Annotated in this window: 96 protein-coding genes and 1 tRNA gene (2 of these 97 running past the window's edge); 86 read left to right on the top strand and 11 right to left on the bottom strand. The window is 40.3% G+C overall.

The window, feature by feature from the left end; translation table 11 throughout:
- Positions 1 to 1,988: the 3' portion of a pyruvate:ferredoxin (flavodoxin) oxidoreductase gene (nifJ, locus tag BV60_RS0116045; protein WP_029323366.1), read on the top strand. The gene continues 1,540 nt to the left of window position 1, outside the view; the window shows 1,988 of its 3,528 coding nt (coding positions 1,541-3,528); its start codon lies beyond the left edge, outside the window; its stop codon occupies positions 1,986 to 1,988.
- 198 nt (positions 1,989 to 2,186) lie between these two features.
- On the opposite strand, the gene BV60_RS0116040 is transcribed toward nifJ, so the two are convergent.
- A complete protein-coding gene (locus BV60_RS0116040) occupies positions 2,187 to 2,945 on the bottom strand; it encodes an adaptor protein MecA (protein ID WP_029323365.1) in 759 nt (252 codons plus the stop codon).
- A gap of 1,037 nt (positions 2,946 to 3,982) precedes the next feature.
- On the opposite strand from BV60_RS0116040, the gene BV60_RS0116035 reads away from it, so the two are divergent.
- From BV60_RS0116035 to BV60_RS0116015, 5 genes are all read left to right on the top strand, one after another.
- Positions 3,983 to 5,695, top strand: coding sequence for a glycosyl hydrolase family 18 protein (locus BV60_RS0116035; protein ID WP_029323364.1), 1,713 nt, complete (start codon positions 3,983 to 3,985; stop codon positions 5,693 to 5,695).
- A gap of 107 nt (positions 5,696 to 5,802) precedes the next feature.
- The gene (locus BV60_RS0116030; protein WP_029323363.1) at positions 5,803 to 6,861 is read left to right on the top strand and encodes an L-threonylcarbamoyladenylate synthase; all 1,059 of its coding nucleotides are present in this window, start codon (positions 5,803 to 5,805) and stop codon (positions 6,859 to 6,861) included.
- Between the two features lie 88 nt (positions 6,862 to 6,949).
- On the top strand, positions 6,950 to 7,399 hold the full coding sequence (gene rpiB / locus BV60_RS0116025) for a ribose 5-phosphate isomerase B (RefSeq protein WP_029323361.1): 450 nt from the start codon (positions 6,950 to 6,952) through the stop codon (positions 7,397 to 7,399).
- Between the two features lie 56 nt (positions 7,400 to 7,455).
- On the top strand, positions 7,456 to 7,938 hold the full coding sequence (locus BV60_RS0116020) for a deoxycytidylate deaminase (protein ID WP_029323360.1): 483 nt from the start codon (positions 7,456 to 7,458) through the stop codon (positions 7,936 to 7,938).
- A gap of 14 nt (positions 7,939 to 7,952) precedes the next feature.
- A complete protein-coding gene (locus BV60_RS0116015; protein ID WP_029323358.1) occupies positions 7,953 to 9,212 on the top strand; it encodes a cell wall hydrolase in 1,260 nt (419 codons plus the stop codon).
- Here BV60_RS0116015 and BV60_RS0116010 read toward each other — a convergent pair.
- Positions 9,206 to 9,697: a DUF402 domain-containing protein gene (locus BV60_RS0116010; RefSeq protein ID WP_242840995.1), complete on the bottom strand. Its 492-nt coding sequence runs from the start codon at positions 9,695 to 9,697 to the stop codon at positions 9,206 to 9,208. The two genes, BV60_RS0116015 and BV60_RS0116010, sit on opposite strands and share 7 nt — an antisense overlap.
- Positions 9,698 to 9,801: 104 nt before the next feature.
- Here BV60_RS0116010 and BV60_RS0116005 point away from each other — a divergent pair, with 104 nt between their 5' ends.
- Complete coding sequence (locus BV60_RS0116005; RefSeq protein WP_029323356.1) at positions 9,802 to 12,360, top strand: hypothetical protein; 2,559 nt, start codon at positions 9,802 to 9,804, stop codon at positions 12,358 to 12,360.
- A 49-nt stretch (positions 12,361 to 12,409) separates the two neighbouring features.
- Here BV60_RS0116005 and BV60_RS0116000 read toward each other — a convergent pair whose 3' ends face one another.
- The 4 genes from BV60_RS0116000 to murC all read right to left on the bottom strand — a co-directional run bounded on the left by BV60_RS0116000 (position 12,410) and on the right by murC (position 17,403).
- Positions 12,410 to 13,609 carry a ribose-phosphate pyrophosphokinase gene (locus BV60_RS0116000; protein ID WP_029323354.1) on the bottom strand — a complete coding sequence of 400 codons (1,200 nt, stop codon included), beginning with the start codon at positions 13,607 to 13,609 and terminating at the stop codon, positions 12,410 to 12,412.
- Between the two features lie 12 nt (positions 13,610 to 13,621).
- Positions 13,622 to 14,590 (bottom strand): ATP-binding protein, encoded by a 969-nt coding sequence (locus tag BV60_RS0115995; protein ID WP_029323352.1) that lies wholly within the window; start codon positions 14,588 to 14,590, stop codon positions 13,622 to 13,624.
- A gap of 76 nt (positions 14,591 to 14,666) precedes the next feature.
- The gene (locus tag BV60_RS0115990) at positions 14,667 to 15,686 is read right to left on the bottom strand and encodes a DnaD domain protein (protein WP_051656797.1); all 1,020 of its coding nucleotides are present in this window, start codon (positions 15,684 to 15,686) and stop codon (positions 14,667 to 14,669) included.
- Positions 15,687 to 16,017: 331 nt separating this feature from the next.
- Positions 16,018 to 17,403 carry a UDP-N-acetylmuramate--L-alanine ligase gene (murC, locus tag BV60_RS0115985; protein ID WP_029323348.1) on the bottom strand — a complete coding sequence of 462 codons (1,386 nt, stop codon included), beginning with the start codon at positions 17,401 to 17,403 and terminating at the stop codon, positions 16,018 to 16,020.
- Positions 17,404 to 17,654: 251 nt separating this feature from the next.
- Here murC and BV60_RS0115980 point away from each other — a divergent pair, with 251 nt between their 5' ends.
- From BV60_RS0115980 to thiI, 21 genes are all read left to right on the top strand, one after another.
- The gene (locus tag BV60_RS0115980; protein WP_029323346.1) at positions 17,655 to 18,926 is read left to right on the top strand and encodes a glucose-1-phosphate adenylyltransferase; all 1,272 of its coding nucleotides are present in this window, start codon (positions 17,655 to 17,657) and stop codon (positions 18,924 to 18,926) included.
- Positions 18,926 to 20,044 (top strand): glucose-1-phosphate adenylyltransferase subunit GlgD, encoded by a 1,119-nt coding sequence (gene glgD, locus BV60_RS0115975; protein WP_029323344.1) that lies wholly within the window; start codon positions 18,926 to 18,928, stop codon positions 20,042 to 20,044. Before BV60_RS0115980 ends, glgD begins: the two co-directional genes overlap by 1 nt.
- A 61-nt stretch (positions 20,045 to 20,105) precedes the next feature.
- Positions 20,106 to 20,423 (top strand): septation regulator SpoVG, encoded by a 318-nt coding sequence (gene spoVG / locus BV60_RS0115970; RefSeq protein ID WP_051656796.1) that lies wholly within the window; start codon positions 20,106 to 20,108, stop codon positions 20,421 to 20,423.
- A gap of 109 nt (positions 20,424 to 20,532) precedes the next feature.
- On the top strand, positions 20,533 to 21,114 hold the full coding sequence (pth, locus tag BV60_RS0115965) for an aminoacyl-tRNA hydrolase (protein WP_029323340.1): 582 nt from the start codon (positions 20,533 to 20,535) through the stop codon (positions 21,112 to 21,114).
- 111 nt (positions 21,115 to 21,225) lie between these two features.
- Positions 21,226 to 24,825: a transcription-repair coupling factor gene (gene mfd, locus BV60_RS0115960; RefSeq protein ID WP_051656795.1), complete on the top strand. Its 3,600-nt coding sequence runs from the start codon at positions 21,226 to 21,228 to the stop codon at positions 24,823 to 24,825.
- Entirely contained in the window at positions 24,800 to 25,756 is a 957-nt protein-coding gene (locus tag BV60_RS0115955; RefSeq protein ID WP_051656794.1) for a prephenate dehydratase, read from the top strand. The genes mfd and BV60_RS0115955 overlap by 26 nt, the downstream gene beginning before the upstream one ends.
- Positions 25,757 to 25,780: 24 nt before the next feature.
- The gene (gene asnB, locus BV60_RS0115950; RefSeq protein ID WP_029323335.1) at positions 25,781 to 27,664 is read left to right on the top strand and encodes an asparagine synthase (glutamine-hydrolyzing); all 1,884 of its coding nucleotides are present in this window, start codon (positions 25,781 to 25,783) and stop codon (positions 27,662 to 27,664) included.
- Entirely contained in the window at positions 27,661 to 28,707 is a 1,047-nt protein-coding gene (locus BV60_RS0115945; RefSeq protein ID WP_029323333.1) for a glycosyl transferase, read from the top strand. Before asnB ends, BV60_RS0115945 begins: the two co-directional genes overlap by 4 nt.
- The gene (locus tag BV60_RS0115940) at positions 28,700 to 29,470 is read left to right on the top strand and encodes a DUF5672 family protein (protein WP_242840994.1); all 771 of its coding nucleotides are present in this window, start codon (positions 28,700 to 28,702) and stop codon (positions 29,468 to 29,470) included. Before BV60_RS0115945 ends, BV60_RS0115940 begins: the two co-directional genes overlap by 8 nt.
- On the top strand, positions 29,467 to 30,528 hold the full coding sequence (locus BV60_RS0115935) for a glycosyltransferase family 2 protein (protein ID WP_029323329.1): 1,062 nt from the start codon (positions 29,467 to 29,469) through the stop codon (positions 30,526 to 30,528). Before BV60_RS0115940 ends, BV60_RS0115935 begins: the two co-directional genes overlap by 4 nt.
- Positions 30,518 to 31,486, top strand: coding sequence for a glycosyltransferase (locus BV60_RS0115930; protein WP_029323327.1), 969 nt, complete (start codon positions 30,518 to 30,520; stop codon positions 31,484 to 31,486). Before BV60_RS0115935 ends, BV60_RS0115930 begins: the two co-directional genes overlap by 11 nt.
- A 41-nt stretch (positions 31,487 to 31,527) precedes the next feature.
- Entirely contained in the window at positions 31,528 to 32,724 is a 1,197-nt protein-coding gene (locus BV60_RS0115925; protein WP_029323325.1) for a pyridoxal phosphate-dependent aminotransferase, read from the top strand.
- Positions 32,725 to 32,814: 90 nt separating this feature from the next.
- The gene (locus BV60_RS23240; RefSeq protein WP_197029583.1) at positions 32,815 to 33,363 is read left to right on the top strand and encodes a DUF6465 family protein; all 549 of its coding nucleotides are present in this window, start codon (positions 32,815 to 32,817) and stop codon (positions 33,361 to 33,363) included.
- Positions 33,364 to 33,520: 157 nt separating this feature from the next.
- A complete protein-coding gene (gene hrcA / locus BV60_RS0115915; RefSeq protein WP_035777287.1) occupies positions 33,521 to 34,585 on the top strand; it encodes a heat-inducible transcriptional repressor HrcA in 1,065 nt (354 codons plus the stop codon).
- A 20-nt stretch (positions 34,586 to 34,605) separates the two neighbouring features.
- On the top strand, positions 34,606 to 35,274 hold the full coding sequence (gene grpE / locus BV60_RS0115910; protein ID WP_029323321.1) for a nucleotide exchange factor GrpE: 669 nt from the start codon (positions 34,606 to 34,608) through the stop codon (positions 35,272 to 35,274).
- Positions 35,275 to 35,386: 112 nt separating this feature from the next.
- A complete protein-coding gene (gene dnaK, locus BV60_RS0115905) occupies positions 35,387 to 37,264 on the top strand; it encodes a molecular chaperone DnaK (protein WP_029323319.1) in 1,878 nt (625 codons plus the stop codon).
- Positions 37,265 to 37,462: 198 nt separating this feature from the next.
- Complete coding sequence (dnaJ, locus tag BV60_RS0115900; protein WP_029323317.1) at positions 37,463 to 38,638, top strand: molecular chaperone DnaJ; 1,176 nt, start codon at positions 37,463 to 37,465, stop codon at positions 38,636 to 38,638.
- 128 nt (positions 38,639 to 38,766) lie between these two features.
- Positions 38,767 to 39,825: a 50S ribosomal protein L11 methyltransferase gene (locus tag BV60_RS0115895; protein ID WP_029323315.1), complete on the top strand. Its 1,059-nt coding sequence runs from the start codon at positions 38,767 to 38,769 to the stop codon at positions 39,823 to 39,825.
- An 89-nt stretch (positions 39,826 to 39,914) separates the two neighbouring features.
- Entirely contained in the window at positions 39,915 to 40,712 is a 798-nt protein-coding gene (locus BV60_RS0115890) for an RsmE family RNA methyltransferase (protein WP_029323313.1), read from the top strand.
- 26 nt (positions 40,713 to 40,738) lie between these two features.
- Positions 40,739 to 41,947 (top strand): cysteine desulfurase family protein, encoded by a 1,209-nt coding sequence (locus BV60_RS0115885; protein WP_029323311.1) that lies wholly within the window; start codon positions 40,739 to 40,741, stop codon positions 41,945 to 41,947.
- A gap of 13 nt (positions 41,948 to 41,960) precedes the next feature.
- Positions 41,961 to 43,163, top strand: coding sequence for a tRNA uracil 4-sulfurtransferase ThiI (thiI, locus tag BV60_RS0115880; protein WP_029323309.1), 1,203 nt, complete (start codon positions 41,961 to 41,963; stop codon positions 43,161 to 43,163).
- 120 nt (positions 43,164 to 43,283) lie between these two features.
- Here the strand turns inward: thiI and BV60_RS0115875 are convergent, their stop codons facing one another.
- On the bottom strand, positions 43,284 to 43,514 hold the full coding sequence (locus BV60_RS0115875; RefSeq protein ID WP_026496052.1) for an HPr family phosphocarrier protein: 231 nt from the start codon (positions 43,512 to 43,514) through the stop codon (positions 43,284 to 43,286).
- A gap of 91 nt (positions 43,515 to 43,605) precedes the next feature.
- Here BV60_RS0115875 and mtaB point away from each other — a divergent pair, with 91 nt between their 5' ends.
- The 11 genes from mtaB to BV60_RS0115820 all read left to right on the top strand — a co-directional run bounded on the left by mtaB (position 43,606) and on the right by BV60_RS0115820 (position 53,487).
- Positions 43,606 to 44,946 carry a tRNA (N(6)-L-threonylcarbamoyladenosine(37)-C(2))-methylthiotransferase MtaB gene (gene mtaB / locus BV60_RS0115870; RefSeq protein WP_029323307.1) on the top strand — a complete coding sequence of 447 codons (1,341 nt, stop codon included), beginning with the start codon at positions 43,606 to 43,608 and terminating at the stop codon, positions 44,944 to 44,946.
- 94 nt (positions 44,947 to 45,040) lie between these two features.
- Positions 45,041 to 45,316 (top strand): IreB family regulatory phosphoprotein, encoded by a 276-nt coding sequence (locus tag BV60_RS0115865; protein WP_026509591.1) that lies wholly within the window; start codon positions 45,041 to 45,043, stop codon positions 45,314 to 45,316.
- A complete protein-coding gene (gene ruvX, locus BV60_RS0115860; RefSeq protein WP_029323306.1) occupies positions 45,316 to 45,753 on the top strand; it encodes a Holliday junction resolvase RuvX in 438 nt (145 codons plus the stop codon). The genes BV60_RS0115865 and ruvX overlap by 1 nt, the downstream gene beginning before the upstream one ends.
- Before the next feature lie 3 nt (positions 45,754 to 45,756).
- Entirely contained in the window at positions 45,757 to 46,017 is a 261-nt protein-coding gene (locus tag BV60_RS0115855; protein WP_029323303.1) for a DUF1292 domain-containing protein, read from the top strand.
- A 145-nt stretch (positions 46,018 to 46,162) separates the two neighbouring features.
- Positions 46,163 to 47,845, top strand: a complete 1,683-nt coding sequence (locus tag BV60_RS0115850; protein WP_029323302.1) for a ribonuclease J — start codon at positions 46,163 to 46,165, stop codon at positions 47,843 to 47,845.
- Positions 47,846 to 47,861: 16 nt separating this feature from the next.
- Entirely contained in the window at positions 47,862 to 48,257 is a 396-nt protein-coding gene (locus tag BV60_RS0115845; protein WP_051656792.1) for an endolytic transglycosylase MltG, read from the top strand.
- Positions 48,254 to 48,895: an O-methyltransferase gene (locus BV60_RS0115840; protein ID WP_029323297.1), complete on the top strand. Its 642-nt coding sequence runs from the start codon at positions 48,254 to 48,256 to the stop codon at positions 48,893 to 48,895. Before BV60_RS0115845 ends, BV60_RS0115840 begins: the two co-directional genes overlap by 4 nt.
- 37 nt (positions 48,896 to 48,932) lie before the next feature.
- Entirely contained in the window at positions 48,933 to 50,189 is a 1,257-nt protein-coding gene (locus BV60_RS0115835) for a peptidase U32 family protein (protein ID WP_029323295.1), read from the top strand.
- 154 nt (positions 50,190 to 50,343) lie between these two features.
- On the top strand, positions 50,344 to 52,455 hold the full coding sequence (locus tag BV60_RS0115830) for a glutamine synthetase III family protein (protein WP_029323293.1): 2,112 nt from the start codon (positions 50,344 to 50,346) through the stop codon (positions 52,453 to 52,455).
- 169 nt (positions 52,456 to 52,624) lie between these two features.
- Positions 52,625 to 52,697, top strand: a tRNA-Gln gene (locus tag BV60_RS0115825).
- Positions 52,698 to 52,953: 256 nt separating this feature from the next.
- A complete protein-coding gene (locus tag BV60_RS0115820; RefSeq protein WP_197029582.1) occupies positions 52,954 to 53,487 on the top strand; it encodes a CPBP family intramembrane glutamic endopeptidase in 534 nt (177 codons plus the stop codon).
- 45 nt (positions 53,488 to 53,532) lie between these two features.
- On the opposite strand, the gene BV60_RS0115815 is transcribed toward BV60_RS0115820, so the two are convergent.
- From BV60_RS0115815 to BV60_RS0115805, 3 genes are all read right to left on the bottom strand, one after another.
- On the bottom strand, positions 53,533 to 55,215 hold the full coding sequence (locus BV60_RS0115815) for a GGDEF domain-containing phosphodiesterase (RefSeq protein ID WP_029323289.1): 1,683 nt from the start codon (positions 55,213 to 55,215) through the stop codon (positions 53,533 to 53,535).
- A 2-nt stretch (positions 55,216 to 55,217) separates the two neighbouring features.
- A complete protein-coding gene (locus BV60_RS0115810; RefSeq protein WP_197029581.1) occupies positions 55,218 to 56,345 on the bottom strand; it encodes an AI-2E family transporter in 1,128 nt (375 codons plus the stop codon).
- A 150-nt stretch (positions 56,346 to 56,495) separates the two neighbouring features.
- The gene (locus tag BV60_RS0115805; protein ID WP_029323286.1) at positions 56,496 to 58,100 is read right to left on the bottom strand and encodes a hypothetical protein; all 1,605 of its coding nucleotides are present in this window, start codon (positions 58,098 to 58,100) and stop codon (positions 56,496 to 56,498) included.
- A gap of 5 nt (positions 58,101 to 58,105) precedes the next feature.
- On the opposite strand from BV60_RS0115805, the gene BV60_RS0115800 reads away from it, so the two are divergent.
- From BV60_RS0115800 to BV60_RS0115790, 3 genes are read left to right on the top strand one after another with little or no spacing between them, the layout of a single operon-like run.
- A complete protein-coding gene (locus BV60_RS0115800; protein ID WP_197029580.1) occupies positions 58,106 to 59,929 on the top strand; it encodes a DUF6020 family protein in 1,824 nt (607 codons plus the stop codon).
- Between the two features lie 12 nt (positions 59,930 to 59,941).
- On the top strand, positions 59,942 to 60,709 hold the full coding sequence (locus BV60_RS0115795; protein ID WP_029323282.1) for an acyl-[acyl-carrier-protein] thioesterase: 768 nt from the start codon (positions 59,942 to 59,944) through the stop codon (positions 60,707 to 60,709).
- Positions 60,703 to 61,536, top strand: a complete 834-nt coding sequence (locus tag BV60_RS0115790; RefSeq protein WP_029323280.1) for a CvfB family protein — start codon at positions 60,703 to 60,705, stop codon at positions 61,534 to 61,536. The genes BV60_RS0115795 and BV60_RS0115790 overlap by 7 nt, the downstream gene beginning before the upstream one ends.
- 97 nt (positions 61,537 to 61,633) lie before the next feature.
- On the opposite strand, the gene BV60_RS0115785 is transcribed toward BV60_RS0115790, so the two are convergent.
- On the bottom strand, positions 61,634 to 61,825 hold the full coding sequence (locus tag BV60_RS0115785; RefSeq protein ID WP_029323278.1) for a YjfB family protein: 192 nt from the start codon (positions 61,823 to 61,825) through the stop codon (positions 61,634 to 61,636).
- Positions 61,826 to 62,017: 192 nt separating this feature from the next.
- Between BV60_RS0115785 and BV60_RS0115775 the strand changes: the two genes are divergently transcribed.
- From BV60_RS0115775 to BV60_RS0115560, 44 genes are all read left to right on the top strand, one after another.
- Positions 62,018 to 63,100, top strand: coding sequence for a PucR family transcriptional regulator (locus BV60_RS0115775; protein ID WP_029323276.1), 1,083 nt, complete (start codon positions 62,018 to 62,020; stop codon positions 63,098 to 63,100).
- 131 nt (positions 63,101 to 63,231) lie between these two features.
- Entirely contained in the window at positions 63,232 to 63,921 is a 690-nt protein-coding gene (ftsE, locus tag BV60_RS0115770) for a cell division ATP-binding protein FtsE (RefSeq protein WP_029323274.1), read from the top strand.
- On the top strand, positions 63,908 to 64,804 hold the full coding sequence (gene ftsX, locus BV60_RS0115765; RefSeq protein ID WP_029323272.1) for a permease-like cell division protein FtsX: 897 nt from the start codon (positions 63,908 to 63,910) through the stop codon (positions 64,802 to 64,804). Before ftsE ends, ftsX begins: the two co-directional genes overlap by 14 nt.
- A gap of 88 nt (positions 64,805 to 64,892) precedes the next feature.
- Positions 64,893 to 66,116 (top strand): murein hydrolase activator EnvC family protein, encoded by a 1,224-nt coding sequence (locus BV60_RS0115760; RefSeq protein ID WP_242840993.1) that lies wholly within the window; start codon positions 64,893 to 64,895, stop codon positions 66,114 to 66,116.
- Positions 66,117 to 66,143: 27 nt separating this feature from the next.
- Positions 66,144 to 67,400: a S41 family peptidase gene (locus BV60_RS0115755; protein WP_081846722.1), complete on the top strand. Its 1,257-nt coding sequence runs from the start codon at positions 66,144 to 66,146 to the stop codon at positions 67,398 to 67,400.
- A 177-nt stretch (positions 67,401 to 67,577) separates the two neighbouring features.
- Positions 67,578 to 68,201 carry a hypothetical protein gene (locus BV60_RS0115750; protein ID WP_156036126.1) on the top strand — a complete coding sequence of 208 codons (624 nt, stop codon included), beginning with the start codon at positions 67,578 to 67,580 and terminating at the stop codon, positions 68,199 to 68,201.
- Positions 68,198 to 69,043 (top strand): serine/threonine protein kinase, encoded by an 846-nt coding sequence (locus BV60_RS0115745; protein WP_197029579.1) that lies wholly within the window; start codon positions 68,198 to 68,200, stop codon positions 69,041 to 69,043. The genes BV60_RS0115750 and BV60_RS0115745 overlap by 4 nt, the downstream gene beginning before the upstream one ends.
- 62 nt (positions 69,044 to 69,105) lie before the next feature.
- Positions 69,106 to 71,100 (top strand): excinuclease ABC subunit UvrB, encoded by a 1,995-nt coding sequence (gene uvrB / locus BV60_RS0115740; protein WP_029323262.1) that lies wholly within the window; start codon positions 69,106 to 69,108, stop codon positions 71,098 to 71,100.
- A gap of 19 nt (positions 71,101 to 71,119) precedes the next feature.
- Positions 71,120 to 73,999, top strand: coding sequence for an excinuclease ABC subunit UvrA (uvrA, locus tag BV60_RS0115735; RefSeq protein ID WP_051656884.1), 2,880 nt, complete (start codon positions 71,120 to 71,122; stop codon positions 73,997 to 73,999).
- A 205-nt stretch (positions 74,000 to 74,204) separates the two neighbouring features.
- Complete coding sequence (locus tag BV60_RS0115730) at positions 74,205 to 75,197, top strand: rod shape-determining protein (protein ID WP_026657441.1); 993 nt, start codon at positions 74,205 to 74,207, stop codon at positions 75,195 to 75,197.
- A gap of 115 nt (positions 75,198 to 75,312) precedes the next feature.
- Positions 75,313 to 76,173, top strand: a complete 861-nt coding sequence (locus tag BV60_RS0115725) for a flagellar hook-basal body protein (protein WP_029323258.1) — start codon at positions 75,313 to 75,315, stop codon at positions 76,171 to 76,173.
- 77 nt (positions 76,174 to 76,250) lie between these two features.
- Complete coding sequence (locus BV60_RS0115720; RefSeq protein WP_029323257.1) at positions 76,251 to 77,078, top strand: flagellar hook-basal body protein; 828 nt, start codon at positions 76,251 to 76,253, stop codon at positions 77,076 to 77,078.
- A gap of 107 nt (positions 77,079 to 77,185) precedes the next feature.
- Positions 77,186 to 77,560, top strand: coding sequence for a rod-binding protein (locus tag BV60_RS22245; protein ID WP_051656790.1), 375 nt, complete (start codon positions 77,186 to 77,188; stop codon positions 77,558 to 77,560).
- A 125-nt stretch (positions 77,561 to 77,685) separates the two neighbouring features.
- Positions 77,686 to 79,911, top strand: a complete 2,226-nt coding sequence (gene recD2, locus BV60_RS0115710) for an SF1B family DNA helicase RecD2 (protein ID WP_029323253.1) — start codon at positions 77,686 to 77,688, stop codon at positions 79,909 to 79,911.
- Positions 79,898 to 80,617 (top strand): ComF family protein, encoded by a 720-nt coding sequence (locus tag BV60_RS0115705; RefSeq protein WP_029323252.1) that lies wholly within the window; start codon positions 79,898 to 79,900, stop codon positions 80,615 to 80,617. Before recD2 ends, BV60_RS0115705 begins: the two co-directional genes overlap by 14 nt.
- A gap of 30 nt (positions 80,618 to 80,647) precedes the next feature.
- On the top strand, positions 80,648 to 81,079 hold the full coding sequence (locus tag BV60_RS0115700; protein ID WP_029323250.1) for a flagellar protein: 432 nt from the start codon (positions 80,648 to 80,650) through the stop codon (positions 81,077 to 81,079).
- A gap of 7 nt (positions 81,080 to 81,086) precedes the next feature.
- Complete coding sequence (locus BV60_RS0115695) at positions 81,087 to 81,476, top strand: hypothetical protein (protein ID WP_029323248.1); 390 nt, start codon at positions 81,087 to 81,089, stop codon at positions 81,474 to 81,476.
- A 113-nt stretch (positions 81,477 to 81,589) separates the two neighbouring features.
- Complete coding sequence (locus BV60_RS0115690; protein ID WP_242840992.1) at positions 81,590 to 82,447, top strand: hypothetical protein; 858 nt, start codon at positions 81,590 to 81,592, stop codon at positions 82,445 to 82,447.
- Between the two features lie 5 nt (positions 82,448 to 82,452).
- On the top strand, positions 82,453 to 83,334 hold the full coding sequence (gene cdaA / locus BV60_RS0115685) for a diadenylate cyclase CdaA (protein ID WP_029323245.1): 882 nt from the start codon (positions 82,453 to 82,455) through the stop codon (positions 83,332 to 83,334).
- Positions 83,331 to 84,611 (top strand): CdaR family protein, encoded by a 1,281-nt coding sequence (locus tag BV60_RS0115680; RefSeq protein WP_029323243.1) that lies wholly within the window; start codon positions 83,331 to 83,333, stop codon positions 84,609 to 84,611. The genes cdaA and BV60_RS0115680 overlap by 4 nt, the downstream gene beginning before the upstream one ends.
- A gap of 16 nt (positions 84,612 to 84,627) precedes the next feature.
- The gene (glmM, locus tag BV60_RS0115675) at positions 84,628 to 85,977 is read left to right on the top strand and encodes a phosphoglucosamine mutase (protein WP_029323242.1); all 1,350 of its coding nucleotides are present in this window, start codon (positions 84,628 to 84,630) and stop codon (positions 85,975 to 85,977) included.
- A 113-nt stretch (positions 85,978 to 86,090) separates the two neighbouring features.
- The gene (locus tag BV60_RS0115670) at positions 86,091 to 86,354 is read left to right on the top strand and encodes an HPr family phosphocarrier protein (protein ID WP_029323240.1); all 264 of its coding nucleotides are present in this window, start codon (positions 86,091 to 86,093) and stop codon (positions 86,352 to 86,354) included.
- Positions 86,355 to 86,432: 78 nt separating this feature from the next.
- Positions 86,433 to 87,311, top strand: coding sequence for a dTDP-4-dehydrorhamnose reductase (gene rfbD, locus BV60_RS0115665; RefSeq protein WP_029323239.1), 879 nt, complete (start codon positions 86,433 to 86,435; stop codon positions 87,309 to 87,311).
- Positions 87,312 to 87,324: 13 nt separating this feature from the next.
- Positions 87,325 to 89,121 (top strand): LIC_10190 family membrane protein, encoded by a 1,797-nt coding sequence (locus BV60_RS0115660; RefSeq protein WP_029323237.1) that lies wholly within the window; start codon positions 87,325 to 87,327, stop codon positions 89,119 to 89,121.
- Between the two features lie 69 nt (positions 89,122 to 89,190).
- The gene (locus tag BV60_RS0115655) at positions 89,191 to 90,132 is read left to right on the top strand and encodes a GDP-L-fucose synthase family protein (protein ID WP_029323235.1); all 942 of its coding nucleotides are present in this window, start codon (positions 89,191 to 89,193) and stop codon (positions 90,130 to 90,132) included.
- 2 nt (positions 90,133 to 90,134) lie between these two features.
- A complete protein-coding gene (locus BV60_RS0115650) occupies positions 90,135 to 91,067 on the top strand; it encodes a glycosyltransferase family 2 protein (RefSeq protein WP_029323233.1) in 933 nt (310 codons plus the stop codon).
- Entirely contained in the window at positions 91,067 to 91,840 is a 774-nt protein-coding gene (locus BV60_RS0115645) for a glycosyltransferase family 2 protein (RefSeq protein ID WP_029323231.1), read from the top strand. Before BV60_RS0115650 ends, BV60_RS0115645 begins: the two co-directional genes overlap by 1 nt.
- Before the next feature lie 10 nt (positions 91,841 to 91,850).
- Positions 91,851 to 93,266: a sugar transferase gene (locus tag BV60_RS0115640; RefSeq protein WP_029323229.1), complete on the top strand. Its 1,416-nt coding sequence runs from the start codon at positions 91,851 to 91,853 to the stop codon at positions 93,264 to 93,266.
- Positions 93,267 to 93,276: 10 nt separating this feature from the next.
- Positions 93,277 to 94,410 (top strand): YveK family protein, encoded by a 1,134-nt coding sequence (locus BV60_RS0115635; RefSeq protein WP_029323226.1) that lies wholly within the window; start codon positions 93,277 to 93,279, stop codon positions 94,408 to 94,410.
- 1 nt (position 94,411) lies between these two features.
- On the top strand, positions 94,412 to 95,236 hold the full coding sequence (locus tag BV60_RS0115630; protein WP_029323224.1) for a glycosyltransferase family A protein: 825 nt from the start codon (positions 94,412 to 94,414) through the stop codon (positions 95,234 to 95,236).
- An 11-nt stretch (positions 95,237 to 95,247) separates the two neighbouring features.
- A complete protein-coding gene (locus BV60_RS0115625; protein ID WP_242840991.1) occupies positions 95,248 to 96,441 on the top strand; it encodes an EpsG family protein in 1,194 nt (397 codons plus the stop codon).
- A gap of 11 nt (positions 96,442 to 96,452) precedes the next feature.
- A complete protein-coding gene (locus tag BV60_RS0115620; protein WP_029323221.1) occupies positions 96,453 to 97,406 on the top strand; it encodes a glycosyltransferase in 954 nt (317 codons plus the stop codon).
- Positions 97,407 to 97,416: 10 nt separating this feature from the next.
- Complete coding sequence (locus BV60_RS0115615; RefSeq protein ID WP_029323220.1) at positions 97,417 to 98,739, top strand: glycosyltransferase family 4 protein; 1,323 nt, start codon at positions 97,417 to 97,419, stop codon at positions 98,737 to 98,739.
- A gap of 41 nt (positions 98,740 to 98,780) precedes the next feature.
- Complete coding sequence (locus BV60_RS0115610; RefSeq protein ID WP_051656788.1) at positions 98,781 to 100,034, top strand: glycosyltransferase family 4 protein; 1,254 nt, start codon at positions 98,781 to 98,783, stop codon at positions 100,032 to 100,034.
- A 24-nt stretch (positions 100,035 to 100,058) separates the two neighbouring features.
- Complete coding sequence (locus tag BV60_RS0115605; RefSeq protein ID WP_029323216.1) at positions 100,059 to 101,144, top strand: glycosyltransferase family 2 protein; 1,086 nt, start codon at positions 100,059 to 100,061, stop codon at positions 101,142 to 101,144.
- Positions 101,141 to 102,916 carry a hypothetical protein gene (locus BV60_RS0115600; RefSeq protein ID WP_029323214.1) on the top strand — a complete coding sequence of 592 codons (1,776 nt, stop codon included), beginning with the start codon at positions 101,141 to 101,143 and terminating at the stop codon, positions 102,914 to 102,916. The genes BV60_RS0115605 and BV60_RS0115600 overlap by 4 nt, the downstream gene beginning before the upstream one ends.
- Before the next feature lie 72 nt (positions 102,917 to 102,988).
- Positions 102,989 to 103,990 carry a UDP-N-acetylglucosamine 4,6-dehydratase (inverting) gene (gene pseB, locus BV60_RS0115595; protein ID WP_029323213.1) on the top strand — a complete coding sequence of 334 codons (1,002 nt, stop codon included), beginning with the start codon at positions 102,989 to 102,991 and terminating at the stop codon, positions 103,988 to 103,990.
- Between the two features lie 15 nt (positions 103,991 to 104,005).
- Positions 104,006 to 105,214: a UDP-4-amino-4,6-dideoxy-N-acetyl-beta-L-altrosamine transaminase gene (pseC, locus tag BV60_RS0115590; RefSeq protein ID WP_029323211.1), complete on the top strand. Its 1,209-nt coding sequence runs from the start codon at positions 104,006 to 104,008 to the stop codon at positions 105,212 to 105,214.
- Between the two features lie 25 nt (positions 105,215 to 105,239).
- Complete coding sequence (pseF, locus tag BV60_RS0115585; protein ID WP_029323209.1) at positions 105,240 to 105,944, top strand: pseudaminic acid cytidylyltransferase; 705 nt, start codon at positions 105,240 to 105,242, stop codon at positions 105,942 to 105,944.
- A 28-nt stretch (positions 105,945 to 105,972) separates the two neighbouring features.
- A complete protein-coding gene (gene pseI / locus BV60_RS0115580) occupies positions 105,973 to 107,037 on the top strand; it encodes a pseudaminic acid synthase (protein WP_029323208.1) in 1,065 nt (354 codons plus the stop codon).
- The gene (locus BV60_RS0115575; protein ID WP_156036124.1) at positions 107,003 to 108,193 is read left to right on the top strand and encodes a PseG/SpsG family protein; all 1,191 of its coding nucleotides are present in this window, start codon (positions 107,003 to 107,005) and stop codon (positions 108,191 to 108,193) included. Before pseI ends, BV60_RS0115575 begins: the two co-directional genes overlap by 35 nt.
- A 5-nt stretch (positions 108,194 to 108,198) precedes the next feature.
- The gene (locus tag BV60_RS0115570; protein ID WP_029323204.1) at positions 108,199 to 109,449 is read left to right on the top strand and encodes an ATP-grasp domain-containing protein; all 1,251 of its coding nucleotides are present in this window, start codon (positions 108,199 to 108,201) and stop codon (positions 109,447 to 109,449) included.
- Between the two features lie 115 nt (positions 109,450 to 109,564).
- Complete coding sequence (locus BV60_RS0115565; RefSeq protein ID WP_081846718.1) at positions 109,565 to 112,264, top strand: efflux RND transporter permease subunit; 2,700 nt, start codon at positions 109,565 to 109,567, stop codon at positions 112,262 to 112,264.
- Positions 112,245 to 115,343, top strand: partial view of a methyl-accepting chemotaxis protein gene (locus BV60_RS0115560; RefSeq protein ID WP_029323201.1) — the 5' portion only. The gene runs 516 nt beyond the window's last position; the window shows 3,099 of its 3,615 coding nt (coding positions 1-3,099); it begins with the start codon at positions 112,245 to 112,247; its stop codon lies beyond the right edge, outside the window. The genes BV60_RS0115565 and BV60_RS0115560 overlap by 20 nt, the downstream gene beginning before the upstream one ends.

The following is a 115,343-nucleotide window of genomic DNA, read 5'->3' as shown; positions in this document are numbered from 1 at the left end:
TAGATCAGCTTGAGACTGAGATTCCCGGACAGGTTAAGAAGTTCATGTATGATCACAAGATCAACTTCTACATCATGAATGGTTCTAAGATTGGTGTTGAAGTAGGTATGGGTCCTACAAGAATTAACACAATCCTTCAGTCTGCATTCTTCAACATCACAAAGATCATTCCTGAAGATGATGCAATCAAGTTCATGAAGGATGCTGCTCAGAAGACTTACGGCCGTAAGGGTGAAGACGTAGTTAAGAAGAACTGGGATGCTATCGATGCCGGTGCTGATCCGAAGAACCTTATCAAGGTTGAGATTCCGGAGAGCTGGAAGGATGCTAAGGACGAAGGCCTTGAGTTCACAGAAGCTAAGGGCGATCGCAAGGACGTTGTAGATTTCGTTAATAACATCCAGTCGAAGGTTAATTCTCAGGAAGGTAACACTCTTAAGGTTTCTGACCTTCTTCCTTATGTTGATGGTTCCACACCTAGTGGATCTGCTGCATTCGAGAAGAGAGGTATTGCAGTTAACGTTCCGAAGTGGGATGCTACAAAGTGCGTAGAGTGCGGCTTCTGCTCACTCGTTTGTCCTCACGCTGCAATCAGAACAGTTGCTCTTACAGATGAAGAAGTTGCAGCTGCACCTGAAGGACTTCAGACAAAGGATCTCAATGGAGTTCCCGGATACAAGTTCTCAGTTGTTATCTCTGCACTTGATTGTACAGGATGTGGCTCATGTGCTAATGTCTGCGTTGGTAACAAGGCTGGCGAGACACTTAAGATGGGCGCTATTGCTGCTAACAAAGATGAGCAGAAGTACTTCGACTATGCTGTTAAGACTCCTGTTAAGACAGAAGTTGTTGAGAAGCTTAAAGAGACAACTATCAGAGGTTCACAGTTCAAGCAGCCTCTCCTTGAGTTCTCAGGCGCTTGCGCAGGTTGTGGTGAGACACCTTATGTTAAACTTGTTACTCAGCTCTTTGGTGACAGAATGTATGTTGCTAATGCTACGGGATGTACATCAATCTGGGGTAACTCTTCACCTTCAACACCTTACACAGTAAATGCTAAGGGCCAGGGTCCTGCATGGGATAACTCTCTGTTTGAAGATAATGCTGAGTTTGGTTTCGGTATGGTTCTTGCACAGAACGCACTCCGTGACGCTATCAAGGAAAAGGTTGAAGAGATCGTAGCTGCCGGTGGTTCTGCTAAGGATGCAGCTCAGAAGTATCTTGATACATTTGCAAATGGCGCAACAAACACAGCTGCTACAGAAGAGCTCGTAGCTGCACTCGCAGGTGATAGCTCAGATGCTGCTAAGTATGTTGTTAAGAATAAAGACTTTGCTGCTAAGAAGTCACAGTGGATCTTCGGTGGTGACGGTTGGGCATTCGATATCGGTTTCGGTGGTCTTGATCACGTACTTGCTTCCGGTAAGGATGTAAATGTTCTCGTTGTTAACACAGAGGTTTACTCAAATACAGGCGGACAGTCTTCAAAGGCTACTCCTACAGGTGCTGTTGCTCAGTTCGCTGCAGGCGGTAAGGAGATCAAGCAGAAGGATCTTGCTTCAATCGCAATGAGCTATGGTTATGTATATGTTGCTCAGATCGCTATGGGTGCTGATATGAACCAGACACTTAAGGCAATCGCTGAGGCAGAGGCATATCCGGGACCTTCACTTATCATCGCTTATGCTCCTTGTATCAACCAGGGTCTTAAGGCCGGCATGAACAAGGTTATGGACGAAGAGAAGAAGGCAGTTGCTACAGGATACTGGCATATGTTCAGATTCAATCCTGCTGCAGAGCAGAAGTTCACTCTTGACAGCAAGGCTCCTACAGAGGAGTATCAGGACTTCCTTGATGGTGAGGTTAGATACCTTTCACTTAAGCTCAAGAATCCTGAGAGAGCACAGAAGCTCTATGCTAAGTCAAAGGAGAACGCACAGGAGCGTCTTGACTACCTCAACAAGCTCGTAACTCTTTACTCTAAGTAATTTCTCGCGAGCGTGTAAACATAGTTTCACAAAATAATTAAAGGCTTCGGAGAGCAATCTCCGGAGCCTTTTTAAATAAATATTTAAGAAAATTGATTACGTTTATAAAAAACCTTCCTAAGATGAGGAAGGTTTTAATAAGCAGATACGGTTAATGTGAAATTTCTAAAAATGGGGATACCATGAAGGCATAAATTTTTAAATCTGAGAGAGCTTTTGAATTGCGTCGTCTCTGATGATAACAGTGTAATGCTCTTCAAGGTATTGCTCACTGATTGAACTTGAGGATTCTGACTTTCCGTATTCAGAAAGTACAGTACACAGTTTCTGCAGAGTTGCAGCTGATTCTCCGTCAGGATGAATCAGAAGATAAAGTCTGCTATTTGAGTCATTTTTATATAAGGTATTTCTTACTGAGACAGAAACATTATTGAGTGAGGCAAATTGCATTACATCATGCATCGATCCAAATGAGAAAAGGAAGAAAGGTTCAACGTGGCTTTTTCCGACTGCTCCGGCAACCTTTCCTTTAGCGGGGGGGTCCTTGCTAAGTACCTGATCAATGAGATCTGAGTCAGTTGCGGATTCGTTTTTAAGTCGTTGGAAAAGATCCATAACATCTTCTTCGTTATCCTCATCGGCATCAGTGCCGGATATTTCACTTTGAAGTGAAGGCGAGAAGTTGGCAAAACGAGTATCCAATTCCTCGGGGTCTTCAACTTTGGTTATAATGAGAACGATGCACTCGGAATTGATAGGAACTGCTTCAATCATAAGCGGAATATCCTCCGCATCAAATCCAAACTGATAATTAGCCTGTTGCATCATATCGCGGAATAAATCTTTGGCTTTATCTGTCCCATATGCAAGCTCGCTTATTTTTAGCTCTCTGCTTGCGAGATCTTCCTTTGTAAGTGTGCATCGAATCTGATAATCATTAACGCGTTCGATTTTCATGCGATGCCCTCCATATGAAAAATAGTAGAATTATAGTAATTGTAAGTTATGGTTATTAAATGTTAAATGAAACAACATCATTAGTCAATAGATGTATCGGTAAGTTTTTGAAATACATTCATAAGATAAAAATAATAAAATATAAAAAGTTTGAAAAATATTATTGACAATGTGATGATGGTGGTGTATATTACATAATCGTGGTGCCTCTGTAATAAGTATCAGGGAGGAGGCATGGTACACAACAGTTTAATATTTTTATTGTTCCACACGGTCTGTGTGGGATGTCTTACAAGATCAACCGAGTATCTCGGAAGAAATCAAAAAAATTACCTGTTTTTTATATTTTTTAATTCAAATCAACAACAATAACCAACTTGCAGGAATTTATTTTTTGAAAGATGAAGTTTGTGATACGCAAGAGGCACCAGTGCCCATCCGATGATCTTCATTTTTACTGATTTCTTTTGTTTTTCGTCTAAAGTAACCTCAGACAATAAAGCCGCTTGGGAAATTATCACTAAGGTAAGTTTTAAATTTATAGCAATCACTTCCTTTTGAATCTGAAGTTAATGTATCTTACAAGAATTCCAGTTGATAATCGTCATAGATCCCGTATCCTTTTTCAGGTAAGTAAAACATGACCGGGATTGGGTATTTGCAAAGGATTGGTCAAAGTTTGTTAAAGTCGTTTATTTATAAATATGTATACTGAACAGACAAAAATGGTTGGCCCCACCACCAGAAGCATTCGTTAAATAATAGTGTACTTAATAGTACCGGGTATTATCAAAGAATATGAAGTATTGTTTAGAAATATTACCGGCACAAGACCTGAATTTGCAAAATTTCGACATAAGTTTAAGGATGAAAAATTAAGCAACAGTACAAGTGAAATCATCATGTGATGGATTTTTTACAACCCAAATTATTTATAACAAAAATAGAATTAAGACAATCAACCTAAAATCTACATGGCTATCTTAGTTATGGGATTTGTGGTAAAATAATGGGCGATTGGAAGGAGTCGGTAATAGATGAAGAAAAAGATTAAACCGGTGATTTTCATAATCGCCCTTATTGTATTTATTGGACTTATATATGCCGGACAAGTTGCGTTTGAGCATTTTTCATATTCAAGAGAAAAAGCAGACCTTAATGATTATTATCAACTGACTGATCCTACACAGGCAGTTCTTTTTGTTGATGATGAACTTAAGGAAGAAAAGGCAACCTGTTTTAATGGTGTGTTCTATTTAAGCTTTGATCTGGTACAGAAATATATAAGTAATAGATTTTATTACGGAGTATTAGACGGAATTCTTGTTTACACAGGACCGAATGAGATCTTTACTACATCTGTCGGGGAATCTGTTGTTACAAAAACGGACGGATCAAATGAAGATCTTGGGTATACGACCTGCATGCAGGAAGGAGATACTCTTTTTGTAGCTGTGAAATATCTGGAAAGATATACAGATATGTCCTCACAGAGCTTTTCGGATGAAGGTCCTGCAAGAATAAGGATTTATTCTAAGCGTGGAGATGAGCTTCAGGTAGGAAATTTAAAAAAGAAGATAGCACTAAGAAAGCTTGGTGGAAGAAAGAGTGAGATAGTATCCTATGCTGAGGGGCAGGTTACTGTCGTTGAACAGATGGAGGAATGGTCGAGAGTAGTATCCGGTGATGCTCATATCGGTTATGTTGAAAACAAATATATCAAGGATATAGCGCCTGCTTCTATAGAAGGATTTGAAACTGAAAAGCTTGATCTTGGTGAGTACACATCGATTAAACTGGGCACAAAGGCGAATGTCGGATTCCATCCTATAGGTGGAATAGCAGGAAATGAAACGGTTTCCGGAATTATATCACAAACAAAGAGTCTTAATGTTATTGCCCCTACCTGGTTTTCTCTTTCCGATACTGAGGGTAATATTTCAAGCTATGCAACAAATGATTATATAACGACTGCTCATGCTAACGGTTTGCAGGTGTGGGCTGTTGTGGATAATTTTAATAACGATAATAAGCCGGATACAGAAACTGTATTATCACATGCCTCATCCCGTGCAAACCTGATATCTAATCTTATACAAAAGCAGTCAGAGTATGGTTTTGAGGGAATAAATGTCGATTTTGAGCTTATAAATGAAAGCTATGCGGATTCTTATCTCGAATTTATTAGGGAACTCTCTGTTGCATGTCGCAGGAACGGAATAATCCTTTCAATTGATGATTATGTTCCAATGGATTTTAATGATCATTATGATCTTAAGGAGCAGGGGATTGTTTGTGATTACGTTGTTATAATGGGATATGATGAGCACTATGCAGGTTCAAAAGAGGCAGGATCTGTTGCCTCAATAAACTATGTTCAGACAGGAATAACAAAAGCACTTGATGAAGTTCCTGCAGAAAAGCTTATTAATGCAATACCTTTTTACACAAGATTATGGACTACAAGTGGAGGTGAGCTAAGCAGCAAAGCCTTACATATGAGTGGTGCTGAAAATGTCATTTCGGAAAAGGGAATGGAGATGAAGTGGGACGAGACTACCTGTCAGTACTATGGTGAAGCTACGGATTCAAATGGTGATTTTTATCAGATTTGGAATGAAGAGGCAAGATCAATTGAGGCTAAGCTGAACGTGATGCAAAGCGCAGGTGTTGCAGGAGTCGCAGAATGGGCTCTTGGTTTCGAAAATGCTGATGTGTGGGACGTTATAGCAAATTATATGGCCCAATAATCTGTAGCCTGTATTAGTGATATTAAAGAAAAAGATAAAGCCTGTTTTTATAGAAGAAATATAAAAAAGAAGATTTGAATAAGAAAAGAAGTACAAAGAAGAAATAAATGGAAACAATTGTTGAAGTAATAGATGAATTAAACATTGATGACAAAGCGTGCATGGCTTTGGAAAAAGCCGGTGAAATTATTAAAAATGGTGGGCTTGTAGCCTTCCCTACCGAGACGGTTTATGGTCTTGGAGGAGATGCGCTTAATCCTGAGTCTTCGAAGAAAATATATGCAGCGAAAGGCAGACCATCAGATAATCCACTTATTGTACATGTGGCAGATATGCAGTCTTTGGAAAAAATAGTAAAAGAAATACCTGATGCTGCATATAAACTTGCGGATGTGCTTTGGCCGGGACCTTTAACAATGATCATGAATAAATCTGATGCCGTTCCTTATGAAACTACAGGAGGGCTTGATACTGTAGCAATCAGAATGCCAAGCAATAAGATCGCAGCTGAACTGATAAGACAGTCAGGTGGATATATAGCTGCTCCCAGTGCAAATCTTTCAGGCAGACCAAGCCCTACAGAGGCAAAATATTGTGTTGAGGATCTGAACGGAAGAGTTGAGATGATAATTGACGGAGGCGCAGTTGGAATTGGCCTTGAATCTACAATCATTGATCTTACGGTAGATACACCGATGATTCTTCGCCCCGGCTACGTCACAAAAAAGATGCTTGAGGATATTCTTGGAGGCATCAGCATAGATAAAACTATACTGAGTGCTGAAAGCGGAGTAAAACCTAAAGCTCCGGGAATGAAGTATAGACATTATGCCCCAAAGGGAGATCTCACAATTGTGGAAGGTGAGCCTTTGCAGGTTACAAAATACATAAATGAACAGATCATGCAACATATTGCTGAGGGTGTTAAAACCGGAGTTATTGCCACAACAGAAACTGCGGGTCTGTATAAGGCGGATGTCATAAAATGTGCAGGAAGCCGTGATGACGAGGAAGAGATTGCCAGAAATCTTTTTAGTATACTTAGGCAGTTTGATGATGAACAGGTTGAATGTATGTTTTCTGAAGCATTTGATGAAAATGGTATAGGGCAGGCTATAATGAACAGATTACTTAAGGCAGCAGGACATAAAGTGATAAAAGTCTGACTTCTTGAGCATATTTTCATTTTGGATTGTTTATGTAAAAATTGCTGATGAAGCAGCAATTAAAATATAGAAGAGGAGAATATGAAAAATGATAGCACTTGGAAGTGACCATGGTGGATTTGACATTAAACAGGTGGTAATTGAGCATTTAAAGGAGAGAGGTATCGAATATAAGGATTTCGGTACTTATGATAAGAATTCCTGTGACTATCCGATATTCGGAAGAAAGGCAGCAGAGGCAGTAGCAAGCGGAGAGTGTGAAAAAGGAATAGTTATCTGTACTACAGGTATTGGCATCTCTATCGTTGCAAATAAAGTTAAGGGTATTAGGTGTGCATTATGTAGCGAACCTCATTCAGCCAGACTTACCAGAGAGCATAATGATGCAAATGTACTTGCAATGGGTGGAGCACTTATTGGACCTGATATGGCAATTGATATAGTAGACACATTTTTGGATACTGAGTTCTCCGGACTTGAAAAGCATGTTCGCAGAATTTCTGAGATTTCCGAAATGGAGCCTGATACTGTGCAATAATTCGAAGTATGATTTGGGAATGGTATCGGAAACAGACCTAAGGGGAGGCTAATTGTATGAAAAGAGAAGATTACATATCCTGGGATGAGTATTTTATGGGTGTTGCCAAGCTGGCTGCCATGCGTTCAAAGGATCCAAACACGCAGGTTGGAACCTGTATTGTAAGTCAGGATAACAAGATTTTATCTATGGGGTATAATGGATTTCCTATAGGGTGCGATGACGATACTTTTCCGTGGGAGAGAGACGGAGAGGACGAGCTGGCAACCAAATATCCATTTGTTACGCATAGTGAGTTAAATGCAATTCTTAATTACAGAGGCGGAAGTCTTGATGGGGCAAAGCTCTATGTATCTCTTTTTCCATGTAACGAATGTGCTAAAGCCATTATCCAATCGGGTATAAAGGAAGTGGTTTACGATAGTGATAAGTACAGCTCTTCTGCTGCTACCAGAGCATCCAAGAAGATGTTTGATGCAGCAGGAGTTAAGTATCATGCGTACAGCAGATCGGGTAAAAATATACATATAGAAATTTGATCAGGGGAAATGTTTTGAAAGGTTATAAAGGGCGAGGTTTAAGGCTTTTTGCGATAGCTCTGTTACTTATATCATGTATAAATGCAGAGGGAAACCCTGCTAAGGTACATGCTACAGAGGCTACTAAGAAAGCATTGGAGGAAGCAAAGGATAAACTTAATAAGACCAAGGATCAGCTTAATGATACTAAGGATCAACTCAGCGATACCAAGGACCAGCTTAATGATAAAAAGGAAGATATCTCAACTTTACATCAGGAAAAAAATGTACTTGAGGATAAGCTGAGTGATTTGAATGATAAATTAAGCGAGGTCAGTGACAATCTGGCAGACCTTGAGACTCAGATTGATGAGAAAGAAGATGAGATCAGCATTACCCAGGAAGAATTGGCACAGGCTATCAATACAAGGGATGAACAGTATGCTGCTATGAAGAAGCGTGTAAGGTTCATTTATGAAAAAGAGAATTTTGTGGTACTTGATATGCTTTCTAATATAGGTGACTTTGCTGAATTTCTCAATCACAGTAATTATATTGCATCTCTTTCCGCATATGACAGGAAGATGCTTGAACTGTATAAAGAAACATGTGTAAATATTGATGCTAAAGAAAAGAGTCTTCAGGCAGAAAAAGAAGAGCTGGACGAATGCAAGGTTAAGGTTGAAGAAGAGCAGACCAGAGTTTCGGGACTTGTAGATAAAACAAGCGGAAGTATTAATGAATATAAGAAGAATATTTCCACTGCCGAGTCTGAGGCCAGAGATATAGAAGAGCAGGCAAGGGAATATGAAGCAAAGGCCAGAGCGTATGAAGATCAGGTTGAAGAGCAAAACGCAGATGTAAAAGCGCTTGAGGCCAAGCTTGCTGAAGAAATAAGATTGTCCAAATTGGCAGCAAAATCAAAATGGAGAAATATATCTGAAGTTTCTTTTGCAGAAGGAGACAGATATCTTCTGGCAAATCTGATTTATTGTGAAGCAGGTGCTGAGCCATATGAAGGCAAGGTTGCGGTTGGCGCAGTAGTAATAAACAGAGTTTTGAGCTCTGTTTATCCTGATACTGTGGTTGGTGTTATTTATCAATCGGGACAGTTTTCGCCTGTTGCAAGCGGACGCCTTGCGCTGGCACTTGCCAACGGCAGCGCAACAGAAGCCTGTTATCAGGCAGCAGATGCTGCTATGGGCGGGGCTACCAATGTAGGAAACTGTGTATATTTCAGAACACCTATACCCGGTCTTAAGGGTATAAACATTGGTGGGCATGTATTCTACTGATTTGCGGAAAGCGCTTTGATTATCGGTGCTTCAAGCGCAGAGATGCTGTTTTCATAAATGGCATCCATGAGGTCACCAAGAGAATTAAGCGCTTTTTTCATTTGGTGTTCATCGATCAGCTTTTGCTCAAAAGCATCAGCGAGCTCGTCGAGATCAACAATACGTATCTTGCCATCGGGATATATTACAACGTCAGCAAGAAGATCCAGAGTAAGTATTGAATTTTCTTCAGGACCTTTCTGGTAATCAACAATATCGCAATACCAGTACATCAGACTGGAATCTGCCCGATAAAATTTGCTCACCTTGTAGCCTCGTTTTAAATAATAACAGGAATAACCGTGTGACAGATCAGACCTTGGATGGATTGCTTCCCATGCGGTAACAATGGTGTTATCATCACATTGCAGGATACGATCTTTTTTTAGTAGTACACACTCATTTGGAATAATACGTTTGCGGTAAAGAACAGGGTAACTCATCATTCCCCCAATCTGCGCTTTTGCGCTGGCTATAAACGTTTAAAAGTTAGAAAAATATTAACTCTATGAGTGAAAGAAGTCAATGGAATTAAGGCATAGGATTTATAATGAAGAAATTTATCATTAAAGCAATATATACAATTATTGTTTTTGTTTTATCTCTTTTTATTATAGGGCATTTTACAAATGTTGAGACTGTTGATATGACGGCAAAGATGGAAGCGCCAACTTTTCCGACAGTTACATTTGACTTTGGAGGAAGAGAAGTCAATCTTCTGCATGGATATGCTACTGAAATGGAAGTAGCGCATATGCGTGGAGATATTATTACTACAAGCGCTTCCAGGGGCGTTTCATTTAAAATGAACACTTATGGCGAAGATGTAACCGGGCTCAAATTTGAGATTAGACAGGCAGCAGGAAATGGTCTGGTAGAGAATACCGAGATTACAGATATCAACACTGAGGGCGATATTATAAGCGGAAGTTTTCAGATAAAAGATCTTATAGACGCGGGTAAGGAGTACATGCTGGTAATTCTTGCCGATGTAAATGGGAAAACTGCCCGATATTATACAAGGGTAATCTGGCCGGAGAATGAGGATTCTTTTCATGCTGATGAGGCAATTGATTTTGCGTTGAATTTTTCCAATATGAGTTTTGAAAAAGGAGATGCTTCTTCTGAATTGTCAAAATACCTTGAATCAAATGCTGAGGGAGATAATACTTCATTTAGTCATGTAACAATAAATAGCAGTTACGATCAGGTTAAATGGGGTAATCTTAATATAGTTAACCATACAGAACCCAAAATAAAGGTTCGAGACATTCAGTCACAGACATCAACGATCGGTCTTGAATATCAGGTGACTCAGAAAATTGAGGATGGATCTGAAAAACTGTATAACGTTAAAGAGGCATACAGAATCAGGTATACAACCGATAGGATTTATCTTTTGAATTTTGACAGAACAATGAACTATGTGTTCAGTGCTGATACATCAGATATAACGGACAATGTTATCAGTTTGTGGATTACCGATCCAAACGTGTCGATCGGGGAAAGTGAAGGTGGAGGCATTTTCGCATTCATCAGTGAGGACAGACTTTACGTTTATAATAGTAATGAAAACAAGATTGCGATGGTATTTGGATTTTATGATGACGATAACAATGATGACAGGGCAACTTTCCAGGGGAATACCATTCATATTCTAAGTGTTGACGAAACGGGAAATGTAGAATTTGCAGTATCAGGTTATATGAACAGAGGAGATCACGAGGGCTGCGTCGGAAATGCTATTTACAAATATGATTCACAGCTAAATACTATTGAGGAAATGGTCTTTGTTCCATCCACATTGCATCAGGATATTGTGAGGGCCTATTCGGAAAACATCCTTTATGTTAGTAAGAATGGGGATCTTTTTATCAAATCCGACGGTGATGTATATATGATAAATCTGGACCAGAGAACACAGAAAAACCTCATTGAAAATCTTTCAGAGGACAGATATTCTCAGTCAGAGTCCGGAAGTATAATAGCCTGGCAGGATGAGAGTAAGAAAACTGTTCAAATTATGAATCTAAGTACACAGGCACAATCGGAAATTAAGGCTGAGCAGGGTGACCTTGTCAGAGTACTTGGTTTTATGGGTGAAGATCTGGTTTATGGAATGGTTCATGAGGCTGATGTCCATACGGATCGTATGGGTACAACCGTATATGGTATGTACAGTGTTCATATTGTGGACAGTGAAGGCAATACTTTGGAGAACTATACTCCTTCTCAAGGAGTTGTTACGGGTATTTCCATAGAAGATAATCTGATCAGGCTTTCCCGTGCTCAGTGGAATGAGGGAAGCGGGCTTTATGATGAACTGATAGATGATCAGATAATGAATACTTTGAAGAAGGAAGTTGGAAGTAATCATATTACTATTGCAGCTACTGATAATTACAAAAATATTACTCAGATAAAAGTTAAGAGTAATATTAAAACAAAATCGCTTATATTGCAGACTCCGAACATGACATTATATGAGGGTAGCAGAGAGGTTGAAATTAAGTCTGACAGAGATAAAGAAATCGAGCCATATTACTATGTGTATGGCCTTTACGGACTTTTAAAAGTTTATGATAATCCTGCAGCTGCCGTAAATCTGGCATATAATGCTCCGGGTGTGGTCATAAATGATGATAATCAGTATGTCTGGGTTAGAGGAAATCTTCTTACATCTAATCAGATCATGTATATTACAAATCTTGCTGCAGATTATGAGAATATGCAGGCTGAAGATTCAACAGGCGTATGCATAGATATGATTTTGCAGCATAAGGGAATAAGCATTAATACAAAGGCAATGCTGGAACAGGGTGAAGCAGTCGTAAACATTCTTAAGAACAGCCTTGTAGGAGCCAGGGTGCTTGAACTTGATGGCTGTCCTATGGAAGCAATGCTATATTATGTAAATCAGGATATACCGGTAATGGCTACTTTAAATGATGGAAACAGTATTCTTATTATCGGGTTTAATGATCTTAATACTGTTCTCCTTGAACCTTCGACAGGACAGGTATACAAGCTCGGAAGAGGAGATGCTACAACATTGTTTGAGAATAATGGTAACCACTTTATCACATATTTACCGGGCTTGGAAAACTAAAGAATAAACGTAAAAAACCTTCCCAACCGGGAAGGTTTTTATGTTTATATTATTTTACCTGTGTGTCAAGTTCACCTTTTTTATAACGGGCGATAATGCTGTTAATACGTTCTACCGGATTAAGAAGATCGCTGATAGATGCATCATGGTTAAGTGTATCTATAAGGTAGGCAATGTATTTACTCATATCGCAGCTTATGTACCATTCACGTGACAGAAGCTCGGGAGTCTGGTAAATCAGGTTTGTTGTAAGGACTCTGTCTATAAGTCCCTCTTCATAAGCTTTATCAAATTTGTCGAGACCACTTGTGAACAAACCAAATGTTGCGAAAGCGTAGATGTGAGCTGCTTTTCTTTGCTTTAATGCTTTAGCAACATCGAAGATGCTTTCACCGGATGAAATCATGTCATCAACAATAATTACATCTTTGTCCTCAACTGAGGTTCCGAGGAATTCATGAGATACAATAGGATTTCTGCCGTCAACGACCTGTGTATAGTCGCGCCTCTTATAGAACATTCCTACATCCAGCCCCATGACGCTTGCAAGATAGATAGCACGTCCCATACCACCTTCATCGGGTGATATTACCATCATGTGATCTGAATCAATCTGAAGACCATTGATGTTTCTGAGAAGAGCTTTTATAAACTGATAAGTCGTACGGACTGTTTCAAAACCGTTAAGAGGAATTGCGTTCTGTACTCTGGGATCATGTGCGTCAAAAGTAATTATGTTGTCGACGCCCATTCCTACAAGTTCCTGAAGGGCAATAGCACAGTCAAGAGATTCTCTTGAGGTACGTTTGTGCTGACGACTCTCATATAAGAAAGGCATGATGACTGTAATTCTTCTTGCCTTACCGCCTACAGCGGCGATTATTCTTTTAAGATCCTGATAATGATCATCAGGTGACATATGGTTTTCTTTTCCGAAAAGTGAATATGTAAGAGAGTGGTTGCATACATCAACCATAAGATAAAGGTCGTCACCTCTGACAGACTGTTTGATAACACCCTTAGCTTCACCGCTTCCAAATCTTGGTACCTCGGCGTTCAAAAGGTAGGATGGACGTTCATAACCTGTGAATGCAAGGCTTCCCTTGTGCTCATTTTCACGCTCCTGACGCCATTTTACCAGGTAGTAATCCACCTTTTCACCAAGTGACTCACATCCCTTTAATGGTATGATACCCAATGAACCAACGGGGATAGTTTCAAGGTTGCGTTTTTCTTCTCTTCTTGGCATCGCCAAAATTCCTCACTTTCTATTCTGTACCTTTTTCATGATGCGAATATCTTTACCTGTCAGCTTACAAAGATGATAGGAACTGGCAATCCGGGAAGATACTCGTTCTGAGTACATGGACTTAATATCGTCCAATGAAAAATTAGTTGTGATAATGGTAGATTTATTCCTGTTCATTCTCTCATTAATGCATGTGAAAAGTTGAGGGATAGACGTATTGGTAACATGTTCTGTCCCCAGATCATCAATAATGAGAAGGTCTGTATTGTATAAATCGTCGAACAAAGTCCGTAGCTCCTCGGATTTTTTGAAATCGAAGGAATTCGACTGTATAAGTGAAAAGAGTGATGCAGCGCTGAAATACAGCACGGAATGACCCATTTCAAGGATTTCTTTGGCAATACAAATCGAAAGGAACGATTTACCAGTACCAACTGTACCATAAAAGAGAAGATTTGGGTATAAACTTTCAAAATTCTTAATAAAATCTTTCGAAGTTTTAACCGCACCCAAAAAACGTTCCAGATCCTCGCCCTGATAATACTGATCTGACATAAGGGAAAAGTTTGCTTCTTCAGCAAGCTTATTTATGTTGGATTGCGCATAAAGACGTTCTATGATTTTTTGTTTGAAGCATACGCACTTTTCATTGTCTACATAGCCTGTATCTTTGCAGATTGGGCAATCATATTCCATCTCCAGGTAATCGTCGGAAAGACCTGCTTTTCGTAGCAGACTCTTTTTCTGTGCTGAAATGTCTTCAAGCTGTTTGTGAAGCTCGGATTTGTCAAGTTTCTCACCGCTTAAAAGGCGACGGCCGAAGGCTGCGCTTCTTTTTCCGGTTTCCTGTTCAAGAGCCAGATAACCCGGGACATGCTCTTCGACGTATTTGATACGTTGTGACAATTCGCTTCTTCTAAGTGTGCGAATCCTTTCATAATCATGCATAATCTCATCATATTGAGTATTTGTTAAAGCCATAGCTATTTTCTCTTCCCTCTGTGAGTAGTGTACAAAATGCACTTGGCGAGGTACTTAAAGCCCAGTGCCATAACAATTAATTATCAAGTAATTGCTGCTCGAGACTGCTAAGATCGTAGTCGTTTTGCTGGAACTGATGAAAGCGGTTATTTACTTTAACTGTATCATTCTTTCTGGCGGATTCTTTGGCATTTGTTTCTTTTCCAAATGCGGAATCAAGTTTTTTTACATCGCTAAGAGTCTTTACGCCTTCTTTGTACCAGCTTTTTAAAATGCCATCACAGTATTGCAGACGTTTAACCTGTGTCTGGAGTACTGTTCTTCTGCAAGCTTCGGTAATCAGAGTAAGTGAAAAACCATAGTCCTTCTGCCAACGATCAAAAAATTGAAGCTCGGCAGGAGTGGGAGCATTTTGCATACCAAGTTCTTTCATTATCTGATATGCAGCTCTGTTAGCGGAATTCTCTTGTGTTGCCTGAGAAATGGTTGTTATACCTTTCTCGTGCCAGTTCATGGCTATTTTGCGGACATAATCGAAGTCTTTCTTTCCCATGCTTGCGCAGTGCTGAAGAAGATAATCGATAAGATCCTCTGAAAATTCAAGCTCATCCTGGATATAATAAATGGTCTTGATCTCACCGGGATTCAAAGTACGTCCAAAATATTGTTCTGCTACAAAGAGCATTTGAGGATTATCCCTGTGCTCCTTCTTTTTTGCAGATGTGTTTTTAACAACAGAGTATCTTGGCTGTGATGCCGGTACGGACTGGTGTTCATTGCTGCTGTCGCTTATACGGACGGAATGGAGGTTTGTAACCTTAGCAGCCTTTTTGGGAACAATGTCCTGCATATGTATACCTATAAGCTGTCCCAGGGTATCAAATTCCAGACCGATAAGACCTAAATTTTCCCAATATGTTAGCGCACGCTGAACGTCTTTCTCGGTATAGTTAAACTTATCTGCAAGGTCAGAGACACTGGTAGCAGTGCCTGAACACATCATACGAAGAAGATAAAGGTAAACCTTTATCTCTGCGTCATTTGCTTCTGCAAGATATTCATCTATAAAAATATTGGAAATTGATGTTGTAGACATTATAGAATTTTGATTGATAGTAACTCGCCCCATCATGTGTTTCTTCACCCACTTTTTTCATATTTCTTTTTTAATTCTCTTCAATTCGTTTTGAATTATACACTGAATGAGGCTGTGTGCAAATGGGAAAAATGACGATAAAAATTCAGTGCAGGACTGGCTTTGCGGACTTTTGAACCTTTGTGGACAATGTGGATAACGTGGATTATTTTTATCAAAAATATAAAGAAAACCGCCAAATCACAAGGAAGTTTCCGAGTGACATTGGCGGAAGTTATCCACATAAAATTTTAATTAAATTGTACAAGACCAAAGTGGATAGAGTGGAAAATCAGAGTCCTAAAAGGTCATTTGCGATATCTACAACATTCCCTGCACCCATGGTTATCAACATGTCATCCTTCGTGCAATTTTGCAAAAGAAATTTTTCAATCTCATCAAAGGAAGGGAAATAGAAACATTCGTGACCGAGTGATTCGATTTTTTCCTTGAGAGTTCTGGAACTAATGCCCAGGTTGTCTGTTTCTCTGGCGGCATAGATGTCGGCGATTATCAGTTTATCGGCAGGCAGCAGAGCATTGGCAAATTCATCCATAAGAGCCTTGGTTCTTGTGAAAGTATGAGGCTGGAAAACAACCCACATATTTTTATGAGGGTAATTCCTGGCAGCATTAAGTGTTGCTGCTATTTCGGTGGGGTGATGAGCATAATCGTCTATTATAGTTACGCCGTCAACAGTGCCTTTGTATTCAAAACGTCTGTCTGTTCCGGTAAATGAGCAAAGACCGGATTTGATCTCGGCTTCAGGGATCTGGAATACATCCGCTGCAGCAGCAGCAGCCATGGCGTTACCAATATTGTGCCTGCCGGGGACCTTTAATGTTATGTCATAACCTGAGGAGTTTCTTCTATTAATATGAAAAGAAGCATTTCCAAAATCGTCATATTTGATATTGGTCGGATAATAGTCAAATTCATCCGAAAAACCATAGGTTTTAATATTGCAGCTAAGCCCCTCTGTCAGTTCGGAAAGTTTTGGTATTTCGCCGTTTATAACAAGTGTGCCACTTTCCGGAATAAGAGCAGCAAATTTTCTGAATGAATTTCTTATGTCATCCAAATCTTTGAAAAAATCCAGATGATCGGCATCAACGTTCAGAATTATGCCAACACCGGGAAAGAAGCTTAGGAAGCTGTTGGTGTATTCACAGGCCTCTGTAACAAAATATTTTGATGCACCGATTCTGATATTACCGCCGATGTCCTTCAGAAAACCACCTATTGAAATAGTAGGGTCAAGATTTCCTTCAAGCATTATTTTGGAGACCATTGCTGTTGTGGTGGTTTTACCATGTGTTCCGGCAACGGCAACAGGCAGGTAATAGTGCTTCATGATCTGTCCAAGAAGTTCAGCTCTTGTAAGCATCGGAATGCCGAGCTTTTTTGCTTTTGCAAATTCAGGATTATCAGGATGAATGGCAGCTGTATATACTACAAGGTCCGGAAGAGATGAATCATTGATGTTTTTTTCACCTTGTCCAATGAAAACTTTAATTCCGGCTTTTTCAAGGGCTTGTGTAGCTTCGGATTCGGCACGGTCTGAACCGCTTATTTTAAAGCCTCTGTCAGCCAGTACCATGGCAAGGCCACTCATGGAAATGCCTCCGATACCGATGAAATATACATTTATGGGATTATCAAAATTAATCTGATACATATGCATCCTTTCTTACTTTTTCAAGTAAAAACAGTAATTATTAATATCTTAAAGATACTACTTACAAATTATGATGTCAAAAAATGAAAAAACCTACAAAAGCTTAGAAAAAAAGCGGACTATTTTTGTAAATACATTCACTTTAAATATTTAATGTGATATACTTTTAATGGTGGTTTATGTGGGGGATTTTTTAAATCTGCCATTAATAACCGGGAACTATATTTTTTATATGACAACGAGGTCTTAACATGATAAAAAAAGAGATGATTGCCATGTTGTTAGCCGGTGGTCAGGGCAGCAGACTGGGCGTTCTGACGGCAAAAATGGCAAAACCAGCAGTTTCATTTGGCGGTAAATACCGCATCATCGATTTTCCACTCAGTAACTGCATTAATTCAGGAGTAGATACGGTGGGTGTGCTTACACAGTACAGACCGCTGCGTCTTAATTCGCACATCGGAATCGGTATTCCGTGGGATCTTGACCGTAATATCGGTGGAGTATCCATTTTGCCTCCTTATGAAAAAAGTGCAAACAGCGAGTGGTACACCGGTACAGCAAATGCTATTTTCCAGAACCTTGAGTATATGGAGAATTACCATCCTGACTATGTGCTTATCCTTTCGGGTGACCATATATATAAGATGGATTATGAGACAATGCTTGACTTCCATAAAGCTAACGGAGCAGATGTTACTATCGCAGTTATGCCTGTACCGATAGAAGAGGCAAGCAGATTCGGAATAATGATCACTGATGAGGAGAGAAAGATTGTTGACTTCGAGGAGAAGCCTGAGAAGCCACGCTCAAATCTTGCATCTATGGGTATTTATATCTTTTCATGGGAAGCACTGAAGGAAGCTCTCATCACCAATCAGGATCAGCCGGGACTTGATTTCGGTAAGCATATTATTCCTTATTGCAAGGATAAAGGTCAGTCACTTTATGCATATGAATTTGACGGCTACTGGAAGGATGTAGGAACACTTACATCATACTGGGAAGCAAACATGGAACTTATCGATATCGTTCCTGAGTTCAACCTTTACGAGGAGTATTGGAAAATCTACACAAGGAATGAAATTCAGCCGCCTCAGTATCTTGGACCCGAGAGCTCAACTTCAAGAAGCATCATTGGTGAAGGATCTGAAATCTACGGTGAGGTTCACAATTCCGTAATAGGATGTGGCGTTAAGATTGGAAAAGGTACTGTTGTAAGCCATTCAATCATAATGAACGGAACAGAGATCGGTGAGAATTGTAATGTGGAGAAGGCTGTAATTGCCGAGCATGTTAAGATTGGAAACAATGTTAAGCTTGGTGAGGGAGAGGAAGTTCAGAACGAGACCAAACCCGGAATTTACAGAGACGGAATCGTAACTATCGGAGAAAAGTCAGTTGTTCCAAGCAACGTAAGCGTTGGTAAGAACACGATGATATCCGGTGTAACTACCGAAAAGGACTATCCGGATGGAGTTTTGGATAGCGGAAGAACATTAGATAAGGCAGGTGATAGGTAGTGAGAGCGATTGGAATTATTCTTGCCGGTGGTGGCAGTAATCGCATGCATGAGCTTTCAAAGAACAGGGCAGTGTGCGCGATGCCGGTTGCCGGATTTTACAGAAGTATTGATTTTGCACTGAGTAATATGACAAACTCCCACATTCAGACAGTGGCAGTTTTTACACAGTATAATGCCGGAAGTTTAAATACCCATTTGTCTTCATCAAAGTGGTGGGATTTTGGACGTAAGCAGGGAGGATTATATGTTTTCACTCCTGCGGCTAAAGCTAACGGTAATTTATGGTACAGAGGAACAGCAGATGCCATTGCGCAGAATCTCAGCTTTTTGAAGAGCTGTCACGAACCGTATGTTGTGATCACATCCGGTGACTGCGTATACAAAATGGACTATAACAAGCTGCTTGAGTACCATATTGAAAAACAGGCAGATATTACAGTTGTTTGCAAGGATGTTTCAGCAGACATTGATGCCGAGAGATTCGGAACAATCCGTATGAATGAGGAGAGCCGAATCGAGGAATTTGAGGAGAAACCTGTTGTTGCAAGGTCCAACACAATTTCATGCGGTATTTACGTGATCAGACGCAGACAATTAATAGAGCTGATTGAGAAGGCACAGACAGAAGAAAGATTCGACTTCGTTAGGGATATTCTTGTTCGTTATAAGGATATGAAGAGAATCTACGGATATAAATTAAAGACATATTGGAATAACATTGCTTCTGTTGAAGATTATTTCCGTACCAATATGGATTTCCTCAAGCCTGAGGTAAGAAACTATTTCTTTAATGAGTATCCCGGTGTTTATACAAAGGTTATTGATCTTCCGCCTGCAAAATATAATGTCGGAGTGAAGGTTTCAAACAGCCTTATCTCAAGCGGATGTATTATAAACGGTATGGTAGAGGATTCTGTTATTTTCAAGGGTGCTTTCATTGGAAATAATTGTTACATAAAGAATTCAATTATTCTTAATGATGTTTATATCGGCGACAATACTCATATTGAGAATTGTATTGTGGAAAGCCATGGTACTATCCAGGCAAACTCCTATTACAAGGGAGAAAATGATATAAAGATCGTAGTTGAGAATAACGAAAGATATGTAATCTGATCTGTTTGCAGGTCTGCTATGCAGACTGTGTTCATTATTTAATTTAAGGGGGATAAATTGGATGAATATTACAGATGTTCGTGTCAGAAAAGTAGCAAAGCAGGGAAAGATGCGTGCCATCGTTTCAATCACGCTGGATAATGAATTTGTTGTTCATGATATTAAGGTGATTGAGGGTGACAAGGGATTGTTCATTGCAATGCCCAGCAAAAAATCAGTAGATGGAGAGTATCGTGATATTGCACATCCGATCAACTCCGATACAAGAAGATTACTGCAGGAAACTATACTTAAGGCATATGATGAGGCTTCTGATGAAGTAATTGATTCCAGACCGGCTGCAGAACCTGCACCGACAGGAGTGGGAAGCTTATTCTAAGATTACGTCTGTGTTAAGCGAGAGCAGAACTTCCAATTAAATAGAAATATGTTAAAATGTGTGGGGTAACTATGACTGGTTAATCCACACATTTTTTATGGAGATATTTATGTATTTAATCGCAGGACTCGGCAATCCCGAGAAAAGATACAATGCCACAAGACATAATGTGGGTTTTGGAGTAATAGATGTTTTATCAGAAAAATATGATATAGATTTGACTGAGATGAAATTCAAGGGTATGTATGGAAAGGGAAGAATAGGAGATGAAAAGGTTATTCTTCTTAAACCGCTTACATATATGAACTTAAGTGGTGAGTCAATCAGACCTGTTGCTGATTATTTCAAGATTGATACGAAGACGGAGCTTATAGTTATATCGGATGATATTGATCTGGATCCCGGAAGGATCAGAGTACGTCCCGGTGGAAGTGCAGGTGGACATAACGGACTTAAGAATATTATTGCACAGCTTGGGCATGATGAGTTTTCAAGAGTAAGAGTAGGAGTTGGAAAAAAACCTCCGAGAATTGATCTTGCGGATTGGGTACTCGGTCATTTTGACAAAGAGGATACGGCCTATGTCATGGAAGCTATGGAACATGCTGCTGATGCAGTAAGGCTTATCATGGAAGAAGATGTAAATGCTGCTATGAATAAGTGGAATGGTGTTAAGCCTGATAAAGAGTAATTTGAATAATGACGATTCCAAGAATTTTTTGCTTTTTGTAATTATTTGCGGAGCGTAGACACTGTTAACAGATGTGTATTGGACAGATATTTTTTCTGGATGAGGATTAATATGAGAGCCATAGAAGCACCGCTCCAGGAACTGGAGGCATTTCAAAAACTAAACAAGTATCTTGAGAAGCCTTTTGCATGTGCGGAGGTTTCCGGCTGCATGGATTCGCAGAAACTTCATTTTATCAATGGTCTTGCGCAGGATTTTAAGTACCGTATTATTGTCACTTACAGTGATATCAGGGTGAAAGAGATATGCGAGGACTATAGATTTTACGATAGAAATGCCACAGTGTATCCGGCAAAGGATCTTATTTTTTACCAAGCAGACGTTCACTCAAACGAAATTGTAAGAGAACGTATAAAGTGTCTTCGTCGTTTGATTGAGGGGAGGCCTGTTACTGTAGTAACGACCTTTTCCAGTCTTATGACTCCGCAGATTCCTATAGACGTTATAAAGGATAATATCCTGAAGATAGACAAGAGAAAGCCGGTTGATGAGAGGAAAATTGCAAAGACACTTTCAAAAATCGGATACAACAGGGTTTATCAGGTCGGCGCACCCGGAGAATTCTCTGTACGAGGAGATATCATCGATGTGTTTGACCTGACTGAGGAAAACCCATACAGAATAGAGCTCTGGGGTGATGAGGTCGAAAATATTAGAAGCTTTGACATTATGACTCAGAGGTCAATTGATAAACTGGAATCAATTGAAATATATCCTGCTGCGGAAATTGTCCTTAGTGATGATGAAAAATCCAAAGGTTTGAAGAAAATGGAGAGCGAGGTAAAACTCGTGTATCAAAAGCTCAGGGATGAGTTTAAAACCGAGGCGGCACATCGTATAAAGTCATCTTTTGAGGAACTGAAGGAAGAACTTACCGAGCTTGAACTGGAAGTAAACCTTGAGAGCTATATAAGATATTTTTATGAAAATACGGTGACATTTCTGGAGCTGTTTCCTGCGGGAAAATCATGCATTTTTATAGATGAGCCCATGCATGTCTTGGAACATGCTTCTGCAGTGGAAAATGAGTTTCGAGAAAGTATGATACACAGATCTGAGAATGGATATGCACTTCCCTCACAGATGGACCTTTTGTATTCTGCTGAGGAATGCATAGCAAGGATGCACAGCACAAGAAGGGTTATGCTATCAGCACTTCGCGCACCGGAAGGGCTTAATAAGTTTGAACCTGAAGAACATGCAGAGGTGCATGCAAGGAGTATAGCCCCTTATAATAATAGCTTTGAATCACTTGTTCACGACCTGAAGGGTTTTATGAAAAACGGATATCGTGTACTGATCTTGTCAGGGTCACGTACAAGAGCAAAGCGTATAGTTGAGGATTTAAGAGACCAGAACGTTACCGCTTTTTATAGCGAGAATCCTATGCGTGAGCTCGAAGCCGGAGAAATAATGACCTATTATGGCAGGATTTTTAAAGGGTTTGAGTACACGGATCTGAAATTTGCGGTAATATCCGAGAGTGATATTTTCACGGAGCATAAAAAGAAAAAAAGAAAAAGATCCAAGTCAAAATACAGTGGTGAAAAGATTTCCGGCTTTTCAGACCTTACTGTCGGTGATTATGTGGTACATGAGGATCACGGTCTTGGCATATATAAGGGAATAGAAAAGATTGAAACCGACCATGTTGTAAGGGATTATATAAAGATAAGCTATGCGGATGGCGGAAATCTGTATGTACTTGCGACGGGACTTAATGTTATTCAGAAGTATGCGAGCGGAGATGCAGGGGCAGACGGGAAGAGCAGAAAGCCCAAACTGAATAAACTCGGAACGGGTGATTGGAAGCGTACTAAAAACAAGGTGAGATCGGCAGTTGAGGAAATTGCGGATGATCTTGTAGAGCTTTATGCAAAAAGGCAGAATAGCAGCGGATACCAGTTTAGCGCAGATACAGTATGGCAGCAGGAGTTTGAGGATGCCTTTCCGTTTGATGAGACTGAGGATCAGTTGTCTGCTATTGCCGATACTAAAAATGACATGGAATCCGCAAGGATTATGGATCGACTTGTGTGCGGAGATGTAGGTTTCGGAAAAACCGAGATAGCGATTCGTGCGGCATTTAAAGCTGTGCAGGATGGAAAGCAGGTTGCAATTCTGGTTCCTACGACTATTCTGGCACAACAGCACTATAATACCTTTACTGAGAGAATGAAGGATTTTCCGGTAAGGGTTGATATGATGTCCAGATTTCGTACGGCTTCAGAACAGAAAAAAACTGTAGAAGATTTGAGAAAAGGCCTTGTTGATGTTGTAATAGGAACACACAGACTTTTATCAAAGGATGTAACTTATAAGGATTTAGGACTCCTTGTTGTCGATGAGGAGCAGAGATTTGGGGTTACTCATAAGGAAAAAATAAAGAAACTTAAAGAAAATGTGGATGTGCTTACTTTGTCGGCAACTCCCATTCCGAGAACGCTTCATATGTCTTTGGTTGGTATAAGAGATATGAGTGTACTTGAAGAAGCACCTATGGACAGACAGCCTATTCAGACATTTGTCTGTGAATATAATGATGAAATGGTAAGAGAAGCCATTTCCAGAGAGGTGGCAAGAGGCGGTCAGGTGTATTATGTTTACAACAGAGTCAATGACATTGCTGATGTGGCTGCCAGAATACAGAAGCTTGTTCCTGAGGTGAATGTGTCATTTGCACATGGTCAGATGAAGGAGTCTGAGCTTGAAAAAATAATGTATGATTTTATCGACGGCGAGATAAATGTACTTGTTTCCACAACTATCATAGAAACAGGTCTGGATATATCAAACGCGAATACGATGATAATTCATGACTCCGATCAAATGGGACTTTCACAGCTCTATCAGCTTAGAGGCCGTGTCGGAAGATCTAACAGAACAGCGTATGCTTTTTTGATGTACAAAAGAAATAAGATGTTGCGTGAAGTTGCAGAAAAGAGGCTGTCTGCGATCAGGGAGTTTACAGATCTTGGTTCAGGCTTTAAGATAGCAATGCGTGACCTTGAAATAAGAGGTGCGGGTAACCTTTTGGGAAAAAGTCAGTCAGGGCACATGGCTTCTGTAGGGTACGATCTGTACTGCAAGATGCTTGGAGAAGCAGTCAGAAGGAAAAAAGGTGAAGAGACTGATGCACTTCTTGAGGATTTTTCAACAAGCGTTGATATAGATGTTGATGCATTTATTCCGAGTGACTATATTGTTAACGAGGAACAGAAGCTTGAGATATATAAGCGTATAGCCGGCATAGAAAATGAAGGCGACCGTGATGATATGAGAGACGAGCTTAGAGATCGCTTTGGAGAACTGCCCGAGTCTGTCGATAACCTGATAAGAATATCTCTTGTCCGGGAGAAAGCGCATAAACTTTATATTCTGGAAATAAAAGGCGGAAATGGTGAGGTTGCCATTAAAATGAACAACAATGCCAGGCTTAAAGCAGAAAAAATACCTGAATTTATAAGGGCATGTGATGAGAAAATCAGCTTCAGGCCTGCCTCATATCCATTGTTTTTATATAAATATAATAAGGATAATAATCAGACAAAAGCAGAAAGACAACTTCTTCAGGATGTTGAAGAGATAGTGGAGAAGATGGAAGTTTTGGCAGGGGAAGGACAAGATGGAAGAGATTCAGATCGTAAATGAAAAATACATAACACAGCTTCGTGAGCGTGTGGAAAGAAAACTCGGTGAGAGCCAGGGAGCATGCGCACCGCTTGACAGTGCACTCAGAAATGTAAGACAGCCGATAACAAATCCCAAGGTGGTTTATCAGGGCGAGCCCGGTGCATACAGTGAGATGGCTGCGATAGATTTTTTTGGAAAAGATGTAAAAAGTGAAGGCCTTCTTCACTTTGAGGATACCTTTGAAGCAATAAAGAAGGGCGATGCGGATTATGCTGTTCTTCCTATAGAGAATTCTTCAACAGGTGCAATAAGACAGGTGTACGATCTGCTTGCCCAATACGAATGCTATATGGTTGGCGAAACTACTGTCAGAGTAAGGCATAATCTCATGGTCCTTCCTGATGCTGATATTTCTGATATAAAGACAGTCTTTTCTCATGAACAGGGAATTTTTCAATGTGAGCAGTTTTTGAATGAACACAGGGAGTGGGTAAGAGTTCCTCAGGCTGATACTGCGGGAAGTGCAAGAATGGTTGCAGAACTAGGTGACAAAAGCAAGGCGGCAATCTGCTCATCAAGAGCGGCGGAAATATATGGACTAAAGATTATAAAAGAAGGCATAAATACCAACAGAACGAATACTACAAGATTTGTGGTAGTATCACCTATGATGGAGCTTAGAGAAGGCAGGGATAAGATTTGCATAAGCTTCAGAACGGAACATAAAGCAGGTGCACTTCATGAGGCACTTACAGTGTTTAGAATCTACGGACTCAATTTGGTAAGACTTGAGTCGCGCCCTATCCCTGAGCAGAAATGGCAATATATGTTTTTTGCCGAATTTACCGGAGACCTTACGGTTGAAGGCATGAATCGCGTAATTGAGGCACTTATGTGCACTGTCAGTGATATCAGAATTTTTGGAAACTTCGTTGAGAATCTTGAATAAATTTTTAAATAAGGAAATCATCATATGTGTGGAATAGCAGGATTACTAAAGTTTCGTGGTGATGTAGGTGCCAACATCAAAAAAATGAATGAACGTATGGTTCACAGAGGACCTGATGATGAAGGCATATATATAAGTGAAAATAGAGAAGTTGCACTTGGACACAGACGTCTTTCCATTGTCGATCTTTCAAAAAACGGTGCACAGCCGATGACAAGTCATTCCGGAAGACTTGTTATGGTATATAACGGAGAAATCTACAACAATAAAGATGTTAAAGACAAGTTAATTAATGATGGCTATGCTAAGGCCGCTGATTTTAAAGGAACCTCGGATACAGAAGTGCTTCTTGAAGCTATCGAGTATTACGGAATAAAGGAAGCTTTGTCATTAAGTAAGGGAATGTTTGGAATTGCCGTATACGACACTAAAGAGCAGACCGTAACTCTTGCAAGAGACAGAGTTGGCGAGAAGCCGCTTTATTATGGTACAGTATCGGAATCATTTGCTTTTGCATCAGATATTGGATGCCTTCGCGTGATTGATGGTTTTGATAATGCCATAAATACAGATGTACTGGATATATATTTCACGGAAGGGTATATTCCTGCACCATATACAATTTATGAGAATATAAAAAAGCTGGAAGCAGGAACAATTCTTACAATTGAGCTAAACACTTTAAAGACCACAGAAACCGTTTACTGGTCCATGAAGGATGCTGCAAAGCGAGGTCAGGACAATCCGTTTACAGGGTCAGGAAAGGAAGCAGCTGATGAACTCGAGAGGCTTTTGAAGGCTTCAATAAAGGATCAGATGGTTGCGGATGTTCCTGTAGGTGCTTTTTTATCGGCGGGAATTGATTCAAGCACAATTGTGGCACTTATGCAGGAGCTTATGCCGGGCAAGGTAAGAACCTTTACTATCGGCATGGAGGACAAGGCATATAATGAAGCTGTTTATGCAGCCGAAATAGCAAAGCATCTGGGGACGGAACATACAGAATTATACATAACCGAAAAGGATGCGAAAGAGGTTATACCAAAGCTTTCGCATATGTTTGCAGAGCCGTTTGCCGATTCTTCACAGATTCCTACATATCTGGTCAGTAAGATGACCAGAGATCATGTGACTGTATCACTTAGCGGAGATGGCGGAGATGAACTGTTCTGCGGATATACTTCATACGAGTCTATAAGCAGAATATGGGGAAAGATGCATGGCATTCCCTATCCTGTAAGGAAGGCTGCCAGTGCACTGGTACTTGGGTCACCTCTTTCCAAAAAGGAAATCTACAGGATAAAAGGGACTCTGCTTGGCGCAGAGGGACCTGTTGACCTTCACCGAATGGAGCATGAGACAGATCCTCTTACTAAAAAAATCGCTTTAAAAAGAGGAAAACTTCCATATAAATATACTGAATTGGATAACGGATTTTTGAATGAAGTAAATCATGAGACAATGCTTATGGATATGCTTGTTTATCATCCGGACGACATACTGGTCAAAGTGGACAGGACAGCCATGGCTGTATCGCTTGAAACGAGAGTACCCATGCTTGATAAAGATGTTGTTGAATTTGCATGGAGTCTTCCAATCGGATATTTGAGAGATGAGAAAGTCGGAAAGCTTGTGCTCAGAGATGTTCTTTATCGTTATGTTCCGAAAGAAATGATGGAACGTCCCAAAAAGGGCTTTTCCATTCCGATAGAGAAATGGCTACTGGAAGATGATCTTAGAGATTGGGCAGAGGGTCTTTTAGATAAAGAAAAGATAAGGCAGCAGGGAATACTTGACCCTGATGTTGTGGAAAAAATCTGGAAAGATTTTACCGAGAACGGAATATATCGAATACAAATATGGTATATTCTTATGTTCCAACAGTGGTATGAAGAGGAATTTAAATGATAGGTGCTGAGTTTATTAAGGGCTATGGACTTGGAAATCAGCTTTTTTTCTATGTGGCTACAAGATGCCTTGCAGAAGAAAAAGGCGTGCCCTTTGGATTTGTTAATCCCGGACAAGTGGGAAACGTATTTCATTCCAACAAGGGGATGTATTTTATGGATATTGACCTTGGGGTGGAAATTCCCAGGGAAGATATGAGCAAATTCGAAATTTTTCATGAGCAGGATGACAGGCTTTATATGGGGAATTCTGTTCATGATATGACAAACGGATGCTATATATCCGGAGCGGACCCCAAATTCTTTGAAGTCGGAGATAATACTCTGATTTACGGGAATCTTCAGGACCAGTCGTACTTTGAAAAATATAGGGACAGAATAAAGGACTGGCTACATGTAAAAGAAGAAGCCGAGTCTTACGAATATACAGCAGATGACCTTTGCATAATCAATATGAGGGGCGGTGAGTATGCAAATGCTCCCGAACTTTTTCTTGATCGAAGTTATTGGCTAAATGCTATAAGGAATATGAAAAAGCTTAATCCGAATATGAGATTTATGGTAGTTACAGAGGATGAAGAAGCTGCCAGAAAGGTTCTTCCTGAGTATGAGTGCCATCATTTTGATATGGGTAAGGATTATGTTACCATAAAAAACGCAAGATATCTGATTTTGTCAAATTCCTCGTTTGCGATGATGCCGGTTATGTCCAGTACGGAACTTAAAAAGGCAATTGCACCTAAGTACTGGGCAAGACATAATGTATCCGACGGATTTTGGTCGTCAGAACAGAATATATACAGCTTTCTTACATACCAGGACAAAAATGGACGGCTGTTTTCGGCAGAGGATTGCAGAGAAGAACTTGAGGAATATAAAAAGAAATCAAAGCTTTATGCCCGCAGGAATATCAAACCAAAGGGGGCGATGGTATTTTTTCAGAACATACGCAGAAGGTTGTTATACGGTAAATTTTTCTTTTGGAAAATAATCAGGTCTCTCCAAAGAAGATGCGGAATAATAAAGGTTTATAAAAATGAGTAATAATACAAAGAAGCTCAAGCTTCCAAATGTCACTGTTGCGGCAATGACAAGTGTCGATGTTTATGAAACGGTGCAGGCAATAAAGTACAGCATGAGGAATATAGAATTTGGAGATGCCGTACTGATATCGGATAAAAAGCCGTTTTATCTGCCCCAAAATATAAGGTTTAGTTATACCACTAAGCTTGATAATATAGATAAGTTTAACTATAAAATGGTGTATGAACTGGGGAGGCATATAAAGACAGATTATGTTCTTATAGTCCATGCAGATGGGTTTGTAATACATCCCGAGAACTGGTCGGATGACTTCCTGAATTATGATTATATCGGTTCCCCCTGGCCGCTTCCGAAAAATGACTATGCTTATCGTGACAGCAACGGGGAGATATGCCGTGTCGGAAACAGTGTGTCAATAAGATCAAAAAGGCTCCTTGAATATCCGGTAAAGCATAAGCTTCAATGGCGAAAAGTATATGATGGTTTTTACAACGAGGATGTATTTTTATGCTGCCTGAATAAAAATGAGATGGAAGAGCATGGCTTAAGATGGGCACCGATAGATGTGGCAGTTAAGTTTGGAAGAGAACATCCGCTTCCGGAAAATAAAGGAATTGAGCCGTTTGTTTTCCATAAGTGGTGGGGAGAAAATAAGGATTATCCCAGATTTTACAGCCCTGCCAAAAGGATGAAATATGCTGTTACCAGATTGTTTTTCTGGAGAAGAATGGATAAATGGAAGAGGGAGCATAATGTAACATGAGAATTTCTGTGATAATTCCTGTTCATGATGCCGGAAAATATTTAGCAGAAGCTGTTAATTCTGTCATTGAGCAAATTCTTCCGGATGAAGTATGCATGGAGGTACTGCTTATCGAGAATGGATCGGAAGATGACAGTGCAAATATATGTGACGGCTTTGCTGATGAAAATGACTTTGTACACAGCTTTCATATCGGCAGGGCTTCTGCTTATGAGGCAAGGCAGGAAGGTATAAAGCAGGCGACGGGAGATTTTCTTGTTTTCATGGATGCGGATGATAAGATGAAAAAAGATTTCGTTTCCGCACTGTGTTCTTATATAAAAGCCTTTTCCGAAAAAGGCGAAATCCCGGATGTGATTTTATATAATGCTGCTGAGCTTAGTACACCTGACAAAAAGATGTTCAGTTTCCCTTTTTTCGAAAATAAAATATATGGCCCCGATGAGAAGCAGGATTTTTACAGACTAATGTGTTCGGGGGATTCACTGAATGCTATGTGGAACAAATGTCTTCAAAAAGAACTTGGAAATAGTCTTGTTGAAAATGACAAGAAAGACAGGCGGCTTAATCATGGAGAAGATCTTTTGCAGACTGCTGCAATAATAGACAGGGCAAAGGGTATTGCATATCTTGACCGTATACTGTATCTTTACAGAATAAATGAAGAAGGGCTTACAGGCAGTTATCATCCTGAGTTTCTTGATAATCAGGCACTTGCGTGGCAAGCTTTTGATGAATACGCATGCAGATGGACAAAAGGAGAATATGCAGGCATTATAAAGGCCAGAAAGAGCCTTACCTGTACTATTGGCATGAAAAAACTCATTTATTCGGAACTGGGTATTGCTGAAATTAAAAGAAAAATGAAAGCAATGATGAACTCTGCTTTTTATGCTGAGTTTGCAAAGGAAAAACTTCCCGAATGGGCACCGGAAGAAGATGTTTTCGTTCATGGATTACAGGTGGCGGCCGATTCGGAAAAGGCTCTTATTCGTTCGTGCCGTAAGCACAAAATAAAGTCATTTATAAAAGCGAGGATCAGAAAAAATGGTATATGATTGCATTCCATTTTTTAATGAAGTGGACATATTGAAGCTCAGACTCAATATTCTTAGTCCATATGTAGATAAATTTATTATAGAAGAATCAACCATGACTTTTTCGGGCGAGGATAAGGAACTTTGCTTTGAGAAGAACAGGGAACAGTTTAGAGAGTTTCTTGACCGTATAGAATATGTAGTTGTCAGAGATACTCCAAAGGTTGCACTTACTCATGAAAGGGATTATTTTCAGAAAAACCGCCTTATGGAAGGGCTTAAGAGAGTCGGAGCTACCGGTGATGACATAATACTTTTTGGAGACGCTGATGAAATACCGAATCCTGAAGTACTCAAAAAAATAATAGATAATTTTGATCCTGGCAAGGTGTATCACCTGGCACAGCGAAATTTCTACGCTTTTTTCAATATGGAAGAAAAATCCGGAAAACTTTTATCAATTACGGGAGATTTTCCGGATATTCCCGAAAAGGACAGAAAGTGGCTCGGAACAAAGGTAACATCGATTGACAATATCCCTAAAGAGGGAATGGTCAGACTTAGAGATCTTGTGCCTGTAAGTGACGGAAGATCTGTAAGAGTAAAGGAGGGTGGCTGGCATTTTGGCTACATGGGAGGCCATCATGAAACGAACCCTGCCAAGAGAATCGGTGTTAAAGTCAAGGCTGCTGCACATCAGGAATATAACGACAGAGAAATCCTTGCGGAGACAATGGACAGACTGGTTCTCGGGCAAGACATATTTGGAAGAGATGCAAAATTTGAAAGAGTTGATATAGATGAGACATACCCTATTTATTTGAGAGAGCATATCAGGGAATATGACTATCTCGTGATGCCGAAGATAACATTTTTATCAAGGCTTTATCACAAGTTTGATATAACTGTAGGGAGATTTTGCAGAAAAGCTTATCATAAGCTGAGGAGGATGTTAAAAGTAACTGTAGTTATGTTTTAATGTGTCATGTAAAGCGAATTTTGCATGACCGGAGGAGAAGTATGAGTACAAGTTTATCTGCCAGGATGTCTACCCTTAGGGTTTCACCGACTACTGCTCTTTTTGCCAGAGTAGAAGAGCTTAGACGGCAAGGGGAGGACATTGTTTCGCTAAATGTTGGGGAGCCTGATTTTCCTACTCCGGAAAATATCAAGGAGGCCGGAATAAAGGCAATCAATGAGAATTTTACCAAGTATACTTCCGGAAACGGGATCATGCCTCTTAGAGAGGCTATCATAGAAAAGCTTCGCAGTGACAATGGTGTCAACTACGAAGCAAATGAGGTTGCTGTTATGGTTGGGGCCAAACAGGCACTTTTTGCTGCGCTCTGTGCCATCGCAGGGGAGGGCGATGAGGTCATTGTTCCGATCCCGTGCTATGTCAGCTATCCCGATATGATCACTCTTGCAGGCGGAAAGCCTGTTCTTGTAAAAAGAAAAGATGATTTTTCACTTGATTTGGAAGCCATTGAAAATGCTTGCAATGAGCATACAAAGGCTGTCATTATATGTACGCCCGACAATCCGACCGGTAAAGTCTATGCCGAAGATGAATTAAGGGCACTTGCGGAGCTCGCTGTCCGCAAAGATATCTTTATTATTTCCGATGAAATCTATGAAAAAATAATATTTGGAGCCAATCGCCATTTTAGTCTGTCTTCTATAGAAGGAATGAAAGACAGAGTTATTCTTGTTAATGGCTTTTCAAAGACCTATTCCATGACAGGATGGAGACTGGGCTATGTTTGCGGCAGAAAAGATGTAATAGCTAATGCGGTTAAGATTCAGAGTCAGACTACGACAACTCCGCCAAGTATTTCTCAGTATGCGGCGGTTGAAGCTTTAAACGGACCTCAGGACTCTGTAAGGATGATGGTTGAGGAATTTCAGAAAAGAAAGGACTATGTGCAGAAAAGACTGGGGGCAATCCAAGGTGTCATCTGTCATGAAATCCAGGGTGCATTCTATGCCTTTTTTGATATTCGATATTTTTTGGGAAAAGAATATGAGGGTATCGGGACGATAAATGATGATACTGAACTTTGCACATATCTTTTGGAAAAACATCACGTTGCAGTGATGCCGGGAAGTGCCTATTTTGCGCCCGGTTTCGTGAGAATTTCATTTGCATCGTCCATGGAAGTGCTTAAAATGGCGATTGACAGGATTGAAACAGGTCTAAAAGCGCATAAATGTTGACTTTTTTTAGAAACTGTACTAAACTCAAAAACGTAATGATAAAAATGCAAAAACGCAAAGCAAGCGTTCCTTATGGAAAGAGAGGGAGATATGGCTGACGACAAGTTGAGAGAAGCAGCTTTAAAGCCGATAGCAACTATTAAGAAACCGGTAATTGCTGCAGAAAAGAAAGAAGAAGTAAAAGCAGAGACACCTAAGGCTGAAGTTAAGAAAGCAGCTGAAAAGAAGACTACAGCAAAGAAGACTGCTGTTAAAAAGACTGCAACAAAGAAAGAAGAAACAGCTGTTAAGGAAGAGCCTAAGGCAGCTGAGAAGAAGGAAGCAGCAAAGAAGCCTGCTGTAAAGAAAGTAACAGCAGCAAAGCCTGCTGCAAAGAAGGCTGAGCCTAAGGAAGAAAAGCCTGCAGCAAAAAAGACTACAGCTACAAAGGCTGCTGCAACCAAGACCAATATTGTTCTTCAGTATGCCGATAAGAGTGTTACATATGATACTTTTGTTGAGAATGCCAAGAATGTATGGCAGTATGATATGGGAAGAGATGTTTCCGAAATCAAGACTCTTGAGCTTTATGTTAAGCCTGAAGAGGAGAGAGTATACTTCGTGGTTAACGGAGAGGTTCACGCAGACTTTGGCATGTAATTGTGCGAAATAATTTTATAAATTCACTAATCCCTGATGGATCAATTTCCCTCAGGGATTTTTTATCTTATAGAAAAATACTAAGTAATTCTTTTTTATTGACATCTACTATTTATAGTGGTAATTTATTGTCAGAAGATATTAGCACTCAACTCAAATGAGTGCTAACATAACGGAAAGAGGTGAAGAGATGCAACTGGATGACAGAAAAAAGAAAATACTGCATGCAATTGTACGCAATTACCTCGAGACCGGTGAACCTGTCGGAAGCAGGACGATTTCAAAATATACGGATTTGAATCTCAGTTCCGCCACAATAAGGAATGAGATGGCTGATCTGGAGGAGATGGGGTTGATTTTACAGCCGCATACCTCAGCGGGAAGAATTCCGTCGGATCAGGGATATCGTGTATATGTAGATGAGATGCTCTCTGAGAAGGAACAGGAAGTTGAAAACATGAAGGAGATGCTTCTCGATAAGGAAGAAAAGCTTGAGAAGCTCCTTAAACAGGTGGCAAAGACGCTTGCGGTTGATACCAATTATGCATCAATGATTTCTGCTCCGATGATAAGGCGAAACAAGCTTAAATTTGTACAGATTTCAAAAGTTGATGAAGAGCATCTTTTAACAACTATTGTTGTAGAAGGAAATGTAATAAAGAACAGAATGGTTGAAACTGACCAGGAGCTTTCGGAATCCGATATGTTGAAGCTGAATATTCTTCTGAACACCAGACTTGGAGGACTTTCGGTAGAAGATATAAATCTTGGCCTTGTAGCGGCTATGAAACAGGAAGCCGGAATTCACAGCGACATTTTGGGAAAGATAATAGATGCTGCTGCGGAGGCTATAACAGAAGATGAAGATCTTCAGATTTATACAAGCGGAGCAAATAATATTTTCAGATATCCCGAGCTTGCTGACAGAGAAAGAGCCAGTGATCTTATTACAACTTTTGAAGACAAGAGTGATCTTACAAGTCTTGTAGAGAATACACTTCAGTCAAGTACGGAAGAAACCGGAATTCAGGTTTATATAGGTAATGAATCGCCTGTCCAGTCCATGAGAGATTGCAGTGTGGTTACCGCTACATATGATCTGGGCGAGGGAATGAGAGGAACAGTTGGAATCATCGGACCTAAGCGTATGGATTATGACAAGGTTGTCGGAGCACTAAAAAATATGATGAGAGCTCTGGATGATTTATATAAAAAACAATAGAACCATAAGGAGTGCTTTAAGTGAGTAAGGAAGTAAAGAAGGACGTTGGTACAGAGTCCGGAAAGAAGACAGCAAAGGAGCTTCAACAGGAAGTTGCAGAAAAAGCAAAAGAAGTTGCTGAAGCGGCCAATAAGGTAGCAGAGGCAGCCGAGGAAGAGGCTTCTGCAGAGAATACAAAAGAGGCAGCTGAAGGTGCAGCTGAAAATGCAGAAGGCGAAAAGAAAGGTCTTTTCGGTAAAAAAGAGAAAAAGAATCCTTTCAAGGAAAAATTTGAAGAAATGCAGGATAAGTATATGCGCCAGCTTGCGGAGTTTGAGAATTTCCGTAAGAGAACAGATAAAGAGAAAGCGCAGATGTTTGATAACGGAGCAGCAAATGTATTAGAGAAGATACTGCCCGTTGTTGATAACTTCGAGAGGGGACTGGCTGCTGTTCCTGAAGAAGATAAGGGTTCTGCTTTTGCGGACGGAATGAACATGATTTACAAGCAGCTTATGAAGCAAATGGAGGATCTTGGTGTAACTCCCATAGAGGCTGTCGGAAAGGAATTTGATCCGAATTTTCATAATGCAGTAATGCAGGTTGACAGCGAAGAGTATGAGGAAGGATTCGTAGCTCAGGAGCTTCAGAAGGGTTATATGTTCCACGACACAGTGCTTAGACACAGCATGGTAGCCGTTGCTAAGTAATCACTTAGCGAGGTATTTTCGAGCTTAGTGTACTACTTAGTTCTGTCGAACACGAAGTGTGAGAGCAGAACTTCATTAGATTTTATTAGTTATTTAAACGGAGGATTATAAAATGAGTAAGATTATAGGTATCGACTTAGGAACAACAAACAGCTGCGTAGCTGTTATGGAAGGTGGTAAGCCCACAGTTATCGCTAACGCTGAGGGTGCAAGAACAACACCTTCAATCGTGGCTTTTACAAAGAACGGAGAGCGTCTTGTAGGTGAGCCTGCAAAGCGTCAGGCTGTAACAAATGCTGAGAACACAATTTCATCAATCAAGAGAGATATGGGTACTGATAACGGCCGTACAATTGATGGCAAGAAGTATTCACCTCAGCAGATTTCAGCTATGATCCTTCAGAAGCTGAAGGCAGACGCAGAACAGTATCTCGGCGAAACAGTATCAGAGGCAGTAATCACAGTTCCCGCATATTTCAATGATGCACAGCGCCAGGCTACAAAGGATGCCGGTAAGATTGCAGGCCTTGAAGTAAAGCGTATCATCAATGAGCCTACAGCAGCAGCTCTTGCTTATGGTCTTGACAATGAGAAAGAGCAGAAGATCATGGTTTATGACCTTGGTGGTGGTACATTTGATGTATCTATTATTGAAATTGGTGATGGTGTTATCGAAGTTCTTTCAACAAACGGTGACACACACCTTGGTGGTGATGACTTTGACCAGAAGATTATTGACTGGATGGTTTCTGAATTCAAAGCTAAGGAGGGCGTAGACCTTTCAGGCGATAAGATGGCTATGCAGAGACTTAAGGAAGCTGCAGAGAAGGCAAAGAAGGAGCTTTCTGCTTCTACAACAACCAATATTAATCTTCCTTTCATTACTGCAACAGCAGAAGGTCCCAAGCACTTTGATATGGATCTTACAAGAGCAAAATTCGAAGAGCTGATCCATGACCTTGTAGAGAGAAGTGCTATTCCTGTTCAGAACGCTATGAAGGATGCAGGCCTTAATTATTCAGACCTTGGAAAGGTCCTTCTTGTTGGTGGTTCAACACGTGTACCTTGCGTAGTTGAGAAGGTTAAACAGCTTACAGGACATGAGCCTTCAAAGAACCTCAATCCTGATGAGTGTGTAGCAGTTGGTGCAGGTATCCAGGGTGGTAAGCTTGCAGGAGATCAGGGTGCAGGCGATATCCTTCTTCTTGATGTAACACCTCTTTCACTTTCTATTGAGACAATGGGTGGTGTGGCTACAAGACTTATCGAGCGTAACACAACTATACCTACAAAGAAGAGCCAGGTATTCTCTACTGCAGCTGATAACCAGACAGCAGTTGATATCAATGTCCTTCAGGGTGAGAGACAGTTTGCTAAGGATAATAAGTCGCTCGGACAGTTCCGTCTTGATGGTATCCCTCCGGCAATGCGAGGTATTCCTCAGATCGAGGTTACATTCGATATCGATGCAAACGGTATTGTTAACGTATCAGCTAAGGATCTTGGAACAGGTAAAGAGCAGCACATCACAATTACTGCCGGCTCAAATATGTCTGACGAAGATATCGATAAGGCTATAAAGGAAGCTCAGGAGTACGAGGCACAGGATAAGAAACGTAAGGAAGGCATTGATGCCCGTAATGAAGCTGATTCATTCGTATTCCAGACAGAGAAAGCAATTCAGGAAGTTGGAGACAAGATCGATCCTTCCCAGAAGCAGACAGTAGAAGATGACCTTAAGGCACTTAAGGATACTCTTGAGCAGACAAAGGATCGTGAGCTTACAGACAGTGAAATCGATACAATCAAGAGCCAGAAAGAAAAGCTCATGACAGATGCTCAGGCACTTTTTGCAAAGGTTTATGAGAATGCACAGGGTGCAGCAGGTGCCCAGGCAGGCCCTGATATGAATATGGGTGGTGCAGGTGCTCAGAGCACAGATGCAGGCTCAAACGATGACGTAGTAGATGGTGACTACAGAGAAGTATAATTTAAACAGTAAGCATTCTGCATATAAGTCAGATGTGAGTTTAATAAAAGTTTAATGATTTTAATATTGCTAATGCCCAATACATAATATAAGATGGATTGGGCTTTTAGTAATAATCGGACAAGGGAGATCCCTGTCCGATGAGCTACCCGGTTCTGAAAAAATCAGAACGTCCAATTTTTTGACTAGGAGAAACACATGGCAGATCAGAAGCGCGATTATTACGAGGTCCTTGGCGTAAGCAAGGGAGCAAGTGATGATGAGATAAAAAAAGCATACCGTGTTTTAGCTAAAAAATATCATCCGGATATGAACCCCGGTGATTCGGCAGCTGCAGATAAGTTTAAGGAAGCATCAGAAGCTTATGCTGTACTCAGCGATCCTGAAAAGAGGCGTCAGTACGATCAGTTTGGACATGCTGCATTTGAAGGTGGTCAAGGTGGTTATGGCGGATTTGATTTTGGCGGTGCGGATTTTGGAGATATATTCGGAGATATATTCGGAGATTTCTTTGGCGGCGGCAGAAGAAGTCAGGGCGCAAGAAGTGGCCCGGCCAAGGGTGCAAATATACGTGCCAGTGTAAGGATTACATTTGAAGAAGCGGTATTTGGCTGCGAAAAAGAACTGGAATTAAAGCTTAAAGATCCATGCCCGACATGTAAGGGAACAGGAGCTAAACCCGGTACCATGGCACAGATGTGTCCTAAGTGTGGAGGTAAAGGTCAGGTTGTATTTACACAGCAGTCATTCTTTGGTACAGTCAGAAATGTTCAGACTTGTCCTGATTGTAACGGAAGCGGTAAGGTCATCAAGGATAAATGCTCCGATTGCGGCGGTACAGGATATGTATCAAGTACCAAGAGAATACAGGTTTCAATTCCTGCAGGCATAGATAACGGACAGAGTGTTCGTATCCGTGAAAAGGGAGAGCCCGGAAGAAATGGTGGTCCCAGAGGAGATCTTCTTGTAGAAGTAATAGTTGCGGATCATCCTATTTTCCAGAGACAGGATTATGATATCTTTTCAACAGTTCCCATGTCTTATGCTATTGCTGCACTTGGTGGAACAGTTGCCATTGATACGGTTGATGGTAAGGTCCTTTACGACGTAAAGGCAGGAACGCAAACGGATACAAGAGTAAGACTGCGCGGTAAGGGTGTTCCGACACTTAGAAACAAGGACATTAGAGGAGATCATTATGTAACACTTGTTGTACAGGTGCCTGACAAGCTTTCAAAAGAAGCTAAGGATCTTCTTAAGCAGTTTGATGAGAAGACGGGAGATAGCCTTCATGCTGCTGACAGCATATCCGGCAATAAAGACGGAAATGATGACGGTAAGAAAAAAGGCGGTTTTTTCGGTAAAAAGAAATAATTAAAAAGCGGGGAGCATGGAACTCTCCGCTTTTCTCGTGAGATAGAAACTTTTTGTTGTGTGCATTTGCACTACATTACAAAAACTTAGTCAGATATAAATATGCGTTTATAGATGAGGATAAAAATATGAAATGGATGCGTTTTCGAATAAAAACTAATGAAGAGTCTGAGGATATCATAGTAAGCAGTATGATGGATATTGGACTTGAAGGTGCGCAGATTGAGGATAATGCGCCGCTTACTGCTGCTGATAAGGAGCAGATGTTTACGGATGATCTTCAGGATGCGGATGATGAGGAGACCGGCGTTGATAGCTCAATGGTGGACAGAAATATTGATTCGGGATGCGCATTTCTAAATTTCTTTGTAGAGGTAGATGATAATAATACTTTATCACTCCATGAATACGATGAGAATGGAGATGAGATCACTGTCAGTAAGACTCCTGATCAGATGAAGGAAGAAATAAAGAGTGTTCTTGAGGAACTAAGAGCATTTTCTGATATAGGTGACGGAACAATTTCTGTCGATGTGACAGAAGATATTGATTGGATAAATAACTGGAAACAGTATTTTCATAAATTCTTTGTGGATGATGTGCTTGTCATTCCTTCATGGGAAACTCCTGACGAAGAGGATAAAAAGAAGGCCAATATCACACTTCACATTGATCCCGGTACTGCCTTTGGAACAGGAATGCATGAGACAACACAGCTTTGTATACGTGCACTTCGTAAATATATGACTCCCGGAGCAAGGGTACTTGACGTGGGAACAGGAAGTGGGGTATTGTCTATACTTGCAATGAAGTTTGGGGCAGGTCATACTGTGGGAACAGACTTAGATCCCTGTGCAGAACCTGCTGTAGCAGATAATAAGAAAGCTAATGATATCGCAGCAAAAGATTTTGATCTTATAATCGGTAACATTATTGATGATAATGGTGTACAGGAGCAGGTTGGTACGGATTACGATATAGTAGTTGCTAATATTCTTCCATATGTTCTTGTGCCGCTTACACCAATTGTTCCCGGCTTGCTTAAGGATGGCGGAATTTATATAACATCCGGAATTATTGAAGCAAAAGAGGATGTAATCCGCAAGGCTCACGAAGATGCAGGCCTTACAGTTATTGAAGTATGTAAGCAGGGCGAGTGGGTTTCAGTTATTTCCAAAAAGGCATAAAATATCGTATCTTCCGGATGGGCGATATTCGCAATGGCATAGGCTAGAGCGTGAAGTATCAAGCGGAACTGATCATGAGGATTTAGAATATGTATCATTTTTTTGCTGACAGTAGTCAGCTTATAGATGGTGGAAAAAGAATAGTTATAACCGATTCCGATTATAACCATATGGTAAATGTTCTCAGGCTAAAGGTAGGGGAGGAATTCTCTGTAAGCTTCAGAGAAGAAGAACTAAGTACTGTAGCAGAGAATGATAATGGTGAGGATGAGCCTGTGGCAACAAGGGAATATCGTTTCGGAATAGAGTCGATTAAGGATAATGAGCTTATAGGTGAGCTCAGATTTATAAAGGAATCCGGAGCGGAGCTCCCTTCAAGGATATATCTTTTTCAAGGGTTGCCAAAATCAGATAAAATGGAACTTATCATACAGAAAGCTGTTGAGCTTGGGGTATATCAGGTAATCCCGGTTTCGATGAAGAGGTCTGTGGTAAAACTTGACGATAAGAGAGCAGCAAACAAGGTTAAGCGGTGGCAGGCGATATCAGAGGCTGCAGCAAAACAGAGTAAGAGAGCGTTTGTTCCTGAGATACAAATGCCGGTAAACTTCAGGGAAGCTGTAAAGCTTTGCGAAGAAATGGATGTAAAGCTTTTGCCCTATGAGATGGCAGATGGCATGGATAGGACAAGAGAGCTGATTAACAGCATAAAGCCGGGACAAAAGATCGCAATATTTGTCGGTCCTGAGGGAGGCTTTGCAGAAGAGGAAGTTAAAACCGCCAGGGAATCCGGTTTTAATGTAATAACAATGGGAAAAAGGATACTGAGAACAGAGACAGCTGGATTTACCATGCTTGCATGGCTCATGTATCATTTGGAAGTATAGAAATATTAAGCACAGAATGAGGAATTATGGAAATCTATTTAGATAATTCGGCTACGACAAAGGTGTTCGGGGATGTATCTGAAATATGCGTAAAAGTGATGACAGAGGATTACGGTAATGCTTCAAGCATGCATCATAAGGGTGTAGTGGCCGAAAAATACTTAAAGGATGCTGCAGACAAGATTGCTAAGACACTGAAAGCAAAACCGAAGGAAATTCTTTTTACATCAGGTGGAACAGAGTCAGACAATATCGCCATCATAGGTGGTGCGAAGGCGCATCATAGGGAAGGAAAGCACCTGATAACTACATGCATTGAACATCCGGCAGTACTTAATTCAATGAAATATCTTGAAGAGCAGGGATTCGAGGTTACTTATCTTCCTGTAACCGAGGAAGGTATTATAGATACAGATGAACTTAGCAGTGCTATAAGAGAAGATACTATACTTGTTTCTATAATGGCGGTTAATAATGAAATAGGGTCACTAATGCCTATTGCTGAAGCCGGAAGGATAATCCACTCTGCAAATCCCAGAATACTGTTCCATGTTGATGCTGTTCAGGGATATGGAAAGCTGAATCTTAATCCCAAGCAGCTCGGAATTGATCTTATGTCTGTGAGCGGACATAAAATACATGGTCCTAAAGGTATTGGATTTTTATATATAAAAGATGGAATCAGAATAGTGCCCATTACTTACGGAGGGGGACAGCAGGGTGGAATGCGCTCAGGAACCCTGAATATTCCGGGAATAGCCGGCCTTGGTAGAGCGGCTGAGGAATCCTATGCGGGTTTTGCGGATAAAATTGATAAGTTGTATATATTAAAGGAACGACTGATAAAGGGGCTGACAGAGGAACTGTCTGACATTAGGATCAACGGGATTGATACTTCAGATAGACATATATCAGCTCTTAGTGATGAAGAACTCTCTGAGGTTATTCGAAAAACAGCTCCGCATATAATAAGTGTATCTGTTAAAGGAGTAAGAGCAGAGGTACTTCTTCACGCGCTTGAGGATAAGGAAATATATGTCTCTGCAGGAAGCGCTTGCTCGTCTAATCATCCCCAGGTTTCCGGAACGCTTAAGGCTATATGTTTACCTAAAGAGTTGTATGACAGTACTGTCAGGATCAGTATGTCAGAATTCACAACCGATAAAGAGATTGATGAAACGGTTAAAGCTTTTAAAGAAATAGTACCTATGCTCAGAGAATTTTCAAGGAGATAATTAAGGAGAAGTTATGCAATATCATGCATTTATTATCAAATATGCGGAAATAGGAATAAAAGGAAAAAACAGATACTTGTTTGAAGAGGCGCTTGTAAAACAAATGGAGCGTGTTCTTGAAAAATGTGAAGGTGAGTTCAGCATTTTTCGGGTTTCGGGAAGAATATACCTGAATGCAAAAGGTTTTGATTTTGATGAGACAGTTGCTGCTTTACAGAGAGTGTTCGGAATAACAGGAATATGTCCTGCTGTTTGTATCGAGAGAGATGAGAATGGTAAGCTTCCCGATATTAATGGGCTTTCAGCTGAAGTAATTAAGTTTCTTGACGGAGTATACACTGACAAGAATAAGACTTTTAAAATTAAATGCAGACGAGTTGATAAAACTTATCCTTTGGATTCAATGGAGGCAGCCGCAGAGATTGGTGCGCAGGTACTTGATGCATTTCCAGAAATGAAGGTTGATGTAAGAGATCCGCAAATACTTGTAAGTGTGGAAATAAGAGAAAAGGTAAATATTTATTCCGAGATTATTCCGGGGCCGGGAGGAATGCCGATAGGAACAAGTGGTAAGGCATGCCTTCTTCTATCGGGAGGAATTGATTCACCTGTTGCCGGATATATGATTGCCAAGAGAGGCGCAGAGATTGAAGCTGTGTATTTTAATGCACCTCCGTACACTAGCGAGAGAGCAAAGCAGAAGGTTATTGATCTTGCAAAGGTTATCGCCAAGTACACCGGTAAGGTTAGACTCCATATAATCAATTTTACCGATATACAGATGTATATCTATAAACAGTGCCCTCACGATGAACTTACAATCATCATGAGAAGATATATGATGCGTATTGCAGACATGATAGCAGCACAAAATAAATGCATGGGACTTATAACGGGTGAGAGTATTGGACAGGTTGCATCACAGACAATGGAAAGCCTTATGGCTACAAATGAGGTTGTGACAGATATGCCGGTATATCGTCCTCTTATTGCTTTTGATAAGCAGGATATTGTGGATATATCGCTTAAGATAGATGCTTATGAGACATCTATTCTTCCTTATGAAGACTGCTGTACAATTTTTGTCGCAAAGCATCCTGTGACAAAACCGCGTCTTGAGGTTATCAGATCTCATGAGCATAGATTGGATGAGAAAATAGACGAGCTGGTAAAAACGGCCCTTGATACAGATGAAATTCTGGAACTTGAAGTTTAATGGAGTTCCGCATTAAATTTTTCGAAGTACTATTACATATCGGGAAGTTCGAAGATAATTCCCGATATGTAAAAAAATAAAACCTGCGACGTAGGTCGCAGGTTTCAATAGTTTTAAAAATTAGATCATGTATGGCTTTAAGATTGCCAATACTTCATCGGCGCCATCTTCAGCATGGATGTTCAGATCGATCGGCTTTGAAAGATCGAGTGAGAAGATTCCCATGATGGATTTTGCGTCAATTACATATCTACCTGATACAAGGTCGAAATCATAATCAAACTTTGTAATATCGTTCACAAAAGATTTTACCTTATCGATAGAATTTAAAGAAATTTTTACGGTTTTCATTGCGCAAATACCTCCTTCTTTTGTTTCATAATAAACGGAAGGACGTTAAAAGTCAATGATATATACATGACAAAATTAGTGGAGGTTTAATATGAAATGTGTCGCCTTGCATAGTCTCGGCTGCAAAGTCAACAGATATGAGACAGATGTTATGGGACAAAAGTTACAAGAAAGAGGATACAAAATTGTAGCGTTTGACGAGATTGCTGATGTATATATTATAAATACCTGTTCCGTAACAGCTATAGCGGATCATAAGAGTAGGCAAATGCTTCATAAGGCAAAAAGGAAAAATCCCGAAGCTGTTGTGGTTGCCTGTGGTTGCTATGTGGAAACCGATAAGGAAGGTGTTAAGCTTGATGAGAGCATAGACCTTATTGTTGGTAATAATAAAAAATCAGAGATAGTTGAAATACTTGATGAATATTTCAGGGAAAAAGAAGAGAGTACTGCAGATAAGCTTCTTGGAGGAATCAGTGTTACTGAAATAAACGATCCTTCCCAGAGATATGAGCGTATGGAGCTTAGGAGCATGCCCGGACATACAAGAGCGTATATTAAGATCCAGGACGGGTGTAATCAATTTTGCTCTTATTGTATAATTCCATACGCCAGAGGCAGAATAAGAAGCAGGGATGAAGAAGACATCATATCGGAAGTTCGGAAGCTTGCCGCGGATGGTTGTAAGGAAATAGTACTTACCGGCATCCACATTAGTTCATATGGACTGGATAAGGGAGAATCTGCATTGCTTTCACTTTTACAGAAGCTCAATGATATCGATGGAATCGAGAGAATCAGATTAAGTTCTCTTGAGCCCAGGATTATTACTGAGGATATGGCTCTTCAGATGGCAGCACTTCCAAAGGTTTGCCCGCATTTCCATTTATCACTGCAAAGCGGTAGTGATGATACATTAAAGCGAATGAACAGACATTATACAGCTCAGGAATATATGGACAGTGTGGCTTCACTTAGAAAAGCCTACAATTTACCAGCTATTACCACCGATATCATAGTAGGATTTCCCGGTGAAACAGAGGAAACCTTTGAGGAAAGCAGACAGTTTGCGGAGGATATTGATTTCTATGAGATGCATGTTTTTAAGTATTCTCCAAGAAAAGGTACTGTTGCCGCAAAGATGGAAGATCAGCTGACTGACAGGGAAAAGACTGTAAGGAGCAATGTCCTTCTCAAAATGACGAAAGAACAGTCAAAATCTTACAGGGAACATTTCATTGGCATGAGCGAAAAAGTTCTTTGGGAGGATATCGAAGAAATTGCCGGAAAAAAATATCTTATCGGTCTTACTACCAGATATATAAGAGTTGCAATTGAAGAAGAGAGGGCAAAAGAACTTAATATTGTATCGGGAAGCATAACGCAGCATACGCTTAATAGTTTCTTAAGAGACGATACATTGCTTATTTAAGCGAATTGCGCTATCATGGAAAGTAACAAATTGTCGATTTTTTTAGCACAATGGTGCTATGTATTTTTATAAATTATTAAGCGAGGACAGCAAAATGGCAGATACTAATCTTGGCAACACACAATTTTTTAAAGTTGAGGTTGATCCTGAGACAGGTGTAAAAAAGGTGCTTTCAATCGTATATGAGGCACTTCTTGAGAAAGGATATAATCCTGTTAATCAGATCGTTGGATATATTATGTCCGGAGATCCGACATATATTACAAGTCATATGGGAGCCAGAAGCCTCATTATGAAGGTAGAGAGAGATGAGCTGGTGGAAGAGATGCTCACGGAGTATATAAAAAACAATAACTGGTCCAGAAAATAATGCGAATTATGGGGTTGGATTACGGATCTAAAACTGTGGGGGTCGCGATAAGTGATGAGCTTTTACTGACCGCACAGGCTAAGGAAATTATCCGTAGAAAAGAAGAGAATAAGCTGCGTAAAACATTGGCGCGTATAGAAGAACTGATACAGGAATATAAAGTGGAGCTGATCATACTGGGGCTTCCGCTGAATATGGATCAGTCTGAGTCTGTGCGCTCTGTGTTATCTGCTGAATTCAAGGATAAGCTGGAGAGGCGCACTTCCATTCCGGTAATCATGTGGGATGAGAGACTTACCACAGTTGAGGCGGATGCCATAATGGATGAAGTGGGAATAAAAAAGGCAGATCGCAAGGAATATGTCGATATGATAGCCGCTCAGATAATTTTGCAGGACTATCTGGATAACCGTGATAAAACAGAGGTTAAAGAGTAAAATATGGAAAAAATAACTTTTCGTCCTGAAGGTGATGAACCTGTGGACTTTTTTGTGTTGGAACAGACAGTGATAGGTGCTAAATCTTATATTCTGGTAACAGATACTCAGGATGGGGACGGAGAAGCACTTATATTGCGCGATGATTCAGCTGAAAATGACGCTGAGGCAAAGTATACAATAGTGGATGATGACAAGGAGCTTGAAGCAGTGGCTGCGCTATTCAGAAAGCTTCTTGAGGAAGATGATATAGGATTGGATTAATTATTTTTGTTCCGCTGGGACTTACACATGAGCGGTTTCCACTGATGAATTTTTTTCCTGATAAATTGAGAAAAAGACCGGTTTAAGGTTACCGATCATGAAAATATACTCCGCGGAATTTTCAAAAAAACGGAGGGTAAACTGATTGAATAAAAAGAAAACGAATAATTCTGCTTCAGGTCTTCAGGTAATACCGCTTGGAGGACTGGAACAGATTGGAATGAACATTACTGCCTTCAGGTATGAGGACAGTATTGTTGTGGTGGATTGCGGTCTTTCATTCCCCGATGATGATATGCTGGGAATAGATCTTGTAATTCCTGATATCACATATTTAAAGAACAACATAGATAAAGTAAAAGGCTTTGTTATAACGCACGGTCATGAGGACCACATAGGAGCACTTCCTTATGTGTTAAAGGAACTAAGTGTTCCAATCTATGCAACCAGACTGACCATGGGGATTATTGAACACAAGCTTGAAGAGCATGGACTTCTTAAGAAGGTAAGAAGAAAAGTTGTAAAGTTTGGACAATCTATAAATCTTGGAGATTTTAGGGTTGAGTTCATAAGAACTAATCATTCAATTGTAGATGCTGCAGCTCTTGCTATTTATTCTCCTGCGGGAATTGTGGTTCATACAGGTGACTTCAAGGTGGACTATACACCTGTATTCGGAGATCCGATTGATCTTCAGAGATTTGGAGAAATTGGAAAAAAGGGTGTTCTTGCACTTATGTGTGATTCAACAAATGCTGAACGTCCAGGCTTCACAGCTTCTGAGCGTACAGTAGGTAAAACTTTTGACAGTCTCTTCGAAGAGCATTCTGATTCAAGAATAATAGTGGCAACCTTTGCCTCAAATGTTGATAGAGTTCAGCAGATTATAAATACCGCTTACAAATTTGGCAGGAAGGTTGTTGTCGAGGGCAGAAGTATGGTGAATATTATCGATATTGCCCAGAAACTTGAGTGTATCCAAATACCGGATAATACTCTTGTTGATATCGACCAGTTAAAAAATTACCCCGATAACAAAACCGTTATAATCACAACCGGAAGCCAGGGAGAAAGTATGGCTGCTCTTAGCCGTATGGCAAGCGGACAACACAAAAAGATCAGCATACGTCCAGGGGATACAATTATCTTTTCATCACATCCCATACCTGGAAATGAAAAGGCGGTTACGAATATCATTAATGATTTGCTTGTCAGGGGTGCTGACGTTATTTTTCAGGATGTACATGTTTCGGGACATGCATGTCAGGAAGATATCAAGCTGATCTATACACTGGTAAGACCCAAGTATGCTATTCCTGTGCATGGTGAATATAAACATCTTATTGCGCAGAAGAATATTGCAATGGGACTTGGCATGGACAAGGATGATATTTTTATCATAAGATCAGGTGACGTACTTGAACTTAAGGAAGATAGTGCTAAGGTTGTAGGAAAGGTACCTACGGGAGCAATTCTTGTTGATGGTCTTGGTGTCGGTGATGTAGGAAATGTAGTTCTGCGAGATAGACAGAGACTTGCGGAAGATGGTATAGTCATCGTTGTATTTGGAATTGACAGAGATAATGCACAGCTTATTTCCGGACCCAGTATAGTATCAAGAGGTTTTGTTTATGTTCGCGAATCAGACCAGCTGATAGATGATGCTACAGATCTTGTTCTTGATGAGATTACGGAGGCTCTTGATAAAAATATTACGGATTGGAACAAACTTAAGAATATAGTCAAGGATGTTCTGTCTGATTTTATATGGAAAAAGACAAAAAGAAGACCTATGATTCTTCCGATAATCATGGATTCAAATTACTAGTCGGAAAAGAGGATTTATGGACGCTAGAGGCGTAGGATTAGGCATTCTGGATGCCATTGTAAAGGCTTTTTTGGTTATAGTAGGGGTTATGCTGATAAGTAAATATGCATCCATTGCGTATAATTACGGATATCATATTTACAATCAGAAACCGGCTTCACAGTATGATACAAGGACTGTTACGGTATCAGTAACAGACAGCATGTCAGTTAGTGAAGTGGCGGAGCTTCTTGAAAACAGAGGTATAGTAAAAGATAAAAATCTTTTCTGGCTTCAGGAACGTTTTTCGGAGTACCACGGAATGATCGCTCCCGGGACCTATGATCTTAGCCCTTCGATGACACCGGATGAAATAATTGAGATAATGTGTGCGGCAACGATCGCAGAAAATAAAGAGGAGGCAGCACCGTGATCAGTGACGAGAGAATAAGTACTTTTATCAATTCACTGGATCAGGGGAATGAGTCCTTTTTGGATGAACTTGAGAGGGAATCTTTGGCGGATGAGGTGCCTATTATCAGAAAGGATACACAAAGCCTTATAAGATTTCTTCTTAAGATGACACGACCGAAGAATATACTTGAGGTAGGCTGTGCAGTTGGCTTTTCAGCATTACTGATGGCTACTTATTCAGAACCGGAGACAAGGATAACTACAATTGAGAAGTTTGAAAAGCGTATTCCGGTTGCCCGTGACAATTTTGATAAATACGATGTAAACCATAAAATCACACTGCTTGAGGGGGACGCAGCCGATATTTTGGCACAACTTTCCGGGCAGTATGATTTTATTTTTATGGATGCCGCCAAGGCACAATATATAAATTTTCTGCCGGATTGTAAGAGGCTTCTTGCAAAGGGAGGACTACTTGTTTCCGACAATGTTTTGCAGGACGGAGATGTTATGGAATCACGTTTTGCTGTTACAAGGCGAAACAGAACCATTCATGAGAGAATGCGCGAATATTTATTTGCCATAAAGCATGACCCTGAGTTACAAAGTGTAATTATGAATGTAGGGGATGGTATGGCTCTATCGCTGAAGCTATAAATTTATGTAATGTATCTGTAAAGTAAATGAGGATAAAATGAGAGAAAGAAGAAAACCTGAGCTGCTTATACCCGCAAGCAGCCTTGAAGTATTAAAAACAGCAGTAATATTTGGAGCAGATGCGGTCTATATTGGAGGAAACTCTTTTGGATTGCGTGCAAAGGCAAAAAACTTTAGCCATGATGACATGGCCGAAGGTATAAAATTTGCTCATGATCATGGAGTGCATGTGCATGTTACAGCCAATATTTTAGCGCATAATGATGATTTAAAAGGCGCGGAGGAATATTTTCATGAATTAAAAGAACTTGGGCCTGATGCGCTAATTATAGCTGATCCCGGGATGTTCATGATGGCTAAAAGAATCTGTCCCGAGATAGAAATTCATGTTTCTACACAGGCAAATAACACTAATTATGAGACATATAAGTTCTGGCATGATCTCGGCGCAAAAAGAGTGGTTGCTGCTAGGGAACTCTCACTTAAGGAAATAAAAGAGATAAGGGAAAATATACCGGATGATCTTGAAGTGGAGAGTTTTATTCACGGTGCCATGTGCATAAGTTACTCCGGTCGTTGCCTTCTTTCAAATTATTTTACCGGAAGAGATGCCAACCACGGCGAGTGCACTCATCCCTGTCGCTGGGAATATGCTGTAGTTGAGGAAACAAGACCCGGAGAGTATCTCCCTGTCTATGAGAATGAGAGAGGATCATTCATATTTAATTCAAAGGATCTGTGCATGATAGAGCATATTCCGGAGCTCGTTGATGCCGGAGTAGACAGCTGCAAGATAGAGGGCCGCATGAAAACAGCTCTTTATGTTGCTACCGTTGCAAGAACCTATAGAAAAGCTATTGATGATTTCTTTGAATCAGAGGAGAAATATCGGGAGAATATGCCCTGGTATCTGGATGAAATATCAAGGTGTACCTACAGACAGTTCACTACAGGCTTCTATTTTGGTAAACCATCTGATGAAGCACAGATTTATGATGCCAATACTTATGTGAATGAATATACATATCTGGGTATAGTAGGCGAAGTTACAGAAGATGGACTTGCTAAGATTGAGCAGAGAAATAAGTTCTGTGTCGGAGATACCATTGAAATTATGAAGCCTGACGGACGTGATATCGAGACAAAAGTTCTTGGAATTATAAACGAAGCGGGAGAAGAGGTTGAGAGCTGCCCACATCCTAAAGAAGTACTGTTTATAAAACTGGATAAGGAAACTGAGAAGTATGATATTTTAAGAGTCCATACAGCAAAGGATGAGAAGATATCATGCTGATGAACTGAATATAAGAATACCTAATACTCAAATATTTTTGTCATAAATTGGACAGGAGTGTTTGAGTATTTTTTGCTTTTAGTGTAGAATCTGTTGATAGTTAGAATCAACAATTTCTAAAAATTGAAAAAGCAAATATAAGAATGAGGTAAGTATGAGCGAACAGGTCAGAGTTGAGGAACTTTTCGGTAAAAATGTATTTACATTGGAGAAGATGCGTCAGCGTCTTCCGAAGAATGTGTACAAAGAAGTTGTGCAGGTTATGGATAAAGGCGGAGACCTCTCATTGGCTTCAGCGGATGCAGTTGCTAATGCTATGAAGAACTGGGCTATGGAAAATGGTGCGACCCATTACACACACTGGTTTCAGCCCCTTACAGGCATTACTGCCGAAAAGCATGATGCATTTATCACAAGTGCCAGAGATGACGGGCATATGATGACATCTTTTTCCGGAAAAGATCTCATAAAGGGTGAGCCGGATGCCTCATCTTTCCCTTCCGGAGGACTTCGTGCAACATTTGAGGCAAGAGGTTATACAGCTTGGGATATCACATCACCTGCCTTTCTGAAGGAAACAGGAGCCGGCGTTACGCTTTGCATACCTACAGCATTTTGTTCCTATAATGGAGAAGCTCTTGATAAAAAGACTCCACTTTTAAGATCAATGGAAGCAGTCAGTGAACAGGCACTTAGAATAGTTCATCTTTTTGGAAACAGCGATGCAAAGAAGATCAACGTATCAGTGGGACCTGAGCAGGAATACTTTCTTGTTGATTGGAAAAAGAGCTTAAAGCGTCCTGACCTCATTTTTACGGGACGTACACTTTTCGGAGCACAGCCACCGAAGGGTCAGGAGATGGAAGATCACTACTTTGGTGTTATAAGAGAGCGCGTCGGAGAGTACATGAAGGACCTTAACGATGAACTCTGGAAACTTGGAGTTCCCGGAAAGACCCAGCACAATGAGGTTGCTCCCGGTCAGCATGAGCTTGCACCCATCTACGAGACAGCCAATATTGCAGTTGACCATAACCAGATCATAATGGAGACCATGAAGAGAGTTGCGGAGCACCACAATATGCGATGCCTTCTGCATGAAAAGCCGTTCCAGGGTGTTAATGGTTCCGGTAAGCATGATAACTGGTCGCTTTGCACTGACAATGGAGTTAATCTTCTTGATCCGGGTGATACACCTAATGAAAATATTCAGTTCCTGTTTGTTCTTGCCTGCATAGTTAAGGCTGTTGACAGGCATGCGGATATATTGAGACAGAGTGCATCGGATGTTGGAAATGACCACCGTCTTGGTGCGGATGAAGCTCCTCCGGCTATTATTTCAATTTTCCTTGGAGAGCAGCTTGAGGATGTGGTTCATCAGCTCATTGAAACAGGTGAAGCAAAGAGATCAAAGCGTGGCGGAAAGCTTAAGACAGGTGTATCAACACTTCCTGAATTTGAGAAGGATGCTACAGACAGAAACCGTACATCACCCTTTGCATTTACCGGAAACAAGTTTGAGTTCCGTATGGTTGGATCTTCTGATTCTATGGCAAGCTCGAATACCGCTCTTAATACAATTGTTGCTGAGGCATTTTGCGAGGCTGCTGACAGACTCGAAAAGGCATCAGACTTTGACATGGAAGTACATGATATTATAAAGGAATATTTAACTGATCATCAGAGAGTAATATTTAATGGAGACGGCTATTCGGAAGCTTGGAAAAAGGAAGCCAAAAGAAGAGGACTCCCCAATATTCCTTCTACAATAGAAGCTGCTGAGGTACTCACAACAGATAAAGCAATTGAACTTTATAAGAAGTTTGGAGTATTTACTAAGACAGAGCTTGAATCACGTCAGGAGATTATTTTTGAGACCTATTCAAAGACTATCAATATAGAAGCACTTACTATGATTGATATGGCTAGCAAGCAGATTATTCCTGCGGTTATGAAGTATGCCGGAGGGCTTGCCGCAAACATCAATGAAGTAAAGGCAGCAGGATGTGACGTTTCCGTAATGGTAAGTGAGCTCTCAGAAGTAACAAAAGAGCTGGCCGCAATGAAAAAGGCTCTGGATAAGCTTGTCAAGGAAGAAGAGAAGGCAAGAAGCATCTCTGAAGCCAGAGAACGTGCATATTTTTGTAAGGATGTGGTTGTACCTTCAATGGAAGCTCTCAGAACTCCCGCTGACAGACTTGAGATGCTGGTAGATAAAAATGACTGGCCTTTCCCTACATATGCTGATCTATTGTTTGAAGGCTGATCAACTGATTTTTAAAAAAATAATAAAACTTTTTATGAGAATGATTCTGCCAAACCCGATTAAATAGGTGTTTGGCAGAAACTCTCAAAAAACTAAAAAAATATATGAAAAAATTTAAAAAAAGTGCTTGCATTTTTGCTTAAACTTACGTATAATTCATTCTTGTCGATGGGCTATCGCCAAGCGGTAAGGCAACGGACTCTGACTCCGTCACTCCGTAGGTTCGAATCCTACTAGCCCAGCTAATAACTCCTCAGATAGATTTCTGAGGAGTATTTTTTTATCTTATATGAAATTAAAGCGATTGGTACGCAGATTGAAATAATATTTTAACATCCTTAATAGGATTGTGATATAATTGTTTAAAATATGGGAAAACAAGCTTAGAGGTGGGTTGTGAAGTCTCAAATTAAGAATTTAGCGTTCCCTATTGTGTGGGAAGCGTTATTTATAGCTTTTAGTATAATAAGGCCGTTTAAAACATTGTATATCTTCTTTGTGTTTTATCTGGTACTGGTTGTTTACTATAGTAAGGATTTTTCGTTTGTAGAGTATTCACGTAACTTTAAAAGTATTAAGAGATTCTGGATTCCGGTTGCTTTTACAGTAGTCGGGTCTCAGATAGCTTCTTTGGTTAAGCAGCACCTTATCATTGCGAACTTTATCGGGGTACTTGATGGAACTTACGGTATTACATGGGAAAACAGTTACATAGGAGAACTGCTTTATGCAATTACCATATTGTTCTTATGTCCCATTGGTGAAGAGCTGTTTTTCCGTAAGGCAATTATGAATTTTGAAAGTTGTACATCGGCGATGACAACATTTGTCCTTGGGCTTATTCTTTGTGCTATAAGCTATGCATACCTTCCTCTCGGAATTGTTGAGGCAATGGTTTTGGCTCTCCCGTATGCAATTGCCTTCTTTTGTACCAGAAATATTTATGTTCCGATAACCGTCCATATAATTTTTATGATGTATCAGCATATACCATCGATTATATATGACGTTGCACGCATATCACTAAGATAAAAAAACTTCCCGTAGGCTTTGCCGTACAGGAAGTTTTTTCTATAGTTAGTATTTTCCCTCAAAATCTTTAACAGGAATAGCATGTGAGAAATAGTAACCCTGGAACCTGTCGCATCCGATTGATTTTAAGTATTCAAATTGTTCCTCGGTTTCTATACCCTCAGCAACCACACGCATACCAAGCTGTTGTACAAGCTTTATTGAGGCTTCGAGTACGAGCCTGCATCGTTCATCGGTGGTGCTTCCCGCAATAAAGGATTTATCAAATTTTACATAATCTACATGTAATTCCTTGAGCATATTAAGCGAGAGATTACCTTCTCCAAAATTGTCTATGGCAACTCTGAAACCTTCGCGCTTAAATCTGTCAAGTATTGCCAAACGTTGCTCAGTATCTTTCATAAGATCGATTTCCGAAAATTCCAGTATGAGCCTGTCGGGATCAACATTGTAAGCATGTACCAGCTCTTTAACCTTTTTTAAGGCATCCATATAAAATAAATCTTTAGGAGAGACATTTACTGATATTACGAGGTCGTGGCGTGCTGTATTTTGCCAGGACCTGAGCTGCTTCATTACGAGCTCCCAGTTCCGACAGTCCAGCTTGGCAATATGCTCACCCTTTTCAAGAATTCTGATATATTTATCGGAAGAAATAGTGGTACCGTCGGGTTTGATCCATCTGGTAAGCGCCTCGCCGCCGGTTACATTCATGTATGCATCAAATACAGGCTGAAGGAAGATGTGGAACTGTCCCTCATCAAGCATTGCCTGGAAGTTGTTTAAAAATTCAGCTTCCGTTTCTGCTTGTTTTAACAGCTTGTTCGTATAGTAAGTCAGTACATTGTCTCGTCTGTCATGCAGAGTCCTAAGAGCAAGATCTGCTCTTTCTATCATCATGGTAACAGGGATATCAGGGTCATCTATTCTGAAAACGCCAAGATGAAAATAAAGATGATAGTTTTCAGTATCTATCATTTTACCGATTTCTTCAACGAAATCCATGAAAAGCCCTTCGTCAAATCTTTCCTCAGGCATGCATAAAACAAAATGGTCAGCATGAATGCGCCCGTATACAGTGTCAGGGCCACAGGTCCTTCTGAGCATATCCGCAATGGCAATAAGTACTTCATTACCTCTTTGTGTTCCGTATCGTTCGTTGAGTGTGCGGAAATGACGGATGTCACCTGTGATAAGAACTCGTTTTGTATCGGGGTCGTCTACAAGCATCCGTCTGACTTCACGACAAATACCATCCAGGTTATAGAGCCTTGTAAGAAGGTCATGTGTTGCGATGTAATCCGCTTCTGTCATTCCCTGAGACATCTGTTTACCTGTATCTCCTGCAGAAATCTGGACAGGGGCTTCTGTGGGCACGGATTCTTTTTCATCAATGCTTATAAGCTCCATGACGCAGGAAAAATTATTTCTGTCAGGAAGAATAAGTCTGATAGGAATAGACTGTATAAGAAACTTGTGTTTATCATATACTTCTTCTTTTGTCTGTCTCTGCCCGCTCATTACAGCACGATAACTGCTGCAGTTGGAACAACGGGAAGCGGCATTCCATGCAGAATAACACTCTTTTTCATAATGGATTTCTCCGGAAGTGTCCACAGAAATCTCACGACACTCTACAGGATCTACTATCCTGACCGTATCGTACATTCGCTTCATATAATCCATCATTTGTTTTAGCTCATGATAGGTATATTCCTCTACATTCATAATTAGTCCTCTTTGGACGATTCATTCTTTGAAGCAACCTGGGCTTCCTTTTTCTGAATCCATTCCTGATATGAAAAATTGAAAATCGCAGCAAAAGGGATGGCAAGCATGATGCCTGCAACTCCGAACATTCTGCCGCCCACTACCAAAGTCACAAGTATCCATACAGCTGATACTCCAAGGGTATCGCCGAAGAGCTTGGGCTTTATGATATATCCGTCAATAGTCTGAAGTACTATGGTGAAAATCAGAAATATAAGTGCATGCATAGGATTAACAAGTACAAGTATAAAGCTACCGAATATGGCACCGACGATTGGACCGAAGGTGGGAGCAAGATTGGTAACACCTACAAAAAGTGATATTAGAACAGAGTATGACATGCCTGTTATGATCATGAAAATCCAGTTCACAATACCCACTATAAGACCATCTAAAATATCTCCTGCAATGTAGCGCTTAAGGATGTCATTACTGGTATTCCAGAAGTCACCCATTTTTTCATATGTAGGAGATTTTATGTAAAGCTTCAAAAGTCTTGTTGTTCCTGCAAGAAGCTTATCCTGCCCTGACAGAAAATATATTGCGAGAATTGAACCAAGTATGAAATTAAAAAATCCCTGTCCGATTCCTGCTGAGACATTTATTATCTGGGATAAGGCAGTAGGGAGCTTTTGTGTAAACTGTGACAGGAAGGTATTGATCCTGCTGGTTATACCGGATAGATTGATATTATAATGGCTGGCACTTGCACTAAATTTGTTGAGGAGTTCCTCGAGTGATGAAGCATAGCCGTTGAGGTTTGAAATAAAGGTTGAAACACTGTCAACAAGCTGAGGTATGAGAGCCAGCATAAGTACGGCTATAAAAAGGAGTATGACTAAAAATGACAGGAGAATTGCCAAAGACCTTTTTATGCCTTCTTTTTTTATTTTAGAAAGAATAGTTCTCTCAAAAAAGGCAACCAGTGGGTGTATAACATATGCCAGAATGAGCCCTGTTATAACAGGTGAGAAGTATTTTCCAAGTATTTTTATGCCATTGAATAAAAGGTTAATATGCGAAAGCCCCAAAAAAACAATGACAGCAGCACATGAAGCCACGGTGTAAGGAAACCATTTCTGGTTCATACATTTTTTTAAGAAATTCATAATCAGTATATGTGCCTATAACGCACAAACCCCCAATCTATTGTAGTTTATAACTACATTCTAGTATTTGATGGCTCGCTATTCAATTAAAAAAGTATTAAGTTTCGTTATATTATGTACGGGTAGGGGTTAATGATTTTTTTTAACAGATAAACCGATAGCAGATATAATAAACACCAGGATCAGTCCTGAAAAAATACCGCAGGTAACTGTGCTCCGCACGTATTCCATATGCGGTGCATTTTTCTTAAATACATACATGGTCGGATCATTTTGGTCGTATCCCTCAACCAGATTGCCGCTTTCTATGGCAGCGTCCACGTCTTCCTGAGTCATCTCTATGTTTTTATGAGAAAAATATGGATCTGCTATATCAGAGTTGACATAAAGAACCTGGGGTTCCTGCACAGTAAAGGTGTAGATGGCTGAGCTTAAAAGTCCTGCAGTTGCAAAAATAAGTGCATACTTTACAAGATTAGTTCCGATTTCATAAAAGAGCGATGAAAGGCAATGCTTTCCATCGTTGAAAAAATGAAGATCAATGGAAACCTCCTTCTCGCCAAGGGGGAGAAGAAGAATCTCTCTGTTAAATAATTCCGAAAGAGATCTGCTCTTTTGAGAAACGGTTTCGTAAAACCAGGAGCCGATGAAGATAAATGTTATATTTTTGTAGCTTAGGTTAAACAGGAAGGGATCGCTCATTCCGATGAAGCAGAAGGTTATTAAAATGGCAAGCTCAGAGGTCTGATTTTCTTTAACCAGATGTTTTATCCAGAGCATGTACAAAATGCATACAACTGCAAATGAGATAACACCAAGCTGCAAAAAAAGGTAAAGGAATGAGTTGTCCAACATGTACCAATTGGTTGGAGTGGGGTTAAAATATGATCCGAAGGGTGTTATTTTTTCATTGGTGAGAAAGTAAAGTGCATATTCATAACGCTTGTGAAGAAGCTTGTTCATGAAAGTGAAAACACTTCCTTTTGCCAGGATTGGGCCTACAATGGAAAAAATAACAGTTGCGGGAAATAACAGGTATATTACTGTATCCTCAAAACGTGAGCGAGTTGCCCTTGTTTGCAGATAAAAGTTTATAACAAGATAAATAGTAACGGATATCAGTCCTGTAAGACTTACGGTATATAAATAGAGATACAGGTTTATGAGCATGGCAAATACAGAGGCCTGTATAAGCTTCAGCGTGGTTTTGTTTTTATATAAATAAAAAAACAGAATAACGAGTATTAAAAAGGTGGTATGAGTTGTGTTTGGGTACGGATAGCCAAGGGAGTGCCTTAGCAGGAACCCGTAGCCGGATCTTTTGTTCATGTGATTGAGTTCCGGTATTAGTCCGGTAACAGATAATAGATATAAAATAAAATAGGAGAAGGACAAAACATACAGTCCTAAGCGCATGACCTTTTCTTTATTTATACCTTTCATACCAAGCATCATGGTAAAGTATATTAAAAGCCCCTTTTCACCGGAGAAGACATAAGTAAGTGCGCCTGTCGACAAAATGGCAGTTCCCAGAAGATACTCATAAACGGTATGCCTTGTGGAAATAAGTTTAAGGAAAAAAAAGACTGATCCAAGTACCAGAAGGCCGTTATAAACAGCCTGACCTTCGTAGAGACCCACTGCGCGGGCACCAAAAAGGCAGAGAAAATATATATAATAAATAAGTTCATGTATTTTTATGTTATTATTTGTTGAAGCTTTGGATTTTTCCATTGGAAATGCGACTCCTTAAGGGGCTACCATTTATTCTAAAAAGGATTATAGCAGATATGTGTGGTGTAGAGATAAAAGATTTAAAGAATGCTTTAGTTTCGTTCTTTTGCACATGGGGGCTACAGCTTTTATGTGGGATTACAGTCAGAAATCCTATGACATTGGTTTTCTTTGCGGCATTTTTTTATATCGGAAGAAAGGTACAAAACGGAAAACGTAAGGGAAAAGAAGTAGCGACAATTGTATCGCTTATTTTGGCGGTGACAGTTTCTTTTACTTTTGGAAAAAATGCAGTGGCGGGGTTTGACAGCTCTCTGTTCAGGCTTCTTGGAACAGGAATAATGCTGATTGGACTTTTTTTTTCATATTTTAGGATCCTGCAGCTTATTTTTGGAATAGGGGTTGCTTTTGGGAATGAAACTGAAACAAAAAATTATTCTGCTGCTTATCATGATGACAGAATAGTATTTGTCATATCAGCGATTATATGTTTTTTATTTTGGATGCCATACTTTTTATATGAATTTCCCGGAATAATGACAGCTGATTCAATTGTCCAATATGAGCAGATAATAGGTGTAAACAGCTGGTCTAATCATCATCCTGTAGTGCACACGCTTGTAATTGGCTTTTTTTACAGGCTTGGACTTGGAATAACCGGGGATGCTAATAAGGCGATAAGCTTTTATACTCTTGCTCAGATGATATTTCTGGCTATGTGCTGCGGACGAGTGGTAATCTGTGTAAAAGGGATTCTGGGTAACCTAAGAGGTGCTTTACCGGCTCTTTTATTTTTTGCCCTTGTGCCCTTTAACGCTGTTTTTGCCGTTACAATCTGGAAGGATGTGCCCTTTGCCGGAATTATGATGCTTATGGGATGCAGACTTATAACAATGGCAAAAAAGGACAGGGTGTCCGGTGTTGATGTGGCGGTTCTTGCCGCAGAAGCTGTTATGGTTTCGCTTTTCAGATCAAACGGATGGTATGGCTTTTTGATAAGCGTGCCTTTTATAATTTACGTGTTCAGAAAAGATGTTGTGAAAATTATAGCTGCACTTTTGGCATCGATTATCATAGTAATTATCATAAAAGGTCCTGTAATGAACGGAGCGGGAGTGACACAGCCGGATTTTACCGAGTCACTTTCTCTTCCTTTACAGCAGATAGCGAGAGTACTTGTAAATGACAGAACACTCTCCCGGGAAGAAAAAGAGCTTGTGGATAAGGTTATTGACACAACGTATATACACGAACTATATGCACCCGATTTTGCGGATAATATAAAGGAGCTTGTAAGAGCTGGGCATCCCGAGGTAATAGAGGAAAATAAAGCAGTTTATCTGGGACTCTGGATAAGACTGGGACTTAGATATCCTGCAGATTATATCCGGGCATGGTTTGACTTGGAAGGCGGATACGTGTATTCTGATATTCCCTACGAAGTTGGAAATATTGATGGGATAATGCCTAATGGCTACGGCCTTGTTCAGACACCTCTTATCGGAGGAAAGGCAGTAGTAAAGGGTAAGGAGATACTTATTAAGCTTGGAAGCTTTGTGCCGTTGTATGGGATGCTTTGGTGTGCGGGTGCGTATACATGGCTGGTGGTGTATCTTCTGATATTGATATTAAGAAAGAATAAAGAAGAAAAAATAAAAAAGTACCTTCCGTTTGCTATTTTGCAGGCGGCGGTTATTTTTACTCTTCTTATTGCAGCTCCTATGGTTGATTTTAGGTATGAATACGGAATTGTAATGCTGATGCCGCTTACAGTGGCGATTTGTGTTATTATTAATAAAGCAGAAAAAGAAAATTTGAAATTGGACTAAGGATATTTACGGATGTACGGATTTGACTCAAGAATCAGATATACAGAAACAGATCTGCAGCATTACCTTACGATTGAATCTTTGATAGATTATTTTCAGGATTGCTCGACTTTTCAAACACAGGAAGGCCCGGCAACCATAGAAAAAATGGAAAAAAAGGATATCGCATGGGTGATAAACAGCTGGCAGGTTGTGATAAACAGACTCCCAAAGCTTGGGGAGAGGGTTACCATAGGAACTGTTCCCTATGAATTAAAAGGGTTTATCGGTTTAAGGAACTTTTTTATGGATACTGTTGAGGGTGAGCGGCTTGCTGTTGCCAATTCGGTATGGTCACTTATCAATATGAAAAAGGGTGCACCCACCAGAGTGGATGATGATATTATTGCGACCTACCCGCTTGACGAGAAACTTCCTATGGATTACGCGCCGAGAAAAATAGCGGATCCGGAAGATGCAAAGATATATAATGCCGAAGTCAAAAAGGTTGGATTGCACCATCTGGATTCAAATAATCATGTAAATAACGGGCAGCATATAAGAATCGCACTTGGAGCTTTTAGCCGGGTGGCTGAAAGAGAGGAACTTAGTGACTTAGAAACGCTTTCCCGCAGCAGGGAAGGACTTCAGATACGGGCAGAATACAGGCAGCAGGCCTACCTTGGGGATGAGATAAACCCGGTGATTTATGTAAAGAACAATGTATATACGGCCTTTTTAAATGACAATAAAGGAAAACCGTATTCAATAGTAGAGATAAAAAGGATTGAGAAATGTTAAGATTAGGAGAAAAACAGGAACTGATAATAATAAAGCAGGTTGATTTCGGTGTTTACCTCGCTGAAAAAGAAGGAAGCGAAGACAAGGTCCTTCTTCCCAAAAAGCAGGTGCCTGCAGATGCCGGACTTGGTGATAAACTCACGGTATTTTTATATAAAGATTCCGATGACAGGCTCATCGCAACCACAAATACGCCAAATCTGATGCTAGGCCAGGTTAATATGCTGACCGTAAATGATGTCGGCAAAATTGGCGCATTTATGGACTGGGGACTTGAGAAGGATGTGCTTTTGCCTTTCAGAGAACAGACACGCAGGGTTAAAAAAGGTGAGAGTGTCCTTTGTGCACTTTATGTTGACAAATCCGGAAGACTTGCAGTTACTATGAATGTATACGAATTTTTAAGAACTGACAGCCCTTACCACAAGGAGGACAGAGTCAGGGGAACGGTATATGAGACCAGCGGAAACTTCGGAGTTTTTGTTGCTGTAGATGATATTTTTTCCGCACTCATTCCCAAAAAGGAATTGTATGGGGATATAAGGGTCGGAGATGAGATAACAGCAAGGGTAATAGAAGTCAGAGATGACGGAAAGCTTACCTTAAGTGTCCGTGAAAAGGCATATCTTCAGATAGATACAGATGCACAGCTTATACTTGAAAAAATGGAGAAAAACGGAGGAAAGCTGCCTTTTACAGACAAGGCTGATCCACAGCTTATAAGAGATGAGATGTCCATGAGTAAGAACGAATTCAAAAGAGCAGTCGGGCATTTGCTTAAAGATGGAAAGATAGAAATAGGCGAAAATGAGATCAAGCTTATCTAAAAAATAAGACAGCCCCGCATATATTATATGTTTTTTAGCTTTTGTACTAAAAAAGATAAATAATATATGTGGGGTGTCTTAGTGTAAGGCCTTACCGTTAAAGGCGAACATCGATTGTGCCACCCAGGTTCGGGTTTACCGACCTTTCGAGAGCGGACACATCCATCAGTTCTTCAATGGTATTGCCTACTTCCGCCATTGCGTCAAGATTGTTGGCAAGCATAGCCGTACCCCAATCCTGCTGGATTCTACTGGCTGATAATGCCATTGATAATTCGGGTATGTCCATAGGCACCTCCTTACTGCATCCTTTTTACGTATGAGAATACGCTTATGGATTTCTATTTCTTATATCGGAATATGAAGAAAAAATATTATTATGGAAAATCAACAAAAAAGAAGAGAGAATTTGTGGATTTTTATGCATTAATCGAGTAGAATAAAATAAGAACAATGAAAAACTAATTGTGGGAGATTTAATATGATTTCAAATCAAATCCTTCAAAATACAATAGACGGGCTTAAAGGCATTGCACATGTGGATTTATGTGTCCTTGATGTTGATGGCAATGAAGTTGCGGCTACTAAACCTGACTTTGCAAGGATGGGAGAACCTGTCAGAGATTTTGTCAGATCCCCTGCTGATTCACAGGAGATTCAGGGATATCAGTTTTTTAAGGTATATGATGAGCAGCAGCTTGAGTACATTCTTATTGCGGCAGGTAGCGGCGAGAGTACTTATACCATTGGCAAGATGACGGCATATCAGATTCAGGGGCTTCTTGTTGCCTATAAGGAGCGCTTTGACAAGGACAACTTTATAAAAAATCTGTTGCTTGACAATCTTTTGCTTGTTGATATATATAGTAGGGCGAAGAAACTTCATATTCCCACAGATGCAAAACGTGCAGCCATGATCGTTTCAGCAGATAAAGTTCGGGAGAATAATGTGCTTGAGCTTATCCGCACACACGGAACAGGGAATGGCGGAGATTTTGTAACCGAGGTAGACGAGGACAATGTTATCGTTGTTAAGGACACTTCGGAATTTAACAAGCCCGAAGAAATATCCAGGGCTGCTGTTGAACTTCAGGAACATCTTGAAGCTCAGGGAATTACAAATGTACATATTTCGATAGGTACTGTAGTCGGAGAGATCAAGGAAGTCAGTCGCTCCTATAAAGAAGCCAAGATGGCTCTTGATGTAGGCCGGATTTTCTTTGATGAGCGGAAAGTCATAAGCTATGGGGAACTTGGAATCGGACGACTTATTTATCAGTTACCGATACCGCTTTGCAAGATGTTTATTCGTGAAATCTTCGGCGGAAGAAATCCTGACGGTTTTGATCAGGAAACTCTTACCACAATAGATAAGTTTTTTGAAAACAATCTTAATGTTTCAGAAACATCGAGACAGCTGTTTATCCACCGTAATACACTTGTTTACAGACTGGATAAGCTGCAAAAGAGCACAGGCCTTGACCTTAGGGTGTTTGATGATGCGATCACATTCAAAATTGCTCTCATGGTCGTAAGATACATGAAATACATGGAGCGATATTAAACTTACGGACATATAATTGTGCATTTAAGAAATCTTACATTATTTTTAGTAACAAACAGGTAGTAGAGGAATTAAGTATGGAAAAAGTTAACAGAAGAAAGCGAATGGCTGGATCCGTTTCCGCTGATGATATTATCACGCTTGAAAACGTGACAAAATCATATTCTACGGGAGCACCAGCCTTAAATGGAGTCACCCTTCATATAAAGAAGGGTGAATTTGTTTTTATAGTAGGTGACAGCGGATCGGGAAAATCCACGCTGATAAAGCTGCTTTTAAGGGAGCTTGTACCTTCTGACGGAACGATCATTGTAATGGGGCAGGACCTCGGGAGAATGAGACACAGAAACATTCCTAAATTCAGAAGAAAGCTTGGAATAGTTTTTCAGGATTTCAGACTTTTGAAGGACAGAAATGTTTATGAAAATGTAGCTTTTGCTCAGAGAATAATACAGAAATCCACAAGGGATATAAAGAAAAATGTGCCTTCGGTACTTGCGATGGTAGGACTTGCCGGAAAGTACAAGAGTAAGGTTACACAGCTTGCCGGAGGTGAGCAGCAGAGAGTTGCACTTGCAAGAGCGATTGTAAATAAGCCGGATATATTACTCGCCGACGAGCCTACAGGTAATCTGGATCCTAATAACACATGGGAAATCATGAAGCTTATGGAGCAGATTAACGCAAATGGGACGACGGTTATCGTTGTTACACATAACAGGGAGATTGTTAACGCGATGCATAAGCGCGTTATAACTATGAAAAAAGGCGTCGTGATTCGCGACGAAGAAGAGGGTGAGTATCACGATGAGGATGAGTAGTTTTTTCTATACAATAGGACAGGGCTTTAAAAATCTTAACCGCAATAGATGGTATACACTGGCGTCAATTGCAACAATAAGCGCCTGCCTGTTTTTGTTTGGTGTTTTTTATTCGGTAGTAACTAATTTTCAACATATTGTAAAGACAGCCGAAGAAGGTGTGTCGGTTACGGTTTTCTTTAATGAGGGAGTGGGAGAGGATATAATTCTTGCGACTAAGTCTCTTATAGAGAAGAGACCGGAAGTCAGCAGAGTTGATTATATTTCCGCACAGGATGCCTGGGATACCTTTAAGGCGGATTACCTTGGTGAATATGCAGATGGCTTTACGGAGAATCCGCTGGAGGATTCTGCCAACCTTCAGATTTATCTGAGTGATGTTTCAATGCAGCCTGCACTTGTTACTTATCTTGAATCAATTGATGGAGTAAGAATGGTCAACAGATCTGAAGTTACTGCATCAACGCTTGATGGTATCAATAAGCTTATCGGCTATGTGTCACTTGGAATTATCGGAATACTTTTACTGGTTTCCATTTTCCTTATAAGCAATACGGTAACAATTGGTATTTCCGTAAGAAAAGAAGAGATAAACATTATGAAGTACATTGGAGCTACTGACTTTTTTGTACGTGCTCCTTTCGTTGTCGAAGGTATCATAATCGGAATTATAGGTTCACTTATACCGCTTGTAATAGTTTACTTTGTCTACAACAAAGCAGCAGAGTTTTTGGCAATCAGATTTTCAATGCTGAACTCAATACTGGATATCCTTCCGGTAGGTCAGATTTTTGAGGCACTTACACCTATTTCTATATTGATGGGTGTGGGAATTGGCTTCCTCGGAAGTGTCACAACAGTTCGTAAGCATCTACATGTATAAAAGAGCTTTATGTACTGGCAACTGACAGGTATGAGTCAGATAAAAACATGTATTTTTTGATGAGAGTTGTTTGGGGAGGCTGCTTGATTTGAAAGGCAGAGGATTTGAAAAAAGAATAATCGGAGTTGTACTTCTTCTGTGTCTGCTTGCGGGCACAGTTTCTTTTAGTACAGTATCTGTGCGGGCTGCTGTTACTGCAGAGAGCATTAAAAAGAAAGAGGGACAGATATCAAGTGCAAAAAAAGAGAGGGACTCAATGAAGAACTCTCTTACAGATCTTCAGGCTGTAAAAAAATCCCTGGAAAAGGAAAAAACGGATCTTAATTCATACATAACAAAGCTTGATACAAATCTCACTGATATTCAGAAAAGAATAGAGGATCTTACAGCAAAAATATCTCAGAAGGAGCAGGATATTGAGGTGACAACTGCGGAACTTGAAGAAGCAATCCGGGTTCAGAATGAGCAGTATGAAGCCATGAAAAAGAGAATCCGCTTCATGTATGAAAAAGGAAATAATCTATATTTTCAGCTTTTACTTGAGACCGGAACATTTTCGGATATGTTAAATAAAGCAGAGTACATAGAAGAGCTTTCAGCCTACGACAGGATGAAACTTGAAGAGTACATTGCACATACAGAGCTAACGACTATTACAAAAGAGGCTCTTGAAGAAGAAAAGAAGACTCTTGATGAGGCAAAGGCCGATGTCGTTATAGAGGAAGGTAATCTTCAGAATCTTATAGCTCAGAAAAACTCAGAGGTCAATACAATTCAGGCTAATATAAAGGATAAAGAGGCTGCAATCGCCGAATATGAGAAACAGATAGCTGATGAAAATGCTACTATCGCTGCTCTCGAAAAAGCTGTTGAAGCCGAAAAGGCAGAGCTTGCAGCTCAGAATGCCAGAAAATACGACGGAGGAATGTTTGCATTTCCCTGTCCGTCTTATACCAGAATATCTGACGACTTTGGTATGAGAATGCATCCCACTTTGGGAATAAAGAAAATGCACAATGGCATTGACCTTGCTGCTCCAAGCGGATCGGCAATTGTAGCGGCTTATGACGGAAAGGTTGTTGCTGCGGCTTATAACTCTTCAATGGGTAATTATGTTATGATATCCCATGGAAGCGGTCTTTATACAATTTACATGCATGCGTCATCACTTAGTGTTTCAACCGGGGCAGAGGTAAGCAAAGGGCAAAGAATAGCTTCTGTAGGGTCAACTGGAAGGTCTACCGGACCGCATCTTCATTTTGGTGTGAGATTGAACGGCAATTATGTCAGTCCGTGGAATTATGTGAAGTGAGTCACTATACTGAAAGGAAGTATCACAATGGAAGAACCAAGAGATAATAAAATAGTAATGCTCATTATCGGGCTGCTTATGGGAATTGCTTCTACAGCACTTGTAGTTGCGGCTGCCTTTTTCATAATAAAGATAAAAGGCTTTGCCTTTACTTCTTCGCAGGTTCAGGATACTGATTCGGCACTAAGTGAGGAAACCATAAATAAAGTAAAAATAATAGAAGATACGATAGGTACTTATTATTATAAAGTGGATATGGACAGAACAGCAGAGGCTGATGCTATTTACAAAGGAGTGGTTTCGTCACTTGGAGATCCATACTCAGAGTATTACACCACAGATGAGTATGAGGATCTAATGTCTGATACCCAGGGAATATATTATGGAATTGGTGCATACGTAAGTATGGATAAAGATACCAAGCTTCCTCGAATTACAGGAACGATTAAGGATTCGCCGGCTGAGGCAGCAGGACTGAAGGCCAATGATGTCATTTATAAAGTTTCTGGTGAGAGCGTACATGGAATGAGCCTGACTGAGGTTGTGGGAATGATAAGAGGTGAGATAGGAACTAAGGTTGAACTCACCATTTATCGTGAAGGAGAGACGGATTATCTTGAGATTGAAGTTGAAAGAGATAAAGTAGAAGCACAGACTATCAACACAACCATGCTTGAGGATAATATCGGATATATTGGAATAACTGAGTTTGATTCGGTAACAACCGGGCAGTTTACGGAAGGTATTCAGGAGCTCAGGGACAAGAAGATGGAAGCTCTTGTTATAGATTTAAGATCTAATCCGGGCGGAAGCCTGTCGGCTGTGTGCGATATAGCAAGACAGCTTCTTCCTAAAGGTGATATTGTTTATACTGTGGATAGAGACGGCAATCGTGAGGATTATAAATGCGATGGTGAAAATGAAATAGATATACCGGTTGCTGTGCTTGTAAACGGATATTCAGCCAGCGCTTCCGAGATATTGTCAGGTGCTATTAAGGACTATGGCATAGGCACGATTATTGGTGAGACAACTTATGGAAAGGGTGTTGTTCAGCGTATATTCCCGTTTACAGACGGAACGGCTGTGAAGCTTACTATAAGTAATTATTTTACACCTAACGGAAATGACATAAATGGTGTCGGTATTACTCCCGATATTGAAATTGCACTTGATAATGAGGCATACAATAAGGATGGCACCGATAATCAGCTGAATAAGGCTGTAGAGGTTTTGAAAAAAGAGATGGAAAAGGCAGGCAATAAATTGGATAAAGCTGCCTGAGAAAAATAATAAAGCGCAAAGAAAATCAGATCGTTTTCTTTGCGCTTAAATTTTTTTCTTTACAATTCAGTCACAATGATATATATTCAACTATGTTTTTATTTCTGACCTGTATTCGTATTCTTCGGATACATTTTTCCATTTGAAACAATACAAAATGAAAGGATGTGTAAATTTGTGAATTATTGTGCGGCTTCTCTTCGGGATTCGGGAGAAGAAATGAACAATGATGGCTTAATGATAAAGGGAATACATGCCGATAAGTCTTCGGACTATGTGATCATGGTATTAAGCTCTGACAAAAAGAACGGAAAATTGTGTGACAAAATCGTAAGAACAGCGGAAAAAGCTGTGAATAAAGTGGATATGAACGATATGAAAAAAGTGTTTGAGAGACTTTTTATGAAGTTTAGAGGAAAGGGGATTTTTTTAAAAAGAAAGAATCCCGATATCACAGTGCTGGTACTGAAAGGTATTAACTATTACGTTATGAATCGCGGTGATAATAAGATAATGAGAGTCGGAAGGCTTGGTGCGGAGGAAATAGTCCCTACATTAACCGAGGGGCAAAAAGGAGATTATTATTATTCGGAAGGGAGGCTTCCTGAAGGAAGTACACTAATCGCTGCAAACAGTGCCTTTTTCGAAAGACAGATGAAAACGGATATTCATAAAAGACTGTGTCCGCAGATGTGTGTTGATGGAGAGGCTATGCAAAATAACATAGAATATTTGCGAAAACTCCTCTGGAGCAGAGGAGAAGGAAGACCTGTAACAGCAGCTGCGGTATGTGTAAGATGAGTAATATAGCAAAAATAGGCAGTGGAGGAAATGCCGATGTATATAAGCTTTGCAACGGCGGGGAGATGCCTGAATGTGCATTAAAGATCGCAAAAAAAGATAAAGCCTGTATTTTGCAGTTTGAAAATGAAAAGAAAGTTCTGAAGTACCTGTCCGAGAAAAAATATAAATATTCACCACGATTTTTGAGTGGTGGTAAGGGCGAAATACTTATGGAACTTCTTGAGGGAAGAAATCTTGATTCGATTGATCTGAGTAATCTTACGGAAAGTGAGCTTAAAAAGCTCTTTTTAAAAATGTGTGATATGCTGTTTGACCTTCATGGGCTTAATCCTCCTGTGATACATAGGGATATAAAGCCATCTAATATTTTGATTGACAGAAATGGAAATCTAAGGCTGATCGATTTTGGAACCTCGAGATTACTTGGAGGATATAGAGAAGATGACAATTGGACAGATAAAGCACCTACGGCAGGGACCAGAGGATATGCCGCACCTGAACAGTATGGCGGCCTGATCGAGGATTTCAGAACCGATATTTTTCAGCTTGGAAAGACTATAAGCAAATTGATGGGCAAAACTATGGTTTCGGATGGTTTTTACGAGAATATGCTAAGGGTCAGTGAGAGATGCTGCTTTTCAAGTATTAGCGAAAGGTACACCTGTGTAGGCGATATTAGGATTGATATACTGAAAATTTCTGCAAGTCAACGGAAAAAATGTAGGCTCGAAAAAGTTATCGCAAAATTTAAAAAGAGACAGAAAAGCCGAAATGACCGCAAAAAGGAGAGAGTCTTCATTGATATAGTAAGGACGTGTGATTCGATTGAGTTTTTATGAAGCATATGCTAGAATAAATGATACACCGAAAATATGTTCGGAACAATTACAGAGGTAATCGCATGGATCATTTTGAGCTAAAATCGGAATACAAACCAACCGGAGATCAACCGCAGGCAATAGAGGCGCTGGTTAACGGATTTAAGAATGGTAATCAGTTTGAAACACTGCAGGGTGTTACGGGATCCGGTAAAACATTTGCCATGGCGAATGTTATTCAGGCATTAAATAAACCGACGCTTGTAATAAGCCATAATAAAACCCTTGCCGGGCAGCTCTACGGCGAGTTTAAGGAGTTTTTTCCTAATAATGCGGTAGAGTACTTCGTGTCTTACTATGATTATTATCAGCCTGAAGCCTATGTACCTCAGACGGATACATATATTGCCAAAGATTCGGCTATAAATGATGAAATTGATAAGCTTAGACTCTCAGCAACGGCATCTCTTACAGAGAGAAGAGATGTAATTGTTGTTGCCAGTGTGTCGTGTATTTATGGTCTGGGAAGTCCCGATGAATTTAAGGGGATGTCAATATCACTGCGTCCCGGAATGGAGAGGAGCAGAGACCAGATACTTAAGGACCTGGTTGCCATCCAGTATACGAGAAATGATCTTGATATAAACAGATGTAATTTCCGTGTAAGAGGGGATACTATCGAAATATTCCCTGCACAGGCGGATGATTACCTGATTCGGATAGAGCTCTTCGGAGATGAAATCGACAGAATATGTGAGGTGGAACCTGTTACGGGAACTATCAGGAACGAACTTACCCATGTGATGATCTATCCTGCATCGCATTACGTTGTTCCTCAGGAAAAAATAAACCTGGCATGTCAGAATATTGAGGCGGAGCTTGATGAACAGGTGAAGTTCTTTAAGAGCGAGGACAAGCTCATCGAAGCTCAGAGAATTGCCGAACGTACGAATTTCGACATAGAGATGATGCGTGAGACAGGTTTTTGCTCGGGAATAGAAAATTATTCAAGACATCTGAATTTCGCTAAACCGGGTGAGCCCCCACTTACGCTTATGGACTTCTTTGACGGTGAATTTCTTATAATCGTTGATGAGTCGCATATGACTATCCCGCAGATAGGAGCCATGTATCACGGTGACAGATCACGTAAGACAACACTTGTGGATTATGGGTTCAGACTTCCTTCAGCGCTGGATAACAGACCACTTAATTTTGAGGAATTTGAAACACATATTGATCAGATGCTTTTCTGTTCGGCAACGCCGGGACCTTATGAGGCTGAACATGAACTTTTACGTGCGGAACAGATCATAAGACCTACAGGGCTTCTTGATCCTGAAATATCGGTAAGACCTGTTGAAGGTCAGATTGATGATCTTATAACTGAGATCAATAAGGAAACGGATAAAAAGAATAAAGTCCTTATCACTACTCTTACCAAAAAGATGGCAGAGGATCTTACGGAATATCTGGCGGAAACAGGTATAAGGGTCAAATACATGCACTCTGACATAGATACGCTTGAGCGGGCACAGATAATACGCGATATGCGACTTGATGTTTTTGATGTACTGGTGGGAATCAACCTCTTAAGAGAGGGGCTTGATATTCCGGAAATAGCGCTTGTAGCAATAATCGATGCGGATAAGGAAGGTTTTCTCCGCTCTGAAACATCACTTATTCAGACTATAGGCCGAGCTGCCAGAAATGCTGACGGACGGGTTATCATGTATGCTGATAACATGACGGATTCGATGAAGAATGCAATTGAGATCACGGAACGAAGAAGAAAAATCCAACAGGCTTATAATGAAGAACACGGAATTACTCCACAGACAATAAGAAAGGCAGTCAGGGACCTTATCAGCGTTACCAAGGCAGTTGCGAAGCAGGAAGTTCAGTTCGAGAAAGATCCTGAATCTATGGATAAGAAGGAACTGGAGAAAGTCATAAAAGATGTTGAAAAGCGTATGAAGAAAGCTGCTGCAGAGCTTGATTTCGAGACAGCTGCCATGCTGAGAGATCAGATGATTGATCTGAAAAAACATCTGCTTGAAGTTACCGGAGGAAAATAATATGACTGATAATACACATATGACAAAGGAGAACACCACTGCAAAGCGCATCCTTTCAGATGATATACACGATTATATTCGTGTGCGGGGTGCAAATGAGCATAATCTGAAGCATGTTAAGGTGAAAATACCAAGAAATACACTGACTGTTTTTACGGGACTTTCGGGCTCGGGTAAATCATCTCTTGCATTTGATACCATTTTTGCTGAAGGACAGCGCAGATACATGGAATCTCTGTCATCCTATGCAAGAATGTTCCTTGGTCAGATGGATAAACCGGATGTTGAGAAAATTGAGGGACTTTCACCTACGATATCAATAGATCAGAAATCCACTAACAGGAATCCGAGATCCACTGTTGGAACTGTTACTGAGATATATGATCATTTCAGATTGTTATATGCGAGAATTGGTATACCCCATTGTCCTAATTGTGGAAGAGAAATACGCAGGCAGAGCGTTGATGAGATGGCAGATCAGATATTGTCTCTTCCGTCAGGTACCAGATTTCAGATACTTGCTCCTGTAGTTCGCGGGAGGAAGGGTGAACATGCCAAAGTTCTCGACAGGGCAAGACGAGCCGGTTATGTGCGTGTAAGGATTGATGACAGCCAGTATGATCTCTCTGAAGAAATAAAACTGGATAAAAATATAAAGCATAATATTGAGATAATTGTGGACAGGCTTGTGATTCGTGATGAACCGGACGAACTTAGGGGAAGACTTACGGATTCAATCGAAAGCGCACTTAATCTTGCAGAGGGTCTTCTTACTGTTGATGTAATTGATGGAAAACCCATGAACTTCAGCCAGAGTTTTGCGTGTCCTGACTGTGGTATTAGCATTTCGGAAATAGAACCAAGAAGCTTTTCGTTTAATAATCCATTCGGAGCGTGCCCTGAGTGTACGGGACTGGGATATAAAATGGAATTTGATGAGGAGCTGATGATTCCCGATAAAACGCTTTCTATAAATGAAGGATGTTTTCAGGTGATGGGATGGCAGTCTTCAAGTAAGGAGGGGAGCTTTACCAATGCTGTTCTGAGGGCACTTGCGAAAGAATACAAATTCGATCTGGACACACCTTTTGAGAAGTTGTCACCTAAAGTGAGAAATATGTTGGTTCATGGAGCTGACAGGGAAGTTACGGTTGCGTATACCGGTCAGCGCGGTGAGGGACGCTACCCTATTAAATTTGACGGACTTATAAAGAATGTAGAGCAGAGATATAGAGAGACATATTCGGAAAATCAGAAAGCAGAATATGAACAGTATATGAGAATCACGCCTTGCCCTGCATGTAAAGGACAGAGACTCAAGGCGGATTCCCTTGCAGTAACCATAGATGACAAAAATATTTATGAAATTACTTCATTTTCCATAGGTGAACTTCATGAATATCTGGAGGGATTAAAACTAACCAAGCAACAGGAACTGATTGGAGCACAGGTATTAAAGGAAATCAGAGCAAGAGTCGGATTCCTGATAGATGTGGGACTGGATTACCTCTCGCTTTCAAGAGCAACGGGAACTTTATCAGGAGGAGAGGCGCAGCGTATAAGACTTGCGACACAGATTGGGTCAGGCCTTTGCGGTGTGTGCTATATCCTTGATGAGCCAAGTATCGGACTTCATCAGAGAGACAATGATAAGCTTCTCAATACGCTTAAGAATCTCAGAGATTTAGGCAATACACTGATTGTGGTTGAACATGATGAAGATACCATGCGTGCGGCGGATTACATTGTGGATGTCGGACCGGGAGCCGGTTCTCATGGAGGTGAGATAGTTGCGGCCGGGACTGCCGAGGAAATAATGAAAGTAGAAGAATCCGTAACGGGACAGTATCTTTCCGGGAAGCTAAAAATAGAAGTACCCGACCACAGAAGAAAGCCGACCGGATGGATTAAAGTAAAGGGTGCTGAAGAAAACAACCTTAAAAATATTGACGTTAAATTTCCTTTAGGTGTGCTCACTATAGTCACCGGAGTGTCAGGATCGGGAAAAAGCTCTCTTGTAAACGAAATATTATACAAACATTTGGAGAGAGACTTAAACAGAGCAAGATGTATTCCGGGAAAGCATAAAGGGATAGAAGGGATTGAACAGCTCGATAAAGTAATTGCCATAGATCAGTCACCTATAGGACGGACACCGAGGTCAAATCCTGCTACTTATACAGGTGTTTTTGATATGATCAGGGATCTGTTTGCAGGAACGCCGGATGCCAAGACAAGAGGATATAAAAAGGGAAGGTTCTCATTCAATGTTAAAGGAGGAAGATGTGAAGCCTGCGGCGGAGACGGTATTATAAAAATAGAAATGCATTTTCTTCCCGACGTATATGTTCCCTGTGAAGTATGCGGTGGAAAGCGCTACAACAGAGAGACGCTGGAGGTTCGCTACAAGGGCAAGAACATATATGATGTACTCGATATGACTGTGGAAGAAGCTCTTCCTTTCTTTGAGAATATAAAAACAATAAAGAGAAAGATTAAGACGTTATATGACGTGGGGCTTGGTTATGTTAAGCTGGGGCAACCCTCAACGGAATTGTCAGGTGGTGAAGCACAGAGAATAAAACTTGCTACCGAACTTTCAAGGGTAAGTACAGGAAAAACCATCTATATACTTGATGAACCCACGACAGGTCTTCATTTTGCGGATGTACAAAAACTTGTAAAAATATTACACGAGTTGGTAGAGACAGGGAATACGGTTATAGTTATTGAGCATAATCTGGATGTTATAAAAACAGGTGACTATATAATAGATATGGGACCTGAGGGCGGCTCCGGAGGAGGTACCGTTGTTGTGCAGGGCACGCCGGAACAGGTGGCTAAGTGTAAGGAATCCTATACCGGTGCATACATCAAAAAGATGCTGGAGAAAAAATAAAAATTTTTTGCAAAAAAGTATAAAGTTTTTATAAAGTTATGACGATATTGATAAAGACTAGAATATTGGAAATTAAAAAATTGTGATTTGATGTTTTAAATATTGCCCTATTGGTTTATAATGCTTAATGAATTATAACGTTTAATAGTTAATGTGAGCGACTATGCGCTCTGAGCCTTATTTCCAGAAAGGGGTAATAGATTTCATGCAGTATACAGATATCGGAATTGACTTAGGTACAGCCAGCATCCTGGTTTACATCCGCGGTAAGGGTGTAGTTTTGAAGGAACCCTCTGTTGTGGCATATGACAGAGATACTGAGAAGATCAAGGCAATCGGTGAAGATGCGAGATTAATGCTTGGCCGTACACCCGGCAATATTGTTGCTGTAAGACCGCTTAGACAGGGTGTTATTTCGGATTACAAAGTAACAGAGCAGATGATGAAATACTTCATCACAAAGGCTATAGGTCACAGGACTTTCCGTAAGCCTCTCATAGCGGTATGTGTACCCAGCGGAGTAACAGAGGTTGAGCGTAAGGCTGTTGAAGACGCTACTCTTATGGCAGGTGCCAGAGATGTTCGTATTATAGAAGAACCCATCGCCGCAGCAATAGGAGCAGGTATAGATATTACAAAGCCATGTGGAAACATGATAGTTGATATAGGTGGTGGTACATCAGATATTGCCGTTATTTCACTTGGCGGAACAGTTGTCAGCACATCGGTTAAGATTGCCGGTGATGATTTTGATGAAGCTATAGTCAGATATATGCGTAAAAAGCATAATCTTCTTATCGGTGAGAGAACTGCCGAAGATATAAAGATTAAGATTGGTGCAGCATATCCAAGAGCAGAAGCTGATTATATGGATGTAAGAGGACGTAACCTCGTAACAGGTCTTCCCAAAACTGTAAAGGTGTCTTCCGAGGAGACAGAAGAAGCTTTGAGAGAAACTACAGCACAGATTGTTGAAGCAATTCACGGCGTTTTGGAGAAAACACCTCCGGAACTCGCAGCTGATATTGCTGACAGAGGTATTGTACTTACAGGTGGCGGCAGTCTTCTCCGCGGACTTGATGATCTTATTGCATCCAAGACAGGTATCAATACTGTTACAGCTGAGGATCCTATGACTGCTGTGGCTATAGGAACAGGAAGATATGTTGAATTTCTTGCAGGATATCGCGAGGTATAAAGTATTTAACCGGTGTGTATTTTGTCCGGTGTACACTTTGTTCCCGCAGATGAGTGCGGGAGCATGACTTCCTTATAAACATTGCTAAAACAATAAAGTATATAGGGGATAGTATATGGTAAAAGGTCTGTACACTGCCTACACAGGTATGGTAAACGAACAGAAACGCATGGATATCGAGACTAACAATCTCGCAAATGTGAATTCTACGGGCTTTAAAGAGGAACGTTCGGTTAGTCAGTCATTCCGTGATCTTCTTGCATTGAAGATTAAGGATTATTCCGATGCGCCTTGGACTGCCAGGAGACTTGGACTTATGAATCCGGGGGTCAAACTGGCCGGAACATATACTAATTTTGAACAGGGAGCACTGAGGCAAACAGGGCAGACTTATGATCTTGCCCTTAACAATGGGCTTCCTGATGTCGATGATGATTCAGTCAACGACAATATGAGTGCAGGTGGAAATGCATTTTTTGCTACATCGTTCGCATCCGATGATCCGGATGGCGGTGGGCAGCTTATCAAATATACCAGAGACGGTAATTTTACCCTGACGCTGGATGGATATCTTGTGACCAGCGAGGGTAATAATGTCCTGGATGTCAATAATAATCCCATTCAATTAGATCCAACAATGGACGCCACCATAAATCAGGACGGCACAATAGTTCAGAATTTTAATGTGGTTTCTACAATACAGGTTGCGCGATTTGATAATCCTCAGTTTTTACAGAGATATCAGGATAATGCATTTATAATCGGTGAAGGCGGTGCTCAGGTTATTTCAACAACTGCAGCTGAGGCAAATGCAACTGTTAATCAGGGATATTTGGAATCTTCAAATATAAGTGTTGTTGACGAAATGGTGAATATTATTTCAATTCAGAGGAATTACGAAACAAATTCCAAAGTAATGCAGGCTGAAGATGATACTATAGATATAGCAGTAAATCAGCTCGGAAGAATTCAGTAAAGACTGTTAAACTTATAGCGTGACGAGCCGATATATTAATTGGCGAAGTATAGTCATGACTCGCTAGGAGGTATTATATGGTAAGAAGCTTATGGACAGCAGCATCGGGAATGAATGCTCAACAGACAAATGTAGATACCATTGCAAATAATCTGGCTAATGTCAATTCGGCAGGCTATAAAGCACAAAGTGCAAAATTTAAGTCCTTATTGTATCAGGAGCTTAAGACCAAAACGGTTCAGACAACAGGCTCGCCTGTTAATTCGGATGTTGGACTCGGTGTCAGGGTATCGTCCATCAATTCTTTCTTTACGCAGGGAAATCTTCAGGATAATGATTCAAGCTCTGCATTTGCTATTCAGGGAGACGGATTTTTTGCATATTCAACGGATGCGCAGGATCTTAATGCAAACAATATCAGATTTACAAGAAATGGTAATTTTGTTTGGGCTCTAACGGAAGCAAATACCCTTGAACTTACAACGTCAGAGGGTAATCCGGTACTAGGTGTGGATGGTGGCCCTCTTGTAGTTAATGATGTAACTGTAAAGGCTTCGGATATTACCTGTGATGCTGAGGGTAATCTTTACTACCTTGATGCGAACCAGGATAGACAGGATATCGGAACAATAGCACTTTTCCAGTTTAGAAATGCAGAAGGCCTTGAGAGAATCGGTGACACAAGCTTTATGGCAACCATGGCAAGCGGAGATCCACTTCCTGAAGCTACTACACCAGGAATCAGAAGAAGCCAGGTGGTTCAGGGATATCTTGAAGGTTCAAATGTTAATGTTGCAACAGAGATGGTAAATCTGATTGTTGCTCAGAGAGCTTATGAGATGAATTCAACGGCAATTACTACCACTGATGAAATGATGCAGACTGCAAACCAGCTTAAGAGATAACCTTTAGGCATTATAATAATTTGATATATATCTTGCCTGATTATGCATATGCGTAGTCAACTTAAAGTGGATATCTTTGGGGTATGAAATTAAGGGGGGTGAGCTTTATGGCTATTGATATGAATTCTATGAATCTGTCAGGAATATCACAGTATGCAGCCAGCCAGACGGCTTCTGAAAAGGCAAGCGAGGCTGCTTCAAAGGCTAAAAGAATTCAGACGGATGATGATAAGGCAAAGGCTGATAAAGAGCTGATGGATGCATGTAAGCAGTTTGAAGCTTATTTTATGGAACAGATTTATAAGGGATATGAGAAAACAGCCAAGGTATTCAGTAAGGATGAATCTAATTCAATGGGGACACTTGTTGATTACTTTAAAGATATGACGATTCAGGATATAGCTGCTACCGGGGCAGATAAACAGAGCAACGGGCTTGCTCAAATGTTATATGAAAATATGAAACGCAACTATGATATTTAAAAATGTATGATTCATTCCCTCTTTTTGAAAAAGAGGGAATTTTTATGTAGCACGAAGTGCGGAATGTTCGTGTGCGAAATCGAGTAGGAGTCAGCCTGCTCGATTATTTATAGACGAGGAGCTTAATGGAAATTAAAGGTTATATAGATCATTTTATATACAGAAGTCCGGACAGGGCATACGGGGTGATGATACTTGTTTGCGATGGTGAGGAGATTACCTGTGTCGGAAGTTTTGTTGATGTTGATGAGGGTGATACGCTGGAAATAACAGGTGAAATGACGGAACATCCTGTCTATGGAGAACAGATCAAGGTAAGCAGTTACAAAATTGCAGCGCCGGATGATATAGAGTCTATGGAGAGGTACCTGGGGTCTGGAGCTATAAAGGGCATCGGCGAAACTATGGCAAGAAGAATAGTAAAAAAGTTTGGCAGCGATACCTTTAGGATTATTGAGGATGAGCCGGAACGACTTGCGGAAATTAAAGGCATAAGCGAGAAAAAAGCAAGGGATATAGCTATACAGCTTGCGGATAAGAAGGAGATGCGGGATGCTTTTGTATTTATGTCAGGATATGGTATATCAAGCACGATGTCAGTCAGGATTTATGAAAAATACGGGGCATCGGTTTATAAGATTTTAAAGGAAAATCCGTATAAACTTGCAGATGATATCGAGGGAATAGGCTTTAAGACCGCAGATGAGATTGCTGCCAGAGTAGGAATAAGTGTTGATTCGGATTTTCGCATACGGAGCGGGATACTTTATGTTTTGCTGGATGCGTCAGCAGAAGGAAACAGTTATCTTCCCAAGGACGAATTGATTAGAAAGAGCAAAGAGCTCCTTGGAGTAAATTCTGAAAACATCGAAATGATGATGGATAATCTGATGGTTGAAAGGAAGCTTATCTACAAAGGAGATAATGAAGTGTATGCCGCAAGCTTTTTTTATGAGGAGCAGGCTATTGCGGTGATGCTTAACGAATTGAATATAAAAGTATCTCATGAACCGGAAAGTGTTCTTCTTGACAGAATAAGAAGGATAGAAGAAAAACGTGGAATTGAACTTGATGAACTTCAAAGAAGAGCGGCTGCTGCGAGTGCCTCAAACGGAGTGGTCATTATTACGGGAGGACCCGGAACCGGAAAAACAACAACAATAAATACAATTATCAGATATTATGCAGAAGAGCAGATGGAAATAATGCTTGCGGCTCCTACAGGAAGAGCTGCAAAGAGAATGACGGAAACCACGGGATATGAAGCTTTAACGCTGCATAGGCTTTTAGGTGTGGGAGGTGGAATATCGGACGATAATGACGTAAAGACAAGAATTCATTATGAGAAAAATGCAGATAATCCACTGGAAGCGGATGCAATCATAATAGATGAAATGTCGATGGTTGATATGCATCTTTTTGCTGCTTTGTTAAAGGCAGTTCTCCCGGGAACACATCTTATCCTTGTGGGAGACAGCTCACAGCTTCCCAGTGTCGGACCGGGTCAGGTTTTGCACGATCTGATAGAGAGTAAAGCCTATACCACGATCACACTTCAAAAGATTTTCAGACAGGCTAAGGAAAGTGACATAGTAATGAATGCTCATCATATTAAAAACGGTGAGCAGATTAAAATGGACAATAAGAGCAAGGATTTCTTCTTCCTTAAGAGAGATAATGCGGATGTTATATATAAGCATATGATTGAACTTATAAGGGATAAACTTCCCGGGTATGTTGAATCACAAAGTAGTGACATTCAGGTTCTTACGCCAATGAAAAGAGGACCGCTCGGGGCTCAGACGCTCAATACTATTCTTCAGAAATACCTAAACCCTGCTGATCCTCATAAAAAGGAATATGTTCATGGTGACAGAGTCATTAGAGTTGGCGACAGAGTGATGCAGATTCATAATAATTATCAGGCAGAATGGGAAGTATTGGGGAAAAACGGAATTACCATAGAAAAGGGACTTGGTATATTTAATGGAGATATGGGTGTTGTAAGGGAGATAAATAATGCCATAAAGGAGCTGGTTGTAGAATTTGATGAAGGAAGATGTGTGGTTTATCCTTTTTCTGAACTTGATGATCTTGAACATGCATATGCTATAACAATACATAAATCCCAAGGATCGGAATATCCCGCTGTAATACTGCCTCTTCTTGGTGGACCGAGAATGCTTCTTAACAGAAACCTTTTGTATACAGCGGTTACAAGAGCACAAAAATGTGTAGTTGTACTGGGAAATGTCGAAACAGTAGAGACCATGATAAATAACGAAGAACAATTAAAGCGGTATACGGGATTAAAAGACAGAATCATGGAGGTCACTAATGGAACTGAGTAATATGGCAGAAAACGTGGTTTCTATTCTTTACCCGAGAAGGTGTCCTGTTTGTGATGAAATTGTAAAAAGAAATGAAGGCATAATTCATTTGGAATGTAAAGGACTTATCAAACCTGCCGGCAGATTGATATGCATGAAATGCGGAAAACCACTTGCTGGCAAAGAGACAGAGTATTGTGATGATTGTACGAAAACAAGGCACTATTTTGACAGAGGGTTTGGCGTATTTAAATACAGATCGATTTCAGGATCTTTATATAGGTTTAAGTATTCCGGAAGAAGGGAATATGCAGATTTTTACGCTGATGCAGCAGCAGAATATCTGGGAGAAAACATAAAGGCACTCAATGCGGATGCTATAATCCCTGTTCCGATGTACAGAAGGAAACAGAGAAAAAGAGGATATAATCAGGCGGAAGTTTTTGCAGATTCTTTAGGGAAAACTTTTAACATACCCGTCAGAAATGACGTTGTGGTCAGAGTGAAAAATACAGTTCCAATGAAGATGCTGACATCATCACAAAGACGTTCAAATTTGAAAAAAGCTTTTAATATAAGTCAAAATGATGTAGAATTTAAGTGTATTATCCTTGTTGATGACATTTACACGACCGGCAGTACTATAGATGAGCTAGCCAGGGAATTTCGAAGACATGGGGTGAATAGGATATTCTTTGTAACGCTTGCAATAGGCCAGGTGGTGTGAAAATAAGCACTGCAAAATTAGGAGGATATCATGAGTAATATTCGTAATTGTTCCAGATGTGGTAAGATGTTCAATTATATCGCAGGCGATGTGCTTTGCGAAAGTTGTAAGAAACAGATTGAAGAGAAGTTCCAACAGGTAAAAAAGTATATACAGGATAATCCGGGAAGCGGTTTGAAGAAGATATCTGATGATTGTGAGGTTTCTACCAAACAGCTTAAAAAGTGGATACTTGAGGAGAGACTTATGTTTACAGAGGATTCTCCGATTCAGATCACTTGCGAGAATTGCGGAGAACGTATTCAGACAGGAAGACTTTGTGCTAAATGTAAGGCTACTGTAACCAATGCGCTTAACGATACTGTGAAGCAGCGTCAGCAGGCGCTTGCTGCTGAGCTTGCCAAGAAACAGGCTGCTCAGAATTCGGATCAGAAGTCCGGAATGAAATTTCTTAGAACCTGAGGCTTTTATGTTAAATGAGGAGAGAGTAATCCTGATGACCAGGATGGCTGCATATGAGCAGCATGAGGGGAAAAAGAATAACGCTATAAACTCATACTTTCGCAGCGACTATGTCGGATTCCAGGTACTGAAGTCCATTATCAGTGCCACAGTGGTTTATCTGATACTGGTCGCTGCCTATGTGATGTATCATTTTTCTGATGTTTTGCAGGATGTATATAATACTGATGTAGCTGCAACAGCCAGAAAGTTTTTAATCTATTACATTGTGCTTGTAGCCGTATATTCAGTGATTTCATACATCATTTATTCCATTCGGTACGGAAAAATGCGAAAGAATATGAAAGCATACTACTCATGTCTTAAGAGACTTGGAAGGATGTATGAAAAGGAATAGGAAAAATGACGTCTTTACTTGAACTGCGGGAATATATTAAAAATTTTTATGTAAAATACGAGCTTTACATCACATATGTGTGGAAGTTTTTGCTATCATTGATTGCTTTTACCATGATTGGTAATAAGATCGGATATCAGACCAATCTGACAAAATTGCCCATATTGTTAATGGCAGCACTTTTGTGTTCTATTATGCCTACTAATTTTATGGTGCTTGTTTCTGCCGGATTTATTTTGGCGCATCTTTATAAGCTTTCAGTATTGTGTGCTGTTGTTGCGCTTATAATTTTTCTTCTGATGTTTTTACTTTACTTCAGATTTTCACCCAAGGATACTCTTGCGGTGATGTTGACACCCATGTGCTTTTATTTGAGCATTCCTTATGTGATGCCTATTGCACTTGGTCTTTTGGGAACTCCTTCATCGATTGTTTCCATGTCCTTTGGAATAATTGTTGCTTTCCTTGTTAATTACATTTCCGGAAATGCGACAAGTCTTACGGGTGCTCAGATGGAAGAGACCGTAGCACAGTTCCAGACAATTATTTCAGAGCTATTAAGCAACAAGCGTATGTGGGTATTTGTTGTTGCGTTTGCTATTACGCTTGCTGTTGTTTATACAATAAGAAGAATGTCGTTGGATCATGCATGGACAATTGCTATCATAGCGGGAGCACTGACAGATATTATTTGTCTTCTTGTCGGTGATTTGATGTATACCACAGAGTTGTCATTTATCGGAGTTATTGTTCAGTCAGTAATTGCAATTATAATGCTTATGATCCTTCAGTTCTTTGCATTTAATCTTGATTATACAAGAATTGAAAAAGTTCAGTTTGAAGATGATGAATACTATTACTATGTTAAGGCTGTACCAAAGGTGACTGTTTCCACACCTGCGCCGAAGGTGAAGAAAATAAGTGGTTCCAGTGCCGGTAGAGATTACAGAGGTAAAGACAGAGGCGAGTAAATTTAATGCAACAAATCGGATTTTTCCTGGAAAACAATCTGACAAGCCTGCATATGCCATCGGTCAAAGCGCTCGATATCATCGAGATGTTGATAATTGCGTTTTTGATCTATCATATTTTGGTTTGGGCTAAAACTACAAGACTATGGTCTCTTTTAAAAGGGATCGTAGTTATTGTTGTCTTTATAGTTATTGCAGCTGCATTCAATATGACTACCATACTTTGGATAGTCCGGAATGTATTTGGAATAGCTGTAACGGCAATGGTTGTTATTTTACAGCCTGAACTGCGAAAGGCGCTTGAGGGCATTGGTAGAAGAAACTTTTTCCATGGACTGTTTAATTTTGCGGAAGCAACCGAAGAGGGAAGATTTTCTGATAAGACAATAAATGAAATTGTAAGGGCATGTGTTGAGATGGCTAAGGTCAGAACAGGTGCGCTGATAGTTATTGAGCAGTTGTCATCCCTTAGTGAATTTGAGAGAACAGGTATTGATATAGACGGTATCGTAACAAGCCAGCTTCTGATAAATATTTTTGAACATAATACTCCGCTTCATGATGGTGCGGTAATAATCAGAGGCGACAGAATTACGTCAGCTACATGTTATCTGCCGCTTTCGGATAATATGGAACTTGGTAAGGAACTCGGAACAAGACATCGAGCAGGTGTCGGTGTTTCAGAGGTCACAGACTCCCTTACCATAATCGTATCCGAGGAAACCGGAAAAATAAGTGTTGCTTATATGGGAGAGCTTGAAAGAGCGCTGGACAGTGAGCGCTTAAGAGAGAGATTAAGACAGATACAGAATAAGACATCCGAAGATAAAAAGGATAAAAAGAAAAAGAATAAGGGAAATAAAAAAGCGAAAGGGATTGCGAAATGAAGAATCTTAATTTAACTGCAAACCTGGGGCTGAAGATTGCTTCGCTTTTATTTGCCGCACTTCTTTGGTTCCTTGTAACAAATATCAGTGATCCTGTAGATTCTGTGCGTTTCAGTAATGTACAGGTGACACTAAGAAATACTAACAGCATAACGGACAATAATCAGGTATATCAGGTGCTGGAGGATAGTGACATACTATCGACGGTTACTGTTTATGCGCCAAGATCTATTGTTGATTCTCTCAGCAAAGAAAATATAGTTGCTTATGCCGATCTTGAGAATACAACTAATATAGATGGTGTTTATTATGTTGCCATCCAGCTTGATACGAATAAATACAGAAATCAGATTCAAAGTATAAGCGGAAGCATTGATGCCGTAAGACTCAGCATAGAGGAAAGAGCCTCCAAAACACTGGCTATTTCGGCAACAACCTCCGGTAGCTTGACTGAAGGGTATATAATAGGGGATGTCATTACTGACCAGAACCAGATTAGAATAACCGGAGCGAAGTCGGTTGTTGAAAGCGTTAAGGATGCTTCGGTAAACGTTGAGGTAACAGGCTATACGACCAATATCGGAACCAATGCCGAAATTCATCTTTACGATGAGGATGGTAATGAGATTCCGAGGGATAACCTGAAGCTTAGCAGTACGTCGGTAGGTGTGAGTGTTACTATTCTGGCTACCAAGAGAGTGCCGATTATTTATCAGGTATCCGGAGTGCCTGCGGAAGGCTATGTGGCAACAGGCCAGATAGACGCAAATCCTGACAGTGTTCTGCTGGCTGGAAGAATGTCTGTACTTAACAAGATTGACACGATAATAATATCTGATGCATCACTTGATATTACAGGCTATACAGGCAACCTGACGACTACTATTGATCTGTCGGGCTATCTGCCAGGTAATGTCACTTTTGGCGATGAAGACTTTAATGGCATTGCAACTGTTGTTGCATATATAGACAAGAAGAATGATAAAATTCTCAATGTTCCTTATGACCAGATAGAATTCACTAATGTTCCGGATGGGTATGAGGTAATGATAGGAGAGGACGGTCAGACATTTAGTCTGTCGGTCAGCGGACTTGCCGAAAAGGTTAACAGTATAAATGCAAAAGATGTATCCGGAACGGTAGATGTATCCCAGATGGTAGGTGCAGGAGATGATTTAGCCGGTGAATACAGGGCTAATGTATCGCTTTCGCTTCCGGGTGGTGTGACGACTGCAAATACAATTGAAGTCACAGTAATATTGAATAAAGTAGAGTGATTATTTGGAGGAAGAAATGTCTAGATTATTTGGAACTGATGGAGTAAGAGGTGTTGCAAATGATGAGCTCACACCGCTTCTTGCCATGCAGCTTGGTCAGGCCGGGGCTTATGTTTTGTCTAAAGAGAATAAGCATAGACCCACAATAATGGTGGGGTGTGATACAAGACTTTCGGGGGATATGCTTGGAGCTGCACTTATGGCAGGAGCATGTTCTGTAGGAGCAAACGTTGTTAATGTAGGTATTTTGCCAACTCCTGCGGTAGCATATCTTACTAAGAAGTATCGTGTTGATGCCGGGGTAGTCATCTCTGCGTCACACAATCCTATGGAATTTAACGGAATAAAATTCTTCGATGGTAATGGATTTAAGCTTCCTGATGCTCTTGAAGATGAGATAGAGGAACTTATTAAGAACAATCTTGAAGGCGTTAAAATGCCTACAGGAGCAGGAATAGGCAAAATTAAAAATCGTACTGATGCAAGAGAGGAATATATCAACCACAATTTAAACTGTGTGGATGTAAGACTCGATGGCTTTAAGATTGTTATGGACTGTGCCGAAGGCGCAAGCTCATACACCTCTGTGGAAACTATTAGACAGACAGGTGCACAGGTAATAGCTATACATACAAATCCTGATGGAACAAATATAAATTCAAACTGCGGATCAACCCATATGGAAGAACTTATGGGACGTGTTGTTACCGAGAAGGCTGACATAGGTCTTGCTTTTGACGGAGATGCGGACAGATTCCTTGCTGTTGATGAAAATGGTAAATTTATAGACGGCGATGTGATCATGGCAATAATCGGAAGGCATATGAAGAATAATGGTATGCTTAAGGGTGATACGATAGTTGCTACTGTGATGAGTAATCTTGGATTCTTCAAGATGGGCGAACGCGAGGGAATCAAGATTGAGAAGACCAAAGTGGGTGACAGATACGTTCTCGAACGCATGAAGGAAATCGGTGCCAATCTTGGCGGCGAACAATCAGGACATATTATATTCCTTGATGATAATACGACAGGAGACGGACTCCTTTCAGCTCTTCATCTTCTTAAGGTTATGAAGGATACAGGTAAGAAGCTTTCCGAACTTTCCACGGTTATGGAAGTGATGCCTCAGGCTTTGTGTAATGCAACAGTACCTACGCATAAAAAGGATCACTTTATGGAATATCCTGAAATTGCAGCTGCTATTGAGCAGCTTGATAAGAAATTTGCAGGAGACGGGAGAGTACTTATCAGACCTTCGGGAACAGAACCTCTTGTTCGAGTAATGATCGAGGGTAAAAATCAGAAAGTAATTGATGAAGAAGCAAAGAAACTGGCTGAGCTTATACAGAATGTAATGCTGTAAGAAATCAAAACACTGTTACCATCAAAAAATGCGAAGCGTGATTGAGGAACGGTACCGGCAATAGACCGGCATGAGTCAGATAAAAACATGCGTTTTAGATGAGGAAAGTAAATATGATTACACAAAAGGTGACAATCAAGAACCCTACAGGGCTGCACCTTAGACCCGCAGGGAATTTATGTAAGGTCGCGATGAATTATAAATCACATATCACTTTTATGTATGGTGAAAATTCAGCTAATGCCAAGAGCGTGCTTAGTGTTCTTGGTGCCTGCATTAAATGCGGAGATGAGCTTGAGTTTAAATGCGAAGGTCCCGATGAAAAAGAAGCTATGGATGCTTTGATAGCAGCTATAGAGGGGGGCCTTGGAGAATAACTATTGAAAATGACGGACGGCATTTATGTCGTCCGTATGCTCGTTATAAGAGTTTTTTGAAATGGAAAGGATAAAAAAATGAAAAAGATTATAGTTACAGGATGTAACGGACAGCTTGGAAGAGCGGTAAATTTAGAACTTAATAAAACAGGTGAATACGAGCTTGTTAACACAGATGTTTTTGAAGGAGAGGGAATTACTCCGCTTGATATTACCAATGTGGATGCTGTGACTAAGCTGGCAAGAGAAGTTAAGCCTTATGCAATAATAAACTGTGCAGCATATACCGCAGTTGATGCTCAGGAAAGTGATGTTGATCTTGCATATAAGATAAATGCTATCGGTCCAAGAAATCTTTCTATAGCTGCAACAGAAACAGACGCTAAACTTGTACACATTTCAACAGACTATGTTTTTGCCGGAGATGGTAAAAGACCCTATACAGAATTCGATAAGACAGGTCCTGTAAGTAAATATGGTATTACAAAGCTTGCGGGTGAACAGTTTGTTGAGAAATTTGCCAAAAATTATTTTACAATCCGTACAGCATGGCTCTATGGAGATGGCAAAAACTTTGTAAAGACAATGCTTGGCCTTTCTGAAAAATATGAGGAAGTAAGTGTTGTCTGTGACCAGCTTGGAACACCTACAAGTACATATGAGCTTGCAAGGGCAATCCACTATCTTCTTGAAACAGAAAACTATGGTCTGTTCCACGGAACCTGTGAGGGTGATACAAACTGGGCAGCATTTACAGAAGAAATCTTTAAAATAGCAGGAAAGAATACGAAGGTAAATCATGTTACAAGTAAGGAGTATGCAGCTAAGAATCCTCAGGCTGCTCCGAGACCGGCTTACTCTATTCTTGAAAATTATATGTTTAAACTTACTTCGAATTTTATGTTTGCAGACTGGCATGAAGCAATTGAGAGATATTTAAAGGAACTTCTTGGCTAAGGAATAATAGAATATGCTTTCCGTAATCGCAAATTGGATTTATGTACTTATAACTACATATATAATCGGTTTTGCAACGCTTGAAGGTATTTCAAAAATCGGCTGTATGTATACTGAAAAGAGTAAAAAGAAAACGGAGTATACATACAGATACAATGAGAGCTATCTTATTGCCGGTATTGTGGTGGTAACGGTTTATGCAGAGATTATCAGCCTGGTGACAAGCGTAGCTCTTGCAGCCAATGTGATTTTAGTCATTATCAGCTTTGTTTTATATTATGTATACAGCGAGCACATTAATGACAGAATAATCCATTGTATTTTCAAGATAATGAATACCAGGAGCCTGCTTTTGTATTCTGCGATTTTTATCCTGATGGCATACGGAACTTCGCACGGGCTTATGCACTATGACACGGATCTGTATCATGCTCAGGCCATAAGATGGATTCAGGAATACGGAGTTATAAAGGGACTTGGGAATATTCATGTCAGACTTGGATATAACAGTGCTTCGTTTGCACTCTCAGCTCTTTACAGCGGCTTTTTTACAGGCAGACCTGTCCATACCATGGCCGGATACTTTGCACTTTTACTGGCATGGCAGTGTGCTGATTTAAAACATATCGCAAGAAGACAGCGTCCGGTTCTTTCTGATTTTGTAAGGCTGATAGCAATCTATTATCTTTTTACAATATTTGATGAGATGGTTTCACCTGCATCGGACTATTTTATGGCCACAATGGTGTTTTATATTGTTATACACTGGCTTGATCTGTATGCGGTCCACGAGAGAGCTTTTCTGCCGCATGCGCTGCTTGCGATTTGTTCGGTATATGTAACTACAATTAAACTGTCAGCGGCACCGATGATGCTTCTTGCGCTCTGCCCTATTGTCAGGGTACTGAAAAAACGAGGCAAAGAAGGAATAAAGCCTGTATTGCTATGCGTACTATTCTGTTTGCTTATTTCGGCACCTTATTTTGCAAGAAATGTGATACTTACCGGATGGCTTGTTTATCCGTTTCCTCAGATTGATCTTTTTAGTGTTGCGTGGAAGATACCTTATGAGACAGCAATCAGTGATGCCCATGAGATAACTGCGTACGGAAGAGGATTTACAGATGCTGCGATGTATTCCGAGCCTTTTGTAAAATGGTTTCCGCTATGGGTAAAGGGGTTATCGGTATTTAACAAGATGATGCTCCTTCTTGATGCTATTTGTTTGCCGGTTTTTGCAGGCTGTGCGATATATTATGCTGTGAAAGACATTTCTGAAAAGAAAAAGGAAAGTGCCGTGAGCGGATCAAAGGAGAATAAAGTGTTTCAACTTAGCAATAGAAGTACAGTATCTCCTTTTGATTTTGCCTTTATAGAAGGGATAGCATATGTAGCGCTTGCGTATTTTATTCTTACCGCCCCGCTTGTAAGATATGGCGGTGTATATCTGTGGCTTCCCGCCACGATGCTTGTGGGAAGATTTTTTATTATCCTGGACAATAAGGCTTTAGAAGGGCAAAAAGTACATATTTACAGAGCTATGGCAGTAATGTTTGCTGCATTTATGCTTTTTAAGCTCGTGGTACTTGTTAAGGATGATATACCGAGATTCAGACCGGGGTATCTTTTGGTCCAGCAGGAATATAATAAATATGCTCTTAATGAGAAAAATATCGGAGGACAGATGTTTTACTATCCTATGGAAGGAGACAGAACAGGGTATGATCCTTTTCCTGCAGTTCCAAATGTCGATACTGTCAATATGGCAGGGGACAGTATTTCGGACGGTTTTTTGCCTTATACCCCGTAAACTTTAAAAAAACGGCAAAATGGAGTACAATTAAGACTCGTAGTTTGATTTGATTGGAGATATAACGTAATGGAGAAGAACGCTAAAATATACGTTGCAGGCCACAGAGGAATGGTTGGCTCTGCAATTGTAAGAGAACTTGAAAAACAGGGTTACACAAATATTATTACCAGAACCCATAAAGAGCTTGACCTTACAAGGCAGGATGCGGTTGAAGAGTTTTTTGCAAAGGAAAAGCCGGAATATGTATTTCTCGCTGCTGCAAAGGTTGGCGGAATAGAGGCTAATCAGAGTGCGCTTGCGGATTTTATGTACGAAAACATGATTCTTGAGATGAACGTTATTCATTCAGCATGGAAGAACGGATGCAAGAAGCTTGAATTTTTGGGGTCATCATGTATATATCCCAGAATGGCACCTCAGCCCATGAAGGAGAACTGCCTTCTTACAAGTGAATTGGAAAAGACGAATGAAGCTTATGCGCTTGCAAAGATTTCAGGACTGAAGTATTGCGAATTTTTAAATAAACAGTACGGAACGGACTATATTTCAGTAATGCCTACAAACCTTTATGGGCCTAACGATAATTATCATCCGACACATTCTCATGTACTTCCTGCGATGCTCAGAAGATTCCATGAAGCAAAGGAAGCCGGACTTAAAAAGGTAACATGCTGGGGAGACGGTTCTCCACTTCGTGAGTTTTTGTATGTTGATGACCTTGCAAATCTCTGCGTATTTTTGATGAATAACTACAGCGGTGATGAGACAGTTAATGCCGGAACAGGCAAAGAACTGACAATCAAAGAGCTTGCAGAGACTATTGCCAGAGTGGTTGGCTATGAAGGCGAGATTGAATGGGATGCTACAAAGCCAAACGGAACACCCAGAAAATTACTTGATGTATCAAAGGCGGCAGGACTTGGATGGACCTATAAGACTGAGCTCGAAGACGGAATAAGACTTGCTTATGAAGATTTTCTGAATAATCCTATGAGAGCGGAGAGATAAAGATGGAACTTATTAGTATTATTGTTCCCTGTTACAATGAAGAGGAGAACATAAAGGATTTCTATGACGAACTTATGAAAACCGAAAGGTTTTTTAAGGAACATGATGTTGATTTTGAAATCATATATGTAAGCGATGGATCTAAGGATGGAACTGTTTCGGAAGTGAAAAAACTTCATGAGACAGATGAGAGAGTTCATCTTATCAATTTTTCAAGAAATTTCGGGAAGGAAGCGGCTATATATGCCGGGCTGCAAAAGTCCAAAGGGGATTATGTGGTAATGCTTGACTGTGATCTTCAGGACCCGCCGGCAATGCTTCCGGAAATGTATGGATATATTGTAAATGACGGGTATGATTCTGTTGCTACCAGAAGGGTTACAAGAAAAGGTGAACCACCAATCAGATCCTTCTTTGCCAGAAGATTTTATAGTCTGATCAATAGAATGTCCAAGACAGAGATAGTGGATGGAGCAAGAGACTACAGATTGATGACAAGACAATTCGTGGATGCGATTTTGTCTATGGAGGAGTATAACCGCTTTTCAAAGGGGATATTCGGATGGGTAGGCTTTTCCACAAAATGGCTTGAGTTTGAAAATATCGAGCGTAAAAAAGGTGAGACAAAATGGTCTTTCTGGAAACTGTTTTTATATGCTATTGATGGCATTATAGCGTTTTCAACAGTGCCACTGGCTTTTTCATCCATACTTGGTGTGGTGTTCTGCTTTTTGGCAATTGTGCTTATAATTGTCACGATCATCAGAAAAATAGCATTTGGAGATCCTACCAGCGGATGGCCATCTCTTGTATGTATTATATCGCTTGTTAGCGGTGTTCAGCTTTTCTGCCTCGGAATTGTCGGACAATATCTGAGCAAGACCTATCTTGAGGTCAAGAAAAGACCTATTTATATTGTTAAGGAAGAAATTTGATGGAAAACGATCGCAGCCTGAGAAATCGTGTCAGCATTATCGTTCCGGTTTATAATGCCGGAAACTATATTTTGGAAACCATCAGCATGGTACAACGACAGACCTATGATAATTTTGAACTCATACTGGTGGATGACGCTTCTTCCGATAACAGTGCTGATTTGATAAGAAGTGCAATCAGTGCGGGCGATAACAGAATAAAGCTTATACAAAAAGCAACAAATGGGGGGGCTGCTCTTGCAAGAAATGCAGGAATTGCAGCTGCCACCGGAAGATACATAGCTTTTCTTGATGCTGATGATATCTGGTATGAGAATAAGCTTGAAAAAGAAATTGATTTTATTAAGAGCAAAGATGCAGCGTTTGCGTTTACTGCATATGAGTTTGGGGATGAAAATGCAAAACCTACCGGGAAGATCGTGCATGTTCCGGATACACTGAATTTTAAAAAGGCCTTATCGAGAACCGTAATATTTACGACAACGGTTATGATAGATACGGAAAAACTTCCTAAGGAAAAGATTTTTATGCCACAGATAGAAAGTGAAGATACTGCAACTTGGTGGACGATACTTAAGGGCGGGATTACAGCATACGGACTGGATGAAGTTCTTGCAATATACAGAAGGCCTGCCAAATCACTTTCTTCTAATAAATTGGTTGCGCTTAAGAGAATTTGGGGACTTTATAGAAAAATAGCCGGATTGTCTGTAGTTGCAAGCCTTTTCTATTTTATAGGATGGGCTTACAGAGCGACTGCAAGAAGGCTTTAAGGGTAATTGTATGAAACAGGTTGAATCTATAAAAAGAGTATTTGTATTATGTCTGGGACTTATTGGACTGTTGATTCAGACTGCAGTTTATGCTTTTTTCTGGTTTAAGGTATATTATCCGATTGTATCTGCACAAAGAATAAGTGCGGACGGATATATGTTTGGTAATGGTCTTAAGCTGTATTTCAGAGGACATTTGCTGGTAATTGCGATATATTTTGTACTTATGCTCTTTTTCTCAAATACCTACGGCGGACTGAAAATAGGATATCTTAAATCAATGGATATTTTTCTGTCACAGATTTTTGCACTGTTCATGGTAAATGTTATCTCATATTTCCAAATATCACTAATGAGAAACTGGCTTGTACCGGTTTATCCCATGCTAGAAATACTGGCTATTCAGATGGTAATATCCTTTTTGTGGGCGGTCTGTACGAATTGGATGTACAGATCGATTTTTCCGGCAAGGCAGATGCTTCTTATAAGCGGAGAATACCCGGTTGATGATATTTTAAGGAAGTTCAATTCAAGACAGGATAAATATAACATTGTTAAGTGTCTCAATATAAAAGAGGGACTTATGGCTATCGAAAGAGAATGCCTTGAACGCTACGACGCTGTAGTTCTCTGGGATATTCCCACTAAGGATAGAAATAAGCTTTTGAAATTCTTGTATTCAAATTCCATAAGAGTGTATCTTATGCCAAAGATTACGGATGTTCTTGTTAAGGGAGCTGAGCAGCTTCATATTTTTGACACACCTGTTCTTCTCCTTCGAGAGTATTATCTTAAAGTCGAGCAGCGTGCTATCAAGAGACTTGTAGATATCGTCTGCGCACTTATTCTGATCATACTTTCATCGCCGGTTATGCTAATTACAGCCATAATCATTAAGCTTTATGACGGAGGTCCGGTTCTTTACAAGCAGATTCGCTGCACTCTGAACCAGAAAGAGTTTAAGATCATGAAGTTCAGAAGTATGAGGGTTGATGCCGAAAAGGACGGAGTGGCAAGGCTTGCAACAAAGAATGACTCGAGAATAACACCTATCGGTAAAATTATAAGAGCCTTTAGAATAGACGAACTACCACAGCTTTTCAATATTCTCAAAGGAGAAATGTCGTTTATAGGACCAAGACCCGAGCGTCCTGAGATTATTGAGCAGTATATGGAGACTATGCCTGAATTTGCATTTAGAATGAAGGTTAAAGCGGGACTTGCCGGCTATGCACAGGTTTACGGTAAGTACAATACTACACCGTATGATAAACTGAAGCTGGACCTGGCCTATATAGAAAACTATTCTGTATGGCTTGATTTCAAGCTTATGCTATTAACTCTTAAGATTCTGTTTACACCTGATGCAACGGAAGGTGTCGATGCCACGCAGGTAACGGCTCTTAAGGATACGGACAACAAATAATGAGGTCAAAATGGCATCAAAACGAGAAAACTATGACAATGAAATATTGAATCTAAGGGCATTTTATCTTGTTTTGCTAAAAAAACTGTGGATACTGCCAGTTGCGGCAATTATAGGAGGTGTAATTGCAGGACTCATTTATTTCATGGCAAATGTGGTATATGCGCCTGCAAGAAATTATGTCACGGAGTCAACACTGTATATTTATTTTGCTTATGATGAAAATAAAGGTTCAGAGGTTGATTTCTACAATGCTTATACATGGAATATACTTGTAAAAGCCGAAGATACAAACCTTCCAATAAAGGCAGATGACAATATTCTTGACAGAATAATGGAGAATCTTGCAAACGAAGGATATCGGGAAGATGTAGATGTGACAAGACAGGATGTAATATCTTCGGTTAATGCGGATATCCCTTCTGATGTCAGAGTTATGCTCTTTACTGTGAAAAATCCGGACAGGGAGCTTTCCGGTGCAATTGCAGATGCGGCAAATGAGGCACTTGTAGCTTACGGAGAAAAGAATGAAGCCTTCACTTCGATAAAGCTTTTGGGAAGAAGTGATACAAAACTTGAGCTTTTACCGGACAGAATGGGTGTAGCAGTAGCGTTAGGCGCTGCTATAGGTTTGGTTTTGGCGGTTCTTACCCTTCTGTTTGTGAGTCTTGTGGATGATATCGTATATGTTCCCGAGGATGTACAAAGAAGATATGCCTTGCCTGTACTTGGGATACTAAGTGGCAAGGGACAGGAAGAACCTTCATTTTTCAGAAATGAAATGATTCTTGCTTTCAGAGAAAAGCTTAAAAGTGTTTCAAAGGCTGCTATTATTTGTGTTGATGACAAAAACGGAAAAATAAAAGCTGAGAGTGCACAATCAAGAATAGGTGAAGTTCTGGGTGATGGACTAAAAAGCGAAGTCCCGGAGTTTATTACCATGACGCTTCCGGGAAATGATAATGAGTCTTTTGAAAAACTGTCTCACGTTGACGGAGTAATAATTGCAGTCAGTATGGGAAAACACAACGGCGCAATGACAGAGCATCTTATTTCTCTTCTGAAAAAAATCGATTGCAGGATTTGCGGAATTGTAATAACCGATGCGGATATGAAATTTTTGAAAAGATATTTGGGTCTGTGATATGTCTAGAGTTCAATTGCTTGTGTCGGGAGTCAATCAGATAAAGGAGAGGCTGCCCGAAAAAATGAATATTCAGTCCGATGCGGTTATTGTTAATCAGTGTGATAAGGATGACAGTACTGAATTTGAGTATGTAAATAATAAGGATGAAGTTTATAAAATAAAGGTACTGGATAGAAATGAACGGGGAGTCGGCTTATCCAGAAATCTTGCACTTGATAATGCAGACCATGAATTTTTACAGTTTGCGGATGAAGATATAGTTTTTGATGATGGTTATGTTTCTGCCGTAGAGCAGGAATTTGACAGACATCCCGAGGCAGATATGCTGATGTTTAATGTAAAGGCTGCGCCGGGAAGAGAGACCTATCACAATACGGATTTTGCGAGAGTAACCTGGAAGAATTACGGAAGATATCCTGCATATGCGATTGCAGCCAGAACAGCTGTTATCAGAAAGGCCGGAGTGAGGTTTTCGACACTTTTTGGCGGTGGCGCAAAATACAGCAACGGTGAGGATTCGCTTTTTTTACATGATTGTTTAAAGAGCGGGATTAAAATATACAGAACTTCCGTCAGTATCGGACATGAAGAGTCGGAGAGACCTTCTACCTGGTTTACCGGGTTTAATGACAAGTTCTTTTTTGACAGAGGGGTACTGTATCATTTTTTGTACGGAAAGCTTGCAGTGATCATGAGCTTAAGATTTCTGCTTGTTAAGAAAAATGAGATGTGCAGGGAAAAGCCCTTAACTGAGTGCTACAGACTTATGCTGAAAGGAATAAGGCGGGGTAAGCTTGAAGCACAAAGTAAACGCAGCTTTTAACATGATAAGGAATGATATTAAGTGGTACGGGTGCGGATTATATGCTGGTATATATCACATTGACCGTCATAACACTCGCAATAGCTTATTTTTCAGGCACAAAGAATGTGACCGCAGGAGCGGTAATTGGCGGAGAATATAACTTCATACACAGAGGACTCAGTAGAAAACAGGTGAGAAATGCAGTGGGGCTTTTCTCACTATTTGTGCTTTTGACAGGAGTATCTGCTCTGAGACTGAATGTTGGGAATGATTACAGTAAATATGTGGAATTTATGCACAGAACCTACAGTAATGCAGTGGTACCCACTGAAGTCGGATTTAATTATCTTACAAAGCTTGTTTATACTCTGTCTGGATTTGAAAACTATGTCATGGTGTTTGCATTCTTTGCGGCAGCAACGGTGTTTTTCTTTCTTGCGGCCATAAACAGGCAGACAGAGGACTTTTTTCTGTCATTTATGATGTTCATGCTCCTTGGGTATTATTTTCAATCCTTAAGTACAGTCAGATATTACCTTGCGCTGGGAATTGCACTTTATTCGATCAGCTTTTGCCTTAAGGGTGACTGGCCCAAATTTATACTGATCATATTATGCGGAAGCCTTTTTCATAAGTCGCTTCTTGTGGTACTTGTTCTTTATCCACTGGCAGCTATGAAATGGAAGCGGTGGATGTACGTTACACTTGCACTTCTTTCTGTTTCCTGTATGTTTTTAAAAGACATATACCTTCAGATAGCAATCAAAATTTATCCGTCATATGAAGGGACCGAATACCTTTCAGGCGGAACTAGCACAATAAGTATAATAAGATGCGCAGGGGTTCTTGCCCTGGCTGCTCTGATTCTTGGAAAAGATATAATAAAAGACAGAAAAATGAGTTTTTACTTTTATTCAAATCTCGGAGCACTGATACTGTATGTTTTCTGCTCATTTTTGCCAACAGTATCAAGAATAGCGTATTATTTTACTGTAACTCAGATATTGTACGTTCCGGCACTTGTAAAAATTCTTATTTCGGACAGAGACGAGAAGCGTTATAAGCTTGGAAGAATGCTTCGGGTTTTGACTGTTATCGGGTGTTTGTTGTATTTTGCGAAATATATGAGAGGTGCTGCAGGTGATGGAGTAAGGATTCTTCCCTATGAGACATTTTTGTTTCATGAATTGCCCGCAACATTATCGGAGAGAGGCTTTGGCTGACGAGGTATGAAATGAAAAGACCATTTTTTACTATAATTGTTGTTTCATATAATGCAGGTGAGGATCTGATAAATACATTGGAAAGTATTAAAATGCAGACCTTTAAGGATGTTGCCATTGTGATAAAGGATGGCGGTTCTACAGATGGCTCACTAGAAAAAGCTGTAAAGTGCCTGGGATTAATAAACGAAGATGAAGATAAAAAAACTGATGGCAGAAAGCGGCTTAGTGCCGGAAAGATGAGTTCTAACGGTTCCTTTGACATAAGGTATCAGGACGGAAGGATAAGGATAATCCGAAGTAAGGATCATGGTATTTACGATGCTATGAATATGGCGGTTAATGCCATAAAGAATGAGGAAGAGCGGAGAATAAAGGATACAGCTCCGGGATATATCTATTTTTTGAACTGTGGAGATGTATTTTCAAATAATCAGGTTTTAAGGAATGTTTATGAGAAGATACAGCTTGATTCAAAGAATTCGGGAACAATCGTACCCACGATTTATTACGGAGATATTTATGAGATGAAGACAAGGCAGAGAGTTTCATCTAATCCTAAGATAGACGACTTTGCCTGCTACAGAAATGTTCCATCTCATCAAGCTTGTTTTTATGATGAGAGACTTGTTCTTAGATATGCGTTTGATACTGTCTGGAAGGTGAGGGCGGATTACGAACATTTCCTCAGATGTATCTATGTTGAGAAGGCAGAAACGAAATACATGAATCTGCGTATAGCTGATTATGAGGGTGGCGGTTTTTCGGAAACAAAGGAAAACAGGAAGATATCGGAAACAGAGAGACAGCAGATAATACACTTATATCTTTCAAAAAAGCAGATTCAGAAATTTGACATGATCAGAATGCTGACACTTGCGCCGCTTAGAAGTAAAATAGCGGAAAATCCAAAGACGGCAGGGGTATATAATAAGATAAAAAGTCTGGTATACAGACATCGATAAGAGGAAATAAATGAGAGTTTTGTGGGTTTGTAACATAATGCTGCCTGCTTTTGCAAAGGCGAACGGACTGCCCTGGTCTGAAAGGGAAGGGTGGCTTTCGGGGGCATATGATAAGATCGTATCCGGTAAAAAGGCCGGAAATATAATTCTTGGCGTAGCATTTCCATCAGGGGATATGGGAAAAGCCAAAAAAGAAATTGATAATGTAAGTTTTTACGGTTTTAAAGAAAATCTTGACATGCCTGAAGTTTATGATGAGGGGCTGGAAGATAGGTTTAAAGAAATATATGAAGACTTTAAGCCTGATATCGTACATGTATTTGGAACTGAATTTCCGCACAATCTTGCAGCGATAAAGGCATTTAACAGACCATCAAGGACGCTTCTTGGAATACAGGGATTATGCTCTGAGATAGCCAGGGTTTACATGGCAAATCTCCCGGAGTCTGTCAGTCAGGCCACCACGTTTAGGGACAGATACAAAAACGATTCGCTTATTCAGCAAAAGGAAAAGTTCGAAAAACGTGCTGAAAACGAGATCATGGCAATAAAGCTTACAGGAAATATAACCGGAAGGACGGATTTTGATAAGGAAATAACCTCCGGGATAAATCCGAAAGCCGTATACCATAAAATGAATGAGACCATGCGTCCGACTTTTTATGTGAATGCATGGAGATCTGTAAATACTGTTCCTCACAGCATTTTTCTCTCTCAAGGGGATTATCCTTTGAAGGGATTTCATTTTATGCTGGAGGCAATGCCCGAAATACTAAAAGAGTATCCTGATACAAAGCTGTATGTTGCAGGTAACAGCGTAATAGGTAAAATCAGGAGAAAAACAGTGACTATTCCCGATGAACAAAAGAATGCATCGGGAAAAAGTAAGTATCCTCTTGCAATAAGAATTTCGGCTTACGGTAAATATTTAAAGAAGCTGATACGAAGAGGGAAGCTTGGTGGCAAGGTTGTGATGCTTGGAAAGCTTTCGGCAGAGCAGATGAAAGAACAGCTTCTTAAATGCAATGTATTTGTGTGTCCGTCAATATTGGAGAATTCACCAAATTCAATGGCTGAAGCAATGCTTCTGGGTGTGCCGACGGTTGCGGCAGAAACCGGTGGGATTCCCAGCATGCTCGAAAAAAATGTGGACGGATTATTGTTTGAACCCGGAAATTCAGAAGAACTTGCAAAATGTGTAAAGCAGATGTTCAGAGAACCTGTAATAGCAGCTGTTTACGGTGATAATGCAAGAAAACACGCAATGCTGACTCATGACGCTTCTGAAAATTATAAGAGGCTTATTGAGATATACAAAACTATGATGGCTTAAAGCTATAATCTGAAGGAGGCTTTGCTATTAAGATAACATTTGTGTCTAATTACATAAATCATCATCAGATTCCGCTTTGTGATGAATTATATTCAGCACTTGGTAAAGATTTTTTCTTTATAGAATCGCAGCCTATGGATGAAGCACGAAAGAATATGGGGTGGAATTCGGATACAGCAGGGATTTCATATGTGAAGAGGATGTATGAGGATATGGAAACCTGTTCGAAACTGATAATGGATTGCGATGTAATGATACTTGGCTGGACAGGACAGGATAAGAATGCACCATCCGAGCAGGTAATAAGAGACAGACTAAGCAGCGGGAAACCGGTTGTCAGGGTCAGTGAGCGGATTTACCGTGAGGGTAGATGGAAGGCTGTATCACCAAGGGGACTAAAGGCAAAGTATGAAGAACATATAAAATTTCGAAATGCCCCTGTTTATATGTTGTGTTCAGGAGCTTATGTTTCCGGAGATTTTAAGATGATAGGCGCATATCCGGATAAGATGTATAAATGGGGATATTTTCCACCTTTCAAAATATACAGTAAAGAAGAACTGGAAGAATTACTGTATAAAGATAAAAAGAAACTGCATATATGCTTTGCCGCCAGACTTATTAAGCTAAAACACCCAGAACTGGCTGTGGAAACGGCAAAGCATCTTAGGAATATCAGCGTTGATTTTAGTCTTGATATTCTTGGAGACGGACCGCTTTTTTCTGACATACAGGAGTTAATAAAAAGCGAAAAGCTTGAAGATTATGTTTTTATGCACGGATCCCTTAAACCGGAAGCGGTACGGGGAATAATGGAAAAAAGTGATGTATTCATATTTGCCAGTAACTATCTTGAAGGTTGGGGAGCAGTAGTGAATGAGGCTATGAACAGTGCATGTGTTGTTGTGGCATCCTCCGAGGCCGGAGCTGTTCCGTATCTTATAAAGGATGGTGTAAATGGTTTTACTTTTGATAGTTGTGACAAGGAAAAGCTTATAAAGAAGATAGATGCACTTTTTTTAGACAATGATGCGACCATTTCGGAGAATGTCCGGGATAGAAAAGCCCCCACACTAAATGCAGATTATGTGAGGAAGCTTCAAAAAGAAGCCTATCTTACTATCAGAGAAAACTGGAATGCCAAAAATGCGGCAGAAAGATTACTGGTTTTTTGTGAAAGTATAACAAGTGGTAGTAATTTTTCACCGTATGAGGATGGACCTCTTAGCAGGGCAAATGTGATAAAGGCTCCGGGATTTATGCGTACCGTGCAGGAAGATAATCATCTGGAGTAAATATAATAAGTATTTTTTGAGGAGATGGAATTGTTTACCAAAAAAATCAGTGTAATTATACCTGCCTATAATATTGAGGATCTGATAGTACGCTGTCTTGATTCCGTATGCAATCAGACATATCCCGATGAACTTTTTGAAGTAATTGTGGTAGATGACGGATCTACGGATGATACTTATAAAAGAGCAGAGGATTACATAAAAAAGACATGGGGGAAGCTTCGCTATGAGGAAGATGAAACATTCTTAAAGAACAGCACAGGACCATCCATAACTCTTCTTCATCAGGAAAACGGTGGCAGCAGCAAAGCAAGAAACTTAGGTATAAGTGCTGCGACAGGTGATTATATTGGCTTTGTTGATGCAGACGACTATATAGACCATCATATGTATGAAGTGCTGATGAAGGCGATTGAAGAAAACAGCACAGAGGATGAACCCGTCCTTATGGCTCAGATATCGAGGGATGAAATCGCGGAGGATGGAACAAAGCTTCCGGATGTGTGCATACCTCCGAATTATGTAAACATAATATCAGGAAAGGAACATTTAAGAACACTTTTAATGCATACAGGCGATGCATCCTTTTGTACCAAGCTTACATCCAAAGAACTGTTCACGGGAGGTTGCAAGGGATTTCCTGAGGGAGAGCTTAACGAAGACTTTTTTCTGATGATACATATGCTCAAGAAGGTGAAAAAACTTGTTATTTTACCCCAGCAGTACTATCACGTTTACTACCGGAGCGGCAGCAATTCAAGAAAAAAGGCTGATCAGAAAGACTATTTTCCGCCGGTATTTACTGACATTGTCAGAAATTCAGATGTAGCATTAAAGCTTGTGAAAAAGAGCTTTCCGGAGCTTACTGATGTGGCAATCAGATTTTGTCTGATTCAGAGACTTGATTACCTTCTTCATATTCCGATAAGTAAAATGACTGTGAAAAACAGATTTTATAAAAAGAATGTTGTAGGTTTTTTAAGAAGACATATGAGAGATATTTCTTCCAACAGATATCTTTCGAAAAAAGATAAAATGTATCTGCTTATACTGGCAGCTGCCCCGAAGGCGGCTCGTACAATACATGCAAAGGTTAGAGGACTGCAATGAAGATTGACTCAAAAAAACACAGTTTAATACTTCTTTTTATACTTGTTTTGCAAGTGTTGACGATATGCATTTTCGGAATGCAGAAAGAGGGCTTTCACCAGGATGAGTATTATTCGTATTTTTCATCAAACAGAACCCTGGGTTTTTATTATCCCGACAGAGAATGGGTTGATACTAAAACAATAAGGAATGAATTTGTTGTTCTTCCGGGAGAAGGCTTTAACTACGGGTTGGTCCATCTTGTGCAGTCCTGGGATGTACATCCGCCTTTTTTCTATGATCTTTTGCATACGGTATGCTCTGTTACTCCGGGAGTGTTCAGCAAATGGCAGGGGATAATTATTAATCTTATTGCATTTATTATCAGCTTTATTATTTTGGAGAAGCTTGCAAACAGTATAGGAATGAGCAAAGAACTAAGGATTACTCTTATGTTTGCGTATGGCTTTAATCCCATGACAATTTCCTGTGTTTTGTTTATCAGGATGTACATGTGGCTTACGGTTTTTATACTGGCTTCCGCATATTGGCACATGAAGCTGATAAGTCTTATAAAAAGGTATTATGAAGGATCGGAGCTTGTAGGTTTTGTTCTTGCTAAGCCCTTTGACAAAAAGTTTAAAAAGGGATTTTTGTCCTATGTGATCGTCATATCGTTTGTTAATCTTTTTGGATTTTTAACCCAGTATTATTATCTGATCTTCATGTGCATGATGGGAATATCCTTTGGAATATGGTTTTTGTTTCTTATGCCAAAGAACAGAAAGAAAAAGACAAAAGAAAATCAAAATGAAGCCGGTAAAAATGTGCTGGATATAGAAAAAATTTTGGGGGATGAGAAATTTGTTCAGCAGGCTGCTTCTATGGCAGAACGGTTTAAATATATATTGGTTTACATTATATGTTCTGCTTTGTCTATCGGCGTTTCGGTTGCTGTTTACCCCGCTTCGGTTTCTCATATTTTCAGGGGGTATAGAGGGAAGGAAGCAGCTGAAGCTTTTTCCAATATGTATAACAGCTTCGAAAGGATAAACTTTTTCTTCAGACTTGCTGATGATTATCTGTTTTCCGGAATACTGTGGCTTATAGTAGTGATGATAGTGATAGCGCTTGTTGCACTTTTCTTTATGCTAAGGGTCAAGGGGGAAAAGGATAAACTGCACATTGCTCATATCAGAATTCTTGTTGTGACTGCAACGGGATATTTCCTTATAGTTGCAAAGACAGCTCTTCTTCTGGGGGATACCTCCAATAGATATGAGATGCCGATATATCCGATAATATTGCTGCTTGCTGCATACTTTACAAGGATAGGAATAAGGGCTATTGTCGGTAACAGAAAAGCTCTGGGTATTCAGATACCCGTACTTGGAACATTTATTATTTTTACATTGATAATAGGTAAGGGTATTGGGATTGATAGGAATGTGCTGTTCCTATATCCTGAAGATGCTGCAAAAATAACGTATGCAAAAAAAATGAATGAGAAAAAAGCTGCATGCGTGGTAATGTATAATGATGCAACTCCCGATAATATCTGGAGACTTACCGATGAGCTGCTCCAATATGACGAGCTTTATTATGTAAACGAAGCAAACACCAAAGAGCTTACTGACGATAAGATTAATAGCAGGGAAAAGCTGGTGATATATGCTGCAGATCATGATAACAGGGATTATATACTTGAAGAGATAGCAGATAATAATCATAATGTCAAAGAGTGTAAGCGTATGTCTGAGAAAGATATGTGGACGCAATATGTTATGGAATGAATGGATTATTTTATCTTTAATCCTTTTTATAGTATAATCTATTAGTATTATTCATTGAAAAGAGGTCATAAAATGAAATTAGATGATAAAACCATACTTGTAACAGGAGGAACAGGTTCTTTCGGACACTGCTTTACCGAGTATCTTCTTGAAAACTACAATCCCAAGAAGATAATTGTGTATTCACGTGATGAATATAAGCAATACACAATGGCCAATGAGAAGGTTTACAAAGAGCATGCCGACCAGATGAGATTTTTCATCGGTGATGTCAGAGACGCAGCACGAATGGAACGCGCCATGGAAGGTGTTGATTACGTGATCCATGCAGCTGCCCTTAAGCAGGTTCCTGCTTGCGAGTACAACCCCGACGAGGCCATAAAGACCAATGTCAACGGTGCGCAGAATGTTATAAATGCAGCTCTTAATACAGGAGTTAAGCGTGTTGTTGCACTAAGTACAGACAAAGCAGTTAATCCTGTAAACCTTTACGGCGCAACAAAGATGGTTTCCGATAAACTCTTTATAGCTGCAAATGCCTATGCGGGTAATAAGGATATAAATTTCTCTATTGTCAGATATGGCAATGTTGCGGGAAGTAGAGGATCGATTATTCCGCTGTTCAAGCACCTTATTGAAAAAGGCGAAAAGGAGCTTCCTATTACCGACTACAGAATGACACGTTTCTGGATAAGCCTTCCGGAGGGAGTTGAGCTTGTGCTTAAGGCTCTTAATGAGGCAAAGGGCGGAGAAACCTTTATCAGTAAAATTCCTTCATTTAAGGTTACTGATCTTGCTGAGGCTATGTGCCCCGGAATTGCAACCACTGAAATAGGAATCCGTCCCGGTGAAAAGCTGGATGAAATCATGGTAACAGTAGAGGATGCACCTTTCACATATGAATTTGACAAGCATTTCATTGTATATCCTCAGGTTACGTTTAATGACAGACAGACACCGGATCCGGCAGGTAAGAAGGTACCCGAAGGATTTTCATACAGCTCAGGTAACAACACAGAGTGGATGAGCGTAGAGGACATCAGAAACAGATTACACGAAGCAGTAGATCACTGATAAACTGGAGTACAAATGAATGATAAGATAAACGGAATCCCTGCTATTTGCGGGGGTTCGCCCGTTAGAGACAAAAAATTATACTATTCCCACCAGGATATAAATGAGAATGATATTGAGGCGGTTGTAGAGGTGCTTAAAAGTGATTACCTCACTACGGGACCTGCTATTACCAGGATGGAAAAAATGCTCTGCGAAATAACAGGTGCAAAATATGCGGTAGCTATAAGTAATGATACTGCCGCTTTGCATATTGCATGTCTTGCTGCAGGCGTTGGACCCGGGGATGAGGTTATTACTACACCGATAACCTTTGCAGCAAGTGCAAACTGCGCATTTTATTGCGGGGCTAAGCCTGTGTTTGCGGATATTGATCCCGAGACGTATCAGATTGATCCTGCGGATATTGAAAGGAAGATTACCGATAAGACCAAGGCTGTTATTCCTGTTGATTACACAGGACAGACAGGGGCATTGGACGAGATAAGAGCTATCTGCGACAGACACGGTCTTGTAATGATAGAGGACGCAGCTCACTCGATCGGAACTAAATATAAGGGCAAGCACGTAGGCACTTTGGCGGATATGACAACCTTTAGCTTTCACGCTGTTAAAACAATTACAGGAGGTGAAGGCGGAGCGATTGTCACAAGTGATGAAGAACTATATAAGAAACTGATTCTTCTTAGAACTCACGGAATAACAAGGGATACTTCACTTATGCAAAATGAGAGCGATGGTCCCTGGTACTACGAGCAGCTTCTTCTTGCGCCAAATTACAGACTTACAGATATGCAGGCAGCACTTGTGTGCAGTCAGCTTGACAGGCTTCCCGAGTTTATTAAGAGAAGAAAAGAAATAAGGGCAAAGTATGATGAAGCGTTTTCAAAAATGCCCGAGCTTTTTGTGCAGAAGGAGGATAAGAATTCCGATTCATGCAGACACCTGTATATTTTAAGGCTTGTTCCCGAAAAGCTTAAAATAGGCAGAAGAGAATTCTTCGACGCTCTTGGAGCTGAGAACATAATTTGTAATGTTCACTATATTCCTACATACTATTTCCCTTACTATGAAAAACAGGGATATAAAAAGGGAATTTGTCCTAATGCGGAGAAGCTTTATGATGAGATGATAACAATTCCGCTATATTCAGGTATGACCAATGAAGATGCCGAGGATGTTATACAGGCAGTACAGAAGATAGTGGATTATTACAGAGTTTAAAAAAGTGCCTGTAACAGGAGTATACATGAGCGCAATTGCTATAATAACCGCACGTGGCGGAAGTAAGAGAATACCACGTAAAAACATTAAAATATTTAACGGAAAACCGATTATCAATTATTCTATAGAGGCAGCACTGCAGTCAGGAATATTTGATGAAGTAATGGTATCTACAGATGATGAGGAAATTGCGGAGATAGCAAAGGCAGCAGGTGCTAAAGTCCCTTTTTACAGATCTCCTGAGACATCAAATGACACTGCAACTACTGCGGACGTCCTTTTGGAAGTTCTTGACAGATATGAGGAGATGGGGCAAACCTTTGAATACGGATGCTGCATTTATCCTACAGCGCCTTTTGTTACAGCAAGGAAATTAAAGGAAGCAATGGATGAGCTTGTTAAAGCCGGTGCTGAGTCAATTGTTCCGATGCAGGAATTTTCATATCCTCCTCAGAGAGGGCTTTTTATAGATGAGAAAGGACTTGTGAAGATGCTTCATCCTGAGTATGCAACCACCAGGAGCCAGGATCTTCAGAAACAGTATCATGAGTGCGGTCAGTTCTATATTTTCAGAAATGATGCATTTAAAATTCAGAAGGATACGACTATGGAGAAATCCATACCGTATATCATCGATCCGGTGGAGTCACAGGATATAGATAATGAAAGTGACTGGCTTCTTGCAGAACTTAAGTACAGATTTCTTACTGAGCAGGGAATATTGAAATAATGTCAGCAAAGCTGGCGGATGAGGTTTTATGAAGTTAAAAGATTGCCTGAAAAATAATCGAGCATACATTATCGCTGAGATGAGTGCAAATCATGGCGGAAGTCTTGAAAATGCGCTGAAAATAGTTGAGGAGGCAGCAAAGGCCGGTGCCGACTGCCTTAAAACTCAAACCTATACGGCAGATACAATCACGATAGACTGTGATGCTGAGGCTTTCAGAATACATGGCGGCCTTTGGGACGGTTATAATCTGCATGATCTTTATAAAGAGGCATATACTCCGTGGGAATGGATGGAACCCATTAAGAAAAAGTGTGAGGAATGCGGTATAGATTTTCTCTCTACACCATTTGATACCACTTCGGTTGATTATTTGGAAAACATCGGAGAGGAATTCTACAAAATAGCATCATTTGAACTGGTTGATATTCCTCTTATAAAATATATTGCAAAGACAGGTAAGCCGATCATAATGTCCACAGGAATGGGCTCTGAGGAGGAAATCAGGGAAGCGATCGATGCGATAAGATCACAGGGGAATGATGAAATAATTCTCCTTAAGTGTTGCAGCGTTTATCCGACTGTGTCTTCAGACCTTAATCTCAGGACCATACCTGACATGAAAGAAAAGTTTGATGTGCCAATAGGGCTGTCAGATCATTCTATGGGTGCAACAGCTGCTATTGCAGCAGCGGCACTTGGGGCAGTTGTAATTGAAAAACATTTTTGCCTGGACAGAAATCTTCCGTCTGCAGATTCCGCATTTTCAATGGAACCGAAGGAATTTGCAGATATGGTTAAGGGAGTGCATGATGCGGAGCTGGCTCTTGGTAGTATTTTTTATGGTCCTACTGAGGCTGAAGCAGGAGAATATACCAATCGAAGATCTCTTTTTATAGTTGAGGATGTTGAGGAAGGCGAAGCTCTTACTGAAAAAAATGTAAGAAGTATCAGATCCTACAATATTCAGGGAATGAAGCCAAAGTATTATGAAGAGGTACTTGGCAAAAAGGCTAAACATAAGCTAACACGCGGAACACCGCTGGATTGGAGCAAAATTGAGTACGATAGCGATTCGTGTGGACGCAAATGAAATAGTGGCGACGGGGCATATCATGCGCTGCAGGACAATAGCTGGTAGTCTGCAGCAGATGGGATGCTCTGTCGTTTTTGTGTCTGCGGATAATAATATAGTGCCTTATATTGAGGAAGAGTACGGTTTTTTTGTGCTTGGAACCGACTGGAGGCTTCTGGAGCAGGAGATTATACTTCTGCTTGATTATCTTCATGATGAGGAGATAACCACAATTCTGGTGGACAGCTATTATGCAACTCCTGAGTATATTCGAATGCTTGAATCGAACGGTATCAGAACCATGTATATCGATGATATGCAAAAGGAAAGATTTCCCGCAACCGCAATTTTAAATTATAGTCCGGGAGCTGTAGATCTTTCCTATGAAGAATTCTACGGAGAAGATGTACCAATGCTGCTGCTTGGAACTAAATACATACCTATCAGGGAGCAGTTTGTAAATAAGAGCAGAATGACTCGCGGAACGGGTGTTGCAGGTGATATGGGGAGGTTTGGAACTGATGGCGAGCTTTTGATGAATATTGAGCTTGTTGAAGATGAAAAACTTGTTGCTGACGAAAACAAAGAAGCTGCAGATGGAGCCCACAGAACTTATGGCTATAACAAAAATGATATCGGCAACATTTTTCTGACTACCGGAGGCGCGGATTCCATGGGGCTGTCGGAGATTATTATTACCGCAATCTTAAAGGATCCCGAACTGCATTTCAGAGAGGGAAAAAAGAAAATCCATCTTCTTGCAGGACGTTTTTATCGTGTTACAGAGAAAGTTCAGGAATATATTGAGGACGGATATGTGGTTTTGCATCAGAATGTATCAAATGTTGCAGATATAATGGGGAGCTGTGATGTTGCGATCACACCTGCGGGAACGACTTTGTACGAACTGTGTGCTGTAGGCGTATTGTCCATAAGCTTTGTCTTTGCGGAGAATCAGGAGCCGGATGCGATGTTTTTCGCAAACAGGGGATATATCCCATATGCGGGTGATTTTAGAAATGATATGAATGAAGTCCTTACTTCGATTATTGAATTCATAGAGGAAGTGGCTTTCATGGACACCTCGGAGAGAATAGAAAAATCAAACAAACTAAAGCAACTTATAGATGGTCAGGGTGCTGACAGAATAGCAGAAGTACTTATGGAGATGTGAGTTTTATGAAAAAGATTTTTATACTTGGAGCAAGTGCTTTGCAGGTACCTGCAATAAAAAAAGCAAAGGAGAAGGGCTTGTATGTATATGCCCTTGATTATGATCCGGAAGCGGTTGGTATTGAATTTGCCGATGAGTTTTTGTGCATCAGTACAATTGACAGGGACGCTGTGCTTGAAGCTGCAAAGAAATATGAGCCGGATTATATCATAACCTCAACCAGCGATATGCCCGTAAGGACCGTTGCCTTTGTGAATGAACAGCTTGGCAAAAGAAATGATATTTCCTATGAAAACTCCATATGTGCAACTGACAAGGCTGCTATGAGAAGACGTATGAAGGAATGCAATGTGCCTATCCCTGAGTTTCACGTAGTTTCTGATGAAAAGGAATTTATGGAGGCAGCAAGGCTCCTTGGTGACAGATTTGTATGCAAACCTGCGGATAATGCTGCGAGCAGAGGAGTTGTGCTTGTTAATGCAAGCGGGTATAAAACTCCGGAGGAAGATATAAAACAGGAAAAGCTCAAAGAAATATACAATTATACAAGACAGTATTCAAGGAGCGGGGAGGTTCTTCTTGAGGAATTTATGGAAGGTCCGGAAGTAAGTGTTGAGTCTTTTACGGTTTCCGGAGAAACAAACATAATTACCATAACCGATAAGATGGTTACCGAAGTTCCCTTTTTTGTAGAAACCGGCCATACGGAACCTTCAAGACTTCCAAAGGAAGTACAGGATGATATAAAAAAGGTTGCCAAAGCAGCGATAAAAGCGGTCGGAATAATTGACGGTCCATCGCATACGGAAATTAAGGTGACAAAAGAAGGTGCTAAGCTGGTCGAAATAGCCGCAAGGCTTGGAGGTGACTTTATAACATCAAGGCTTGTTCCACTTTCTACCGGAGTTGATCTCATAGATTTATGTATTTCATCAACAATTGGTGAAAAGGTGGACTGTAAGAGTTCAAAGAATGAAGGCTCTGCTATCAGATTTCTTCATTCAAAAGAGGAAAGCAGTGCAGATGGAAAAGAATTTGTGATAACTGCGATCGAGGGGGTTTTTGAAGCAGAGAAAATGCCCGGTGTGGTAGAAATATCCATATATAAAAAGGTTGGAGAAAAAGCGGGCAGATTAAAAAACAGTGGTGACAGATGGGGACATATCATTGCGGTAGGTAAAAATGCCGATGAAGCGGAAGCAAACGCAAAAAAGGCGGAAGAACACATTGTCTTCAGACTGGGCGAAAATGCGTAAAACCAGGACCTATCTTAAGTATTTGACTAAATAATATGATAAAATAATTTATTATAAGAAATTGAACGATGAGAAAATTCAATTTCTTTGAAAAGTTTTTTGGGGGGAATTGAATATGGCTAAACCTGAAAAAGCCGCCATCACTAAAGAAGACGGTGATGTTATGATGAAGGTTGCGTCCTTCATCGTTGACAGAAGAAACCTCTTCTTTCTGTTATTTGGAATAGCGTTGATATTCTGCGCTATAGCATCGGGAATGGTAAAGGTTGAGAATTTGCTCTCGGCTTATCTTCCAAGCTCTTTTGAGACCAGCCTCGGTCTTGATCTCATGGGTAAAGAGTATACAACCTACGGATCTGCAAAGATCATGGTGTCCAATATTGTATATGAGGATGCAAAAGATCTTTCTGAAACGATTGGGAAAAGAGATGATGTTGCGATGATCACTTTTAATGAAACACCTGATCATTACAACAACTTTTCTGCGCTTTTTGATATTACCTTTAAGTACGAGGAAACTGATCAAAGGTCTTTGGACGGACTTGATGAAATAAAAGAAATGCTTTCGGACTATGATATATTTGTCAGTACTTCTATGGGCAATGCAGCCGCTGAAACAATCCAGAAGGAGATGCAGACTGTAAGTGCGCTGGTTGTTGTGATAGTGCTGGTTGTGCTTGTTCTGACATCACAGACCTATGCGGAAATTCCGGTACTTCTTCTTACATTTGGTGCTGCTGCGCTGATGTCGGCCGGAACCAATTTTATACTTGGCACAATTTCCTTTGTGTCCGATTCGGTAACAATTGTCTTACAGCTGGCTTTGTCTATCGACTATGCAGTTATTTTTTGTAACAGATATAAAGAAGAGCATGAAAACCTGCCTATAAGAGAAGCTGATATTGTGGCTTTAAGTAAGGCAATTCCGGAAATATCTTCAAGCTCGCTTACAACAATAGGCGGTCTTGTGGCAATGATGTTCATGCAGTTCGGAATAGGACGCGATATGGCTATCTGTCTGATCAAGGCTATTGTACTAAGTCTTATAGCCGTATTTCTTCTTATGCCCGGACTTCTTATGATATTCGGACCCTGGATGGATAAAACCAAGCATAAAAGCTTTATCCCTCAGATTCCATTTGTCGGCAGCTTTGATTATTTTACAAGATTCATAGTTCCGCCTGTATTTGTTGCTGTAATAATAGGAGCGTTTTTTATTCAGAATCACTGTCCTTTTGTCTATGGGTATACCAAAATAGAAACACCGATCAAGAATGAGACTCAGATTGCAACGGAAATGATAAGCGAAACCTTTGGGGATTCTAATTTCGTGGCAGTCAATATTCCTGCGGGCAATTATGAGAAGGAAAAAAGGCTTATCCAGACATATCTTTCCTGTCCTGAGGTTAAGTCCGCACAGGGACTTGCAAACATTGAGGCGATGGGAGGCTATTGTCTTGCGGATAAACTGACAGCCAGAGAGTTTTCGGAGCTTTTGGAGCTTGATTATGAGGTGTCTGAGCTTTTGTATATGGCATATGCCGTGAATGATAAAAACTATGCAAAGCTTGTTAACGGAATTTCTACATACAGGGTTCCCCTTATAGATATGATAATGTTCCTGCATGAGGAAGTGGATGAGGGCTATGTGACGCTGGATGACAGCATGAAAGAGACTCTTGATGATGCCTATGAGCAGATGAACATTGCAAAAAAACAGCTTCAGGGAGAAAAATACAGCAGAATTCTTGTATATTTAAATCTTCCCCAGGAAGGCAAAGAAACTTTTGAATTCCTTGACCAGATGCATACAATGGCAAATAAGTACTATGACGGACAGATTCTTGTTATAGGTGAGGCAACCAGCCAGTATGACTTGCAGAAGACTTTTTCAAGAGATAATACCGTTGTTACGGTAATTTCAATTCTGGCGGTACTGGTGGTACTTCTGTTTACCTTCAAGTCAGCAGGAATGCCGGTGCTTCTGATCGCCGTTATTGAAGGTGCTATCTGGATAAATTTTGCTTTTCCGACAATACAGAAAAACAACATTTTCTTTATGACATACCTGATCGTAAGTTCTATTCAGATGGGTGCAAATATCGACTATGCGATTGTCATCTCGGGAAGATTCATGGAGCTTAAGGATAAGATGTCTCATAGAGATGCGATAATTGAAACCATGAACTTTGCATTTCCGACAATAATAACCTCCGGTTCAATGCTTGCACTTGCAGGAATTTCCATAGGCCTTTTGACTTCAGACGGAGCAATATGCGGTATCGGACAGTGTCTTGGACGAGGAACAATTATTTCCATACTCCTGGTAATGTTTGTACTTCCTCAGATACTTCTTATCGGGGCTTCAATCATAGATAAGACATCCTTTGAGGTATCCGTGCCGCTTGGGATTGAACGTGATACCGGACTTATGAGAATAGACGGAAGAATAGAGGGACAGATAAACGGAAGAATTATCGGTGAAGTTCATGCGGTTGTAATGGGTGATGTAAGAGCTCTTGTACAGAGCGGAAACATGGGAAGACTTGAAGCATCAGATCTTAATCCTGAAGAAATGGATCTGCTTTTTAACGACGACATAAAAAAGCTTGAAAGAGAGGCATTTGAAGAAAATAAGGATATAGTATCTGAAAATTCTGTTAGTTCGGAAACAGCTGCAGAAGAAGGTTTTGAAAAAACTGATAATCCTGGCCAGGAGACCTTGGAAAATCCTGGATCAGAGTATTCAAAAAAGCCTGAGGGCAGGAAAAAGAATAGGAATGGGAGGAAGAGACATGAAAATAAAAAAGCTTAAACTCATTCTTAAAAAGGATTTTGTAATATTTGCCATTGTAGCAGCACTTTCTTCCGCAAATACAATCAAGGTCAGTGCCGTTGAGGGAATAGGCGAGAAGATTGCCAATGAGATAATGGAGGAAGTTGAACATAAGGTAAAGAGCGAAGCTATTGAGAATATGGCGATTAAAGCTGAGGACGAGACTGATGAATCAGGGGAAAATCCCAAGGAGGATAATCCTAATTCGGAAAGCCCGGAATCTAAGACTTCAGATGCGGAAAAGCAGGGGACAAAAGCTTCTGATGAAAAAAATGCGGATACAGAAGCTTCAGAGGAGGAAGCTAAGGACGAGCAGGTACAAATCGTATATGAAAATATAGATATTACTTCATTTGAAGATCTGGTGGAATTTTCAAAGAATTGTAAGAGTGATGCCTGGTCACTGAATAAAATAGTTACGCTTAAAGCTGATATAGATCTTACTGACAGGGATTTTGAGACCATTCCCTATTTTAACGGTATTTTTAAGGGAGAAAAGCACTCGATCAAGGGCTATGGGAATGTCAATGATAACTACATAACCGGTTTGTTCAGATATATCGGACCAAACGGAATGGTTCAGGATTTGAATGTAACCGGAAGCATTAAAATGACTGATGAAATGAAGTTTACCGGCGGTCTCTGCGGCATGAACCAGGGCATTATAAAAGACTGCAGCTTTAGCGGGCATATTGAAGGAAATAATACGGTTGGACCCATTGCCGCAATAAATGAGAGAACCGGTATTATAAATAATTGCAAAAATGATGCGCATGTCTCAGGCTATTATTTTACAGGGGGCATAGCCGGTAAGAATTATGGTATTGTTTCCGGATCATCTAATAATGGGAATATAAATGACAGTGCAGACTGGGTTGTAAAGGATGATGCTAAAAGCGAAGGAATACTGCAATCAATAACAGCCATGACTTCCGAAGAAGGAAATATGCTTCGTTCGGGTACGGATACAGGTGGAATAGCAGGGTATTCAAAGGGAAGTATTGTAAGATGTACCAACAAGGGAAATATCGGCTATGAACATGCGGGATATAATATCGGCGGAATAGTCGGAAGACAGATGGGAATTGTGTCCTACAGCACAAACACAGGGACTATAAACGGACGTAAGGACGTTGGCGGAATCGTGGGACAGATGGAGCCTTATCTTGAACCCGAAGATCTGCAGACCTTGCCTGAAGCAGCTGATAAGCTTCATGATCTTGTGGAACAGACACTAAATGATATGGACGGCGGAGTAGATACTATATCTTCCGATGTTTCAAATCTTACAACATATACTAACGGGGTTGTAGATGATGGGCATGCCATTGCAGGTGAAATTACCACATCGGTTAATCAGAACATAAGGGTTTTGAATGTTGCTCTTGAGCGTTTTGAATATGTAATGCAGAACATTCCGGGGGTTCTTGACCATTTATCAGGAGCATCTGACAAAATGTATTATTTTAACAATGCGGTTGCAAGGGCGATTGAAGCAATAAATGTAGGCGGAGAAGTTTCCGAAGACGACAGATATCAGATAGAGAACAGCGAAAATCAGATATATGACAATATAGCAAAGGCCAATGAAAATAAGCAGAGAATAGAAAACATTACCGGACTTATAAATCAACTAATGTATGAAACAGATGAGAATGGTGATTATGTCTATGATGAGGAAGGCGTAAGAAAGCTGAGAGCTTTAAATGCTGAGGAGCAGAAGCAGCTTAATGCTTATCTTGCAGAACTGCAACAGCTTACAACTGATTCAGGAAGCAATGTTTCAGGGATGTTCGGAAGTGTTTCCACAATACTTGAAACCTATAAACCCTATGCTGAATCAGCAGGAGATGAGGTTATCGGAGAAACTCAGAATGCCATAGCCGCACTTCAGGATGCAGATTATGAATTGAAGGAAGCAACAAACGGAACAAGGAGCATAATCGATTATCTGAATTCACAGGAAAAGCTCAGGCTGACAGGACTGGGAAGTGATTTTGATGCAAGCCTTGACTCGCTTCACGCAAACTTAAGAGGAATAACAGGCTCACTTGAGAATATCAATCAGGACGGGAAAAGTACGTCACATACACTTAATTCCAATCTTAATGCTGTAAATGATCAGGTTAATGTCATTTACCATATTATTTCCGATAAGTTTGATATAATCTATAACGATAATCCGGAAGTCTTTACAGACGTGTCCGATGAGGAAATAGAGAAAGCAAAAACCGGAAGAGTTGACAGCTCAAGGAATAAGGGAACTGTAAAGGGAGATATCAATATAGGCGGAATAGCAGGAGCTATGGCAATTGATGAAGAGGACCCGGAAGAAAATGCTGCCGGTAATCTCAGCATCGGAAAAGGCAGTAAGTATACGCTCAAGAATATTATCTGTGAGTGTGAGAATGAAGCTACAGTTGAATCCAAGAAGGACGGAGCAGGACTTATAGTCGGATATATGGCACAGGGCATAGTGACTTCCAGCAATGGCTATGGACTTGTTAAAAGTCTGGAAGGAAGCTATACAGGTGGTATAGCGGGACAATCCCTGTCAATTATAAGGGACTGCAATTCACTTTGTCTTCTTGACGGAAACAAGTATGTAGGCGGAATTACAGGTTATGGCACGACCATTACCGGATGCAAAGCTATGGTAACCTGGCAGAAGAAACCTGAAGAGAGATTCGGGTCTGTTGCAGGTATAGTAAATACCGATCCGGAGACAAAGAAAGCCAAGCTGGATAATATCAGCGGAAATTATTTTGTTGAAAGCAAGATAGGCGGGATAGACGATATAAGCCTTGCAAGCATTGCAGAGCCTGTAACCTATAATGGCCTTCTTGAATCCGGAACTATCCCCAATCAATTCAGACATTTGAAGGTAGTATTTGAGGTAGAGGGAGAAAAACTCGGTGAGCAGGAACTTGCATACGGAGACAGCATGGAAAAGCTTGTTTTTCCCGAAGGAGAATTGCGGGAAGGCTATTATATAAAATGGCCTGATGTAACAGGAATGACAATGGATGGCAGCTATGTTATGACAGGGGAATATGTA

Origin of the sequence: Butyrivibrio sp. AE3004 (assembly GCF_000703165.1) — a bacterium.
In the GTDB taxonomy this organism is placed as follows: Bacteria; Bacillota; Clostridia; order Lachnospirales; family Lachnospiraceae; genus Butyrivibrio.
The sequence above is the reverse complement of the archived record's forward strand: the minus strand, read 5'-3'. Positions and strand labels throughout refer to the sequence as shown.

What these genes read in the sequence shown, in the direction of transcription:
- pseB (WP_029323213.1), top strand. Translation starts at nt 102,989, where the DNA reads ATGAAATTAGATGATAAAACCATACTTGTAACAGGAGGAACAGGTTCT.
- BV60_RS0115930 (WP_029323327.1), top strand. Translation starts at nt 30,518, where the DNA reads ATGGTATATGATTGCATTCCATTTTTTAATGAAGTGGACATATTGAAG.
- BV60_RS0115725 (WP_029323258.1), top strand. Translation starts at nt 75,313, where the DNA reads ATGGTAAAAGGTCTGTACACTGCCTACACAGGTATGGTAAACGAACAG.
- BV60_RS0115745 (WP_197029579.1), top strand. Translation starts at nt 68,198, where the DNA reads ATGAGTAATATAGCAAAAATAGGCAGTGGAGGAAATGCCGATGTATAT.
- pseF (WP_029323209.1), top strand. Translation starts at nt 105,240, where the DNA reads ATGAGCGCAATTGCTATAATAACCGCACGTGGCGGAAGTAAGAGAATA.
- BV60_RS0115810 (WP_197029581.1), bottom strand. Translation starts at nt 56,345, where the DNA reads ATGAACCAGAAATGGTTTCCTTACACCGTGGCTTCATGTGCTGCTGTC.
- asnB (WP_029323335.1), top strand. Translation starts at nt 25,781, where the DNA reads ATGTGTGGAATAGCAGGATTACTAAAGTTTCGTGGTGATGTAGGTGCC.
- mfd (WP_051656795.1), top strand. Translation starts at nt 21,226, where the DNA reads ATGAGAGCCATAGAAGCACCGCTCCAGGAACTGGAGGCATTTCAAAAA.
- uvrA (WP_051656884.1), top strand. Translation starts at nt 71,120, where the DNA reads ATGACAAAGGAGAACACCACTGCAAAGCGCATCCTTTCAGATGATATA.
- BV60_RS0115680 (WP_029323243.1), top strand. Translation starts at nt 83,331, where the DNA reads ATGAAGAATCTTAATTTAACTGCAAACCTGGGGCTGAAGATTGCTTCG.
- BV60_RS0115625 (WP_242840991.1), top strand. Translation starts at nt 95,248, where the DNA reads ATGATATTAAGTGGTACGGGTGCGGATTATATGCTGGTATATATCACA.
- BV60_RS0115615 (WP_029323220.1), top strand. Translation starts at nt 97,417, where the DNA reads ATGAGAGTTTTGTGGGTTTGTAACATAATGCTGCCTGCTTTTGCAAAG.
- BV60_RS0115660 (WP_029323237.1), top strand. Translation starts at nt 87,325, where the DNA reads ATGCTTTCCGTAATCGCAAATTGGATTTATGTACTTATAACTACATAT.
- hrcA (WP_035777287.1), top strand. Translation starts at nt 33,521, where the DNA reads ATGAGTGCTAACATAACGGAAAGAGGTGAAGAGATGCAACTGGATGAC.
- BV60_RS0115890 (WP_029323313.1), top strand. Translation starts at nt 39,915, where the DNA reads ATGTATCATTTTTTTGCTGACAGTAGTCAGCTTATAGATGGTGGAAAA.
- BV60_RS0116030 (WP_029323363.1), top strand. Translation starts at nt 5,803, where the DNA reads ATGGAAACAATTGTTGAAGTAATAGATGAATTAAACATTGATGACAAA.
- BV60_RS0115955 (WP_051656794.1), top strand. Translation starts at nt 24,800, where the DNA reads ATGGAAGAGATTCAGATCGTAAATGAAAAATACATAACACAGCTTCGT.
- BV60_RS0115790 (WP_029323280.1), top strand. Translation starts at nt 60,703, where the DNA reads ATGTTAAGATTAGGAGAAAAACAGGAACTGATAATAATAAAGCAGGTT.
- BV60_RS0115795 (WP_029323282.1), top strand. Translation starts at nt 59,942, where the DNA reads ATGTACGGATTTGACTCAAGAATCAGATATACAGAAACAGATCTGCAG.
- BV60_RS0115650 (WP_029323233.1), top strand. Translation starts at nt 90,135, where the DNA reads ATGGAACTTATTAGTATTATTGTTCCCTGTTACAATGAAGAGGAGAAC.
- BV60_RS0115925 (WP_029323325.1), top strand. Translation starts at nt 31,528, where the DNA reads ATGAGTACAAGTTTATCTGCCAGGATGTCTACCCTTAGGGTTTCACCG.
- BV60_RS0115730 (WP_026657441.1), top strand. Translation starts at nt 74,205, where the DNA reads ATGCAGTATACAGATATCGGAATTGACTTAGGTACAGCCAGCATCCTG.
- BV60_RS0115805 (WP_029323286.1), bottom strand. Translation starts at nt 58,100, where the DNA reads ATGGAAAAATCCAAAGCTTCAACAAATAATAACATAAAAATACATGAA.
- pseC (WP_029323211.1), top strand. Translation starts at nt 104,006, where the DNA reads ATGAATGATAAGATAAACGGAATCCCTGCTATTTGCGGGGGTTCGCCC.
- BV60_RS0116040 (WP_029323365.1), bottom strand. Translation starts at nt 2,945, where the DNA reads ATGAAAATCGAACGCGTTAATGATTATCAGATTCGATGCACACTTACA.
- BV60_RS0115695 (WP_029323248.1), top strand. Translation starts at nt 81,087, where the DNA reads ATGTTAAATGAGGAGAGAGTAATCCTGATGACCAGGATGGCTGCATAT.
- BV60_RS0115940 (WP_242840994.1), top strand. Translation starts at nt 28,700, where the DNA reads ATGAGTAATAATACAAAGAAGCTCAAGCTTCCAAATGTCACTGTTGCG.
- BV60_RS0115835 (WP_029323295.1), top strand. Translation starts at nt 48,933, where the DNA reads ATGAGAGAAAGAAGAAAACCTGAGCTGCTTATACCCGCAAGCAGCCTT.
- thiI (WP_029323309.1), top strand. Translation starts at nt 41,961, where the DNA reads ATGCAATATCATGCATTTATTATCAAATATGCGGAAATAGGAATAAAA.
- BV60_RS23240 (WP_197029583.1), top strand. Translation starts at nt 32,815, where the DNA reads ATGGCTGACGACAAGTTGAGAGAAGCAGCTTTAAAGCCGATAGCAACT.
- BV60_RS0115775 (WP_029323276.1), top strand. Translation starts at nt 62,018, where the DNA reads ATGATTTCAAATCAAATCCTTCAAAATACAATAGACGGGCTTAAAGGC.
- BV60_RS0115865 (WP_026509591.1), top strand. Translation starts at nt 45,041, where the DNA reads ATGGCAGATACTAATCTTGGCAACACACAATTTTTTAAAGTTGAGGTT.
- BV60_RS0115800 (WP_197029580.1), top strand. Translation starts at nt 58,106, where the DNA reads ATGCGACTCCTTAAGGGGCTACCATTTATTCTAAAAAGGATTATAGCA.
- BV60_RS0115655 (WP_029323235.1), top strand. Translation starts at nt 89,191, where the DNA reads ATGGAGAAGAACGCTAAAATATACGTTGCAGGCCACAGAGGAATGGTT.
- BV60_RS0115635 (WP_029323226.1), top strand. Translation starts at nt 93,277, where the DNA reads ATGGCATCAAAACGAGAAAACTATGACAATGAAATATTGAATCTAAGG.
- BV60_RS22245 (WP_051656790.1), top strand. Translation starts at nt 77,186, where the DNA reads ATGGCTATTGATATGAATTCTATGAATCTGTCAGGAATATCACAGTAT.
- rfbD (WP_029323239.1), top strand. Translation starts at nt 86,433, where the DNA reads ATGAAAAAGATTATAGTTACAGGATGTAACGGACAGCTTGGAAGAGCG.
- BV60_RS0115755 (WP_081846722.1), top strand. Translation starts at nt 66,144, where the DNA reads ATGGAAGAACCAAGAGATAATAAAATAGTAATGCTCATTATCGGGCTG.
- BV60_RS0115995 (WP_029323352.1), bottom strand. Translation starts at nt 14,590, where the DNA reads ATGGCTTTAACAAATACTCAATATGATGAGATTATGCATGATTATGAA.
- BV60_RS0115875 (WP_026496052.1), bottom strand. Translation starts at nt 43,514, where the DNA reads ATGAAAACCGTAAAAATTTCTTTAAATTCTATCGATAAGGTAAAATCT.
- BV60_RS0115630 (WP_029323224.1), top strand. Translation starts at nt 94,412, where the DNA reads ATGTCTAGAGTTCAATTGCTTGTGTCGGGAGTCAATCAGATAAAGGAG.
- BV60_RS0116020 (WP_029323360.1), top strand. Translation starts at nt 7,456, where the DNA reads ATGAAAAGAGAAGATTACATATCCTGGGATGAGTATTTTATGGGTGTT.
- BV60_RS0115830 (WP_029323293.1), top strand. Translation starts at nt 50,344, where the DNA reads ATGAGCGAACAGGTCAGAGTTGAGGAACTTTTCGGTAAAAATGTATTT.
- pseI (WP_029323208.1), top strand. Translation starts at nt 105,973, where the DNA reads ATGAAGTTAAAAGATTGCCTGAAAAATAATCGAGCATACATTATCGCT.
- BV60_RS0116010 (WP_242840995.1), bottom strand. Translation starts at nt 9,697, where the DNA reads ATGATGAGTTACCCTGTTCTTTACCGCAAACGTATTATTCCAAATGAG.
- BV60_RS0115935 (WP_029323329.1), top strand. Translation starts at nt 29,467, where the DNA reads ATGAGAATTTCTGTGATAATTCCTGTTCATGATGCCGGAAAATATTTA.
- BV60_RS0115620 (WP_029323221.1), top strand. Translation starts at nt 96,453, where the DNA reads ATGAAAAGACCATTTTTTACTATAATTGTTGTTTCATATAATGCAGGT.
- cdaA (WP_029323245.1), top strand. Translation starts at nt 82,453, where the DNA reads ATGCAACAAATCGGATTTTTCCTGGAAAACAATCTGACAAGCCTGCAT.
- BV60_RS0116000 (WP_029323354.1), bottom strand. Translation starts at nt 13,609, where the DNA reads ATGCCAAGAAGAGAAGAAAAACGCAACCTTGAAACTATCCCCGTTGGT.
- spoVG (WP_051656796.1), top strand. Translation starts at nt 20,106, where the DNA reads ATGAATATTACAGATGTTCGTGTCAGAAAAGTAGCAAAGCAGGGAAAG.
- glmM (WP_029323242.1), top strand. Translation starts at nt 84,628, where the DNA reads ATGTCTAGATTATTTGGAACTGATGGAGTAAGAGGTGTTGCAAATGAT.
- pth (WP_029323340.1), top strand. Translation starts at nt 20,533, where the DNA reads ATGTATTTAATCGCAGGACTCGGCAATCCCGAGAAAAGATACAATGCC.
- BV60_RS0115895 (WP_029323315.1), top strand. Translation starts at nt 38,767, where the DNA reads ATGAAATGGATGCGTTTTCGAATAAAAACTAATGAAGAGTCTGAGGAT.
- BV60_RS0115670 (WP_029323240.1), top strand. Translation starts at nt 86,091, where the DNA reads ATGATTACACAAAAGGTGACAATCAAGAACCCTACAGGGCTGCACCTT.
- BV60_RS0115690 (WP_242840992.1), top strand. Translation starts at nt 81,590, where the DNA reads ATGATTGGTAATAAGATCGGATATCAGACCAATCTGACAAAATTGCCC.
- BV60_RS0115885 (WP_029323311.1), top strand. Translation starts at nt 40,739, where the DNA reads ATGGAAATCTATTTAGATAATTCGGCTACGACAAAGGTGTTCGGGGAT.
- ruvX (WP_029323306.1), top strand. Translation starts at nt 45,316, where the DNA reads ATGCGAATTATGGGGTTGGATTACGGATCTAAAACTGTGGGGGTCGCG.
- BV60_RS0115815 (WP_029323289.1), bottom strand. Translation starts at nt 55,215, where the DNA reads ATGAATGTAGAGGAATATACCTATCATGAGCTAAAACAAATGATGGAT.
- rpiB (WP_029323361.1), top strand. Translation starts at nt 6,950, where the DNA reads ATGATAGCACTTGGAAGTGACCATGGTGGATTTGACATTAAACAGGTG.
- BV60_RS0115785 (WP_029323278.1), bottom strand. Translation starts at nt 61,825, where the DNA reads ATGGACATACCCGAATTATCAATGGCATTATCAGCCAGTAGAATCCAG.
- BV60_RS0115980 (WP_029323346.1), top strand. Translation starts at nt 17,655, where the DNA reads ATGATAAAAAAAGAGATGATTGCCATGTTGTTAGCCGGTGGTCAGGGC.
- BV60_RS0115605 (WP_029323216.1), top strand. Translation starts at nt 100,059, where the DNA reads ATGGAATTGTTTACCAAAAAAATCAGTGTAATTATACCTGCCTATAAT.
- dnaJ (WP_029323317.1), top strand. Translation starts at nt 37,463, where the DNA reads ATGGCAGATCAGAAGCGCGATTATTACGAGGTCCTTGGCGTAAGCAAG.
- BV60_RS0115570 (WP_029323204.1), top strand. Translation starts at nt 108,199, where the DNA reads ATGAAAAAGATTTTTATACTTGGAGCAAGTGCTTTGCAGGTACCTGCA.
- murC (WP_029323348.1), bottom strand. Translation starts at nt 17,403, where the DNA reads ATGTATCAGATTAATTTTGATAATCCCATAAATGTATATTTCATCGGT.
- BV60_RS0115990 (WP_051656797.1), bottom strand. Translation starts at nt 15,686, where the DNA reads ATGTCTACAACATCAATTTCCAATATTTTTATAGATGAATATCTTGCA.
- recD2 (WP_029323253.1), top strand. Translation starts at nt 77,686, where the DNA reads ATGGAAATTAAAGGTTATATAGATCATTTTATATACAGAAGTCCGGAC.
- dnaK (WP_029323319.1), top strand. Translation starts at nt 35,387, where the DNA reads ATGAGTAAGATTATAGGTATCGACTTAGGAACAACAAACAGCTGCGTA.
- BV60_RS0116035 (WP_029323364.1), top strand. Translation starts at nt 3,983, where the DNA reads ATGAAGAAAAAGATTAAACCGGTGATTTTCATAATCGCCCTTATTGTA.
- BV60_RS0115640 (WP_029323229.1), top strand. Translation starts at nt 91,851, where the DNA reads ATGAAACAGGTTGAATCTATAAAAAGAGTATTTGTATTATGTCTGGGA.
- BV60_RS0115705 (WP_029323252.1), top strand. Translation starts at nt 79,898, where the DNA reads ATGGAACTGAGTAATATGGCAGAAAACGTGGTTTCTATTCTTTACCCG.
- BV60_RS0115855 (WP_029323303.1), top strand. Translation starts at nt 45,757, where the DNA reads ATGGAAAAAATAACTTTTCGTCCTGAAGGTGATGAACCTGTGGACTTT.
- uvrB (WP_029323262.1), top strand. Translation starts at nt 69,106, where the DNA reads ATGGATCATTTTGAGCTAAAATCGGAATACAAACCAACCGGAGATCAA.
- BV60_RS0116005 (WP_029323356.1), top strand. Translation starts at nt 9,802, where the DNA reads ATGAAGAAATTTATCATTAAAGCAATATATACAATTATTGTTTTTGTT.
- BV60_RS0115845 (WP_051656792.1), top strand. Translation starts at nt 47,862, where the DNA reads ATGGACGCTAGAGGCGTAGGATTAGGCATTCTGGATGCCATTGTAAAG.
- BV60_RS0115720 (WP_029323257.1), top strand. Translation starts at nt 76,251, where the DNA reads ATGGTAAGAAGCTTATGGACAGCAGCATCGGGAATGAATGCTCAACAG.
- ftsX (WP_029323272.1), top strand. Translation starts at nt 63,908, where the DNA reads ATGAGGATGAGTAGTTTTTTCTATACAATAGGACAGGGCTTTAAAAAT.
- BV60_RS0115565 (WP_081846718.1), top strand. Translation starts at nt 109,565, where the DNA reads ATGGCTAAACCTGAAAAAGCCGCCATCACTAAAGAAGACGGTGATGTT.
- BV60_RS0115600 (WP_029323214.1), top strand. Translation starts at nt 101,141, where the DNA reads ATGAAGATTGACTCAAAAAAACACAGTTTAATACTTCTTTTTATACTT.
- BV60_RS0115945 (WP_029323333.1), top strand. Translation starts at nt 27,661, where the DNA reads ATGATAGGTGCTGAGTTTATTAAGGGCTATGGACTTGGAAATCAGCTT.
- BV60_RS0115645 (WP_029323231.1), top strand. Translation starts at nt 91,067, where the DNA reads ATGGAAAACGATCGCAGCCTGAGAAATCGTGTCAGCATTATCGTTCCG.
- BV60_RS0115700 (WP_029323250.1), top strand. Translation starts at nt 80,648, where the DNA reads ATGAGTAATATTCGTAATTGTTCCAGATGTGGTAAGATGTTCAATTAT.
- mtaB (WP_029323307.1), top strand. Translation starts at nt 43,606, where the DNA reads ATGAAATGTGTCGCCTTGCATAGTCTCGGCTGCAAAGTCAACAGATAT.